This is a genomic window from Streptomyces sp. NPDC012825, from assembly GCF_042900925.1.
Taxonomy (GTDB): Bacteria; Actinomycetota; Actinomycetes; order Streptomycetales; family Streptomycetaceae; genus Streptomyces.
The window spans coordinates 1-113,400 of sequence record NZ_JBIBBZ010000015.1; the positions used below are offsets into that span (position 1 = coordinate 1).

Consider the following 113,400-nt stretch of genomic DNA (forward strand, 5'->3'; position numbering starts at 1 on the left):
CCCGCGGAGCGGGATATGCCCCGGCAAGCCGGGGCATAGAGCGCGAATTGCGCAAGCGCAATTCGGATTCCGGCGCAAGCGCCGGAATGGAATTCCGCAAGCGGAATTCGAAAGGCAGGGCAATTCGCGCAAGCGCGAATTGTGGGCACCCGCGCAAGCGCGGTTGCCTGGGCTGGCAACAAGGGGAGGTGCATCGCGCGCGGGCCTGTGTAGGACCTGGGAATTCCTGCTCTCACCCAATAACAGAGTTGACGGGCCATCTGGCTCGGCGGGTCCCGGGCCAGATGCAGTGACGGGCTCCGCTGCGCTCCGCCCGATCCTCTGCCTCAACGCTTCCCCATGCTCAAGGGGCCCAGTCCAGTTCATCAACTTCTAGTCAGCATACATCTCAACACGTATCTGGGGAGCAGAAATGACGATGTATCATCCTCCCGGTGTCACTCTGATACAGGAGAGTGCATCACGATTGGACTGTGTGTAGTCTGGATCTACATCACACCACCACCCCGGGGCTCTCGACGCTTGGGATGCCCCTGGTTGAATTTGCACTGTGTTCCGCGAAAAGGAGAGCACGGAATGGCCATGACTCGGCGAGATCTGCGCCCGCATCAGATCGAGGCTGTTGATGCCGTTTCGCGTGGCTTCGATATTTCTCCGGGGAAGAAGGTCCCGGTGAACGGTCTGCGCGGGCAGGTCGTCGCCGCGTGTGGGACGGGCAAGACCGTCATCGCCGCGTTCGCTGCGCGGGAGATCGTCCCCCGCGGCCGCGTTCTGGTGCTGGTGCCGACGCTGGACTTGCTCGTGCAGACGGTGAAGGAGTGGCACAAGGTGGGCCACAGCGGGCCGGCGGTGGCGGTGTGCTCGCTGGAGGACGACCCGGACCTGTGGAACCTGAAGGTGCGGTGCACCACGAACCCGGTTCGCCTGGCCATGTGGCACGGCACGGGCCCGGTGACCATCTACGCCACCTACGCGTCCCTCGGCGTGCTCGCGGAGGCGTTTGAGGGCGCGTACGGCCAGCAGCTCGCGCCACTGGACCTGGCCGTGGTGGACGAGGCGCACCGGACGTCGGGGTCGCTGGGGAAGGCGTGGGCGGACATCCACGACCAGACGATCATCCCGGCGGCGCGCCGGCTGTATCTGACGGCGACGCCGCGGATCTGGCAGGAGCGGCCGCCGTCCTGGGAGGTGAGGGAGGGGGCGCGGGACGCGCTCCCGGAGGAGATGGCCGCCTCCATGGACGATGAGTCGATCTTCGGGCCGGTGTTCTACAAGCTCACCCTGGCCTCGGCCGTCACCCGGGGCCTGCTGGCCCGGTATCAGATCATCGTGGTCGAGCTGCAGGACCCCGAGGTCACTCCGGAGCGGCTGCGCGGCCCGGAGCGGCACGCGGAGGAGGTGCGCGGGCAGAGGCTCGCCGCCCTCCAGGCCGCGCTGCTGCGCACCATGGCCGAGCACGGTCTGAACACCTGCATCACCTTCCACCACCGCACGATAGAGGCACAGGCTTACGCCGAGGGCCTGCCGGCCGTGGCGGCCAAACTGCACGCTGACCAACCGGAGACGTACCCCAAACGCGTCTGGGCGGACTGGCTGTGCGGGGAGCACCCCGCCGAGCGCAGGCGGGACGTCCTGGGCGGCTTCGGTACCACGGCGCGGCGGGCGATCTTGTCGAACTGTCGCGTGCTGGGTGAAGGGGTCGATATCCGGGCGGTGGACTCGGTGGCCTTGCTGGACCCCAAAGGTGCGCCGCACGACATCGTGCAGGCCATCGGCCGGGCTCTGCGGCAAAAGCCCGGCCAGGGGAAGCTGGCGTCGCTGATCGTGCCGGTGTTCCTCCAACCGGGCGAGCAACCCGAGGACATGTTCACCTCTGGGTCGTATAAGCCGCTGGTGAAGGTGTTGCAGGGGCTGCGGGCTCACGATGAGGAAGCGATCGAGTTGCTCGCCATCCCGCAGGAGCCCCGGGAAAGGGTCGTGGAGCCTTCGGTGTGGATCGGACCGAAGCCGGAGGAAGGCGAGGAGGAAAACCGTCTACTGCTGCGCTTTGCTGCTCCGCGTGACCCGGTGATGGTCGCCGAGTGGGTCAGCTTCAACGTGATCGACACCGAGCGGCAGGACTGGGCCCGCGGATACGCCGCCCTCCGCCGGTACGCCGAACGCGAATCGCATGCCCGGGTGCCCTACGACCACAAAGAGGGCGCGTACCCGCTGGGGCGGTGGATCGCCGAGCAGCGCCGCGCGTACGGGGCCGGGCAGATGGACAGCCGGCGCGCCGAGCGGCTTGAGCAGTTCGGGATGGTGTGGGACACCGCCGACGCCGCATTCGAGGAGAACCTCGCGGCGGCCGGGGTGTACTACGAGCAGTACTGGACACTGTGCGCTCCTCGCACCGCGACGGCGCTGGACAAGCCGATCGGGCAGTGGCTGTCCAACCTCCGCCGACCCGGCGCCCTGGCCGCCCACCCCGAGCGGGCCGCGGCCCTCGCGGCGATCGACCCCGACTGGAACCCGGACTGGCCCGTCACCTGGCAGCGGCACTACGCCGCCGTCCGCGAACTCCTCACCGACGAAGACGCCACGCTCACCGAACTGCTGCCCGGCGTCACCGTGCACGGCATGGACGTCGGCAAGTGGCTGGCCAAGCAGCGCGAGCACACGGTGTGGCACGGGCTGATGGACGGGCAGCGCGAGCGCCTGGCCCAGCTCGGCATCACGGCGCTGCCCCCGGCCAGAGAAGCACCCGCGAAGGCCCGCAAGCACGGCCCCGGGGCGTTCGAGCGGGGCGTGGAGGCCATGCGCCAGTACAAAGCCCGCACCGGCTCGCGCACCGTCCCCAGGACCCACGTAGAGACCCTTGAGGACGGCACTGAAGTCAAGCTCGGCATCTGGATCTCCAATATCAAAAGCCCCGCCCGCCGGGCCAAGCTCAGCCCTGACCGCGTGCAGGCCCTGGCCGAACTCGGTATCGGCTGAACGGCCGGCGCTGGTGGTCTACGGGCCCGGAAGCAGGCGGTTGTGACGTGTTCGTGTACGAGTGGGGGTTCTGTGGTAACGGGTAGGGCAGGGCTGGGGGCGCATCAGGTCGAGGCGGTGGACGCGGCGGTGCGCGCCCTGGGGAACGTCCCTTCCGGGGGCGTGGGGCTGCGGGCGACGATCGTTTCAGCCTGTGGGACGGGCAAGACCTTGATGGGCGCACACACTGCGTTGCGGGTGGCGCGCACGGGCCGGGTGGTGGTGCTGGTGCCGACGCTGGATCTGCTGGTGCAGACGGTGGCAGCTTGGCGTGGTGCGGGGCGTGCCGGGGCGATGGTAGCGGTCTGCTCGCTGCGGGCGGATGAGCAGTTGGATGCGGCCGGGGTGCGCTGCACCACCGATGCACGGCTGCTGCTGGGGTGGGCCGGCAGGGCGGGGCGGGTGACTGTCTTCGCCACCTATGCGTCACTGCCGGTACTGGCTGCGGCGCACGGGGCGGGGCTTGGACGGTGGGACTTGGTGATCGTGGACGAGGCTCACAGGACTTCAGGCCCGATGGGCAAGGCGTGGGCGGCGGTACATGACGACACCGTACTGCCGGCGGACCGCCGCCTGTATCTGACCGCGACGCCGAGGGTGACCGATCCCTGGGCCGCGGAAGACGGCGAGGAGGCCGCGGATGAGCCGGCGCTGGTGGCCTCGATGGACGACGAGCAGGTCTTCGGGCCGGTGGTCTACCGGCTGTCGCTGGCCGAGGCCATCGCCCGCGGGCTGTTGGCCCGCTACCAGATCGTCGTGCTGGAAATCGGTGCCCAGGCCCTGACAGACGGGAGACCCGAGGAGGATTCTCAGGCGGGGGTGAGCGTGGCGCGGCTGGAGGCGTTGACCACCGCCGTGCTCAAGACCGCGGCCACCCACCAGCTCGACCGTGTGATGAGCTTCCATCACCGTGTCGCGGAGGCCCGGGCGTTCGCCCATGGAGTGCCAAAGGCCTCACGGGGTTTGTGGGGCGCGGAGCCGGCGGTGTATCCGCGGCGGGTGTGGTCCGGCTGGCTGTATGGCGGACATGGGATGGCCCGTCGGCGGCAGGTGTTGGCGGAGTTTGCGCGCGGCTGGGGGGCGGACGGGATGGTGGCGGAGCGTTGCGTGTTGTCCAGTGCCCGGGTGCTGGCCGAGGGGGTGGACATCCCGGAGGTGGACGCGGTGGTCTTCGCCGACCCGCGGGAGTCGATCGTCGACACCGTCCAGACAGTCGGGCGCGCGCTACGGCAGGGCCCGCGCGGGGACAAGGTCGCCTCGCTGCTGGTGCCGGTCTTCCTCTCGCCCGACGAGCGCCGTGAGGACTGGCTGGCATCCGGCTCCTATCTGCCGCTGGTCAAGGTCTTGGCCGCGCTGGCCGCCCACGACACCGACGTGGTTGACCGGCTCGCCGCCTGGCCCGGCAATGGCACCGTGGGCGCGGCCGGTCTGGAGGGGCCGCTGCTGTTCGCCACCGGCCGGGATCCGGCCGACATCGCGGAGTTCGTTCGGCTGCGGGTGATCAACCTCGAGCGCCGCGGGTGGCTGCGCGGTTGGGCGGCCGCCCGCCGCTTCCACACGCACCATGACCATCTGGCCGTCCCCTTCCATGCGAAGGACGGCGCCTTTCCGCTGGGACACTGGATCGCCGACCAGCGCAAGGCCTACAACACCGGCCGGCTGGCTCAGGTGCGCATCGAGGCGCTGGAGCGGCTGGGCATGGTGTGGAGCCATCCCGACCACGCGTTCACCACGGGGCTGCAGGTGGCCCGCGCCTACCACGCCGTCCACGGTCACCTGATGGCCGAGCAGAGCGCGGTCGTGGAAGGCTTCCCGATCGGTGTATGGCTGGCCAACCGGCGCCGGGAGGCACGCCTTGCCGTCGGCGCACCAGGGGCGCTGAGCGAGATACGCAAGGCGGTGCTCGCCCAGGTCGATCCCTACTGGTGCCCCGCGTGGCCGGTCCCCTGGCAACGGCGCTACGCCCTCTTCAAGCAGCACCTCACCGCCGGCGGTTCGGTGGACATCGCGCCCGGGCACATGGTGGCGGGTGAAGACATCGGAGGCTGGGCGGCCCGCCAGCGCACCGACTGGGAGATCCTTCACGAGCAGCAGCGTCGGCTGCTGGCCGAGCTCGGCGTGACGCCCGGCGGTGGCGGCATCCAGAGCGCGCCGCGCCTCACCCAGGACCACAAGTTCACGCGGAACCTCGCCGCCGCGGCAGCCTACGCACGGCGTGAAGGGCACCTGAACGTCCCCCGCAAGCACATAGAGATCGCCGACGGTACCGAGATCAAGCTCGGGATATGGATCTCCAACCAGCGCTCCCGCCGGGCGACACTGCACCCACAGCGCATCGAGGCCCTCGACCTGCTCGGCATGCGCTGGAACTGAAGCCGGCGACGGGTCCCGCCGCCGCGGAATCCGCCCCGCGCACATGACCTTTGCGTCCACGCGGCCCTCGTCGACGCCCCCTGCCTTAAGCCCCGGGCGAGCAGTTCACGCAGGTTCCGCGCGGCCTGGTCATGGTGCGTCGGCCGAGGGCTTGTGGACACGCCGTACACGCAGTCGCGGGCGGGCCTGCTGGGGCACCCCGGCGTCCATGCCCGACTCCGTCAGCTCGCGGTAGAACCACTCGATCCCACGAGCAGGAACGGCGCCGCGCTCGATGCCGGGGCTGGGCTGAGGTGGACGCAGCCGGGCCTGTTCGGCGAGCCGAAGCAGGCCCGCGTGCTCCTCGGTACGGATGAGCAGGGGCGCGCCGGGTGCGGGGGCGAGGCGGGTGAAGCGGGCTGCGGCGCGCAGGAAGACGGCCGCCCAGTCGGGCACGGGGTGGGTGGCGCAGCCGTCGATTTGCCCGAGGGGGTCGTGCAGGGCCAGGGTGGAGGCGTCCTCGCACCAGTCCGCCAGGCGCGCGGTGCCCAGTTGCTGCCCGGCAGGGCCGGTGAACACGGCGGTGGTCAGCGCGGCAGCCAGACGGGGATGCGCGGTGACGCCGTGGATACGGCGGGCGATCTCCGCGGCGGTCTGAGACGAGCGTGGCCGCGGTCGGGTCCGGTACCGCCACCTGATCGGCGGCGGGACGCATCCGATGCAGTGGTCCGAGCTGTCCCAGTCCGCCAGCCGTTCCAGCGCCGGCACAGTGATCCAGCGGCCGGCGGCCCGCGTCGGCGCGACAGGCCGGCCCGGGCCCGGCGCGGCCGCCCCGGCGAGGAGGCCGCCGGCGGCCGAGGCCGGGACGAGCGTGTGGGGCACGTCGGTGAGCGTGTCGTGCAGGGCGGCGGTCAGGCGGGAGCGGTGGCACACCAGGACTAGGTGCGCTCCGGTGAACGCCCGCAGGTCGAGCAGGCGTTGCAGACGAGTACGGGTGAGCAGGTGAGCACGCAGGACCGTCAGGCGCCTTACGGGGATCGCCGCCAGCCAGGCGGTGGTGGCCTCCCACACCGGGGCGCGCGCATCTGGGAAGCCCGGGAGGTGCGCGGGTTTGCCCAGCGCCGCGAGGAGGTCGTGGGCGAAGTAGCGGTCGCTGCTGGTGCCCGGGGTGGGGTGGACGGTGATACAGCCGGCCGCCGGGGCGTGCCCGGCGAGCGCCGCACGGGTGACAGCGGCGTCGTCACCGGGGTCGAGCAGGATGGTGACGTCAGGGGATAGGTCGTTCACGGGTCGTGGGCGTCTTCAGTCGGCGCCAGGGCGCGGCGGGCAGTTGCGGGCGGGTCCGGGAGTGTTCACGGCCGGGTGCGGCGGCCGAGCTTGCTGAAGACCCAGCGCAGCAGGTCCCGGTTGACCTCGAGACCGGGCTGGGCGTCAAGGGCCCGCCCCAGGTGGTAGGTGATCTTGGCCCAGGTGCGGAAGACGCCGTGGGCGGCCACATCGTCGCAGTACAGAAGGTCGTCGGGATCTACTCCGTGCCACACCGGGTGGTAGGCGGGGATCGTGGTCAGGACCTCCTCGCGGGTCAGCGGCCGAAACTCCTGCCAGATGTGCACCCGGGAGGCCAGCATGTCCTTGCCGGCCAGGACCTCGTAGGTGTTGCCGCCGCCGACGAAGACCACCGCGATGTCGGTATATAGGTCGTCGAACAGGTGCCGGAAGTACTCGAAGGACTCCTCCCGCAGCCACTGCGCCTCGTCACAGACCAGCACCCGGAACTCATCGGCCAGGACATCCTTGAGGAGGGTGTCGAACGCGGTCGGCTGCCTGGGCGGCGTGCCCGGCAGAGCGAGGACGTTGAACAGGTTGTGGCGGATGTCCAGCACGGTGGGCCGGCCGCGGAACTCGATGCGGCGCGTCGCGCCCGGGGCCAGCTCCCGCAGCGAGGCGTTGACCGACATCGTCTTGCCCAGCCCCGCCGCCCCGTAGACGCACATCATCCCTCGGGCGGCGATCACCTCTCCGAGATTGGCCAGCGTCTCCTTCAGCGCCGCCGTGCCCATCACGTGCGCGTCGGGCAGCGACAGGTAGTGGTCGGTGCGCGGCGGCGGGAGCGGGCCGCGTCGCGGGCGGGCCGGGGAGGGGCGGGCGGCGGGTACGGCGTTCATCGGGGAGCAGGGATGCTTTCGTGGTCTTCGGTGCAGGGAGCAGCGGGCTTCTTGGTGTCCGGCGCGGTCCAGGACGCGGGCAGCTGGGCGGGCAGCGGCAGATAGCCGGGCAGCGCCACCTCGGCCAGGTCCGCGGCGGCCACCGCGCGCAGGCCCGCCTCGGCCTCCACCTCGGTGACGGTGCCGAGCACCTCGGCAGGTGTGCCGCGAGTAGCCGCCGCGTAACGCGTGACGCGGTCCTTCTCCGCCGCCTTCAGCAGCCGCTTGAGCCGGTCGGCCTCCCTGGCGCGGGCCCGCTTCATGTCCCGGATCTGCTCCGCACTCGCCCGGTTGGACAAGTACGCCGCCCCCAAATGCCGCCCGGTCGCGGCGTCGTAGACCTCGATCTCGTGCTCGTGGTGCGGCATGTAGCGCAGCCGCACCTTCCGCCCGGCCTCACCGGTCATCCACGCGTTGACGTAGTGCCGGTTCCGCCAGCGCACCCCCTTGCCGGTCAGGGTGCGCACCCGGCCGTCGTCCTCAAGGGTGAACATGTGCAGCGCGCCCGGCTCCGCATCCTCGACCGGGGTCAGATCCTCATCCCATGCGGCCGCCGGGGTACGGCCGCCAAGGGACCGGGGCCGGTGCTCGGTGTTCCACCACGCCACCCACTGTCCCAGCAACACGATGAACGCCTCCAGCGGCAAAAGCCGCTGCCCGGCGGCCGGCTTCCTGCCACCCTTCAGGCGGGGAGCCGCGGTGTAGCCGGGCAGAGAGGCGAAGAACATCTGCTTCGCGGCCTTGTTCAGCGCTTCCACCGTGCCCTTCAGATGCGGGCTGTAGGCGGGAAGGTCCACCACAGGCACCGCGAACGCCCCGAGCGCCTCACCCACCGTGCGGGACAGGAAGTCCCGCCCGCGGTCGACCCGCACCGCCCCCGGCAGACCGCCGAACGGGCCGTGCTCCTTCTCCCGCGAGATCGCATCCCGCAGCGCCACCAGCACCGACTCCCGGGAAGGAACCTGCGCGGTGACCGCGAACCCGCAGATCACCCGCGTCGCACAGTCGACGAACCAGGTCACCCAGGGACGCCCCGGACGGCCGTCGATGTCCACTTCGACCTTCACTTGGACGTGGTCGGCCTCCCACACCTCATTCCGGTGCACAGCAGGACGCTCGAAAAAAACGTCGTGATCCCGGCGGGCAGCCTCACCACCGCGCATCCCCGCCCGCAGCCCCGGCGACACATCCCGGGCGACAGCCCGGTACAACGTCGCCAGCGACGGCACCGTCCCACCCCTCGTGGACGCCTCGGCCGCCAACTCCCGGTGCAACCCGGCCACACTCCCCCGGTGGAACGCAAGCCGACGGGCCAACTGCGGCGTGAAAGTGAACCGGCGGCGCTCAGCCCGCTCCACGCGGCCATCCACGCGCGCCACTGCCAGCCACCGGCGCACCGTGCGCTCCGACACACCCAGCGCCTCGGCGGCCATCCGCCGATGCCCCGCCGTCAACTCCCCCCGCTCGGCGAGTGCCAGCAACCTGCGCACCGCGACCGGCCGCAACACCCCGGCATCCGCCGCAGCCCCAACCGAGCCCACCCCACGCTCCCCCACCGCAGACCGGGCACACACAGCCCACCAAGAATGATCAAGAAGGGAGCCTACTCCATTGGAGTCTTCAGCTTGCTGTCCAGGCGATTCTCAAACACTGACCAACTTCCCTCACCTCACTGTCCAGCCCCAACCCTCCCCCCACCACCCCGAACAACCCGCAAGACAACGCCAATCAGCCCACAAACCGCACCCACCCATCTGGACAGCGAAACGAGAACCACACCGGACAAGAACGCGAGAACTCCCGGTCGCGAACTGGGTGTCCTTCAACGTGATCGACACCGAGCGTCAGGACTGGGCGCGGGGCTGGGCGAAGCTCAAGGAGTACGCGGAGCGTGAGGGGCACGCTCGGGTGCCGTACGAGCACAAGGAGGGCGCGTTCCCGCTCGGGCAGTGGGTGGCGGAGCAGCGACGGGCGTACGGGGCCGGGCAGATGAACGGGTTGCGGGCGGCGCGGCTGGAACAGTTGGGCATGGCCTGGTCGGCGGCAGATGCGCGGTTTAAGGAGAACCTGGCGGCGGCCCGGGTGTACTACCAGGAGCACTGGACGCTGTGCGCGACCCGGTCCGCGGCCGTGCTCGACAAGCCCGTGGGGCAGTGGCTCGCGAACCTGCGCCGTCCGGGTGCGCTGGACGGGCACCCGGAGTGGGAAGCCGCGTTGAAGGCGATCGATGAGGACTGGAACCCCGAGTGGCCGGCCGAGTGGCAACGCCACTACGCCACGCTGCGGGAGTTGGTGCGTGACGAAGACGGTCCGTCGGAGGTCCTGCCCGGCTTTACCGTGCACGGGATGGACATCGGCCGGTGGCTGGCGAAGCAGCGGACGCCGAAGGTCTGGGCGTCTCTGGCGCAGGGGCAGCGCGAGCGCCTGGAACAGCTCGGCATCACACCGCCCGCCTTCGCCCCCGAATCGGGGCCGGAGGAATCTGGGAAGCCCTCTGGAGTGCCCGTGAGCGGTTTCGAGCGGGGCATTGCGGCCCTGGCGCAGTACAAGGCCCGGACGGGCTCGGTGACCGTGCCCAGGGGCCACGCAGAGCAACTGGAGGGCGGGGTGGAAGTTCGGCTCGGGGTGTTCCTCAGCAACAGCAAGACCAGGCGCGCGAAGCTCACCCCCGACAAACTCACCGCGCTCGCTGGCCTCGGGCTGGCATGGGCGACTGTGTGACGCTGCCGAACGAGGCCCCCGGGTGCGCGGTGCACCCGGGGCCTTCGTCATCTAATGCAGTTGCCTTACGGCAGTACAGCGTGAGACACCCTGGGAACGCTGCTGTCCCGCTCCGAGCTATCTCGCGGTTGCCGACCGAGGCACGCTGATGCGCGCGTTCTCGCCTCGCATGGCCTGCGGCCGTCGAGGCGTAACACCAAGAGCAGGACCAGATCTGCTCTGCCCAAGCAGTCGGTGGCACAGGCCACTGACACATTGCTCGTCCGCACACGTCGCACTTCACGGGCGGATCCTCACATACCCATGAACTTGGTCTCCATCTGCCGGCCGGCAAGCATGCTCTCAGGGTGGTGGCACGGTTTGGGGCTCGGCGGTGAGCTGGAACTCTCAGCTACCCGTAGCGGGCGCTTCAGGGACGCGATCCTCCCAGAGAGCTGCGGGGTCAGCGACGGCGGCCGCCACCGATGCGGCGGTCGTCGGCCAATCCGGTAAGCGGGCCGAACTCGCAGGCAAGCTCGTTCCATGTCAGAACCTCGCCACAGCGGTCCGGGAACTCCTTCGGGTTGAACTCGGGCATGGTCCAGGTGCCAGTGCCCCGGTCCCGCAGCCACAGATCCCCGTCACCGTCGACCACGGTCGGCGGGACCGGTACGGGCTCGGCCTGATTGGTGGGCTCCCAGGTGACCCGGCCCGGATGGGAAGTGCGGCGCAGCTCGGTGGTGGCCAGCCGGGCGGCCAAGTCACGGGTGGACTCTTCGGTGTCCTTGACCGACTCGAGTCGGAACGCGTCGTCAAGTACGGGCAGGGCTGGATTCTTGCTGCGCTTTGAACTCATATGCTGACTACCTCCGGTGGGGAGCGCCACATCCGTTATGGCACCCCGTAGAGCAACACGGTATCCGAGGCAGGAGCCGGTGGCTCTGTTCACGTCGCGGAGCAGCGTTTCGACAGCAATTCGGGAGGCACCGGGCGCGCGGGACGTTCACGAGGACGGGCAGCACCTCCAAGGTGACCGGTGGAGAGCCGCCTGCGGCCTGGCTGGAGAGCAAGACAAAAGCGCTGGCTACGGGCGCAGGCGGCACCCAGCGTCGCGCCATTGCCGAGCGGCGGCGGATACCTCCCGTTCTCGTGAACATCGATCCCACAGGCCTGCGGGTGCCTCCCGGAGTCATCGACATCTGCCGTCGGAACTCGTGAACAAAGCCAAGCCGGATCAGGCGGTGAACAGGCGGCAAGGAAGCCGGCCCTTTTCCACGCCCACCGCGCCCCGGGCCGATACTGTGCGCTCAGCGCCCGTACGTCCTAAGGCACCACTGCCCCCGCGCCCATGAGCGTCTGGACGCGCTGCGCCTGACGGCAGAGCCGGCGCATCTCCCACGCCTGGCCAGTCGTCGGCTGTCGGCACAGCGCGGGCTTCTCCTTCGGGTAATTGCGAGGCTTGACGGCCGGGTGTTGAACGGCCCCGGTGGTGCTCTTCTTCGCGGTGCGCTTGGAGTGCTTGGTCGTCGGCGCGGCCCGGCGGCCAGGCCCGGCGGGGGCGGGCCGTGTGGCCGGGCGCGTCTTGGGGGTGGCGGGCCGGGGCGCGAGGGCGCTCTTCGACGGGGTGGCCGGGAGCCGGTGGTGTCGAGCGCTTCGCGGGGCAGGCGGCGGGCAATGTTTCTCAGTGGTGGTGGGAGGGTGTGCCGGCCGGGCTCAGTGTCCGGGGCGGCCGGCTCCGGACACTATCTGGTGCAGGGTGGAGGTCAGGACCGCGGCGAGAGCGGCCGCGGCCGCGCTCCCGATCGTGATCATTCCGGCGTCGATCACGAACAGGCCACTGGCATCGTCCGACCAGTCGTAAGCGGCGGCCAGGATCAGACCGCCCGAAGTGCCCAGCACCGCGGCCGCACCGTGCCCTCGGAACGCCGCCCGGCACACCGGTACCAGCAGACCCAGACTCAGCCCGATCACCTGCCACGCCTCATACGGCCCGGTCGTGGAGCCGTCGGGATGCACGTCATAGTGCTGGTCCCACCCCAGCCAGGCCGCCCACATCACCCCCGCCATGCCGGCGAGCAGCACGGTCGCCAGCGACAGGGGCGCGGAGTTTCGCGGTTCGTTCGTCATGACCCCAGCCTCCCCGCATCCCCCGGCCCGCGTCAGAGTGCAGGTACTCAACCGCACCCGAGTAGGAAACGCACAGCCGCGAGTCTTGTATTAGGCCTGGTCAGAGCCTGTCTCCTCATACTGATCCGTCGGCGGCAGGGCTTTGCAGTACGCGTCCTGAACGTCACTAGGCGGTACAGGAAGCAGACGGTCATGGCGGCCACGAAGAGCGAGTACAGGCCGAACGCGATCAAGGAGATCGTGTCAAGGAAGTCCGCGTTGTAACGGTGTGGGGCAGTCCTGACCTCCAGCACCAGCCACAACCCCCACCCGATGGCAAGCTCCTTCGCCCCTTCCACCACTCCGCATTTCCCCTCCTGTGAGCAGGCTCTGGAGGATATGGCAGGCCTGCACGTCGAAATGTCTGTTCGGCAGGTACAGGACGAGCGCTGTTGGGTGAGGGTGGGCAGATACCGTGCCAGGCACGCGACGCTGCGAAGACCGACTTCTACTCTGATGCGATGAACGCATACTCGATGTCAGCCAAGGATGTACTCGCGCTCATGGAGCGGCTCGAAGCCCACGATGTGGAGGCGTGTATCGGGGGCGGGTGGGCTGTGGACGCGCTGCTTGGAGAGCAGACACGAGAACACTCCGACCTTGACCTATGGGTGCCGGCTGCACATCTCGAGCCGCTGTTCGTCGCGTTCGCCGAGGCCGGTGTCGACCGGGTCTTCCCGTGGCCCGGTGACAGACCGTGGAACTTCGTCCTGCACGACGGCGCCCGGTTGCGCGTCGACCTCCACCTCTACGAACCGCTTGCGGATGGATCACTGCACTACGGATCCGTGGTGACGGGCAGTTCCATTCCCTCTGATGCCTTCGCCGGACGCGGTTCGATCGCCGGGATCATCGTCCGGTGCGAGTCGGCCGCATGGGCGGTGCGCTGCCATACCGGCTATCCGGCCCGTGACGTCGACCACCACGACGTGCCCCTGCTGTGCCAGAGATTCGGAATCCCTCTCCCCGAAGGCTTCGGACCGCTTGAGGAACATCCCCAAGGAGCTGATCCTCGGAGCCGCAATAGTGGACCGCGTCCGACCGCCTGAGAGTCGGACGGACACCCCTTCGCCGGCGGCGAGCACGGCCAGGGCGTTAGCCTTCTCCTTGCACATCCAGCCCGACAGGCGGTCTTAGTCGGCCGCTTCATCGGACAGCTCCAGGCACAGATGGTCAAGCCGGAACCAGCGCTCTCCCTTCTCGCCGGACCACACGGTCAGGGTCACCGACCAATGCCGCAAAGCCGGTCTCGTCATCCGCCACGATGAGACCGGACCCCGAGGCATGCACATCATCCACGCCGTCAAACCCTGACCCCGACGCCCGCCTCCATCCCGCTGCCGCCCGGCTGCGCAGGGGGCCGTGAAAGGAGGTCAACGGTCAGAACAGACAAGCGCAGTAAATCCGGCATCTTCGCTTGGCGGGATCCGTAGGAGTACGCCGTATGTCATGCGCATAGGCCAGCGCGAGCCAGTCCTACCTGTGGGAAGGAGCCGCCGGCCCCCGGGCGATCAGGACATCGGCTTCGTGATGCCAGCCGAGGGAGGAGTAGAGGTGCTGGCCTTCCTCACTGGCGATGAGAAGACCAGTACGGGCGCCGTGGGCCACGGCGGCCTCCGCCAGAGCGCTCATCATGACGCGACCCAGGCCGCGTCGGCGGTGTGCCGGATCGGTCTCGATGCGATCGGCGATCGCATCGGCGCCGACTACGGCGATGGTGCCGCGGGCTGCCACCTCTCCGGAGGGGCCATGGAGGGAGACGACCGTGACTGGCCCCTCCGTGCGGACCTCGCGCTCGTACGGCGCGGCGGGCGTGTACTGCGGGTGCTCCCTCAGATCGGTCGTCATGAACCATTCCGACCGGTGGAGCACCTCCAGTCCGGCGGCGCTGACGACGGATTCGACGGCGCCTGGATGCAGCGTGGGTACCGTGAGCCAGGTGATCTGCTGAGCGGCGGCTACCGATGCCGCCAGCCGTGCCAAAGACTCGGGTTCCTCATCGGCACGCAGCGCGAACACCTCGACCGCGCGTCCGGGTTGGCCGCACTTGGACCGCAGGCCGTCCCCGACGGACTCGATCGGCTCGGCCTCGGGCAGGGAGCGAGCCACGGTCCAGCCGTTCAGCCAACGTCGTATCAGCTCTGATTCGATCTTCGTCATCCGGCGATTACAGCATGATCCCAACCGGTGGATGGGCGATCAACCATCCCCCTCTACCGCCCGCCGCCGTGTGCAGGGCTCCGGCATCCACCAGCCGCAGCAGCTCCTCCGGCTCATCATCCGTACGCGGCGGGCATGGTGAGAGCAGCGCGAGGAGCCGGGCGCTGACACGGGTCGAAAGACGTGACGCAGGAGGCACACCTCTTCAACGCCCCGGAGGCGCCGATCGGTATGGCGGTCAAAGGCAGTCGGTCATGACCAAGGCGCCGTCCTTGTGCCGCTGGACGCTGCCGAGTCTCAGCGGCGGTGAGGAGTACAGCTCCTCGCCTTCGAGGTCCAGGTCGAACCGGTAGCATCCAACGCGCTCAAGGTCGCGCCGCTGCTGCGGGTCGGCATCCGGCAGAACGAGCTGCGCGCAGCCCCGGCCGCCTTTGGGGAAGCCTCGGATCGAGGTCTCCCAGACGAAGACGAGAAGTTCGTTGCCAGTCACGACGTAGATGGCGTCGGCGTGGACTTCACCGCCGCCGCCATGACCGGCTTGAGCCTGGTCGTCGACATCGGCGCCCTGGGGCACAGCGACAAGACCCTCATGAACCGGCTCTTGGGCATCCACCGCATCCATGGGGTCGAGATCGTGGGACCACTTGCCCCGGGCTTCCGGCGCCGCCTCGACACCGCCAGCATCGCCGCCTAGTTCACGGTTCGCCCCACCCTCACCTGCGTTCTTACCTACTGACCACCAACCAGAGCACACGACGTACCACTCCGGCCCGTGCCGGTCAGACGCGGCCGACCTTCTGCGGGACTGAGGGTGTCGACCTGCTCGGCGCTAGCGCGTAGCTCCATCAGGACCGGGCCGACTGGAGCCGGCGCACCGAAAGGGACGGAGGGTTCAACTCGTCACGGACCGGGTCGAGTTCTTCGGCGTCCACGAGCACGGTCCGGTCATGCGGAGCATGGGAGGGTTTGAAGATGGCCGAAGTGCGTATACGCCCTGTTGACGCAGACTTTATCTCAGCAGGTTGGAGACGCATCATGGGCATCATCGCGTGGATTCTCATCGGCCTCATCGCCGGTTTCATCGCCAAGGCGCTCATGCCGGGCAAGGACCCGGGCGGCGTCATCATCACCATCCTGATCGGCATCGCCGGCGGCCTGCTGGGCGGATGGCTCGGCAAGGTCATCTTCGGCGTCGACTCCGTCGACGGCTTCTTCGAGATCTCCACCTGGATCGCCGCCATCATCGGCTCCGTCATCCTCCTGGCCCTCTACCGCCTCGTCACCGGCAACCGACGACACGCCTGAGCAAGCCCCCACACATACCGCGCGTGAACGGCCCCGCCCTTTTCGAAGGGCGGGGCCATTCGGCCTGCCAGGGTTTCCGATCACACGGTCCCGCGTACGGTTCCCGGGCCGCAACCGGATACGGGCCGCTCGTCCACGTGGTGCACAGCGTGATTCGAACAGGCGGGGGTATACGGTGGCTCGCCGCGGGAGGGAAACAGGACCATGACGGCAACGACGATGTCGAGCACACAGGCCAGGGCCGAGCTGTTCATCGAGCGGCTCCCGGTGGTGTCCGACCCGCAGAATGTGGCGCCGAAGGACGCGCGTTCGCTCTCGAAGCAGTTCCTTAAGCGCCTGGCCGTGCTGGAGGAGGGAACTGCTGAGTACCAGTACGCGCGCAACACGCTGATCGAGACGAACACCTCCCTCGTGCGCTACGCGGCGGGCAGGTTCCGCAGCCGCGGGTCGGACCAGATGGAGGACATCATCCAGGTCGGCACGATCGGTCTGATCAAGGCGATCGACCGGTTCGACCTGTCGCGCGAGGTGGAGTTCACCACCTTCGCGATCCCCTACATCGTCGGCGAGATCAAGCGGTTCTTCCGCGACACCTCCTGGGCGGTCCACGTACCGCGCCGTCTGCAGGAGACCCGTCTCGAACTGGCCAAGGCCACCGAGGAACTGCACTCACGGCTGGACCGCGCCCCGACGGTCAGGGAACTGGCCGAGCTGATGAGCCTGACCGAGGAGGAGGTCGTCGAGGCCCAGGTGGCCGCCAACGGCTACGCCTCCGCCTCCCTGGACGCCGCCCTCGGCGGCAGCGCCGACGGGGAAGCGGTCCTGGCCGACTTCATCGGCGTCGAGGACACGGCGATGGAACTGGTGGAGAACTTCCACGCCTTGGCCCCCCTGATCGCCGACCTGGACCACCGGTCCCGGCAGATCATCCACTGGCGGTTCGTGGACGAACTCACCCAGGCCCAGATCGGCGAGCACCTGGGCGTCTCCCAGATGCAGGTCTCACGCCTGCTGTCACGGACCCTGCGGCACCTGCGCGAGGGCATGCTCACCACCAGCTGAACCCCGCCGGCTTCACCAACCGGTCCTTCTTCTCCCACCTTCAGCGCGGCTTTCTGCCTGCCGACCGTCGGCAGAAGACCGGCGAGGCCCTCGTGCGTGCGCCCGCAGGCGGAGTGGAGCGGGCTGTTACGCGGGGCTGAGGGTGTCGGCCAGGGCGATGCGGGCGGTGATCCGCTTGCCGACCGGCTCCCGCTCGACGAACAGCTCCTCGGTGACGGCCCTGACGATCTCCATGCCGTGCTGTCCGACCCGGCCCGGATCGGCCGCCCTGGGCGTGGGGACGGTGGGGTCGCTGTCCCAGACCACGACGTCCACGACCTCGGCGGTGGCGCGCAGCTCCATCAGGACCGGTCCGGGGGCGTACTTGAGGACGTTGGTGACCAGCTCACTCACGACAAGCGCGGTCAGATCCTTGGCGCGGTCCGAGACTGTCAGGCGGTGCTCGGCACGGGCCTTGTCCAGGAAGACGGTGGCATGGTGACGGACGTCGGCGATGCAGCCATCGTCGCCGTCGAAGGCGTAGCCGGCGCATATCAGGTAACCGTCCGGCAGAGGCTGGGCAGCGCCATCGTCATCACCACGGGGTTGCACTGGTCCTGGCCTCACCTTCGTTGCCGTCCACGCGGCGCGATTACCCGCCCGGCCGGTCTCTACGCGGTACGGGTCGACCACAGCCGCCGTCCGGATCCGGACGGCCTGTGCGATAGGGCAGAATCGTCCGCGTACGCCTCCACCCCTGGGGAGGCAAGCGTAAGGGCTGGTTGAGGAGACGATGAGCGGCAGCGGACAAGCAGACCGGCCGAGCCGGCTGTCCGCGGCGCACCGCACGGTCGACGGCGTTCGCGTTATCGCCCTGCACCGCGAGGTCACCCACACCAGCCCGAGGTTCGCTACACCTGCCCGTGGAAGATGACGCGACCCGGATGCGGAGCATGGTGGTTGCTGCGCACCGTGGCTCGGGGAAGGCCCCGGGCGGCCCGATCATGTGCCGGAGCCGCAGAGAGCGCACCGAGCTGGAACGGCCTCTACGCCGCGCCGGGAAGGTCTGCCAGGGGGAGGCGGGCGGTGATGCGCTTGCCGACCGGTTCCCGTTCGACGGACAGCTTCTCGGTGACCTTCTTGATGATCTCCAGACCGTGCTGGCCCGCCCTGCGGGGGTCCGCGGCATGCATCACCGGGACAGCCGGGTCGCCGTCCCACACCACGACGTCCACACCGTCGGCGCCGATGCGCAGCTGCATCAGGACGGGTCCCAGGGCGTACTTGTGGGCGTTGGTGACCAGTTCGCTGACGACCAGCTCGGTCGACTCCCGCACCCGCTGCGAGATCGGCAGACCGTACTCGGTGCGCATCCGCTCCAGAAAGGCCACGGCATGGCGACGGGCGGCCGCGATACGGCTGCCGCCGCCCTCCAGCGTGTAGTCGGCGCGCACCAGGTGCCCCTCCGGCCGAGGCTGAGCACCGCTGTCATAACCGGCATCGAGTTCCACTGATTCCATCCTCCTTCACGTTCACGCAGCGCGGCTACCCGACCGAATGATCCTTAAATCGACGCAGATCGATCATGCCCCCGTCCGGGCGTATCCGGTATTGGCCGGTGAGGCAGAATCGCCCGTGCACGCCCGGATACGGGCAAGCCGGAACGCAGTCGAGGAGATGCATGACCAGCAACGAGAAAACGGATCAGGCCGAACGGCTGTCCGTAGCGCACCGCGTGGTCGACGGCATCCGCGTCGTGACTCTGCGAGGGGAGATCGACCACACCGCCAAGGACACCCTGGCCGATGTCCTGGTCCCTCAGGACGATACGGCGGCGCCGCCCAGGGTCGTGGCGGATCTGGAGGGTGTGAGCTTCATGGACTCCAGCGGCATCAACGCCTTCATCCTCGCCCACCAGCACCTGACCGCCCAACAGGGCTGGCTGCGCATCGCCGGCGCTCAGGAAGCCGTCCAGCGCGTCCTGGCTCTGATCGGCGTCGACACCGTCATCGACTGCCGCCCCACCGCCGAACAAGCCGTCAACGCCTGACACAACGGCACATATGAGACGCAGGACAGGGGCGGCCGCCCGGGACATCCGGACGGCCGCCCCTGCTGGCGTACCGGACGGGTCAGGCGGGGATGGAGGAGGTCAGGACGGGGCGGTCGATGTGGTGGTGCTCGATGTCGGCGCCGTGCTCGCCGCCCCACGCCTCCCGGACGAGCCGACCGACCGTCTCGGCCGCCATGACGCTCCTTTACGGGAGTACCGGGGCGCCTCAGCGACGGTGGCCAGGGCGAGGGCTTCCGCAACGGTGTCGGCCAGAGTGGTGCGCACCGGGACGCCGAAGCGGCCCGCCACGTAGATCAGGTACCGGTTGCGCTCCGGGCTGGGGCAGTCGGCCGGCGCTCCGAGGACGGCCCGGCCGCTGGGGGCGTCGAGGCCGAACTCGACGTTGGTGGTGAAGCCCGGCAGAACCTTCACGTCGCGGGGGATCCAGAACAGGGTCGCGCTCGCCCCCTCGCGGGCCTTGGTCTCCCAGTCGACCTGGTGCTCGTAGCGCTCGGCGCGCTCACCGTGCCGGGATTCGGGGCTCAGGACGGATAGCGGCTGCAGGCCGTTCCACTGCTCGGCCAGGAGCCGGACGGCCTCGGGCCGCCAGGACGAAACCGGCGTCTGCTTGTCGGGAGTGGGCCCGGCGAAGAAGACCGACGGGCCGCCCGCGGGAAGGGTTTCGCGGGCCATGACGAGGGTGACGGCGCTGGTGTTCATGCGGTGGCTGCGTTCTGCGTGGTAGCGCGGGCGGCGTGCCGCGGGGTCCAGGGCAGGGGCAGACCGTCGCCCTCGGCGCGGGGCACGATGTGGACGTGGAGGTGGAAGACGCTCTGCGTCGCCTCGGTGCCCTTCGAGGTGATCAGGTTCGCGGCGCCGTGCTCGGCCATCAGCTCGGCGGCCCGGCGCATCACCGCGGCGGTCACCTCCGGGTCGGTGCTAGCGTCCTCGACGTGGACGCGCGGCAGGACGAAGACGTGCCCGGCATTCACGCCGCCGCTGCGCGGACGGACCGCAAGCGCGTCCGGCCACTCGCGGACGACGAGCGCCGGGGCCCGCCCGGCGGCGATGCCACAGAAAACGCAGCCTTCGACGAGCTCGCCGAGGGCGGGAGCGTCGTGACGGACACCGGCCGAGTAGGGGAGGGCGGCGGCGACGGGGCCGGCCCCGTCCAGGAGTGTGGTCTGCATGTCTCCACCCTCCCGGCCCGGTGAAGGCCGGGGAAGGAGTTGCCCGTTGCCTCCGAGAACACGCAACAGGAAATGAGACGCGGCGTATCGGCGGGCGGACGCGGCAGTGGTGTCAGCCGGAGGGGGTGCCGGCGGAGTCCCGACCCCAGTCCAGCGTGCCCCGTGCCGTCCAGGGGCCGTCGTCCTGCTGTGCAGGGACGGTGCGCAAGCGGCAGAAAAGCGGGGCGGGCGGGAGTGAGGGCGGGGCGATCTGCTCGGCCTCTGTGAGCAGGGCGAGGACGGCGGCCGTGCGGGCGGCCCGCCACCCGGCCCGTGCTTCCTTCAGCAGGTCCGGCGGGACGGGCAGGCGGCGCAGGACCTGACCGGCCGCCGTGTGCAGGGCTCCGGCCTCCACCAGCCGCAGCAGCTCCTCCGGCTCCTCGTCCTCATACGGCGGGCACGGTGAGAGCAGCACGAGGAGCCGGGCGCGGGCACGGCGGTCAAGGGTCGAAAGACGCGACGCAGCAGGCACGCCCCTTCAACGACCCGGCACCGCCGGCCGGTACGGGCGGTCAGGGAGAGCCGATCACGGCCAGGGCACCGTCCTTGTGCCGCTGGACGCTGTTGAGGCTCAGCGCCGGTGAAACGACAGCCCGGCCCCGGTGGACACGATCGCCCGGCCCGGCCAGGAATCGGCGTGCAGGTGCGATGTGCGCCTCTGGATCTGCTTGATACCGCCCTGCCCGCGGTGCAGCCGGTGTGAGCGGCCGGGGAAGAGTGGGACAGGACAGGATGGTCGACGGGGGTGGGCGCCCGGTGGGGCCGAGCGTCTCCTGCAAGCACGACCGCCGGTGATCAGGACGGTTGCAGGGTGAGCCACCGGGCCCGGGCCGGTAGAGGCTACCCCGCTGTGGAGGGGTCGGCAGGGCAGCGTCTGGAGTATGCGGTGTGCTTCGCTTGTTGGTACGGATGCCTCGGTGTACTAGGGAAGGGACGGCTGGACAGGTGGCGAGTATGGATTTCCCCGGCGGGCTGCGGGCGGACGGCCTGCCGGCCGCGCTGTCGGATCCCGCGCGCCTGGCCGCGGTGCAGGCCACCGCTCTGCTGAACACCGGGCCCGAGGAGGTCTTCGAGGACCTCGCCTCGCTCGCGGCCCGGATCACCGGGTCCGGGCGGGCGTTCGTGACCCTGGTCGATGCGGAGCGCTCGTTCTGGAAGGCGTGCGTCGGTGTGGACGCCGATGCGCTTGAGAACCGGCAGAACCCGGTGGGGCAGAGCTTCTGCTACTTCCTGGTCGGTCTGGACGGTGAGCCGTTCATCGTCGACGACGCCGCCACCGACCCGCGTACCGAGAACCATCCCTCGGTGGGCCCGATGGACATCGGCGCTTGGGCCGGTTACCCCCTGCTCGACCCCGAGGGGCACGTGCTGGGCAGTTTCTGTGTGATCGACGACTCCCCGCGCGCCTGGTCCGCGGCCGACCTGGCGACGCTGGAGGCCCTGGCCCGGTCGGTGGCGTCGGAGATACACCTGCGCCAGAGCCTGAGCGCGGCGCGGGTTGCCCACCAGCGCTCGGCCGACCTCGCCCACAGCCTGCAGGCAGGCCTCCTGCCCCCACGGCTTCGCGAAATCCCCGGCGTGGAGGCCGCGGCCTCCTACCTTCCGGCCTCCAACCGCCACTACTCCGACATCGAGGTCGGCGGTGACTTCTACGACCTCTTCCACACCCACAGCGCGTACTACGCCGCCGTCCTCGGTGCCGTGTGCGGCAAGGGCATCCAGGCCGCGCAGGTCAGCTCCATGGCCCGTTACACCGTGCGCGCGGACGCGGGTGAGGCCGGTTCGCCGGCCGATCTGCTCGGCCGTCTCAACACCTCCCTGCTCGCCCAGCATGCTCCCCGCTTCCTCACTGCCGTCTACACCGCCTTCCAGCCCGTCGCCGACGGACTGTCGGGCGTCATCGCCCTGGCCGGGCATCCCCCGGCGCTGGTCCGCCGCGCCGACGGGTCCGTCGAATCCCTCGGCACGCCGGGCACCCTGCTGGGCGTGATGAACACGGTCCACCTGACCGACGTCGCCTTCCATCTTTCTCCCGGCGATCTGCTGCTGCTCTACACCGACGGCGCCACCGAAGCCCGCCCCCGCCCCGACACCGCACCCGAGGACGCCCAGGCGATCTTCGGCGAAGACGACCTCGCCGCAGCCCTGGCCGCCAGCTGCGATATGGACGCGGAGGGGACCATCAGCCACCTCACCGGCGTGCTCGACGCCCATCACGGCGGCTGGGTCAGCGACGACACCGCCCTGCTCGCCCTGCGCGTCCCCCCGCCGTCCTGAACTCGTCCGCTCCGACGAGGCGAAAGCCTGAGAGGCTGGTGCGATGGACGACCCGGCAGGACCCTCATTTCGTGGCCTGCGCATCGTCCACACCGCCCATCCCGGCGCTCATGTCCTGGCGCTGCACGGCACGGCCGACGCCTCCACCACCGACGGTCTCGAAGATGACTTCCTCTACGCGACCGCGTACGGTCCGCGCCTCATCGTGGACCTCTCCGGCCTGCTCTACGGCGACGAGACACTCCTGGGCCTGCTCCTTCATGCCCGCCGGTTCCACGACGTCGACCTCGCCGGCCCTCTCGCCCCTGGCTTCCAGCGCCGACTGCAGACCGGCGGCGTCGCCGCCTGGTTCACCATCCACCCCACCCTCGCCGCCGCCCTCACCCGCTGACCGGTAGGAGAACAGCGCCCAGTCCCCCGCCCCGGAGCCGACGCAGGGGCAGGGTTCTACGCCGGGCTGAGGGTGTCGGGCAGGGCGAGGCGGGCGGTGATCCGTTTTCCGGCCGCCTCCTGCTCGATGAACAGCTCCTCGGCGACCGCCTTGATGATCTCCAGACCGTGCTGGCCCACCCGCCCCGGGTCTGCGGCACGGGCCGCGGGAATGACGGGTTCGCTGTCCCGTATGACGACGTCCGCCGTATCGGCGGTGACACGCAGCTCCATCAGGACCGGCCCCGGAGCGTACTTGACGGCGTTGGTGACCAGCTCGCTGACGACCAGCACGGTCAGGTCCGCCGCGCGTGCGGAGACAGGAAGGCGATGCTCGGTGCGGGCCGTTTCGAGGAAGGTGGTGGCGTGGCGGCGGGCCTCGGCGATGCAGGACCCGGTGCCGTCCAGGGTGAAGCCCGCGCGCATCACCCATGCCTCAGATCCGTCGGAGTGATCACCGGCATGGACTTGCACTGTCGTCGTCCTCGTTCCCGTTCACACGGCGCGGCTACCCGCCTGGATGATCCCTACCCGGCACAAGCAGGCCGGGCTACCGTCCGGGGCCACTCGGCCCCAGGCGGGTGGGGCACAATCGTTCGCGCACACCCCCTGTCCCGGGAGGTAAGCGTAAACGCAGGCGAGGAAACGATGAGCGGCAACAAAGAAGCGGACCAGCCCAGCCGGCTGTCCGCGACGGTCCGCACGGTCGACGACGTCCGCGTCGTCACCCTGCAGGGTGAGATCGACCACACAGCCAAAGATGTTCTCGGCCAAGCTCTCCTGCCCGAAGAGGAGGCACCGGTATCACGGGTCGTGGCCGACCTCACGGACGTGAGCTTCATGGACTCCAGCGGCATCAACACCTTCATCAGCGCCCACCGGCAGATCAACGACGCCGGTGGGCAGCTGCACCTCGCCGGCGCCGGCGAAACCGTCCGGCGCGTCCTGACCCTCGTCGGTGTCGACACCGTCATCCCCTGCCACCCCACCCTCGACCAGGCCCTGCACGCCTGACCCGCAGCACACCACGAACAACGAGACAGCGGCGGCCGCCCGGGAAGATGCCCGCGCGGCCGCCCCCCTTGCCGCACCGAACGGGTCGGGCAAGGGTGGAAGAGGTCAGGACGGGGTGGTCGACGTGGTGGTGCTCGGTGTCGACGCCGTACTCCGTGTCCCACTCCTTCCAGACCAGAGTGCCGCCGGTGCGGTGGAAGCGGCAGGTGGCACTCGGACCGAGCTCGTGCGCCCCGTCGGGGCGCGGGTCGTACAGGGACCGGCCGGCTGGGTCACCGGCCGAGTTCGGTGATCGGAGCGATGCCGCTGTCGAGTTTCCCGGTCCACCAGCCGTAGATGGCCGGCAGCAGGCCGTCGACGAGTTCGGCGTAGGTTCGGCCGGGCCTCAGGGTCTGGCCGGGATTGCCGTGGTCGTGGTCCCGGCCGCGGCAACGACCGCTCCCCGCGGTTCCGGTGGCGCTCCGGTCAGTTGGACGTGGAGGCTGTGGCGGTGAGTGCCAGTACGGCGAGGTCGTCACGCAGTTGGGTGCCCCAGCGGTCGTAGGCGTGGGTGAGCATGGCCGTGACGAGGTCGTCGGATGTCGTGTCGCCGTTTGTGGAGGTTGCGGTGATGAGTGCGGCGAGGTCTTCGGGTTCCTGCTGTGCGTGGGCGCCGGCACCTTCGGTGAAACCGTCGGTGTAGAGCACCAGTGACTCGCCGGGGTGCAGTTGCAGCTCGCTGATCGGATGGTGCGGGGTGTCCAGGACGCCCAGCAGGGGCCCGTGCGGGGCGAGGGAGGCGGTGTGCCCGTCCGTGCGGCGCAGGAGGGGGGCGGGGTGTCCGGCGGAGGCGATGCGCAGGCGGGCGGGGGTGTGGGAGGGGTCCAGGACGGCGTAGACGAGGGTGCAGAAGGGGGTGTTCTCCCGCCGCAGGGCTCGGTTGATCAGGGGAAGGACGTACGCGGGGTCGGTGGTGTGCTGGGCGGCCGTCCACAGGGTGTGGCGTACCAGTCCGGTGATGGCCGCGGCGGCGGGGCCCTTGCCGCAGACGTCGCCCAGGACCAGGACGTGGCGGCCGTCGGGGGCGGTGAAGGCGTCGTAGAAGTCGCCGCCGATGTGCAGGCCTTCGCCGAAGGGGACGTACCGGGCGGCGAGGTCGAAGCCGGGCAGGTTGATCAGGCTCGGGGGGAGCAGGGGGCGTTCCAGGGCACGGGTGGTGGCGTGCAGGCGTTGCAGGAGGCGGTCCTGCTGGATGCCGACGGCTATCTGGTCGGCGAGGTTTTCCAGGGTGGTGCGGGTGGAGCCGGGCAGGGCCAGGCGGGTGGTGAGGGTCAGGACGCCGATCGGCTGTCCGCCGGTGATCAGCGGGTAGCCGGCGAACGAGCCGTGTCCGGAAGCGGAGGCGGTGTGCGGATCGACTGTGGGCGGGGCGGCGTCCAGGTGGGGGCGCAAGGTGGTGAGGACCCGTTCGGCCAGGTGGTTCTGGGTGTTCTGGCACGGGTTCGGGGCCGTTGGCCCGTCGCCGCTGTCGGCGCACGTGGTGTGGGACAGCCGGCCGTACTCGTCCGTGGTCCAGATGCACACCCGGTCGGCGCCCAGGCGGTCGACCGCGGCGCGTACGCACCGGTGCAGGCGCTCGGGCAGTGATCCGGGTTCGGTCATGGCGGCGGCGACTTCGGCGGTGAGCAGGGCCTGGCTGGTGCGTTCGGCCAGTTTGCGCTGGGCGTGCAGGCGGTCGGTGACATCGTCGGCCAGGACCAGGGTGCGGGTGCGGCCGTCGGCGTCCAGGACCTGTTGCGCGGCGACGCGCAGTGCCTGGGAGGTGCCGTCGGACCGGGTGCGTTCGAAGACGGCGTCGGCTTCGGCGGTGTGCGGATGTACGGCGGCGGTCAGGTGCCGCCGCAGCGCGGGGCGTTCCTCGGCGGGGAACAGGTCGGTGAGCGGCCGGTGCAGGATCGCGGTCTCCGTCAGCTCCAGGGTTTCGGCGGCACGGCGGTTCCAGGCGATGACCTCCAGGCCGTCGAGCATGAGGGCTCCGATGGGGGCCTGGGTGAGGAACTGGCCCAGCAGCCGTTCTCCCAGCTGCCGGCCGATCGTCGTGCTGCCGGCGGAAAGCTGCTGCTGGGCCGCTGCCTGGGCCGTGGCGTGGGCGCGGCGGCCTGTCAGGGCGTGCAGGAGGTGGGACACGGTGGCGGGCAGCGGTCGTGTTCGCTCGCGTACCTGGGCGACGACGTCCGGCGAGAACAGCAGCGGGAGGGCTGCGAGCTCGGTCTCGGAGGCGGGAGCGGCCACCACTGCGACGGCCAGGTCGGCCGGATGCGGGCGCAGGGAGTGCACCAGGCCTGCCGGAGCGGGCACGCTCTGGTCGAGTACCGCCACGGTGGGGCGGCGCTCGCCGAGCGTGCCGGAGGTGAAGGCCGGTGCGTCGCCGGCGGTAGTCTCGGCGAACTCCACGGTGCCGGCCAGCTCGCCGCGCAGGGCGCGTGCCGTCGAGCCGTCCACGTCCACGTCCACGTCCACGTCCACCAGCAGGATCAGCGGCAAGGGGGCCGGTTCCATCTCAGCCCTCCAGAAGGGGCTCGTCCAACAGAGCACGGCCCGCCCACACGCGCAGCATGTCGGTGCCGGGCGACATCACGTGAGCGGCGCGGGCGTCGCGCAGCATGCGGTGCAGGGGGGAGCGTTCGCCGTAGCCGACGCCGCCGACGAGGGTGAGGGCGTCGTTGACGGTCGCCTCGGCCGCGTCCGCGACCTCGGCCTTGGCCGAGGCCAGGCCCAGCAGCGCCTCCGGTCCACCGGTGTCCGCCTCGGTGGCCGCGTGGTAGACGAGGCGGCGGGTGCGTTCCACCCGGGCCCACATCGTGCCCAGGCGGTGCTGGACGACCTGGTGGCCGGAAGGGTGCCGGTTCGACCGCGTCCGTTTGCACTGGAGCAGGTGGGCGCGGGTCTCCTCCAGAGCGGCCGCGGCGACGCCGAGGTAGGTGCCGGCCATGGCCATCAGGAAGTAGGGGGCGACGACGTTGAAGACGTACCAGATCTCGTCGCCCCGCTCCCCCAGCAGGCACCTTTCGGGGATTTCCACGCCGGGCAGGTCCAGTGCGCGTGAGGCGTTGCCGCGCATGCCGAAGCCCCGCCAGGGCTCGCCCCACACCAGTCCGGGGGTGCCGGCGTCCACCACGGTGCAGGAGAACTGTCCCGGGGGCGTGTCCGGCCCGCTCGCCACCGCGGACAGCACGTAGGAATCGGCGTGGGCGGCGTTGGTGACGAAGCTCTTCGCGCCGCTCAGACGCAGCCGGTCCGGACCGCTGCGCTCCATCCGGGTTTGTGGCAGCCAGAACTCCCCGCCCGTGGACGGCTCCGACAGCGCCAGCGTGGTCAGGTGCTCTCCGGCCGCGATCGGCTTCAGGTAGTTCTCCCGCTGGTGGCCGCTGGCCTTGGCCGCGAGCACGGCCGAGCCCACCAGGTGCATGCCGAAACAGATCGAGGTGGACGCACACGCCTTTCCGGTCGCCTCGCCGACCTGCGCGATCGCCAGCAGCCCGTGCCCCATACCGCCGGACTCCCTGGGGATCACGAGCCCGCCCAGTCGCTGCCGCAGGGCCCGCATGCCCCGCTCCGGCCACCGCTGCTGTTCGTCCACGGACGCCGCCAGCGGAGCCAGACATTCCACGGCGATTTCTCGTGCCGTCGCGACCGCAGCGCCCAGTTCCATACCCATCACCGCTGCGCTCCGCCTCATCCTGTGTCCGCCGTATCCCGGAAGACGCCGGACGCCGCCGGGCTGCCAGCCTACGGCACAGGGAGGCACCACCCCTTACCGCCGACAGCCGGTCCAGGCAGGAACGAGCGTGCCGCGGACAGCCGACGGCGCCTCTGGGCCGGAGGGGCCGACCCAGGGTTCGACACGCTCATTCGACGCGCTCACCGGTAGCCGGGTGAGAAACCGGATTCGCCGTGCTGCTCGTCCTCACCATCGCGCGATTCCGCCTGATCGGTCTGTACGAGGCGGACACGGGAGGGGTCCAGGCAGCCGGCCGCCGGGCGGGCCGGAGAACCGGCGCCTTCGTCCTCCAAGGCGGCCCCGCCCTGCTCGTGGAGGACGGCGAACAGCACACCGTGCCGCCACTCTTCCGGCGCGGCACCGCCCGCAGATCCGTCGAGGGAGACCCTGTGGGAGCAGTTCACCGCCGTGCAGTACAGGCCGTATCAACGCTGCAGTAGAAGCGACGGGCGGCGCCGGCACCTGCGGAGGGGCTGGGCCCGTAGGGACCTGCACGTGGAGCCGGACACCTTGGCGGTCTGTCATCCGTCGTCGTCTCCCGCCCGTAGGCTGAGGCTTTCGGTGCTCCCGAGAACCCTGTCGAGAGAACTTCGACGGGTCCCGCGATGTCGTTGGAGAAGGTCGACGTGCTGAACGAGCTGCGCTTCGAGCAACCGGTGGGAGCCATCCCCATCAGCCACCGGGACGAGAGCCTGGTGCTGCTCAAAGGGCTCGGTGCGCACGCACTGCGTCTGGAGCTGGAAGTGCGGTTCCCGGCGGTCGCCGAGGCGGGCCGGGTCCTGACGCTGGAGAGCGATCTGTATGCCCCAGCCGGCACCGATTCGCTGCTGTGGCTGGGATCGGCGGCCGTGACCGTGCCCTTCGAGCCGGACGCCCTCGAGCAGCCGCACCTGCAGTACGTCCTTCCCAATACGCTGGTGCGGGCCCTGGAGGAACGCCGCCGCGGCGATCTGCATCTGGAACTGAATGTACGGGCCGTACTGTCCCAGGCGTCCGTACATCCGGGCTGCCCCGACGTACGGCTGCGCCTGGACATCGCCGAACGCCACTGGCTCCGAGAGCTCGAAGGGCTGGGCCGCTCCCTCGGCGTGGAGATGCTCGTCCCCTTCCCCGCCGGCGATCAGCCCGGAGGAAAGGCGGCCGATCATCTGCTTCAGGCGCAGCGCAGGCTGCGGGAGGACGACATCGACGGTGCCCTGCTCAGTGCCCGCCGCGCCCTGGAATACATCGAGCGCAACAGCGGCTGGGGCCGGCCGGGGAAGAAACCGAAGCGTGAACGGAACGTGGGCGAGCGCTGGGCCGTGATCCGCAAAGCGCTCGAGGAACAGACCACCGTCGGCCTGCACCAGGGCGGTGCGGACAAGACCTTCACCCACACCCGCGCAGACGTCGAGACGCTCATCACCCTGACCGCTGCCCTGATCCGGCTGGTCGACTGACCAGGCCCTCCACACGCCCGGACGGCAGGCAAAGGCACGCCGGCCGGGTCTCTCGTGCGCCCCGGGCCGGGCGGTGGCGGTTTCTAGGCCGGGCTGAGGGTGCCGGCCAGGGCGATGCAGGCGGTGATGCGCTTGCCGACCGGCTCCTGCTCGATGGACAACTCCTCGGCAACGGCCTTGATGATCTCCATGCCGTGCTGGCCGACCCGACCCGACCCGACCCGGATCGGCCGCCCTGGGCGCGGGGACGGCCGGGTCGCTGTCCCACACGAACACGTCCACGAACTCGTCGGTGATGCGCAGCTCCGTCAGGATCGGGCCGGCGGAAACCGGCACGTCGAAATGGACGGGAGATTCGCTTCATCACGAAGCGCATCGAGTCCTTCGATGTCTACGAACTCGGTCCGGTCATGCGGAGCATGGGAGGGTTTGAAGATGGCCGAAGTGCGTATACGCCCTGTTGACGCAGACTTTATCTCAGCAGGTTGGAGACGCATCATGGGCATCATCGCGTGGATTCTCATCGGCCTCATCGCCGGTTTCATCGCCAAGGCGCTCATGCCGGGCAAGGACCCGGGCGGCGTCATCATCACCATCCTGATCGGCATCGCCGGCGGCCTCCTGGGGGGCTTCCTCGGCAAGGTCATCTTCGGCGTCGACTCCGTCGACGGCTTCTTCGAGATCTCCACCTGGATCGCCGCCATCATCGGCTCCGTCATCCTCCTGGCCCTCTACCGCCTCGTCACCGGCAACCGACGACACGCCTGAGCGGCAACCTCGAAAACCGCACCACCCGTGAAACGGCTCCCTCCCCCCTTCCAGGGACGGAGCCGTTCGCCATGCCCCAGCCTTCTTCTCCCCGGGTATGGAGGAGCCCGCACCACTACCCTGATCGGCATCCTGGGTCCGTCTGACCAAGAAGCGGTGGCCGTGCTCGCCCGCAGGCCAACACCTCATCCAGTGTGACCCGCCCCGATCAGTGTCGACTTTCCCCATTCCCCCGTCTTGGCGGGTCGGCACCGCGAACGTCTGCTGGGGCACAGGACGCACCGGCTTCCATCCGTTCAGGCGGTGCGGTCGCCGTTGCGCACCGGAGGTCTACCGAAGGCGCGGGCGGCAAGGCGGGCAGAGGATTTCGCGAAGCGAAAGGTGGAGATCATGGCCGGGGACGAGAAGGTTCAGGCGAAGGTCGAGCAGGCCAAGGGCAAGGTCGAGGAGACCGCGGGCAAGGCGGTCGGCAACGAGCGGCTGACCACCCAGGGCGGCGCCGACCAGGCCAAGGGCGACGCCCGGCAGGCCAAGGAGAAGATCGAGGACGCACTCACCGACTGAGCACCACGCAAGACGAGCCCCCGCCCCCTCCCCCGGGTGGGGGCCTTTCGAGCGCCCGTTGCGGTCCGCGCCGAAACCATCCCGCTCCACACGTGCCTGCCGACCCGGGCCACGCTCGCTTTCTGCGACGTCCAGAGGGGCGCAGGATCCCCGGCGCTCATCACCGGACCGTCTCCCCCGGTGGATCCGACACGCCGCCCTGGTGACTCTGCTGTCCGTGTTCCTGCTGATCCCGACCGGCACCGCTTTGTCGCTGCTCGCGCGATGCCCGGCACCGCGCCGAAACCGTATGGAACGAATCGAGCGGGGCCGGCCTCTACGCCTCTACACCGGGTCGGCACCTCGGCTCTACACCGGGTCGGCACCTCGGCCAGGGCGAGACGGGCAGTGATGCGCTTGCCGACCGGCTCCCGCTCGACGGACAGCTTCTCGGTGACCTTCTCGACGATCTCCAGACCGTGCTGGCCCACCCCACCGGGATCTGCGGCACGCACCATCGGAACAGCCGGGTCGCTGTTCCTCACCACGACGTCCACGTTCTGGCGCCCCAGGACGACGCGGCGCCGCCGCCCAGCATCGCGGCGGACCTGACGGGCCCGGCCCTCACGGATTCCAGCGGCATCAACGCCCTCGTCCTCGCCCACCGGCACCTGAGCTCCCCGCACGGCCGGCTGCGCATCACCGGCGCCCGGAAAACCGCCCGGCACGTCCTGGGCCAGATCGGCGTCGACACCGCCATCGACCACCACCGTGGAACAGGCCCCGGACACCTGGCACACAACCCCACACGCGAAACAACAGACGGAGACGGCCACCCGGGACACCCCGGCGGCCGCCCCCCTTAAACGCGCCCCACAGATCGGGCAGGAACGGAGGAGATCAGAACGGGGTGGTCGATGTGGTGGCGCTCGATGTCGACGCCGTGCTCGCCGCCCCGCGTCTCCCGGACGAGTCGGCCGACCGTCCCGGCCGCCGCAGCACTGCGGTGCCTGTCCCCCTGACGTGCCACCGTGGGGCGGACGAGGCGGCCCGCGGGCACCCGTCGGCCGGGGAGCGGAGCTGGACAGTGGTACGGATGATCGGGGTCCGGGGGCGCCGGGGTTCTTCAGAGTCCGGGCGTAGACGTCGTCGTCCAGGCCGGTGTGGTGGCGCGTCGCGGGGTCGTCGACCGGGTTGTGCAGGGCACGCCGAGGTCGAGGTGGAGGCCGGTGGTGACGAAGACGTGGACGCAGCCGTGACGGATGCCGATCGAGGAGACCACGGCGGCGACCAGGCCGCGCCCGGAAAGGTCCGTGGTCTCCATGTCCGCATCCTCATCCGCCTTCAAGGCCTCCGGAAGAGCTTGTCCGCTGCCTCCGAGAACGCGCAACGGGCAATGAGACGCGACGTGTCGGGATGTGCGTGCGGGGCATGTCAACCGCAGGCGGTGCCGGCTGGGGCCTGTCTCCGGCCAGTGCCACCCCGTCCTGGCCCGGTCGTCGTCCTCACCGGGGCCGGCGGGTGAGCGGGGCGTAGCAGGTGCGAGCCGAGTTGTTCGTTCCGTCTCCGCGCACAGCGGCGAGGACGGCGGCCGCGTGGGCGACCCGCCATCCGGCCCGCTCGGTGATCAAGTGGATCTTCGAAGCCTTCTCGCCCCGGTCGACAGGATTCGGGCCCGCCGGCTCCCCCTTCCAGAGCCCTCGTGTTCACCGAGTCGATCGTGCGGCGCGACCGGTCCGGGCCACCGCGCGACCCCGGCTCGTCGGGGATGGGCGGTGCGGCTCGGCTCAAGACCTGGGCGGTGCTCCACTCGGTGAAGCACCGGTGTGCGGTCGGCCCCGACGATCCGGAGACCGGCTGCACCTGCCGCCAGGTGCAGCCTGTCGTTGCCACGAAGATGATCGCGGCAGCACCTCGCTGCTCCCTCACCGGCGCGACCGCCACCCTGCGGTCGCGCCGGAGCGGGCGGGACCACCCCCCTGGAACGGCTCCCACGACTCATCCGGCGCCAAGCGCTCGATCATCCCCACGCAGCGCAGATCGCTCGACCCGCCCCATGGGACGCCGTCCGAGCCGATGGGCAGCCCGGATCACGTCGCATGCAGTGTGGCCAGCTCCGAACGCAGTTTCTTGATCCCGCCCTCGGCGACGTCGTAGGCGCTCGGCACGCCCGGGACCGGCTCGTCCTCCGTGGGGATCCAGAACTTCCGTCTCGTCAGCCGCAACGAAGTGAGGAACGCCGGGATGGCGTTGAAGACCTCGATGAGCAGCGGTCCGTCGTACACGGGCAGGACGGGCTCGAGGAACGTGCGCCAGGGGATCCAGCTGTCCGCGACCTCGCCGCGGTCAGGCGGAGACACCTGTACGTGGTGCAGGCGCTGCTGGTCGGCGGCGTCCTGGATGTCGCGACGGTATGCCTCCGGCCCGCTGCTGCCGAGGACGACGTGGGAGCTGTCCAGGGCCACGCCGATGTGCCGACTGCTCACACCGGTAAGGAAGTCGAGGACGTCGCGCGCCACGTTCGGGGCCGGCGTCTCCCAATGGTCGACGGGCTCGATGGCGACCCGGACGCCCATGTCCGCCGCGTACTCGCCGAGCTCACCGAAGAGCGGCTGCGCGACGCGGTAGCGGGGCTGGAGCCAGTCCTGCAGCGCGTCGCTCCACAGCGGCTTGCCGTTGAGGGTGGGGAACTCGTTGTAGGGGAACAGGACGGGGCCGGCCATGATGGTGCCGCGCAGGGCGGCGGTGATGTCCACCCGGGACTTGAGGTAGGCCAGCGCCGTCTCGCGTTCCTCGGGGACCAGCGATGTGGGGTTGTAGGCCGGGGTCGTGGCCACGTTGGTGGTCAGCCCCACGTCCTCCAGGCCGGCTGCGTCGAGGGCCTTCCTGAGCTTTTCGTAGCGGGGTACGTCCGCGTGGGGGTCGCCCGCGGCGGGCGGGAAGACGGGCATGTCGAAGCCCGTGTATCCCATCTCCCGCAGCTTCGTCATGTGCCTGACGACGACCTCGGTGTACTGGGGGTCATCCGGGTGCAGGTCGACGGTGAACATGAAGAAGCTGAGATAGATGTCGCGTGCACTCATCGCTACCATCCCAGGACCTTGGCGAGGTAACCGCGGGCCATCTTGGCGTACGTCAGCGGGTGCGCCGTTGCCGGGTTCTGTTCGGCCTCGACGACCAGCCATCCCTTGTAGCCGGCTTCGCCCAGTGTCGAGAGGATGGGCCTGAAGTCGATCGCGCCTTGCGGGTCTCCGGGCACGGTGAAGACGCCCTGCAGGATCCCCTCCTGGAAGGACAGGTGGTTGTCCTTCACCTTGTCGACTGCGGGCTGGCGGATGTTCTTGAGGTGAACGTGCTTGATCCGCTCCTTGTGCTTCTTCACGGTCGCGAGCGGGTCGTCGCCCGCGAACCGGAGGTGCCCGGTGTCGAACAGCAGATGCACGTGGTCCTCGTTGGTGCCCGCCATCAACGTGTCGATGTCCTCGGCCGTCTGCACGCCGGTGCCCATGTGGTGGTGGTAGCAGAGCCGCATCCCGCTGTCCGCGGCCAGCTTTCCGATTTCGTCGAGTCCGTCGGTGAGGAGGTCCCAGTCCTTTTCGGTGAAGCGGGGGCGGTGTTTGAAGACAGGGATGGGCTGCAGGTGCGACGACTGTCCGAACTCCGCGACCACGATGTCCTGGCCGCCCACCTCCTTGAGGAACTCCAGCTGCCTCTTGAAGTTCTCGACGGTCCGCTCCTTGTCGCCGATGGTGAAGTAGGTGCTCACCCAGGGCTCGGACACCTTCAGGCCGCGCAGGTCGAGTGCCTTCTTGAGTGCGGCGGGTTCGGACGGGTACTTGTGCCCGATGCTGCAGCCCTGGAATCCCGCGAGCGCCATCTCGCTCACGCACTGCTCGAACGGGATCCCGACGTCGATCTGCGGAAAGTCGTCGTTCCACCACAGTGTCGGCGTCACGCCGAGTGACACCTCGTCACGGCCCAGGTTCGGGATGATCTCGGTCATTACACTTCCTCCTTCTGGAAGTCCTCGAAGACGGGCGGGCTGGCCCACGATCCGTAGCCCGGCGCCTTCGCGCCGGACGGGTGGGCGCCGATCGCCCGCCACAGCAGCCCCTCGGTGTAGGCGTCGGGGGAGACGACGAACGGGGTTTCGCGTCCGTCTCCATCGGGCGGGCGTTCGTCCCCGGCCTGGTGCTGCCCGGACGCAGCCCGCCGGGGCAGACCGTTCTCGGGCCGGCTGTCGTCCGGGACGGCGGGCTTCGCTCCGCTCCGTCCGGGTGCCGTCCAGGCCGCCACGTCCACGCGTCCCGCCAGTCCCGGGCCGTACCAGACGCCGACGTACCAGAGCTTGACGATGCTTCCCACCACCGGATCGGCAGGAAGGGCATAGGGATCGGAAGTGATGGCCCGCTGGATCGCTTCCGGCCCTTCCTGGTCGACGGCCGTCTTGTAGTACTCCTCCGCGTGACCGGTTCCCCAGAGGTCGAACGCGCTGAACCCGGTCACCTCGGCAGAGAATTTCACGAAATCACGCAGATTACTTCCTGCGTCCGTGCTTTGCGTCATGATCCCGCCTCCGTCGACGGTCAGTAGAGTTCGAATGTCGGGCCGGCGTTCGACCCTGGATGCCCGGTGAGTGGGTTGCGGATGAGCCGGCTCATGGTGTCGCGCATGCGGAACATCTCCCAGACCGCCTTGAGCAGAAGGTCGGGCCGGCCGTTGTAGGCCAGATTGACGCTGGTCAGGAAGGTGGCGTAGGACTGGTTGAATTCCTTGGCCGCCACCAGGATTTCCGGGTCTTCCGTGAGATCCACCAGCTTGATGTCCGGCTTCACCGGGTAGACGGCCTTCCAGTCGACGTCCAGATCCGGGCCGGAAGGATTGTTCGGCTTGTCGCCCTTCTTGTAGTACTTTTTCTTCTCCAATTGCTGGAACCTGTAGTAGTGGGCGAGTTCGTCGTGGCTGTCGAAGATGCCGCCGTACAGCCCTTCGCCCTGCTCGGCGACGAGGGTGAGGGCAGCGATGGCGGTGTCGCGGCCGGTCACCTTGATCACGTCGCCGCCGCCGGAGTAGAAGTACTCGGGAGTGACCTGGTGGTCGGGGTTGCCGATGAAGATCGTCTTCCCTGCCTGGCGGGCCTGGTCCTCCAGGTGGTTGATGCCCCGGATGATCTCCTCGTAGAACTCGCCGATGCTCGAGAAGCGCATGGTGGGGTCTCCGGGCAGGAGACCGAAGATCGTCCCGGACTCCTCGAGCTCCGTCAGCTTCTCCGGTGACGGAGCCGCACCGTTGGACGTCAGCCCGAGGGCCGCCCAGTCCACCGGTACGATCCTGTCCTCCTCGGAAGCCGCCGGCGCGGGCCTCTCGATGTTCAGGAACGTTTCGAGGGCTTCGGGCGAGAACGGCCGGAGGTGCACCTGGAAGTAATCGGGACCGCACGGCAGGTACGTCGGATAGTCCGGGACGAAATCCCTCTTGGTGAGGTCCGGCGTCCCGCCCACGGCGTTCATGACGTTCGCGACCAGGGTGAGGTGCAGCATCTCCTCGACGGCCACGACCCTGATGACGTGCCAGGCGTCGGAGTTCTTCCCCGGGTGCAGCGAGTAGAGCGCGGTCAGGTAGGGCGGGAGCGTCGCGTGCTCCAGCTGGAGCCCCTTGTAGAGGTACTCGTGCAGCTGCTCGATGGTCTTGATCTTGGGGTCCGGAGCAGGCTCTGATTCTGAGACGGACATGTTCCCCCAATCATGGGCGGCGGTGGGTGGCAGGTGGTGGCGCGTTCGGCCCATCGGCCTGGAGGCCGTCTAGCTGCGGATGGTGGCCGGTGCTTTCGCGGCGCGCAGGTGCTTGACGATGTGGCCCGCGCTGCGGAAGGCGAGCGCCGCCATGGTCAGGCTGATGTTGGAGGTGCCGATCGAGGGCATGCTGCCGGGGCCGACGAGGTAGAGGTTGTCGTGGTCCCAGGAGCGCTGCCTGTGGTCGACCACGGAGGTCGTCGGGTCGGTCCCCATGATGTGGGTGCCCGCCAGGTGGTTGCCGCCCACGATGTTGTACCACTGGCCGTCGTACTCGACGGCGCTGTAGCGGTCCTTGTCGTAGGTGGTCTTGTCCTCGGCACCGAGTTTTTCGAAGATGTCGGTGGCGAGTTTGCGGGCGAACGCGGCGCCCTTCATGGTGTAGGACGGGATCTTGAGCGAGACGACCGGCTTCATGTTGTCGAGGGCGTCTTTGTAGCGCTCGTCCACGGTGACCTTGTTGCTCGTGTCGGGCAGCAGGTCGATCATGAAGGCCAGCAGAAGCTGCCGGGAGATCCGGTTCCCGAGCGTCCTGCGCAAATCCGGCCCGCGCAGGCCCCGTTCGTCCACGAGCTCGACCAGGTCCGTGTAGGGCGAGCCGGTCGCCCATCCCCAGCCGTCGTTGTGGATGTCCACGCCGAATCCGGCCTGGGTTGCGCGGAATCGCCCGCCGCGCAGGTCGGTGATCCCGCTCGTGCAGCTGGTGCCTCGCATCGTGCCGGCCGGCTTGGGCAGCAGTCCCCAGGACAGCAGGTACGCGTGGTCCATCAGGTTGTGGCCGATCAGCTTGCTGCGGCTCATGCGCTGCATGTCGGAGGCCAGCATGAGCCGCGCGTTCTCGATGGCGTGCGCGCACAGGATGTAGACGGTGCCCTTCACCGTGTACGTCTCGTACGCCCCGGAGTCGGGCGCCGCGTAGTTCTTGACGGTGATGCCGGTCACCCGCCGGTCGTGCTCGTTGATCTCGACCTTGGATGCGACGGCCTGCGTCACGATCTTGACGTTGCCCTTGCGGAGCGCCTTGGCCAGCGTCTTTCCCGCGTGGTACTTGGCCTGTACGGGGCAGATCGGGACGCAGTTGGTGTTGCCCTGGCAGCGCTCGCCCTCTTCCACCTGGTTCGTGCTGACCGCACCGACCGGGACGAAACCCTTGCCGCCGTCGTACTTGGCGTTCGGCACGCCGTTGCGGGCCTGCGGAAAACTCCGCACCTGAAGGGTGTATTCGTCGTCCGCCAGGTTGACCCGCATGCCGTCCACGCCCCGGGCGACCGTCCGGTCGAGATAGGACGGCGGCATACGGTGCATCGGGAACACGTATCCCTCTGGAAAGTGCATTCCCAGGTATGCCTGGTCCTCGACTTCGGCAGCCACGCCCAGCTCGGCCTCGGCCTGGCGGTAGTAGGGCTCCAGGTCCTCATAGCTGAGCGGCCAGTTCAGGCCCTGGCCGTACTTGGTTCGCAGGTCGAAGTCCTCGGGAAGCATCCGCAGGGCCTTGCCCTCCCAGTGCATGGACGTGCCGCCGAGAACCCGGGTGAAGGTGGTGTCCGTGCAGTACTCGTCCTCCTGCACGAGGTAGAACTCGTCCCGGGGTGTTTCCGGGGTCACCGGCATGGTGTCGGTGCTCCGGGGCATCCGGGCGTTCGGATTGAACGGGTAGGGGGACTGGTTGTCCTTGACGACCGCACCGTAGAACCGCGACAGGTACGACTCGTACTCGGCGAGGTCCAGGTCCTTGCCGGGGCCGGCTTCGAGGATCACCGTCTGGTAGCCCGCCCGGCTCAGCTGCTCGGCGATGATGGAACCCGCCATACCGCCACCGACGACAACGGCATCCCACTCGGCTTGCACAGCCTCCGCGGCACTGGTCTGCGTCGCGGCACCGGCGGGGAAGATCACCGGGTCTGTATCATCGTAAGATGTCATTGGTTCCCCTTTTCGCTCCTGGGGTGATCTCACCCCGGTTACAGGCAGAAAAGCCTCGGTGACAGATTCCACCAGCCGCCAAAGACGAACGGCGATCGAATAATCATCGAAGGCCTGTCGCTGCCACCAGAAAGAGATGACCGGCTCAGGTTTCGGATTCAAGCTGGAGAAATGCGAGCCTATATCCAAGTGCTCACTGATGAACAGCCGAGGGGTTTTCCCTGATTCACGGCGGGTCCCGCCGCCAACTGCGGCCGTTCATCGCATTGTTCGGATCATCCGCGTATGCCGTGTACGCGGACCGCTCTCCGCTCTGCGATCGACCACATCTGACGCCGCTCACTGACCCACCGGGCATCACAGGAGGAGCCTCGGTACCAGGCTTGCACATGACGCCGTCAGTCCGCTCCACCATGGCGTGTTCTTGCCGATAAGCCCACCGTTCGAGCGTAAACAGTGGTGCGCGTTTTCAGGATTGCCTCTCCAGAGTGAGGACGGACTCGACGATGACGGTTATGCGCTTGAGACTGATACGCGATGTGCGGAAAATCCGCCAATACTGCCACCGCGCTATAACGCGTTCGACGAAATCCGGCCCAGCGGCTTGAACGCGTAATGTCGTCCTGATGGTCGGCGTCAGACAGCAGCTCCGGTGGGCTACCTGTCGAGGACGTCGTGGCGGTACCGGAACCCGCACCCGCCAAGCCTCTGGTGGGCGGCCGGGGCCGGGCGGAAACGAAGGGACGTACGAAGGAGGTGAAACGGGACGTGGCCGCTTTCCGGCCCGTGGCCGGTTCCTCTGCGGCGTCCGGATGATCAAGGCCCACACGGGCGCACACCGGCGCATCCGGAAGACTCCCGAAAGCGCGGGCGTGCTTGCCGCGGTCGTAACCGTCACGGATCTCCTGTGCCACGAGAAGGGCGACGACGAGCATGCCGTGCCTGAGGTTGTTCATCACGCCTTCATTCATAGCGGTACACCGCTTGTTTCCCGCTGCAGCAGATGGCGCGGCCGACCCAGTGGGGCGGAAATTCACCGCAGAAACGATTGCGTAATAGGCTGTTCAGCCGGGTGGTGCGCCCCGCGTACACGGCTCGGACGGAAAGCCCATTGCGCGCCGTTGTGACCGAAACCCCGTATCAAAGCGGCCGGTGATCGACGCTTTCCGTTGGGGTGGCTGGAATCGCGTTCCCGGGAGTGTCCGAAAATACCGCTTCTCACCAGGGGAGGTTATCCGACCGTCCGACCGCGGGAAGGGCCGGGCCGGCACCGAAGCGGGGCGCCGGATGTCTGCACAGGTCGCAGTTCGTTTCTCTTTCATCAATTCAGCATTGAAGGCGAGAGACGTTTCTGCGGTGAACCGGATGCGCCATTGGCGTGATGGGAAGACGCAGTAACCGTTCTTCTCGAAATGGTCATGGAAGGGTCTGCTCCGGGTAAAGGGCTATCCTGTCGCAGGCCCTCCCCCACTCCCCTTTCGTGCAACGGATCATCGGAGGAACTGGTCATGACCTACGGAAACAGGCTGCGGGACGAGATCGCGAAGCCGGGCACCACGCCGCTGATCGGGGTGTACGACATGTACTCGGCGTCCGTGGCGGCCGGACACTACGACGGGATGTTCGTCTCCGGGTTCGGTTTCGCCGCCTCCCACTACGGACTGCCCGACATCGGGTTCATCGCCTGGCCCGACATGGTCGCCTTCGTCCAGCGGCTGCGCGGCGCCTTCCCCCGCCACCACCTCCTGGTCGACATCGACGACGGCTACGTCGATGCCGAGGTGGCCTGCCACGTGGTGGAGAGCCTCGAACGCATCGGCGCCTCCGGCGTCATCCTGGAAGACCAGAAGCGCCCGCGCCGCTGCGGGCACGCCGACGGCAAGCAGGTCCTGCCGCTGACGGAGTACCTGGAGAAGCTGGAAATGGTCCTGGCCACGCGCAAGGACCTCCTCGTCGTCGCCCGCACGGACGCGACCGAGGAGGCCGACATCCTCGAGCGGGCCCAGGCCCTGGCCGCCACCGACGCCGACGTGGTCCTGGTCGACGGTGTCCGCAGCGTCGAGTGGATCGAGCGGATCCGCACGGTCGTCGGTCCCAAGCCGCTGCTGTTCAACCAGATCGCCGGCGGCAAGTCCCCGCGGCTCTCACTCACCGAGCTGACCGACCTCGGTATCGACGTCGCGATCTACAGCACGCCGTGCCTGTTCGCCGCACACCGGGCGATGGACACCGCCCTGGCCGAGCTCCACCTCGCCGACGGGCGCCTGCCCGCCGCCGAGAACGGCGAGGAAATCGGCGTGGCGCAGTCCACCGACCTGCTGGCCAAGAACATCGCCCGTCACCGCTCCCTGCCCGCCGCTCGCGAGAGCGCGAGCGTGGGCCCGTGAGCACTCCACGCCTGCAGACCGTCGCCCTGCTCGTCGCATCCGTCCTCATGGGCGGTGCCGGGCCCGCGGCGGCAGACGGAAGCATGATCACCGTGCTGGACAACTCCCACTCCGACTCCATCCTCGAAGTCGACCGGACCGCCAACTTCCAGCGCGGCAGCGGCACCGCCGGCAGCGATCACGACGGCAGCGCCGTCGACGTGCTCGAAGTCCTCGTCCAAGCCACCCACCCCGAAGAAGACGACTGACCCAGACACACCCGCGCCTGCGGCTCTGCCGTGCATGCCACGCATCCGCACCACCGCGGCATACACGGCAGGGGCTCTGCGTGAGACCCGACGGACCGCGCCCTTTCCGGGGCCCGCGGCCCGAGGCCAATCCCCAGCGCTCGTACGACCACCGGCGTGCAGCAGGGACACTTCCCCCCCGCACCGGCCGCACGGGCGCTTGATCGGCGAAGGGCAGTACGTCCTGATCGGCTGCAGGGTCAAGGACCGGTGAGGAGGAGGGAGAGATCGGCCCGATGCGGGAAGGCAGGTGTCCGGTGTCCATCCTGATCGTGCGGCACGGAAGACGGCGGCCCCGGCCGGGGCGGCGCCCGGCTGCGCGAGGCAGGATTCCACTTGTGGGTTTTCTCCTACAGGGACGGAGGAATCCCCGCCGCCCTCGAAGGGCGTTCGCTCCTCGTTCTCGGTGGCGGCGTTCCGCCAGGGGCTTCCCGTGCTTGTCCACCCGTCCTCGGTCGATCCGTCCCATCGCACCCTGCGGTTCCCGACCGGGCGGCTGAAGGCCAGGCGGCAGGAGATGGGGCGCGTCGGCGGCGTCTTCCCGCCGCACGTCACGCCCTGCTCGTTCTGGCCCACCTGCGGTGCGGTGACGCCTACGGCAGGCTCGCCACCGGGATCGCGACCGTCTGCCGCTCCGTACGTCAAGCCGTCGAGGTCCTGCCCCCACCTCGCCCCGTCCCCGGTCGAGGTGATGCGGACGATCCGGGAGAAGGCGTTCGTCGTCCTCGACGGCACCCCGCCGTCGATCGACCGCATCGCCGCCGACACCCCCTGTCACTCCGGGAAGCACGAGCGCCACGGCATGGACGTGCGGGTTCTCACCGATCCGCTCGGACGGCTGCTCCGGGCGCCGTCGGCTCCGCCCGGCTCGGCTCACGACCCGACCGCCTCGCGACAGCGCGCGATCACCGAAGCACTCACCGAAGCGGGGGTCGAACGCCGGGCGGACAAGGCGCATCAGAGCGTCGGCGGCCCGGCCCTTCAGGCCGTCGCAGACGAGCACGAGGACGTCGTTCACACCGCGGTCCTTGATCTCGGTGAATACGTGCATCCGGGGTTCGGCACCCCCGCCGTCGCCGCCCACGTCCCAGGAAGTCCCGCCGGCCTTCGACAGTGACGGTCGGGGCAACGCAGACCGGTCGGTTCGCGACATCGTCGCCGCGCATCTTCACGTGGATCGCGTCGGTGAAGACCACCGATGGGAACCGCCCAGGGTCCAGGGGCCGGTTCCGTCACTCGGCCGTGCCGTCCACGGCCTTGTCGGTGATCGTGGGGATCGTCTGCCGGGAGACCCCGGCGTCATGGACCTCGGCCAGGTGGGCCTGGACCTCGCCGGTGGACAGGCCTTCACCGACCGCCCAGGCGATCAGGGCGCAGGTCGCGAATCCGGTTCCCAGGACGCTGGATCCGGTCCATCCGTGGGAGGTGAAGACGGAGGTGGTGGCGGCTGCTCCGAGGGCCGAACCGAGGGAGTAGAAGACCATGTAGGCGCCGATGACGCTGCTGGTGCGTTCCGCATGGGCACTGGTGAGTGTGTGCTGGTTGCTCACGTGCACGACCTGGACCGCGAAGTCGAGCAGTACGACACCGATGACGAGGAGCCACAGGGACCAGGACAGTTGGGCGATCGCCGCCCAGGAGAGGATGAGCAAGGCCAGCGCGAAGCCCGCCATCGGAGCCGCACGTCCCGCGTCCGCCCAGCGTCCCGCGCGCGCGGCGCCCAACGCACCCGCCAGCCCGACGACCCCGAACATTCCGATCCGGCCTTCGCCGAAGCCCCACGGCGCGTCCGACAGCGGTAGCGACAGCCCGCTCCACAGCGTTCCGAAGGACGCGAACAGGAAGAACGCGATGAGGCCGCGCGTCAGGAAGACGCGCTCCCCGAGCAACGCGCCGAGCGAGGTGAGGGCCTGCCCGTATCCCGCGGGCCGGCGGGACCGGCCCTCCGGGGGCAGCACGCGCGGGACGAGGACGGCGAGCCCGAGCGCCAGCGCGCCGAGCAGCACGTAGACGCTCCGCCAGCCCCACTGCTCGGCGAGCAGACCGGTGACGATCCGCACGCCGAGGATGCCCGTCACCACGCCGGAGGTGACGATCCCGATGTTCCGTCCGCGTTCGGCGGGAGGTGAGACCGATGCCGCGTAGGCCACCGTGGTCTGCACCACGACCGCGAACATCCCGGCCAGCGCGAGTGCCGTGAAGGCCATCCAGGCGGTCGGGGCCACGGAGGTCAGGAGCAGGCCGACCGCGGTGATCGCGAGGTGCACCGCGATGAGCCTGCGCCTGTCGGCGACCACGTCACCGAGTGGGACCAGCAGCACCAGGCCGGCCAGGTAGCCGAACTGACCGGTCGAGACGATCCACCCCGACTGTCCCGCAGAGACGCCGAAGCTGTCCCCCATCGGCGTGAGTACCGGTTGCGCGGCGTAGACGCCCGCCACCGCGACGCCGCACACGACTGCGAGCAGTAACCGCCGCCAGACGTCCATCGCTCTCCGATCAGAAAATTAGTAGCAAAGCGAAACTTATTTGAGGCTAGGGCAGAATGGTCTGCATCTGCAACCCATCCAGGAGGTGTCATGCCGCGTCCCTCCGCCGACGCCCCGAACGGCGCCTGGACCGATCCCGACTGCCCCGTCGCCCGTACGCTCGACCTCGTCGGCGACCGCTGGAGCCTCCTGGTCGTCCGGGACGCGATGGACGGGGTCCGCTCCTTCACCGAGTTCCAGCGGCGCACCGGTGTCGCCCGCAACATCCTCAGCGACCGGCTCCGGAAGCTCGGCGCCCACGGGCTCCTCGCCCGTCAGACCGCGGCCACGGGCCGCCGCCTGGAGTACGTGCTCACCGACAAGGGCCGCGACCTCTTCCCCGTACTCCTCGCCCTGCGCCAGTGGGGAGAGCACCACGCCTTCGATCCCGGCGAGCCCCACTCCACCCTGGTGGACGAACAGGGCGTCCGCGTCCCGGACCTCACACCGACCGGAGCCGACGGCACTCGCCTCACGTCGGACTCCACCCGTGTGCGCAAGGCCGACGGAAGCCGATGAGGAACGCGGGGGACCGACGTCAGCACCCCTGACCGCGCGCGCTGAGCCGCGGCGCACGACCGGATGGTCGACGAGCCGCTCCTGCGGGCCGGACGACCTCCACCGGAATGCCGTGAGCTGCCGCCCAGCTGGATTCGCAGGTCAAAGGGTTGGTGTGGTCGTCCCTCGGGGCGCTCGTGCCGGTGGTGGGCGGGAGTCCACCGAGAAGGCGGTCCGGCGGACCGGGATCGTCTCCGAAGCACGGTCAGGGACGGTGCTCCGGCCTGTGAGCCTGGGCTGGGGGCGCAGTCCGCCGCCGACCAGTGCACGACATCCCGGCCCGGTGCTCCTGAACGAGCTTTTCAGCGGTGTCGGCCCCTGTCGGGTGCGCTATCGGTTCGTCACCGTTCGGGGGACTCGTGTGACGACGACCGGCTGGTCGTTGAAGGCACGGTGGCGACTCCCGAGGGAAAGTGGCCCTTCGCCGATCCATGTCCGCTCACCGATGAGGCCCGCCAGGTCCACGACCAAGCCCGACGCGGCGGCCGAGGTGGCCGCCCGCCGGCCTTCGACCAAGAGGTCACAAGCACCGTAGCGTCGCCGAACGGTGCTTCGACCGTCCGAAGCAGCGGCGCGACATCGCCGCCCGCCACGACAGACTGCCCGGTCCTGCGAAGCGCCGTCATCCTCGCCTCGCTCGTGACGTGGACGTGACGTTCGATGCCGGAACCCAGTCGGAGACGTGCGTCAACTGCTCGTCCGCCCACTCGGCGAAGGTGGTGAGCGGGATGCCCAGCTTCCGGGCGAACGCGGGCCGGGCGGGTTGGAGGACCACGTTGTTCCACTCGTGTCCGGCTCCCCACTTCGGCATGCCCGCATCAAGAGCCTCTTCCATGCTCATGGAGGGCGCGCTCACGGGCACGCCCCAGGTGACGGACAGGGTCTGCGTGATCTGCTCCATCGTGCGGAGGTCGCCGGCCAGTTCCAGTTCCACCTGGTGGAACCGGTCGGAGTCCCGGAGGGCGTGCGCCGCGGCCGTGCCGATGTCCCGCACCGCGACCAGGGCCAGTTCGGTGTCCGGCTTCAGCACCGTCAGCAGTCCGCCGTGGGGCCCCTTGGGCGCCAGCAGGGGCAGGTTCTCCATGAAGAAGGCGGGCTTGATCACCGTCCAGCGGGCAAAACCCGCACCACGCACCGCCTCCATGATCGCCTGCTTGGTGTGGAAGTAGTCCGCCATCGCCGTCCAGCGACCCTCGGCCCAGCCGGCGACCCGGGTGTGTTCACCGACTCCACTGGTCGAGGACTGCACGAAGTGCCGCACTCCCCCGGCCTTCGCCGCGTCCACCAGGTTGGCGGCCTGGGCGAGTTCGTCCACGAAGTCCACGCCGGTCTCGGTCACGGGCGGCATCTGCACCGAGAACACGGCGCGGACCCCCTCGACCGCCGGGCCGAGGGAGGCCCGGTCGGAAAGATCCGCGCGCACCAATTCGGCACCCAGCGCCTCGATCGCCCGGGCGGCCTTCGACCAGGGATCGCGCACGAGGGCACGTACGGGCACTTCGGCGGCCAGAAGTGCGCGAGCCGTGGCCCCGCCTTGCCGGCCGGTGGCGCCGGTGACCAGGACGATATCGCTGCTGCCGGACATGGTCGTTGCTCCTTGCAGACCGGAGAGACGAAATGGCGGGGCCCGCCGTTTCGTGTGTCGCTAAGATATGGCGGGGGCCGCCACTTGGCAACGAGGAGATACATGACTGGTCAGCGCTCGGATGCCCGACGCAACTATCAGCGCATCCTCGCCGTCGCCGAAGCCGAGGTGGCCGCACACGGCGCCGAGGCGTCCCAGGAGCAGATCGCCCGCACCGCGGGCGTCGGTTCGGCGACTGTGCGTCGCCACTTCCCCACCCGTCGGGCCCTTCTCGAAGCCGTCTTCCAGGAGCGCGTCGCGGGACTGTGCGAGCGTGCCCACCGCCTGAGTACGGCCGAGGACGGCCGCACCGCACTGCTGGAGTGGTTTCACGCCCTCGTCCGCTACGCCGTCTCAGCCCGCGGGTTCGCCCATGTCCTCAGCTACGAGCCCCCCGCCGAAAACCCCTCCCCGAAGAGCTGCGGCAGCGTGATCGAAGCAGCCGCGACTCCCCTCCTGCAGCGAGCCGTTCGCGACAAGGCGGTCGCACCGCACGTCACCTTTCACGACCTGCTGACCCTCGCCGTCGGCATCGCCCTGGCCACCGAGCACCACATGAACCCCGTCATCCAGGCCGACCGCCTCTTCCGTCTCGCTGTGGAAGGGCTCAGCCCCAACTGAGCCTCTTCCATCCTGTTACTGGAGGGTGAAAGGAGTCGTTCAGCGGTGGGGTGACGAGACGGTGCCCTTCATCGTCGGCGTGGTGATTCCCCTCATCGCACCGACGACCGAAGGGACCCTTCGAGTCGCGCATCCTGCCATGCTCGGCGTCTCGCGCGAACCGGTCGGGCATGCTTCCCGGCTGCTGCACGAGCACCGCCGGGCCCGCACCACACGCCGACGCGGGCCCGGCTGCTTCCAGCAGGCACTGCTTGATGGTCCACTGACGCGAGAACGAGACGTTCTCACAGCTCGGAGCGGGTTTCGGGATGTCGCGGGCCACCCCCTGGAGACACGCCGCTCCCTTCACCGCGACGGCCGGGGCGTGGACGGCGGTTCGCCGGGTACGCGCGGCCGGACACGACGAAGCGCCAACGCGCCATCGAGGAAGTGGGATCCGACCATGATGATCGCCGGAATCATCGCCGTCTGCGTGGTACTCGCCGTTCTGGCGTTCTTCCTGCCGCGGCTTTCCAAGCACCCCGAGCGCGGCACCCGGAAGACTCTCGGCCTGGGCTCCCGCGCCGGCGGCAAAGCCCCCGGCCCGCTGGGCCGCCTCTTCAGCAAGCCGTTCCGCAGCAGCTCGAAGGCGGTCGGCAAGAGCGGCTCCGTCGGCCGCCGCGCCCGGAGCCACATGCCCTTCTGACCCCGCGTTCCTCCCGGCCCGGCCCCCGATCCCCCTCGGCGGCCGGGCCGTAGTGCGTCCGCGGCGGGTCCGGCTTCCGGCGTCGACGTCCGTCACAGCCGGTGACCTCGCGCAGGAAGCCGTCGGCCCCGGAGCGGACCTCGAGGCCGAACCGGATCTTGTGCGGGGTACCGGAACGGACGAGCGGAGCGGCGAGATCGTCGAGGACGAGCTTCTTCACCAGCGCCCCGGAGCCGCGCGGGGTCGCCGAGCAGGTCGGGCGGTTCCCGCAGCAGAATCGCGAACGCGACGTGTGCGGCCGTGTCGCACGTCTTCGCGCGGACCGCGTCCAGGAACTGACCACGGTCCGCGGTGGCGAGGTGATCGGCCACGACATCACTGCACCCTCCGGGACGGGCCGCGGGGCTCGCGGCGCGGCTCCTGCCCGAGCAGCGGCTGACCGCGCCGGGCACCAAGGGCGCCGCCCTCCCGGTGACGGCCGTCACCCCGGCGGAGCTCCGTCCGGCGCCGGCCGCCGTTCTCAGGGGGCCGAAGAAGGCCGGGAGCAAGGCCGAGGCGGCGTTCCGGCGGGGCCTCGCAGCCTTTGGCGCAGCGGGTGGGGAAGGGAGGGGCAGCGACCCGTCCCGCGCGGCGCGCAGGTCGGCGATCTGCTGGTCGCGGATATCGGCGGCAGGCGCGGAGGCCCGGAACGAGACGCACGGACGTGGCGGGGGTGCGCGTGGCGTACCGTTCGGGGGACGGTACGGACAGGAAGGGGGATCCAATGCCCTCGTACGGGACGACCGCCGACGGCCGCGACTGGTCCACCTGGCTGCATACCATGTGGCGCGCGGCCGACCGCGCCGAGGACGTCACCGCCCTCGCCGACGTCGTCTACCGCGCCCTCGTCTCCCGCCCCGGCGTCCTCCTGGCCCGCGGCACCCGTTGGACCCCCGCCGGCCTGAGCTATCTGCGCTACCTGCCGGCCGGTGAGAAGACTCCGGTCACCCGGTGGGCCCCGGTGGAGGGCGGGATCGAGACCGTCCCGTGCCCCGCCGGCTACGACGACCCCGTGATCGTGCTGGACGACACCCCCTCCCCGGGCGTCTGGCCAGACGGTCCGGACCTGGCTGCCGCGCCGGCCGCCGCCCTGGAGTGCGCGTTCCCGCTCGCGGACGACGACTGGGCGACGCTGCGGGTCGTCCTGGACCACCGGCCGGCCGCCGGCAACCCGTTGTTCGCGCAGATGACGCAGGTCGTGGAGGTCCTCACGATCAGCAACCAACGCATCGTCGAGCACCTGGCCCACGACCGCCGCCAGGTCGAGGACGCGTTCCTCGCCGAGGCGTCGCTGCAGATGGACGCGAGCCTCGACGTCGAGGAGACCCTGCGCCGGGTCGCCCGGCTCGCCGTGCCCGCCGTCGCGGAGGGCTGCGTCGTGCACCTCTTCGAGCCCGACGGCGAGCTCGCGCCCGTCGCCTCCGCGCACGTCGCGGCGACGGCGCAGAGCTGGCTCGGCGAGGTCGCGCGCACCGACCCGTGGCTGGTCAAGCTGCTGCGGGACTCCGGTGACCGGCGCGAGAGCACCGTCCTGCGCGGGGCGGAGCTGACCGGCGGCCCGTTCGGATCCGCGGCGAAGAACCCTGGCGCGGCCGTACGGACACTGAGCGTCAGCCCGCTGCGGGCCCGTGGCCGGGCGCTCGGCACGCTCACGTTCCTCTACCACCGCCCGGACGCGCTCGGCGACACCCGCATGCTGGGCGACCTCGCGAGCCGCGCCGCGCTCGCGATCGACACCAGCACCCTCTACGAGCAGCGTCGCAACCACGTCGAGGTGCTGCAGCGCCATCTGCTGCCCCGCGCGCTGCCCCACGTCGACGGCCTGGCGCTGAGCGCCGCCTACGAGGTCGCCGACGCCTCCCTCGACGTCGGCGGCGACTTCTACGACGTGGTCGTCGCCGGCGATCAGGTCGCGCTGGTCGTCGGGGACGTCTGCGGGCGCGGCGCGGAGGCCGCCGCCGTCACCGGCCTCGCCCGGCACACCCTGCGGACGCTGCTCCAGGACGGGGTGAGCCCCGGCAACGCGCTGGCCCGGCTGAACAGCGCGCTCCTGGGCGAGGGCGCCTCGCGGTTCGTCACCGCCCTGATCGCCGTCCTCTCCCCGGCCGACGACGGCGGCTGGGATCTCGAGATCGCGAGCGCCGGGCACCCGCGGCCGCTGGTGCGGCGCGCGGACGGGGCGGTGGAGGAGGCGAACGTCTCGGGCGTGCTGCTCGGCGTGCTGCCCACGCCCGCCTACCGGTCCGTCCGCCTCGCGCTCGGCCCGGACGACGCGCTGGTGATGTTCACGGACGGCCTGACCGAGGCGAAGGGCGCCGGTGGCCGGTTCTTCGAGGAGGACCTCGTCGACGTCGTCAGCCGCAGTGTGGACGGCGCGCCCGACCCGGCCGGACGGCTGATCCGGCTGGCCTCCGACTTCCGGCAGACGGGTGACGACGACACCGCCGTCCTGATCGTTTCGGTCGACGGGCGCGGGATGCGGAAGTGAGCGGTGAAAGGGTGGGGAGGCAAGCAACGGACGGCGAAGGGGTGAGCGTGGAACGGACCCGGAGCGGCGGGGCGCGGGTGGACAACCGGCGCATCCTGGTCGTCGAGGACTCCCAGGAGGACGCCGAGGCCATCGAGCGGGCCCTGACCCGCACCCACCCGGAGATCACGCTGGAGTTCACCGACCGGGGCGAGGGCGTCGCCGAACGGCTCGCGGCGGCGGACGAGCTGCCGGGCATGATCCTGCTCGACCTCAACATGCCGGGTCCCAGCGGGCACGCGGTGCTCCGCGCGATCCGGGCCCGGTCCGAACTCGCCGACGTCACCGTCGTCGTCTTCACCTCCTCGACGGCGCCCGCCGAGGTCGACGCCTGCTACACGGCTGGCGCGGACAGCTACATCTACAAGCCGGTGAACTTCGCCCTCTTCCGTACGGTCCTCAAGGGCGCGGTCGACTACTGGCAGACATCGAAGGACCCGCAGGACTGAGGCGCCCGGCAGGAGTCCTCAGGGCTGGTCCGAGCCACCGAGCGTGAAGAGGAAGGCCGTCCCCCGGCCGGGGGTGCTGTCCAGCCACAGCCGGCCGCCGTGGTGCTCGACGATGCGGCGGACGACGGCAAGCCCGACGCCGGTGCCACCGCCGTGCTCCGCAGGGCCGTGCAGGCGGCGGAAGAGGTCGAAGACCTCCTCCTGGCGGTCCGCGGGGATGCCGATGCCGTTGTCGCGGACGACGATCGCGTCCCCGGTCTCCCCGCCCGGCACGGCCACCCGTTCCACCGCGATCTCGACCGTACGGTCCGGGCGATCGGAGGCGTACTTCGCCGCGTTGACGAAGAGATTGACGAGGATCTCGTACAGCCGGGTCTCGTCGGCGCGCACGTCCGGCAGTCGGTCGGGCCGGACGACCCGCACGCCCCGCTCGGCGAGGCGGGGGCCGGCGACCTCGAGGGCCGCGTCGACCACGCCGTCGAGGGAGACGTCCGTGCGCTGGAGGCCGGTCTGGCCCAGGCGGGCGTAGTGCAGGAGCGAGTTGAGGAGTTCGTCCATGCGGCCGGCGAGCCGCCGCATGGTCTCCAGGCGGCGCACGCTCGTCGCGTCCAGGTCGTTCGCGGCGTCCTCCAGGGTGAACGTCGCCGCGTTGGAGATGCCGCGCAGCGGCTCCTTGAGGTCGTGAGCGGCGGCGTGGGCGAAGGAGTCCAGGTCGAGGTTGGACAGCCGCAACCGCTCGTTGAGCGTGCTGAGCTCGTCGGCGTGACGCAGGACGAGGCCGGTCAGCATCCGCAGCGTCTCCAGTGCCGCCGCCCGGTTTCGCGCCGTCCACGGCAGGCTCCGGCCCCGCATCAGCGACCGGATCACCTCCCCCGACCCGCGCGGCGTCAACCGCTCGCCGCGCGGTCCGATCCGCACCGGGGCCGCCGGGTCCGCCGCCCACTTCCTCGGCATCGGCCGCTCGTGCCGGGACCACGCGAGGAAGTCCCCGGAGCCGCCGAGTGGAATGAGCAGGATGCCGGCGGGTGCGTCGGACGGCGCGCTCCCTTCGGTCCCGACGAGCTCGCCGGGCTCTTCGGCAGTCGCGCCGGCCCCGGCACGCGCGTCCGCGATGCCTTTCCCCGCGCCCCCGGCGGCGCCGGAACCAGGCACCGTTCCGGGACTCCTGCCGTCCGGTTCGCCCGCCCCCGCGCCGTCTGTCGTCGCCTCCCCCGCCGCCGCGGCGCTCTCCTCGACCAGCGTCTCCGTGAGGCGGTCGGTCGCCCAAACCGTTCCGGGAGCCAACGCGGCTGCCCGACGGCCGAGTTCGTCGACGAGTGCCGGTGAGAGGACGGTCGAGCCGGCCGACACCACACGGCGGTCGCGGACGAGGGTCACCCCGTCGGCCGCCACCAGCGACCGGACGGCCGATTCGTGGCGGAGGAGGGAGGCCTCGACGTCCGCGTCGAGCAGCTCCGCGACCGCGGCCGTGCGTTCGCCGGACTCGCCGAGCGCGTCGGCCCGCTCGCGTTCCTCGATCGCCGCGAGCTGGAGCGAGAACGCCGCGCCGAACAGCTCGCAGGCCGAGCGGACCTCCGGTGCGAGCCGCCTCGGCTCCGCGCCGTGGCAGGCGATGAGCCCCCACAGCCGGCCCTCGCGGATGATCGAGACGGACATCGACGAGCGCACACCGATGTTGCGGAGGTATTCCAGGTGGAAGCCGGAAACGGTGCGCAGAGCCGCCCGTGACAGGTCGAGCGGCGCATCCGTCGCCGCCCGGAGCGGCGGATGGAGGCCGACGGTGGGGTCGTCGACGTCGGCGATGACCCGGATCCAGTTCTCCTCGTACAGGCGGCGCGCCTGTGGCGGGATGTCGGTCGCGGGGAACCACAGGCCGAGCCACGGCTCCCAGCCGTCGGCGACGTCCTCGGCGACCACCTCGCCCGGTCCGTGCGCACCGTCGAAGCGGTAGGCGACCACCCGATCGAAGCCGGTCAGCGCGCGCACCTCGCGGACCGCCGTACGGCAGCCGGCGACGACGGTCGCCGCCGAGCGCAGCCGGGTCAGCGCACGCCGGACGCCCTGGTAGAAGCCGGAGAACCCGAAGGCGTCCGCCCCCTCGCGGGGCTCGAACTCGAGCAGCAGGAGCGGGCCGAGCGGGCCGGAACGGTGCACGGACAGGTCGAACGGCCGCAGCGCGCCCTCGGCACCCGCCTCCACCGGCAGTGCGGCGTCCGCGCCGGTGTCCCCGTCCTCGCCACAGCCCGCGCGGACCGCCTCGACGGCGTTCGCCCAGTCGTCCGCTGCGAGCACGCGGGTGACGGGGGAGCCGACCAGGTCGTCCGCCGCGACCCCGAGCAGCGCGTCCGTGTTCGTGGCCGCGGTGTCCACGATCGCCGTGGCCGCGTCCACCGCGAGCAGTGTGCCGTGCGACTGCACCCCGCCGAGCAGGTGGATCGGCTCCCGCACGCACTCCGACAGGTCGAACCCGCCTACTGCGGCCTCCGCCGCCCGCGTCCGTCCCGACAACCAGCCTTCGTCCACCGCAGCCGCCTCGCCTCTCGCACCGGTCATACCTTGCGCGCCCATCCTGCCAACAACGGTGGACCGATCCGGTCGCCGGAGCGTACGACTCAGCTTCGGCCGGGTGGCGTTCGGGTCGACTCCATTGACACGTAGGGGAATCTTCCGCCCGAGTCGAGGTGCCCGGAGTCGCATCGGGCCGGTGTGCCGTCGTCGCGGCGGGACCGGTCGTCCGGAGAGAGTGGGCAGCGTGACGGCCCTGTGGGAATCGGGACGTCGACCTCGGTCGGTGTGCCCCGGACGCTCGCCGCCGAACTCCGGCGAACCTGTGACGCCACGCACCAGGACCGGTGGAACGCCGGGATCACCGCGCTCGGTCTCACCCGGCAGACCGTCAGAACCGAGCACCTGCCGGAAGCCGTCGGCCATGAGCAACAACGCCGGACCACAGCGGGACCCCGCCAGGGGCTGTCGACGTGCCGGCCGTCCCCAGCGGCGGGCGTACGGCAGCACGGGGGCGAGTGCCTTCGGTCGCGTCGCGGAGCGCAGCGTCCCGGCGGTCTCGTCCGTCGCGTCCTTCGTCGACGCCTCGCCGGCGGTCCGCAGGGTCTCCTCCGGGAAGAGGGCGGCCGCCCGGAGGAGCCCGAGGTGCACGGGAACCGTCTCCGGCCCGGTGAGCGCCGCCGACGCCTGATCGGCAGCGCTCCGCGGGACAAGGATGCTGACGCCACGTCCGACGTTCCGACGGGACCGCGTCGGTGTACTCACCGGGCGATTCTCGCGGGTCCGGACACCGGGCTCGCCCACGGGCGCGGGCGGGCCCGCCTCCGTCGTCCCGGCCGACGGCACCCCGGCCGACCCGCTCGTGCGCTCTTCCACCCGTACCTGCCGGACAGGCGAGCAGGATCACCCGCGATCCTCACGCCAGAACCGCTCCCCCACCCCGAACGCGTCCGTCCGGGAGGGGCGCGTGACGGCACGTCACCAACCATCCAGGACCGCTTGGGAGCAACGGCAAAGCGGACGGATCACTTACCGAATAACCCTCTTTCCGAACGAGCTCTCGAAATGGCACGATCACGTCGACATACGCCATCCCCTCCACCGCCTTCGATCGAAAGTGTGACCGTCAGCAGATGCCCATATCCCTCGGCGTGGTACGCCGCACCGCCGGTGCCGCCACGCTCTCCTTGACCATCGCCCTCGCCGGGCTCGTCCTCCCCGGCACCGCGCAGGCCGCCGTCACCTGCGCGTCCGGTGTGTGGAAGGCCGAGTACTTCGCCAACATCACCCTCACGGGCACCCCGAAGGCCACCGTCTGCGACACGTCCATCGCCGAGAACTACGGCCTCGGGGACCCCGCCGGCGTCACGCTGCCGACGGACAACTTCGGCGTCCGCTGGAGCACCACTCGCAACTTCGGTTCCGGCGGCCCCTTCGACCTCGACCTCGCCGTCCAGGACGGCGCACGCGTCTACCTCGACGGCGAGCGCAGGATCGACCTGTGGCGCAATGTCACCTCGACGCAGAAGAAGACGCTCCGGCTGACCGTCCCGCGCGGAATCCACACCCTGCGCGTGGACTTCGCGGCCGTCACCGGCGCCGCCGACGTCTCCTTCGGCTATGCACCGGTCATCGGCGCGGCCTACGACAGGGTCACCCCCCTGGCCCCGGCCGGCCTGAAGGCCACCTACACGGCGTCCACCCTGAAGTCGACGCTGAGCTGGTCGCGCAACTACGAGATGGACCTGTCCGGTTACCGCCTCTACCGCCGCACGGGCAGCACCGGCACCTGGAGCCAGCTGAACACCACCCACCTCACCGGCACCACGTACACGGACACGCCCCCGGCCACCGGCGCCACGTACGAGTACACGCTCCGCGCCCTCGACCGCTCCGGCAACCTGTCCCCGCTGTCCTCCCTGGTACGGGTCGTCAGCGCCGACAGGACGCCTCCCGGCGTCCCCGCCGGCCTCAAGGCCACGCACGACCCCTACGGCGCCGGCGCCCGGCTCTCCTGGTCCGCGGTGAGCGGGGCGAGCGCCTACGAGGTGCAGCGGTCCCTCGCGTCCGCGGGCCCGTACGCCCCCGTCGGCATGCCCGTGACCGGCACCGAGACGACGGACCCGAGCGTCCTCCCGGCCACGACCTACCACTACCGCGTGCGCGCCCGCGACGCCGCGGCCAACACCTCCGCGTACTCCGCGCCCGTCCGGCTCGACGTGCCCGAGGGCAAGCCCCTGGCGCCGACCGGCGTCTCCGCCAACGGCCGGCTCGACCGCAACACCATCGGCTGGACGTACACCGCCGACGCGTCCCACCGGTTCCACGTCTACGCCGCCGACGCGGCCACCGGCCCATGGACCCGCCTGACCGAGAGCCCGGCCCCCAACGTCTTGTACGACGACGTCACGGCCATCGCCGGCCAGGTGCGGTACTACCAGGTCCGGACGGTCACGCCGCTCGGCACGGAGTCGGACCCGTCGGCGACGGTCTCGGCCACCCGTGTCCGCGACACCACCCCTCCGTCCATGCCGCACAACCTGAGCGCGTACAGCGCGACGGACGGGGTGCACCTGTCCTGGAACCCCAACACCGGCGACGACACCGACCACTACGTCGTCATGCGCAAGCAGTCGTTGACCGGGTGGGAGCAGATCGCCGGCGTGTGGGGCGATTCGTACGTGGACACCAGTACCCCGGAAGGCGTGCAGTACGGCTACACCGTCCTCGCCGTCGACGAGGCCGGCAACGTCTCCGGCCTGCCCGAGCCCGGCTACGGCACCGTCTACGGCAAGCGTCTGCCGGTCCACCCGACTCCGGACGCACCCGCCTCGCTGACCGCCACCACGGAGAGCGGCAAGGTCGAACTGGAGTGGACCCCGAGCGCGGCGACCGACCTGTCCGGCTACTACGTCTACCGCACGACCGGCACGGACCCCGCCCAGGCCTACAGCATCTCCCCGATCCTCACCGGGACGACCTTCACCGACGAGAACCCGCCCGCCGGCAGGACCTGGCGCTACGTGGTCCGCGCCGTCAGCACGCAGGGCAAGTGGTCCGGCTACTCGCCGATGGCCGAGGCCGTCGTCCCCTGCCCGGCCCCGACCGCACCGCCCACGCCCCGGATCAGCGGGACCGCCCTCGACGACGGCCCCGCCGTCCGGATCGTCTGGGAGCCCGGAACGTGCGACCAGGGCATGACCGTCTCGTACAACGTGTACCGGTCCATGTCCCACTCGGGCGTCTTCACCCCTGGAAACCGCATCGCCTCGGGCCTCACGGAACCGACGTACACGGACCCCGGCCCCTTCACGCCGCTGCGCTCCTACTACTACCTGGTCACCGCCGTGGCCGCCGACGGCACCGAATCGGCACCGCAGGCCAACCCCGTCAACATCCCGATCCCGGGCTGACACTCCCTGAGGCCCCCGCCGCCCGGACACCGCAGCTCCGGAACGGCGGGGGCCTGCGCGTCAGCCGGTCCCCGGTCCCGGTCCCGGTCCCGAAACGATCGAAATCCCGCCCGATCGTGCGATCCGACGGGATTCCCGGTGTCTGTGGGGTGTTCACGAGTACCTGACCTGCGCCACTGAAGGTTGATCAGTTGGCGTGCGGTCACGTGGGAAGGCGATGGGGGTAGGTCCTCGAACGTCCGGGCCGATCAGTTCAGCAGGGCGGCCGTGAACGTCTTGCGGTGGTCACCGCGTCCGGTCCGGGAGGGTGGAGGCCGGCTGCGGATCCGGGGCCGAGCGTGGGCACCCGGTAGTGGGCGGTCATGGCGATCATCTCGGTTCCCGTCAGCACGGCATGGACACGCATTTCATTGCCCGGCCTGACGGCACACCGCCGGGGTTCTCCCGCGCAACGCCGGGCCGCGCTCAGGATCTGACCCCGGCCCGGGCCCACGGCATCGTCCAGGCTTGCCTGACCCGGCAGGTCCTTGCCCTGGCGGACCGTGCCTACCGGGGTGCCGGAGCCACGGTTCGCACCCCGTACAAGAACCATCGCGAACAGCCCCCGCACCACCAGCGGTTCAACCGAGACCACGCGCGACGGAGAGCTCCCGGGGAAACGCGCCTTCGCACAGCTGAAGCCCTGGCGGATCCGCCGCCGAGCCCGATGCTCCGCCCGCCGCGTCGACACCGTCTCCAAGCCGTACGTGCACTTCTGACCTGCAGCCGCTCAGGAGGAAGGAGACTCACCGGAGGGTGTCGTTCTCCTTCGTGTCCTGCTCTTCGCCCGTGGAGCCCTGCCGTCCGGCTTCCTCGCGGCATTCTCCGGGCAGCCGCACGGCTTTCGGTCCCGGACCTCGGGCGCGCGGGTGCACGCCGAAGCCGACGACCGCGGCCTCGCCGCCGGAGCGGACGATGATGCGGGACGGCCCGATGTCCCGATGGGTCCGGCCCGCCCCGTGCGCGGCCTCCGGAGCCGCGCGTTCTTTCCGGACCCGGCGCAGGGCGGTGGGGTGGAAGGCGGCCGTGCCCGGTTCTGGCCGGCCAGGGTGTCGTCCCGGGCCGGGTCACAGGAGGTCGGAGGTGCCGGAGACGATGGCGTCGCGCTGGTCGTCGTCGAGGAAGGCCCGAGCGAAGAGCTCGTCCGGGGCGCGCCCGCTGTCAGTCGGTGGCCGAGGGCAGGGCGTTCGCTTCCGGTTCCCTCTCAGGGACCAGAAGAAGGTGTTGGGCGGGGGTGTCGGCACAGGGCTGGGCTCTTGCCACGGCTGTCGCGGCCTTGGGATCCGTACCCGAGATGCCGACGCACTGCCCGTCCGCGGACCGTAACCGATAGGCCTTGGCCGGTGTGGTGCTCGAGGCCCGTGTGCCGGTCGTCTCGACCGGCTCGAACGTGAACACCTGGGAGGTCCTGCTACTGCGACAGTCGTCCCAGGGTTCGAGCAGTCCGCCGGGAAGAACCGTCAGGCATCCCCAGCCATGAACGGGATGCGCCCATTCGACGAAGAAACGGCCGCCACCGATCGGGCGGATCCTGGTGTACGGCGGTGTGGACCGAACGCACGGCCGCTGCACGGCGACCGGCCGCTCGCTCTCGCCGCCGGTCTCACGGCCCTCGGTCACACACAGGTCGGCGGCCCGGACCGGACGGAGGCTGTACCACCCGCCGGCAGGCTCCTGGCGCGAGGGGTCGGTCCCCACTGGACCGTCGGGCAGGACCAGCCAGGTGGCGATGCCCGCCATGATCACGGCGCACAGCGATGCCAGCAAGGTGGGCACCACGGCACGGTGCCGGCGCCGCAGTCGCGCCGGCACGGGCCCGGGGTCCGACGGGACGTCGGAAGATCCCACGTCCTCCACCGCTGGGCCCTCTCGAGCACCGCCGGCTTCGAAAGAACCGTCGCCGTCGCCCCCCGCCTGTGACGGAGAGACGCGGGCGGCGCGGCCGTCGACGGCGGGAACTCCTTCCGCCGAACCGTCCGCCAGCGCAAGACGGGTACGGGCCTGCAGCCACACCTCGACATGCTCCCCCGCGCCACAGGCGTGGACGAAGGAATCGAGGATCTGCGGCCGCGGCAACGCCTGTCTGCGCAGCACATCGGCGATCGTGCTGCGCGGAAGGACCCGCCCGTTCCGTTCAGCACGCTCCTCAAGTTGCCGGTACGTCAGTCCCGAGGCGTCCTTGAGCCGCTTCATCATGTCGACGAACTGCTCGACACTGCATGCGCGTTCGGGGTCCACGCCCCCCGCAGTACCCATGGCGCCAATTTTTGGGCGTCCGCCCGGCGGACGGCAAGGGATCCCTGCCGCGGTCCGAGCCTTTGTCCGGAAAGCGGTGGTGACCAGCCCAGACAGCATCGGACTGTCCGGGACACCGGGCATCGCTTGCCGGACAGGGCCCCGGCCAGCAGGGTCGATGTTGCCGGCGCAATCGTCACGAACCGCCACACGCAACAAGGAGCGTTCTCATGCGAAAGACCGCACGGTCCGTACACATCGCCCCTCTCGCGCTCGCCGCCGTCCTCGTCGGTGGCCTGACCGCCACCACGGCCGCCCCGGTGCAGGCGCGCACCGAAGCCCGGGCGTCCGTCCAGGCGACCGACGCCCACTACCTGCGCTTCGACAAGGGCTCGGTCACCAACTCCCGCCTGGAACTGGTCAAGCGCACTCCCGGCCGTGACAAGGTGATCAAGACGTACAAGGCGGGCTCGGGCCAGGTCACGGACACCTGCGCCGTCGGCAGGGGCTGGTTGCCCAACGCCGGGGCGAGCAAGCCGTATGCCGTCGAATGGCACCGCAAGAACTTCGACGGCGTCATCAACGGCCTCGTCATCAAGATCTCCGACCGCAAGTGCCACAACGGCACCAAGCGCACCGAACTGTTCATCCACAGCGAGATGAAGCCGAACGGTAAGCAGGGCACCGTCGAATCCGAGCGGTGGACCAACCGCAACCCCAACGACTACTACTCCAACGGCTGCATCAAGCTCAACCCGACCGACATCAATGACCTGTTCAAGCGCTTGGACCGCATCGGCTGGCCGAAGAAGCTGTACGTGGTGAGCTGACACGCGTCAGCTCCCTTCCCGGTGCCCGGCAAGGTCCTCGACGGACCTTGCCGGGCGTCACGTGTCTGCAGCGGGAGCCCGTCCCGCCGTCAGCCGCGGTGTCCGCACGGCCGGCACTCCCACCGTGCACCGGACGACGAGGACGAACGAGGTCGCCGGGCCGCCGGGGCAAAGGGCGGGCCCGCCGGCGGCGACGGCGTGATGAAGAACGAGGGACCTGCCACGGTGACCAGTACGAGCGAAGCCCATGATGCCCGCATCGCCGCCGCACCGTGCTCGAACACCGCCTCGACCGACTCGGTCGTCGTGGCTGCTTCGGACAGCCCGCCGTTCCCGTAGACCTCGTTCCACGGCCGGCCCAGTGGGTCGAGCGCGTCCCTCCCGACTCCGGAGACTTCTGTCACCTGGTCCCCCTTCGTCGAAAGGACCACACACGTCCCCGTGGAAAACCTGCCGGAGAGCGTGGACCACGAGATCCTGAGCGGCCGGATCGTCCATGCGGTCAAGGCGTACCGGGACGCGTCGGGCCGCACGGTCCACGGAGCGACGGATCTCGTCGAGCAACGCCGGACGGAGCTTCGCCGGGACCGGCCGAGCACCCCACTCGCCGGCTCCCCCGGCAGACCCGCGGTCGCCCTGGTGCGCGGCACCGGCCGAGCCGGACGTCGGCGTCGGTGCCCCGGGCGTCGAGGAGCCGGGGCGCGTGCTGCGGGGCGGGGCGCCGGTCGGACGCCGGGGCGGTCCTGATCCGTCGACCCGGCCCGGGGGGTGGCCGAGGCGGGCGCGGGTGTCGATGACGATGCCGCCCGTGGAAGCAGGCTTCGCCTCGGTGCCCTGCCGCCGTCGGCGTGCCTCGCGGGTTTGCCGACCCGGCTCCCGGTGTGCCCCGCCGCCCCGGGTCCGTCGTTCCGTCACCCCTGCGCGCCGGCCCCGCCGAGGCTCGCACGGAGCAGCGCCGCCTCCTCGTCGAGGTGGCGCAGGAGGGCTTCGAGGGCGGGGGTGCGGGTGCGGTGGGTGGCTTCGGTGACGCCCACCGTGCGGCCCACCGAGGGGAGTTCGACCGGCAGCGCGGCGAGGTGTTCGTCGTCGCGCAGGACCAGTTCGGGCAGGAGCGCCACCATGTCGGTCTGGAGGAGCAGAGCCCGCATGGTGAGGATGGAGGTGCACTCCACCCGGTCGGTGGGAAGCGGCAGCCCCCGGTCGACGAAGAGGGCGCCCAGTTCCTGGCGCAGGGCGGTCTGTTCGACCGGCAGGATCCACGGGTGGGCGAGCGCGTCGGTGAGCGTGACAGCGCCCCCGGCCGGGCCTTCTGCCAGGAGCGGGTGCCCGGCGCGGACGGCGAGCCGGATGGGCTCGCGGTAGAGCATCCGCTGTCGCAGCGCCTCGCCGCCGCCGGGAGCGGGTCCCACCCGGCCGACGATGAGGTCGAGTTCGCCGCCGAGCAGGGCCGGGTGGAGGACGTCGGGGGTGCCCTCGCGGACCACGACGGTGAGCCGGGGGCGCTCCTTCTTGAGGCGGGCCACGGCCCGGGGCAGCAGGACGTTGGCGCCGGCGAGCAGGGTGCCCACGGTGACCGTGCCTTCCTGGCCCTGGCGCAGTCCGGTGAGGTGCTCCTTGGCCCGCCGGACCTCGGCGACCACCGCGCGGGCGTGGCCGACGAGCGCCTCGCCGTAGACGGTGGGCCGCATGCCGCGTGGGACGCGGACGAAGAGCGGGAGTTCGGCGATGGCCTCCAGTTCGCGCAGGGTGCGGGTGGCGGCGGGCTGGGTGAGGTGGAGGCTTTCCGCCGCCTGTACGACGCTTCCGTGGTCGTACACCGCGATGAGCAGGGTCAGGTGCCGGAACTTCAGTCGGCCGTCCAGGAGGTCCATCGACGGGGCTCCTTCCGGGGAGGCGGTGGGGTGCCCGGGGCGGGACCGCACCGCGACATACCAGAATTGCTATGGCTCTCTTACCGATCGGCATTGGATCGGCATAGCTGGGTGGGCGCACTATACCGGGACGCCCCGGGGGTGAGTTTCGGACAGCTCCCGGCCCAGCAACGGAGGTCTGCAAGGTGAGTTCACCCGTGCGGCATTACGTAGGAGGCGGGTTCGACGCGTCCGGCGTGCCGTTCCCGCTCGTCGATCCGGTCACCGGCCGCACCGCCGGCGCGGTGCCGGAGGCGTCGCGGGAGCTGGTCGACCGGGCCGTGGCCTCGGCCCGCGCGGCGCTGCGCGGGCCGTGGGCCGCGTGGAGCCCGACGGAGCGCTCGCGGCTGCTGCACCGGATCGCCGACGGGATCGAGGCGCGTTTCGAGGAGTTCACCGCCGCCGAGTGCGCCGACACGGGCAAGTCCCGGGAACTGGCCTCGGCAGTGGACATCCCGCGCGCGGTGGCCAATTTCCGCTCCTACGCGGATCTGCTGGCCGGGCGGGGCGAGCGGTCCTGGCACACCCCGACGCCCGACGGGCGGGGCGCGCTGAACTACACGGTGCACAAGCCGCTCGGCGTCGTGGCGGTGATCTCGCCGTGGAACCTGCCGCTGCTGCTGCTCACCTGGAAGGTCGCCCCGGCCCTCGCCACCGGCAACACGGTCGTCGCCAAGCCGTCCGAGCTCACCCCCGGCACGGCCTGCCTGCTGGCCGAGGTGATGGCCGGAGCCGGCGTCCCGGCGGGCGTGTTCAACCTGGTGCACGGGCGGGGCGCGGACGCGGCCGGTCAGTGGCTGACCGAGCACCCCGGGGTGGACGCCGTCGCCTTCACCGGCGAGTCCCGCACCGGCTCCACGATCATGCGGGCGGCGGCGGCCCGGCTCGCGCCGGTCTCCTTCGAGCTCGGCGGCAAGAACGCCGGCCTCGTCTTCGCCGACGCTGACCTGGAGGAGGCGGTGGCGGGCACGCTGCGGTCGTCCTTCACCCACAGCGGTCAGGTCTGTCTGTGCACCGAGCGGGTGTACGTGGAGCGGCCGGTGTTCGACGCGTTCGCGACGGCGCTGGCCGCCGGGGCGAAGGAGCTGTCCGGCTACGGCCCGATGGTGTCGGCCGCCCACCGCGACAAGGTCCTGGGACACCTGGAGCGGGCCGCCGCCGACGGCGGCGAGGTGCTGGCGGGCGGCGGGGTGCCGCGCTTCGGCGACGAGCGGGACGGCGGCTTCTGGGTGGAGCCGACCGTGCTGACCGGCCTGCCCGAGGACCACCCGGCGGTACGGGACGAGATCTTCGGCCCGGTCGTGCACCTGACGCCGTTCGACACCGAGGAGGAGGCGCTCGCCCTCGCCAACGCCGGTCCGTACGGCCTGGCCGGCACGGTGTGGACCGGCGACGTGCGCCGCGCCCATCGGGTCGCCCCGGCACTCGACGTGGGCATCGCCTGGGTCAACACCTGGAACCTGCGCGACCTGCGCACCCCGTTCGGCGGGGTGAAGGCGTCCGGCATCGGGCGCGAGGGCGGCGACCACTCGCTGGACTTCTTCTCCGAGCCGATGAATGTGTGCGTGAAGCTGTGACGAGCTCCGAGAACACGGCGGTGGAGGCCGCGGCTGAGCGCCTGGACCGGGCCCGGCGCACCGGCGTGCCGTGCACCCCGGTGCGGGACCTGCTGCCGGCCGGCGACCTGGACGCGGCCTACGCCGTGCAGTCCCTGCTGACCGAGCGCCGACTGGCAGCGGGCCGCCGGATCACCGGCTGGAAGGTCGGTCTGACCTCGCCCGCCGTGCAGCGACAGCTCGGTGTCGACGCCCCCGACTTCGGCGCCCTCCTCGACGACACCGCCGTGCCGGACGGCGCGGAGCTGCCCTGGGGGGCGGTGCTCCAGCCGAAGGCCGAGGCCGAGGTGGCGCTCGTCCTGGAGCGGGACCTCGGGCACGAGCGGCACACGGTGGCCGACGTGATCCGGGCGACCGCCTTCGCGCTGCCCGCCCTCGAGGTGGTCGGCAGCCGGATCCGCGACTGGGACATCACCGCCGTGGACACCGTCGCCGACAACGCCTCCGGCGGGGCGTACGTCCTCGGCACCCGTCCGGTGCTCCTGCGGGACGTGGACCTGCGGACCGCCGGGATGGTCCTGGAGCGGTGGGGCGAGCCCGTCTCCACCGGCGCGGGTGTCGCCTGCCTCGGCCACCCGCTGCATGCCGCCGTCTGGCTGGCCGACACCCTCGTCCGGCTGGGCCGGCCGCTGCGGGCCGGGGACACCGTGCTCACGGGGGCGCTCGGACCGATGGCGGCCGTGGCGCCGGGCGACGTGCTGGAAGCCCGTATCGACGGGCTCGGTTCGGTGCGCGCGGCCTTCGGGCGCGCCGCCGGGGAAGGAGACCCCCGATGAACCCGACGGACGCGGCGGCGCTGGCGGAGGCGCTGGACACGGCCGCCCGGGAGGCACGTCCGTTGCCGGGCGGAGGCAGCGGCCTGACCGACCCGGCGGAGGCGTACGCCGTGCAGGAGGCGCTGCTGGCGCGGCGGTACGCCCGGGGCGAGCGGCCCACCGGCGTGAAGCTGGGCTTCACCAGCGCTGCGAAGATGCGGCAGATGGGCGTCTCCGACCTGATCCACGGGCGGCTGACGGACCGGATGGAGATCCCGGACGGGGGGCGGTACGACGTCTCCGGTCTGATCCACCCCCGGGTGGAGCCCGAGATCGCCTTCCTGCTCGGCTCGGTCCTCGCCCCCGGAGGCGACCCGGCGGCGGCGGTCGCGGCCGTCGCCCCCGCGCTGGAGGTCATCGACTCCCGCTACGACGGCTTCCGCTTCTCACTGCCGGAGGTGATCGCGGACAACACCTCCGCCGCCGGGTACGCGCTCGGCCCCTGGACCCCGGCGGCCGAGCCGGGCGGACTGCGGTCCCTGGCCAACCTGGGCGTGGTGCTGGAGGTGGACGGCCGGCCGGCCGAGACCGGTTCGACGGCCGCGATCCTCGGCGACCCGCTGCGCGCGCTGGCCGCCGCCGCCCGGCTGGTCGGCCCGCTCGCCCCGGGAACGGTCGTCCTCGCCGGGGCGGCGACCGCCGCCGTACCGCTGCCGCCGGGGACGCACGTGCGGGCCTCCGTGGCCCGGCTCGGCTCCGTCGGCCTCACCACCGGGGAGGCGGCGTGATCGTCCCCGGCGCGGCCCCGCCGCGCGGCCGCTTCCCGCACCTGCGGCGCGCGGGCGACCTGGTCTTCGTCTCCGGTACGAGCTCCCGCCGCCCCGACGGCGGTTTCACCGGGGCGAGCGCCGACCCGATGGGCGTCACCGACCTCGACATCCGGGCCCAGACCCGGGCGGTCCTCGACAACGTCGCGGCCGTTCTGGCCGCCGTCGGCGGCGGTCTGGACGACCTGGTGTCGGTGACCGCCTACCTGGTCAGCATGAACGACTTCGGCGGCTACAACGAGGTCTACGCCGAGTACTTCGACGAGACCGGGCCGACCCGGACCACCGTCGCCGTCCACCAGCTCCCCCATCCCCACCTGCTGATCGAGATCAGCGCGGTGGCCCATCTCCCGCAGGACAAGGAACAGCAGCGATGACGATGAGACCGTTCAACCTCCAGGCGTGGATCGAGGAGCACCGCCACCTGCTGAAGCCGCCCGTCGGCAACGTGCAGATCTGGCAGGACGCCGACCTGATGGTGACGGTCGTCGGCGGCCCCAACCGCCGCACCGACTTCCACGACGACCCCATCGAGGAGTTCTTCTACCAGCTCAAGGGCGACATGGTGCTCCGCGTCATGGAGGAGGAGGGCCGGGCGCCGCGCGACATCCACATCCACGAGGGCGACGTCTTCCTCGCCCCGGCGCACCTGCGGCACTCCCCGCAGCGGCCGGAGGAGGACAGCATCGGCCTGGTCGTCGAGTTCGCGCGGCCGCGGGGCCACCGCGACGCCTTCGAGTGGTACTGCGTCGAGTGCCACCACCTGGTGCACCGCAGCGAGGTGCAGCTCGCCTCGATCGTGGACGACCTGCCGCCGGTCTTCTCCGCCTTCTACGCCGACCAGGCCGCCCGCACCTGCGGGCACTGCGGCGCCCTCCACCCGGGCAAGGACTGGCCCGAGGAGCTGCGCCCCCGCACCCGGCGCGACGAGGCGGGCGGCGCATGACCGTCGTCGACGTCCACGCGCACGTCTTCCCCGAGATCGGCCGCGCCGAGTCGCGCCGGATCACCGGCGCCGAGGACGGCCCGTGGCTGCGCACCACGGACGGCCCCGACGCCGGGATGATGATGGCCGGGACCGCCGAGTACCGGCCGGTGCGCCGCACCCTGTGGGACCCGGCCGCCCGCGTCGCCGACCTCGACCGGCTCGGGGTGGACGTGCAGGTGCTGTCCAGCACGCCGCTGCTGTTCGGCTACGGCCTGGAGGCGGCGCGGGCCGCCGACTGGTGCCGGACCGTCAACGGGCACCTGCTGAGGTACGCCGCGCACGCCCCCGATCGGCTGGCTCCGCTGTGCCAGGTGCCGCTCCAGGACACCGAGGCGGCCTGCGCGATGGTCACCGAGGCGGTGCGGGAGGGCTTCCACGGCGTCCACATCGGCAACCACCTCGGCGACCGCGACCTCGACGACGGCGCCCTCCTCGAATTCCTCGCGCACTGCGCGCACGAGGACGCGGCCGTGCTGGTCCACCCGTGGGACCTGCCGGCCGGGCCGCGCCACTCGCGGTACATGCTGGCCTGGCTGGCGGGCATGGCGGGCGAGACGCACCTGACGATCCTGTCGCTGATCCTCTCCGGCGCCTTCGAGCGGCTCCCGGCGTCGCTGCGACTGCTGTTCGCGCACGGCGGCGGCAGCTTCCCGTACCTGCTGGGCCGGGCGGAGAACGCCTGGCACCGGCGGGACATCGTGCGCGCCGACAGCCCGCACCCGCCGTCGTACTACACCGGGCGCTTCGCCGTGGACTCGGCCGTCTTCGACCCGGGGGCGCTGCGGCTCCTGGTGGACGTGATGGGCGCGGAGCGGGTGCTGCTCGGCTCCGACCACCCGTTCCCGCTGGGCGAGGAGTCCATCGGCCGGCTGGTGCGGGAGAGCGGCCTGGCTCCCGCCGAGCGGGAGGCCGTCCTCGGCGGCAACGCCGTCCGCTTCTTCGGACTGACCCCCCTGCTGAAGGAGGCCGTGCGGTGAAGGCCGCCGTCATCGGATCGGGCAACATCGGCACCGATCTCCTCATCAAGATGATCCGCGGCTCGGGGCTCGTGACCGCTGCCGCGATGATCGGCGTCGACCCCGCGTCCGACGGGCTCGCACGGGCCCGCCGGCTCGGCGTGCCGACCAGCTCCGACGGCGTCGCCGGGCTGATCGGCATGGACGGCTTCGACGGGATCGACGTCGTCTTCGACGCCACCTCGGCCGCCGCCCACCACCGCAACGCCGCCGCGCTCGCCCCGCACGGGAAGACCCTGATCGACCTCACTCCGGCGGCCATCGGCCCGTACGTCGTCCCGCCCGTCAACCTCGACGAGCACCTGGACGCGAAGAACCTCAACATGGTCACCTGCGGCGGGCAGGCCACCGTGCCGGTCGTCGCCGCCGTCGCCGCCGTCACCCCCGTGCACTACGCGGAGATCGTCGCCTCGATCGCCTCCCGGTCCGCCGGGCCGGGTACCCGGGCCAACATCGACGAGTTCACCGAGACGACCTCCCGTGCCCTGGAGCGGGTCGGCGGCGCGGCCCGGGGCAAGGCGATCATCGTCCTCAACCCGGCCGACCCGGCGCTGCTCATGCGGGACACCGTGCACTGCCTCGTCGACGACGCCGACACCGGCCGGATCACCGCGTCGGTGCGCGCGACGGCCGCCGCCGTCGCCGCGTACGTCCCCGGCTACCGGCTCAAGCAGGAGCCGCAGTTCCGGACGCTCGCCGCCGACGACCCGCTGGTCCGGCTCGGCGGCGGGGCCCGGCTGCTCGTCTCCGTGTACCTGGAGGTCGAGGGCGCCGCCCACTACCTCCCCGCCTACGCCGGAAACCTCGACATCATGACCGCCGCCGCGCTGCGCACCGCCGAGCGCCTGGCCGAACGGAGCACGGGCCGATGACCCGGGTCTACGTCCAGGACGTCACCCTGCGGGACGGCATGCACGCCGTCTCCCACCGCTACACCCTCGACCAGGTACGGGCGATCGCCGCCGCCCTGGAGGCGGCCGGCGTGGACGCCGTGGAGGTCGCCCACGGGGACGGACTCTCCGGCTCCTCCGTCACCTACGGCCCCGGCGCCCACACCGACTGGGAGTGGCTGGAGGCGGCGGCCGAGGTGCTCGACCGGGCCCGTCTCACCACTCTGCTGCTGCCCGGCATCGGCACCGCCGCCGACCTGCGCCGCGCCCACGCGCTCGGCGTCACCTCCGTCCGCGTCGCCACCCACTGCACGGAGGCGGACGTCTCCGCCCAGCACATCGCGCTCGCCCGCGAGCTGGGCATGGACGTCTCCGGCTTCCTGATGATGTCCCACCTCGCCGCGCCCGCCGAACTGGCCGCGCAGGCACAGCTGATGGAGTCGTACGGCGCGCACTGCGTGTACGTCACGGACTCCGGCGGCCGACTGACGATGGACGGCGTGCGGGACCGGGTCCGGGCCTACCGCGACGTGCTCGAGCCGGACACCGAGATCGGCGTCCACGCCCACCACAACCTCGGCCTCGGCGTCGCCAACAGCATCGTCGCGGTGGAGGCCGGCGCCCACCGCGTCGACGCCTCCCTCGCCGGGCAGGGGGCGGGCGCGGGAAACGCGCCGCTGGAGCCGGTGGTGGCGGTCCTCGACCTGATGGGCCTGGAGCACGGCTGCACGCTCTTCCCCCTGATGGACGCCGCCGAGGAGCTGGTCCGGCCGCTCCAGGACCGGCCCGTGCGGGTCGACCGGGAGACGCTGACGCTCGGCTACGCGGGGGTGTACTCCAGCTTCCTGCGGCACGCGGAGGCGACGGCCGCCCGTCACGGCCTGGACACCCGGGACCTGCTCGTCGAGGCGGGTCGGCGGCGGCTGGTCGGCGGGCAGGAGGACCTGCTCACCGACATCGCCCTCGACCTCGCCCGGCCCGCCGCCCCCGCTTCCCCCGACCACGGAGCACCCTCATGCTGACCGACCTCACCACCCGCGCCGCCGCCCTGGACGCCGCCGACCCGCTCGCCTCCGTCCGGGACCGCTTCCTCCTCCCCGAGGGCGTCGTCTACCTCGACGGCAACTCCCTCGGCGCCCTGCCGGCCGCCGTCCCGGCGGCCGTCGAGGACGCCGTGCACCGCCAGTGGGGCACCGACCTGATCCGCTCCTGGAACGGCAACGGCTGGTGGGAGGCGCCGGTGCGGACCGGCGACGCCGTCGGGCGGCTGGTCGGCGCCGCCCCCGGGCAGGTCGTCGCCGGGGACTCGACCAGCGTCCAGCTCTTCAACACCCTGCTGGCCGCCGCCCGGCTGCGCCCCGACCGCCGGCTGCTGCTGACCGACCCGGACCACTTCCCCACCGACCAGTACATCGCCGACTCGGTGGGCCGGCTCCTCGGCCTCGACGTCCGCCGGGTGCCGGCCCGGGACGCCGCCGCCGTACTCGCGGCCGAGGCGGGGAACGTCGCCGTCGCCGCGTACGCGCCGGTCGACTACCGCACCGGCGAGCTGCACGACATGGTCGCGCTCACCGCCGCCGCGCACGCCGCCGGGGCCCTGATGCACTGGGACCTGTGCCACGCGGCGGGCGCACTGCCGGTCGAACTGGACGCGGTGGAGGCCGACTTCGCGGTCGGCTGCGGCTACAAATACCTGTCGGGCGGGCCGGGCGCCCCGGCGTTCGCGTACGTCGCCCACCGCCACCAGGAGGCGTTCGACCACCCGCTGACCGGCTGGCACGGGCACGCCGAACCGTTCGCCATGGCGGGGGCGTACACCCCGGCGACGGACATCACCCGGGCCCGGATCGGCACGCCCGCGCTGCTCTCGCTGGTCGCCCTGGAGGCCGCGCTCACCGCGTTCGACGGAGTCGCGATGGCCGACGTCAGGAAGAAGAGCCTCTCCCTGACCGGCTTCTTCCAGGAGTGCGCCGACGGCCTCCTGGACGGTCTCGGCTTCACCCCGGCCACCCCGCGCGAGCCGGAGCGCCGGGGGAGCCAGGTCGCGCTGCGCCACCCGGAGGCGTACCCGCTGGTCGCCGCGCTCACCGCGCGGGGCGTGATCGGCGACATGCGCTCACCCGACCTGCTCCGCTTCGGCTTCAACGCCCTGTACGTGTCGCACGCCGACGTCCTGCGCGCGGTGGTCGAGCTGCGCGACGTCGTCACCTCCGGAGCCCATCTCGCCCCCGTGTTCCAGCGACGTCCCACCGTCACCTGAACCTTCGCCCTTCGCTCCTCCCCCCTCCCCCACCCCGAAAGAAAGGACCGTCCGATGCGCTTCACCCGCAGGAACACGGCTCTCGCCACCGTCGCCGCGGCCGCCGTCACCGCCGGCCTGCTCGTCCCCGGCCCGTCCGGCGCGGGCACCGCGACCGCAGCCGCCACCGACCCGAACGTCCCCGCGGCGTGCGCGGACCGCCGCCCCGAGCAGGCCGACCCGGGCGCGTACGGGATGCAGCTCGACGGCACGTTCCGCCACCCCGCCCTCACCCCGGTCGACGAGGAGTCCGAGCACCCCTTCCCGGGACGCAGGGCGGAGTACGACACCCGCTCGTACATCAAGAACATGAAGGTCGAAGCGGCCTACGAGGGCGCCGGCTTCACCCCCGACTACTTCCACACCTGGCAGAACGTCGTCGACTTCGACGGCCGCCGCTACCTCTTCCAGTACGACCGCTCCGAGGGCCGCGTCTACGACGTCACCGACGTGCGGAAGGTGAGAGTCGTCGAGAAGCTGAGCCGCGAGGACGTCGGCGGCGACGAGAGCCGGGCCAACGGCGACTGGACGGCGCACGACTACTGGGGCGCCTCCACCGTCCAGTGGAACAAGAAGCTGAACGCGTACGTCATGGTGCAGAGCTTCGAGAGCAAGCGGCAGATCTCCGAACTCTCCGACCACCCGCCGCTCGACAAGTACAACAACCCCGAGGGCGTGCGGAAGCTGCGGGAGAAGCCGGGCCTGAAGGGCTTCAAGGTGTACCGCCTGGACGGCCCGCGCAAGAAGGACTGGAAGCTCCTGGCGACCGTCTCCACCGACTCCACCCAGGCCGACCCGCTGCGCAGCGACCCGGCGTCGGCGCAGCAGGGCTCCGGCTCGATCGACGTACCGTACTGGACGGGCGAGAAGTACATGTTCATCGCCACGGCGCCGGACGACACGTACTCCGGCACCGAGTACCCCACCAACCTGCACTCGGCCGGCTACCAGTCCTGGGACATGACCGACCCGGCGCACCCGAAGCTCCTCGACACCTGGCACCTGCCGGGGCAGCGCACCGGGGAGGACGCGGCGTACCGCAAGAACCCGCGCTGCGGCAACCGCACCAGCTGGATGGGCGCCCGGATGCCGCTCTTCCTCCCCAAGCCCGTGGAGAAGGGCGGGCGGTACGCCTTCGCCGCGATGGGCGGCTACGGCCTGACGGTCCTCGACGTCTCCGACCCGTCGGACCTGCGGACCGTGAGCCACCTCGACCTCCCGGCGTCGGTCTCGGGCACCGAGGGCGACAACATCGACGTCTCCCAGTACGAGAAGACCGGAATGATCTACTACTCCGGCTACCCGCTCACCGAGGACTGCTACGAGCCCTACAAGGACGTCTACCAGATCGACGCCAAGGACCCGAAGAACCCCCGCGTCGTCGGCGTCCTCCCCCGCCCGGTGCCGCCCAGGTCGGCCGGCTTCACGGATTACTGCCAGCGGCGCGGCAGCTTCGGCCCCAAGCGGACCGGCTACTACACCAACCCGGGCAAGCACGACGCCGGCGTCCTCGGCTACGGCTTCTACAACGCGGGCGTGCAGTTCTTCGACGTGTCGGACCCGGCCGCCCCGGAGATCTCCGCCTACTTCGTGCCGAAGGCGTACGGCCGCGACACGGCGGACTACGCGTACGGCAACCAGACCCACGGGGTCTACGTGGAGTGGGACCGGAACATCGCCTGGGTCCTGACCAACCACGGCATCTACGCCCTGTCGTCGAAGGTCCTGGGCAAGCCCGACCTCGACGCCCCCGCCAAGCCGTTCCGCAACAGCGAGTTCTGATCCCCCTCCCCCTCCCCCTCCCCCTCCCCCTCCCCCGTTGCCCGACCCCGCGCAGAAGGGCCCTACCGCCATGGCCTCACCCAGCGACTCCGCACCCCCCGCCCCGGCGGCCGTCGACGGAGCCGGACCCGCTCCCGACTCCGGCTCCGGCTCCGGCTCCGGCTCCGGCTCCGGCAAGGGGCTGGTCCGCTCGCTCACCCACCGGCAGACCACCATGATCGGGCTGGGCTCCGCGCTCGGCACCGGCCTCTTCCTCGGCTCCGGTTCGGCGATGTCCGTCGCCGGGCCCGCCGTGATCGTCTCGTACGCGATCGGGGCGGTCCTGGTCGCGATCATCGCCGTGCTGCTCGGCGAGATGGCCGCCGCCCACCCCGTCCAGGGCTCGTTCGGCACCGTCGCCCGCCGCTACCTGGGTCCCTGGGCCGGGTTCCTGAGCAGCTGGCTGTACTGGTTCAGCGCCGTCGTCGTCATCGGCACCGAGGTCGTCGCCTCCGCGCTCTACATCCGCTGGTGGTGGCCGGCGGTGCCGATGTCGATGGCGATCCTCGCCGTCGCGGCGATCGTCCTCGCGGTCAACGTGATCAGCGTGAAGTCCTTCGGCACCACCGAGTTCTGGCTCTCCAGCGTCAAGGTGACGGCCCTGTGCGCCTTCGTCCTCTGCGCGGCCCTGCTGGTCCTCTTCGGGTTGCCGGACACCGAGGCCACCGGCTTCGCGCACCTCACCGACGACGGCGGCTTCCTCCCGCACGGCCCGAGCTCGATCTGGCTGGCCATGTCCGTGGTGATGTTCGCGTACGCCGGCTTCGAGGTCGTCGCCATCGCCTCCGCCGAGGCCGCCGACCCGCAGCGCACCATACGCACCGCGATGCGCCAACTGGCCTGGCGGCTCAGCTTCTTCTACCTGCTCTCCATCACCCTGGTGCTGGCCCTGATCCCATGGCGCCGGATGGCGGACGGCGACGGCAGCGTCGAGGCGAGCCCCTTCGTCCGGGTCTTCTCCGAGATCGGCGTGCCCGCGGCCGCGACCGTCACCAACGCGGTCGTACTCATCGCCGCCATGTCCGCCGCCAACGCCCACCTGTACGGTGCCTCCCGACTGCTCCACTCGCTCGGCGACGACGGCCTCGCGCCGAAGCCGCTTGCCCGGCTCAACCGCCGGGGCGTCCCGGCGGTCGCGATCGCCGCGTCCACCCTGGGCATCGCGGCCGCGGCCCTGCTCGCCTTCTACGACGTCAGCGGCCTCTTCGGCATCATGATGTCGATCGCGATCTTCGCGGTCATGCTGGTATGGCTGCTGATCCTGGCCTCCTACGTCGCCTTCCGGCGCCACCGCGCCGCGCACCCCGGGGAGTTCACCGGCTTCTCCGTCCGAGGAGGCGACAAGCTCGCCGTCGTCGCGGGGCTCGGCGTCCTCGCGGTCGCGGCGACGGCGGTGAAGGTACCCGACATGCGACAGGCGGCCGTCATCGGCATCGCCTTCACCCTCGCCCTCCTCGCCTGCTACGCCCTGACGGCACGGCGGCGGCGCCCCTGGGCCGTGTCTCACAAATGATCAAGCGGTTGCCATCCGGACCCGGTAGAACCGGGTCCGGATGGCACTGGAACACGACTCTTCGGGGGCGGCATGTCGGGACCGGCAGTCGGCCTGTGGCTCTTCGAATCGCACGAGTTCGGGAACGTCCTGGCCGATGTGGTCCCGTGGCTGGAAAGCTTCTGCGAGCCGGTCGGGACCAAGGTCGGCAGCGACCTGGAGTTCTGGGTGCGAGACGGTTCGGCCGTGGGTCTACCTGCATTGGACCCCACCGGTGTCGGTGTGTTCTTCCTGTCGGAGGACGAGGAGATGCCGGCGGAGGATGAGGACTACTCGGCCTTCCCCCGGCCACCGGTGCAGGGGCTGGTGCTCGGCGCCGGCTGCTCGGGCCCGGCGAACCATCAGGCGCTCGGTCACCTGGCACTTGCGCTCGCCGAACGCCTCGACGCGTTGATCGACTTCGATGGCCTGCTGAGCTCTCCCACCCCTCGTGATGTCACGGTCGACGAGACGTCTCCGGACCGGACGAGAGCACTGATTGCCTCCCTCCCGGAAGGAGTCGCGGAGGTCTCGTACGACACCGGGGGCGGTGGGCGGTGGTCTCGGCACGTCGGTGATGCGAAGTTCCTGGCGGCCTGGCTGCAGCATCCGGGTTTCCACATGGTCAAGTAGCGCCTGCCACTCGCTCGGCGACGGTCGGGTCAGGTCGTTGCGTCCCGCAGCCACAGGGTCAGCGATGCGATGACCGCACCGGCCCGGTAGTGCGCGGCGAGCTTGTCGAACCGGGTCGCGACGGCCCGGAACTGCTTCGACCGCGAGAAACACCGCTCGACGACATTGCGGCCTCGATACGCCTCGGCGTTGAACAGTGGGGGCCGACCGCCTCGCGCGCCCTGGCGAACGCGGTCGGCGACTTGGTCGCGGCGCTCGGGGATGGTCGCCTTGATGTTCCGGCGCCGCAGCAGGAGGCGGATCTTCCGGGACGAACAGGTCTTGTCCGCCACGACACGGTCGGGTCTGGTGCGGGGCCGTCCGGGCCCAATGCGGGATGCGGATCGCGTCCAGCACGGCGGGGAGCATGGTGCGGTCCGCCGTGTTGCCGGTGCTCAGCACGATCGACACCGGGGGGGCCGCGGCCGTCGACGGCCAGGTGGACCTCGGTGGTCAGCCCGCCCCTGGACCGTCCGAGCGCCTCGCGACGCCGACTGCTGCCGAATCTTCCGATTCGTCCCCGGCCTCATCCCCCTTTTGCGGGCACCGGCGGCGTGCTGGTGGGCGCGGGCCACCGTGGAGTCGATCGAGACCGTCCGCTCCACGGTGCCCACCGCGTCATCGCGGACCTGGACTTCTTCCAGGAGTTTCACCCAGACACCGTCCTTCTCCCACTGGGCGAAACGCCGGCAGACGGTCTGCCGGGGCCGGTACCGCGACGGAGGATCACGCCACGGCGCACCCGTCCGCAACCGCCGGAGCGCCCCGTTGACCACCTGTCTGCGATCCCGCCACGGGCGGTCTGCACCGTCACGCTTCGGCAGCAACGGCTCTCTTCGCGACCAGGCCGCGTCTGTCAGCTCTCCTCGCCCCACCACAAGATCAATGATGCGACGAGGCCCGGTGCCGGTGGGCATGGCCAGGGGCTCTCCGGACGCCGATGACGGCCAGGGCGGCACCGGCCACGCAGAGGACTCCCGCGGTCAGGACGGCTGTGTGGACACCGTTCATGAAGGCGTGGTGGCTGCCTTCGATGATCGCCGGCTTGAGCTGAGCGGATGTGCCGGTGGCGATGGGCGCGATGCCCATGGATACGGCGTCCTTGGCCTCCAGCAGTGCGGTGGCCGCGGGTGCGGGGACGCCTGCCGAGGTGAGTTCGCCGGTGAGGGTGGTGCCGACGCGGCCGGCGATGAGGGAGACGAGGACGGAGGTGCCGAGGGCGCCTCCGATCTGGAGAGCGGTGGCCTGCAGGCCGCCGGCGACGCCGGCGTCCTCGACGGGGGCGTTGCCGACGATGGCGTCGGAGGAGGAGGCCATGACCATGCCGACGCCGAGGCCGAGGGCGATGAACGGCGGCCACATGAGGCTGTAGGCGCTGTCCGCGTCCCAGGCGAGCATGGCGAAGCACGCGGCGGCCTGGAGAAGCATGCCGAGAGGCATGGTCAGGCGCGGTCCGAACTTGTCGGTGAGCGCGGCGCCTAGCGGGGAGGCGACGACGGAGGCCAGGCTGAGAGGAAGGGTCCGCACGCCTGCCTCGACGGGGGTGAAACCGCGGACGTTCTGCAGGTAGATCATGACGAAGAAGATCACGCCGAGCAGGACGAAGAAGTTCAGCGCGGTGATGATCGCGCCGATGGTCAGGGCCGGATCGCGGAACAGGCGCATCGGCAGCAGCGGTGAGGCAACCCGGTTCTGCCACCGGCCGAAGAGCACCAGGACCAGCAGGCCGGCACCGATGGCACCGAAGGTGCCGGCGGAGGTCCAGCCCCAGGTCTCTCCCTTGACCACGCCGAAGACGAGCGCGAGCAGTCCCAGGGCGAGCAGGACGACACCGAGGACGTCGAACTTCTCCTGCGCGGCGTGTTCGTTCTTGCTCTGCGGGAGGACGGACGCGCTGAAGGCGAGGGCGATGACGCCGATGGGAGCGTTGATGTAGAAGACGGATTCCCAGCTGACGTGCTGGACGAGGAAGCCGCCGACGATGGGACCGAGGGCGGTGGAGACCGAGGAGACCATGGCCCAGATGCCGACGGCCATGCCGAACTTCTTGGGCGGGAAGACAGCACGGAGCAGACCGAGGGTGTTGGGCATCAGCAGGGCACCGAAGAAGCCCTGCAGGGCGCGGAAGGTGATGACGCCCTCGATGGAACCGGCCAGGCCGATGGCGACGGAGGCGAGGGTGAAGCCGGCGACGCCGACCAGGTAGAAGGTACGGCGGCCGAAGCGGTCGCCGAGCTTGCCGCCGAGGATCAGGGCTGCGGCGAGGGCGAGCAGGTAGGAGTTGGTGACCCACTGCAGATCGGAGGTGGATGCTTGGAGGTCGCGGCCGATCTCGGGGTTGGCGATCGAGACGACGGAGCCGTCGAGACCGACCATGAACAGGCCGAAAGCCACGGCGATCAGTGTCAGCCAGGGGTTGGAGCGACGATCGTGTGCCGTTGCGGCGGGCGGAGAGTGGGACGGTTCGGCCAGGGTGCCGACGGAGGCCATGGGTGTGTTCTTTCGTCGTGATGAAACGCCGAGCCGTCGCACGGCGCCGCAGGGGCGGCGGGCTGCGACTGGCGGAAGGAAAGGAGGGGGGTGGAGACCCCGGTGTGCTCACCGGGCACACCGGGGCGTGCCAGGGTGAACACACCACGTGCCGAAGGGGTTCAGCGCGCGGTGTGCAGGTGCTCGCTGAGCGACTGGAGGGAGCCCAGGGCCGAGCCGAGGGCGTCGAGTTCGCCGTCGGTCATCGTCCGCAGGATCTGCGCGGCGCGCTCTCCCATGAGGTGCGTGACCTCGCCGACGCGCTGTTGCGCGGCGGGGGTGAGGTACAGGTGGGCGATCCGCTTGTCGGCGCCGTCCTGGCGGCGTTCGAGGAGCCCTTGCTCGGTGAGCTGGGTGACCAGGGCGCTGACGTTGTTCGGCTTCATCCGTACTGCTTCGGCGGCCTCACGGACTGTGGTGCCGCCGTGCGTCTCGACGTATCGCAGCAGCGTGAGCTGGGCGTCGGAGGGCTTGGGATGCGGGTAGTGCTCGTCGACGTGCCGCTCGAAGGCCCGGGTCAGCGCGGGCAGGCACGCCACGAGGCCGAAGGCCAGGTGATCGATGTCCTGGTGGGACGCGCTGCGTGAGGGCATACCCCGAATTTAGCTATGCATGGATACGTATGTCAAAAGATTCATTTCTGTCGGCGGGCGTCGGCCCGGGCGCCGTCGAGACGTTCCAGGAGCCGGCCGGCCGCGGACCGCCCCGGCACCGGGTTCGCCGGCCGGCGCGGAATACCGGACACCACACACCGCCGGGTCATGCTCCGATCGACCGTTCCGCCCTCGTTGGAGGCGCCCCGACGATCACAGCGGCCGACAAGGAGGACAGGCAACCGCTCGGCGCCCCGCCGAAGGGCGGCAGCACCGGGAACTGTCCGGCCGGTCATGCTGATCGTCAGGGTTCTCGTGTGTCGAGGACCAGCGTGAGCAACGGGACCGAGAGCCTGCTCCGCTTGTGGGTGGGGCCTGGGGAACCGACCACTGGATGCGCCCCGGTGGACAGTTCACCGCCGTGACGGAGTCGGAAGCCCGGGAAGCCGCCGTTCGATGTCGTCGTCCATGCCCAGGGCATCACGGTGGGGGTGAACTCGGCCGATCCCTCCGACGTCGTCGACAACGCCACGGATGTCGAACACCCGGATGAGGCCCTGGAGACGCTGCGCGACCGGACCGGACGCGAACACCGGTCGGCCATCGACGCCTTCGCCGCCCGGCACTCCAGCACTCCTCGCAGCCTCAACCGCGGCCAGAAGCGCGAACTGGTCCGGCGGCTGCACCGTGAGGGGTTCTTCGAAACCCGCAGTTCCGCACAGCTCGTCGCCGACCGGCTCGGCGTCTCCCGGGCGACCGTCTACGACTACACGAAGTAACCGCTCAAGCGCCGGCCGGAACAACCCTGTCGCGACCGAGGAAACAGCAGCGTGACCGATCCCGCGGCGGCAGACCGGCTCACGCACCACGCTCACATCGCCGCCGTCCGAGGTACCGGCTACCGACTCCCCGGGCTACCGGCGAGCAGGGGGTGAAACCTTTGGCCGACCCCGCAGGCTCGAATGCGGGGGCTCGTCCGGTCGCGACCGGGGACATCCCGGTGGCCGTCAGCGGGGCGACCTCCTGGCGGCCGCCGGGGAAACCCACATGGCCGTCGGCATACGGCTGCGAGGACGTTCGGGCGCAGGATCCGTCCAATCCTGGGGGGGGCGGCCGTCGCCCTCGCCCCACTCCCGATGCGGGCCGGTCTCCCGGATCCGACGGTTCCGGCTTCGACGACTGCGTCACGCTGCCGTGCGGCACGCGGCACGTGCTCCGGCGTTTCCGTCCCGCCCAGTCCGCACGGGGAGAGCGATCGGCGTCACGCGTCGGTTCCCGCCAGCAGCCCCAAACAGTTCGCCGCCTGCGTGAAGCGCTCCCCGCTCACCTCCTCCGGTGGCGGTCCGGGCAACGCGACGCGATTGACGGCATGGCCCTCCCCCTGTACTGATCACGCGGTCGCGCTTCGACGGAACCAGCCGCTGAACGCCTGCTCCCCCGCCTCGGCCGAGCGCTGCTCTGCCCGCTCCAGGACCTTTTCGGCCTGCGCTCGCCACGTCGCCGCGTCCGCGCGCGGTGGCGGCAGGAACGGACCCCGCTCAGGCGCTTCCGCGGCGGCTCCGAAGAAGTCCCCGCCCTTGCGTTTGAAGTCGTCCGTCCCCCACGCGCGGTCGGAGCCGCGGCGAGGCGCCTTCTGCAGGTGCGGAACGTGCTTGGCACAGTGGATGTACGCCTCCTCCACCGCGATCACCACCCACATCCGGGCCCGACGTCCGGGCACGGGGTCGCACGCGAGTCCGGCGTGTGCGCCGCGCATCTCCTCGTCGGCCACGGCCCGGGCCGTGCCGTTGACGTGGAGTCCGATGCGGTCCTGGAGGAAGTCCATCATCAGGAGGCCGACGTGGGGGTTCTCCTCGATGTTGCCGAGGCTGGCCTGGACTCCGTTGCCTCGGTACTCGGGGTAGACCAGGGTCCGGTCGTCGAGGACGTGGAGGAAGCCGGGCGGGCCGGCGCGGAAGGTGTTGTCGCACTCACCGTGCCGGTCGGAGGTCGCCAGGAAGAACATCTCCTGGCGCGCCACGAACTCCCGCATCCGGATGTTGAGCCGGTCGAGAACCTGCTCGGCGTAGAACTTGTCGGCGCGCTCGGCGGTGCCCGTGAGCCGCTGGACAAGATGCTCGCCGTCGCTCCCCGGACGGATGGTGCGCGGTGGCAGTGACGTCGCCTGCCGGTGCTCGGTCTGTTCGAACGTGCTCAATTCCTCGCCCCGACCAGTTCCTCGATAGAGTCGTGCCGTATGCGGTGGGTGGGAACGCCGATGCCCACCAGGGTGTCGACGCCGCGGCGGATCATGCCGGGCGGGCCGGACAGGTACGCGTCGTAGGTGTACCAGGGGCCGTACTCGCAGACGGCCTCCGGGAGCCGGTCGCCGAGGGCGCCGTCATGGCCGTCGTCGACGACCGGCCGGACCGAGAGCCACGGGTGCGACCGCTGCATGCGGAGCATGGTTTCGATGTCGTACAGGTCGTGGTCGCGACGCGCTCCGTAGAACACCTCGACGGAACGGCGGCGGCCGTGGCGGGCCACGTCCTCGACGAGGGCCTTGATGGGTGCGATGCCGGTGCCGCCGCCGAGGCACAGCAACCCGTTGTCGGTGCCGTGGTCCACGGTCATGGATCCGATGGGGGCGCCGAGACGGATCACGTCCCCCGGACGGGCGCGGTGCACCAGGGCGTTGGAGACCCAGCCCGCCGGCACGGCTTTGACGTGGAACGAGAGCAGCCCGTCGGTGCGGGGCGCGGAGGCGAAGGAGTAGTGCCGCCAGACGCGCGGCCACCAGGGCGTCTCGAGAGCGGTGTACTGGCCGGCGAGGAAGGGGTAGGGCCGGTCGGGACGGACGGTCACGACCGCTACGTCCGGCGTGCGCATCTCGTGCGCGACGACCTCCGCCTGCCACCAGGCGGGGGCACGCAGTTCGTCCTCGGCCGCTGCGTCGATCATGATCTGGGAGATCGTGGTGTAGGCAGCGACCCAGGCGGCCTCGGTCCGCGGCCCCCAGCTCTGGGGGGCATGGCCGGAGAGGGCGCCGATGAGGCATTCACCGACGGCGGGGTAGTGCTCGGGAAGGGTCCCGTACTTCCGGTGCCCGCGGCCGAGGTGGGACAGGTACGTCGTCAGGGTCTCGGCGTCCTCCGCATGGGTCGCGGCGGTGAGCAGCGCCCTGAAGAGGCGGTCGCGCTGGGCGTCCATCGCCGCGGGGAAGAGGACGCGCAGGTCGGGGTGGCGGAGGAAGAGCAAGGAGTAGAAGTGCGAGGTGACCTGGTCGGCGATCGGCTCGATCTCTGCCATGGTGCGGCGCAGGAGAGCGCTGTCGGACATGTCCTCGGGGGCGGGCGCCGAGGCCGAGGCGGGTGTCGGCTCGGACTCCCGGGTCCGGGTCCGTTGCGGCTCGGGGCCCTGGACCCGGGGCGGGATCCGTTCCGATGCCGGGTTCTGGGCCTGTGGCCGTGTCCCGCCATGCGTTGCGGCTCGGGTCCTGGCGAGTGGCTCATGTGCCGTACGAATCCGGTCGGTACCGCTGCCCACCGGGCGTATCGGTGTGACCGGGCGGCCGGGTGTCCGGCTCGCCGCTTCCCTGGGCACCTCCCCCTGGTGCTGTCGGGGGCTTCGGCCGAACCAGCCTGCGTCCTGGCTGCCGCCGGCGTTGTCGTCGGACCTGTCTCCGTCGGCCGACGTGGTGGTCGGAGCATTCATGGGTTTGCCTCGCCTCGAACATCTTTCGGTCGACCTTCGTACGCGGGGTCCACATGTGCCCCGTTTTTCCTTTCCATCAAAATTCCCGGCGCTTTACCCCTTGTCTCTTCAAGCCCGTCGACGTGCACCACCCTTGATGCTCGACGGACGACCGGGCGTTCGAACGAGATCGACCATACCCCGACGCCGTGAATTCATGAGCGGGCCCCTCACCCAAGCGTCCACATTGAGTTCCACCTGGTCAGCGGCGTTCGCGGACTCAAGAACGTGACCTCCGTCACGAGCCTCCGACGAGTTCGGTCGATGCGACAAGACGCCCGCCGGATGATTACGAGGAATTCACTGCCCAAAAACGGCGATGCGATCAGAACTCCCCACACAGGGCGTACCAATCCTTCACGATTCCCTCACCCACTCCATTCCGGTCCCGGCTCGCCGTTGTCAGAAGGTGGGCCGAATCGCGGCGATCGACGCACCGGCAGACTTGCTGTCGCCGGTGAAGTGGCGGGACCTCACGACGACGGACCGTTCCGGACTCCGTACACGCCGGTGAGCGAGGCAGGGGTCGGCGGTTCGGTGGCCACAGCCGGGTGGAGACCGGGGACGACGGTGCCGAGGGTCGCGGCCACTGCCAGAGCGGTCTCGCGGTGGACTCTCTGCGGCATGAGGAACCTCTTCCGTTCGTGGCGGGGTGGGCTCTCCGGCCTCGTCGGCACCCGGGCGGCGGCATGGCGGCGCCGGCCCTCCTCGCTCCTGCACGGGGGCGATGACCGGCTCGTTGGCAGCGCTGCCGGTCTCGTTCAGGCCGTCGCCGAGGCAGGCGGTCGGGCTGAGGTTCGGCTCCCCGGTGACACGGGTGGCGGTCTGGCCGGCTCTCAGGCCGACGGCCACCGCTCCGACGCCGGTCACGGTGACGGTTCCGTCGGCCGCCCGGACCGCGGTGCCGCTCGCGAAGGTGATCCTGCTGGAGCTGCAGGTGTTCCGGTGGTAGGTGACGGTGCTTGAGGTCAGCGGGCTCTGGACGGAGACCGGGCAGCCGGTGGAGGGGACGTCGACGGAGCAGTTCCCCGATCCGCTGCTCACTCCGTTCAGCAGGGACACGCAGCTGGAGTGATCGGTGATCTGCAGGCGGGTGGGTCGAGGGGTGTCGGTCAGCAGTGGCGTGTGGACGGTGTCGCGGGTGGCGGTCAGTCAGGTGATGTCCACGGGGTCGCGGACGCGGGCGCCGTCGGCACGAGTGCGTCGATCAGCCTCCGTCCCAGGGCGGCCGCACCTACTGCCGCGCAGTCCGTTTCCCCGGTCGTCGGGTCGCTCTCATGACGTGGTCCTCATTTCGCCGGCGAAGGACGAGGGCGAGGTCCTCCCGGAAGACGGGCGGGTCCACAGCCTGTTCGGGCCGGAGCGTCGGCACGCCTTCCACCTCGCCCGGCAGCCCCAGGGCCGTGTTCCAGTGACCGGATCCTCGACGGGAAGGCCCGTCACCGTCGGCAACCGGCATTTCAGCGGTGGCACTCCGGCAGTTCGACACGGCTGGGTGGTTGCTGCGGCGTGGTGCGGGTCTCCGAACCGGAGGAGCGCGATGGCCTCTGCGTCGAGAACAAGACCTACGTCAACAGCCCGCACAACCGCTGCATGGTGAGGGGTCCGGAGTTCGACAGTTCCAAGACCGGCGGCCTGGTCACCCGGCGCGCGTGCCAGTCGACCCCGCCCAGCAGTCACCAGTGGGGCGCCGAGAAGCCGTCGTACGACGGCAAGGGCCACTACTGGATCAAGGCCGGCAACGGCAAGTGCCTGACCGTCCCCTACAACGACGGCACCCCGCCCGGCTCCGGCACCCAACTGTTCTGGTGGCACTGCGAGACCCGCTGGTTCTCGGGCAGCCAGACGTGGAACGTCATCCCGGTCAAGCTCGCCACCCCGACCGGGTCCCGGCCGGCCTACACGTTCGTCAACGACTGGACGGGCAAGTGCCTGTCGATGGACCCGGCCACCGCCACCGAGACGGGCGGCAAGGTCGTCCAGGAGACCTGCCCCCAGTAAGCTCCTCACCACCGGCAGCACGCATGCCTGCGGGCCGTTCCTCCTCCTCGGAGAGGGGAACGGCCGTTCTCGTTGCCTCCGCACCCGTCGAGCCGGCGGTCGGCCCCGTCCGCCGGGAGCGAGTTCCCCGTCGTGGACCTCTGTGCCGAGACCTCGCGTCCAGAACGGAGTTTCGTCAACTTCAGGGCGCCCGGTTCACCCTTCTCGGTGGCGCACGGGTGCCAGGACGCGATGCCATCCGGTCGACACGGGCGGTACGCGCGCGGACGGTGCGCCGCGGGTGGCCGACGGGGGGGTCCGGAAGCCCCGGCAGCGGGCGCAAGGCCGTGGTCCCGGTGCGACCACGGGTAAACCCATTGGTCGGGCCTGGCCGAGACTCCTCCGCCGTGACTTCACGCAATCCTTCGAGAGCGGTGAGCTACGGAGCGTACCGGCACCGTCCTCCCGTTCCGTCCGCGACCCGACGTTCGGCAGGACGGGCCCACAGCGCACCGCAGACCGATCGGAGACGCCAGCATGAGCACCCCTCCCTCCGGCCCGCTCCGGGTCACCCTCGTCAACGGAAGCTTCGAACAGCCGCCCGTCGCCGACATGGCCTTCCTCCCGGACGCCTCCCAGGCCCAGGCCTCCCGGCACGTTCCGGGCTGGCTCACCACCGCGACCGACCACATGGTCGAACTGTGGCACTCCGGTTTCAACGGGGTTCCCTCGGCCGAGGGCGAGCAGTTCGCCGAACTCAACGCCAACCAGGTCTCCACCCTCTACCAGGACCTGCCGACCACTCCCGGCACCAAGCTGTACTGGCGGCTCCACCACCGCGGCCGACAGGGCCAGGACACCATGGCCCTGGACATCGGCGCCCCGGGCGGCACGGTCGAACAGCGCACCTTCACCGACGGCAACACGGCATGGGGCTTCTACACCGGCACCTACACCGTCCCGGCCGGCCAGACCACCACCCGTTTCGCGTTCCGGTCCGTCTCGGCCGCCGGCGGCAACCGCGGGATCGGCAACTTCCTCGACGGGGTGTTCTTCGGCACCGCTCCGCACGTGGTGCTCACCAAGAGCGCCGTGCCGGAGGGCCCGTTGGACGTCGGGGACGTCGTCACGTACCGGATCACCGCCAGGAACGAGGGCGGCGGAGACGCCGAGCGGCTCGTCATGACCGACGTCCTGCCCCCGGGGACGACGTACGTACCCGGTTCGTTGCGGATCGTCGACGGCCCGAACGCGGGCGTGAAGACCGACCGGGCGGGTGACGACCAGGCCACGTACGATGCCGGGACCAACACGGTGGTCTTCCGGCTCGGCACCGGCGCCTCGGCGTCGCAGGGCGGGAGCCTGGCCAGTACCGCCGCCCTGCCGAACGGCACCACCGTCGAGTACCGGGTCGGGCTCGGGCGGGAAACGGCGGGCACCCTTCTCACCAACACCGCTGCGGCGGCCTACGAGAACTGGCTCGGCCCGACTCCGGAACCGTTGGCGTCCACGTCCGACGAGGCCGTGACCGAGGTCAGGCCGGCCGCCGATCTGACCGTGGTGAAGGCCGCCGACGCGACCACCCTCACCGTCGGGCAGACGGCGACCTATCGCTTGTGCGTCCACAACGCCGGCCCCAGTCCGGCTACCGGGGTCACGGTCACCGACCGGCTCCCGAACGGGCTCGTCTTCCTGTCCGCCGACACCGCCTCCGGAACCTACGTTCCGGAGACCGGAGAATGGTCGGTCGGCGAGATGGCCGCGGGCGCCCGCGCGGTCCTCACCCTGCGGGCGAAGGCCGTCAGGCCCGTGCGCCTCACCAACACCGCCGTCGTCACGGCTGCCGAGAAGGACCCCGATCCGGCGAACAACACCGACTCCGTCACCGTCTGCGTCGAACCCGCACCGGCCTGCTGCACCCCCTGCGCACCACACGCCTGAACTCGTACGGGATCACGCCCGGCCCCGGGGGAGACCGGAACCTCCCGGGGCTCGGGGCCGGCCTGTCCGAATGCGCTCCGGGTTCTGCTCACCTGACGCCGGCATCGGCCGCTCGGACCAGTCCCTCTGCACCGGCGGGGCTCCTCGAGCAGCCCGGCGACGCCGAACGCCCCTGCCACGGCAGAACGCTCTTTCAAGCACAGCAGCCGAGGGGGGGCGCATGCACCGTCAGGGTTGGACGGCATCCGTCAGGGGGAGGCTGTGTCCTGCGGACGGCTGACCGACGGAAAGGCCTTGTGAGCCGGCTGCCGGTGTTCGAGAGCCGGAGAGACTTCAGGGACGGAGTTGGTGCACGGTGGAACGACGCGTGCCGGTGGCGACGCACTGGGGCAGTTTCGTGGCCGTGGTCGATTCGGGTCAGCTGGTGCGCATCGAGCCCCGGGGCGATGACCCCGCCCCCTCGCCGATCGGCCCGGGCATGGTGAGGGCCGCCGAGGACAGTGCGCGGGTGCTGCGTCCGGCGGTGCGCAAGGGATGGCTCGACGGCCTGCCGCGCACCGGCGACACGGCCAGAGGTGCTGACGCCTTCGTGGAGGTCAGCTGGAACGACGCGCTCGCGCTGGTGAGTGAGGAGTTGCGCCGGGTGCGCGCACAGCACGGGAACAGCGCGGTGTTCGGGGGCTCGTACGGCTGGGCCAGTGCGGGCGGGTTCCACAACGCGCAGGGTCAGCTCCAGCGTTTCCTGGCGTTGGGCGGGGGTTACACCGACTCGCGCAACACGTACAGCACCGCCGCGCTCGAGGTCGTCCTCCCGCATGTGATCGGCGGGGCTCCGTGGAGCTATCAGTCCAGGATGCCGATGTGGAACGAGATCGCCGAGAGCTGTGAACTCGTGGTGGCCTTCGGGGGGCTGGCCCTGAAGAACAGCCAGATCAACCCCGGCGGGCTGGCCCGGCACCAGACGCGGGGCTTGCAGCGGAAGTGCCGTGAGGCCGGAGTGCGGTTCGTGAACGTCAGTCCGATCCGCAGTGACACTGCCGACTTCCTGGACGCCGAATGGCTACCGGTCGTCCCCAACACCGACACCGCCCTGATGCTCGGCATCGCACACACGATGCTGGTCAACGACTGGTACGACGAGGACTTCCTCACCCGCTGCTGTGAGGGTTTCGACCGCTTCGTCCCCTACCTGACCGGCGCCGTGGACGGCGTCGTCAAGGACGCCGACTGGGCCGCGAGGATCACGGGCGTCGGCCGCGACACGATCACCGATCTGGCCCGCCGCCTGTGCACGCAGCGTTCTCTCATCATGGTCAACTACGCCGTACAGCGGGCGGACCACGGCGAGCAGCCGATCTGGATGTCGGTCGTGCTGGCGGCCATGGCGGGTTCGTTGGGCCGGCCCGGCTGCGGCTGGGGTGCGGGCTACGCGACGATGGATGCGACCGGCGTCGCCCCGGGCCGCCCGCCTGTGGCATCGGTGCCGCGGGTGGTGAACCCTGTCGCGGACTTCATTCCGGTCGCACGGATCGCCGACACCCTGCTGGAACCGGGCGCGACCATCGACTACGACGGTCAGCGCCTGGTCCTGCCGGACCTGCGCCTGATCTACTGGTGCGGAGGAAACCCCTTCCACCACCACCAGGACCTCCACCGCCTCAGCCGGGCCTGGCAGAGCCCGGACACAGTGGTGGTCCATGAGGCCTGGTGGAACACCACGGCGAAGTTCGCCGACATCGTGCTTCCCGTCGCGACCAGCCTGGAGCGTGACGACTTCGCCGCGGGTTTCTCCGACCCCCACCTCGTCGCGATGCCGAAGGTCCGCGAGCCGGCCGGCGAGGCGCGCACCGACCACCAGATCTTCGCCGCTCTGGCTGCCCGGCTCGGCTATGAGCGTGCGTTCACCCAGGGGCGTTCCGAGATCGGCTGGGTCCGGCAGCTCTACGCCGAGACACGGGCGAACCTCGGCGACGAGGCGGCCCTGCCCGACTTCGACGATTTCTGGCAACGCGGCTGCGGTGTCGAACTGCCTGGACTCGGCGGGCCGTTTCCCGGCAGCTTCGAAGCACTGCGCGCCGATCCGCAACGCTTCCCCCTGACGACGCCGTCGGGCCGGATCGAGATCTTCTCCGAGACGGTGGACTCGTTCGGCTACGACGACTGCCGGGGGCATCCGATGTGGTTCGAACCCGTGGAATGGCTTCGTGCCGACCTGGCGGACCGCTTCCCGCTGCACCTGATCTCGAATCAGCCCGCCTCACGCCTGCACAGCCAGTACGACAACGGCAGCCACAGCCTCGAGTCGAAGATCCACGGTCGTGAGCCCGTAACGATCAACCCGCAGGACGCGACACCGCGCGGTATCGAGAACGGCATGGTCGTGCGCGTCTTCAACGACCGAGGCAGCTGCCTGGCGGGAGCCATCCTGTCGGACGCCGTCATGCCCGGTGTCGTCCAGCTGTCCACCGGAGCGTGGTGGGACCCGGTCCAGCCGGGACGGAGCGGGACCCTGGACCGCCACGGCAACCCGAACACCCTGACCGGCGACCGCGGGTGCTCGCGCCTGTCCCAAGGTCCCAGTGCACACAGTGCGCTCGTCGATGTCGCGGTCCACGACGGGCCGATCGAAGAGGTGCTCGCCTTCGCACCACCACACCTCGAACACTGAAACGAAGCCGCCCCGACCACTGCCGCGTCTGCCGTGTTCAGCCTCGTCGGGTACTCGGTCGGCAGGCCCGACCGGACGCCCGGCTCCCGTGCGGACGTCCGCGCGGCCGTGACAGCGCGCATAGGGTCCGCAGCCATGACTGCACTCCAAGATCTCAAGTACGGCCAGTGGTTCAAGGGCGCCGACGTCGACGGCGACGGGTTCATCACCCGGCGCGACGTCCGCGAGATGAGCGAGCGCTACATCAGCGCCCGCGAGATCACCCCCGATGCCGGGACGGCCCGCCGGCTCACCGAGGGGATGGACCAGTTCTGGTCGAACGTCATCGCCCCGATGGACCGGGACGGTGACGGAAAGGTCGACGTGCGGGAGATGACCGAAGGCTTCAAGAGCGTCCTGACCGACCGTGCGCTCTACCCACAGCAGATCGGGCCGGTCACCGACTGCTTCTTCGACCTCGTCGACCTCAACGAAGACGGCAAGATCGACCAGACCGAGTTCCAACAGATGTTCGACTCCGTCGCCGCCGTTCCCGGCGAGGACTGCGCCGCCGTCTTCGCCGCTCTGGACCTCGACGGTTCCGGCGGGCTGGACCGGGACGAGTTCCACCGGGCACTCGAGGAGTTCTTCTACGGCAACGACCCCGACGCTCCCGCCAACCACATCTTCGGCAAGGTCACCGTCTGACAGCCCCCGTACGCCCCCGGACCCGCGTGGCCGGTGGATGCCCCCGCCGGCTTTGTCGCACTCCTGTGTTGCGAGGCGGTGTCGCGTGAGGCGTTGCCGGCCGCCGTACGATCGGCCGCGGCCCGAGGGCGGTCCAGCCGCTCCTGGAAGGGTCTGCAGGAAGGCCGGCCCGCGAGACGCGGTGCGCGCCACCCTCACGGGTCGGTCCCCGCCGGCGGGACGTGCGGCTGGGGCCCGACCGGCGGATCCTGCGGGGGAAGGCCTGCCGTGGTCTTCGTGGCCATGTTCAAGTGGTGGAACGTGTTGACGGACGGCGAGCGCCGACAGCGGACGTCGGATTCGTTCGTGGGTGTGGGACCATTGCGCTTCGGCATGAGCCCCGACGAGGTGTCGGCGGTGCTGGACGGTGTGACGGCGGAGTCCTACTGTCCCGTGTCCGAGAACCACCCTACGATCGTGCGGGGCGACTCCTGGGAACCGGCCTGAAGCTCTCCTACTGGGGGGAGCGGTGTCGGCCATCGTGGTCGACTCGACACCGCCGACGGCCCGGGGGCCCTGCTCGTTCCTTGTCCTTCCACGCTCGACGTCCCGTACGAGCCGGTCGAGCACGTCTCCCGGCTGATCCGCGCCCGAAGGCGTGAACCGAACTCGCCGTGGAGACGGCTCGGCTGCGTCAGGCAGGCCCTCCTCGTACCGGCCCGTCTGCGCAAGGACGAGACGTCTGCCCGGCTCGCGGTCGGCTTCGGCGTCTCGGCTGCAACTGCCCGGCGGTACGTCGACGAGCCCCCGAACGCCCTCGCCGCCCGGGCACCAGGCAGATCCTTGTCCTGGCCGTCCGTGTCCCCCAGGGCGCCGGCGCCACCTTCCGCACCCCCTGCCACCACGGCGAACGATCAGAGCACCAACAGCGGTCCGACCGCGACCACGCCAGACAGGAGAGCCCCCGGCGAACGCGTCTTCGCTCGGACGAAGTCCTGTCGGACCCTCCGACGGGCCCGATGCCCCACCCGACGCACCGGCATCCTCGTCCAGGCCGTACACGCCCTGTCGACCTGCAGTCGTTCAGGATGAGAAGAGTTCACTCACGCGTCCAGGTCCAACCCCATCGAGGCCCGCTTCGGGCCGCTGCGGCAGTTCACCCTCGCCGCCTCCCGGCACCCGGGCCACACCGCCCAAACCCGGGCCCTGTACGCCCACCTGTACTGACGCGACCAGAACGCCCGCCGCCCCGACGTCCTGGCCGCCCAACGCCGCGAACGCGCACCCGCGGCGAACGAGGTCTCCGCCGGGGCGACAGGCCGCTGCCGACCGCAACACGACCCCACTCGACCCCGCGAGGTCACGGCGTCGGTCGTCGAAGTCGTCTTCGTTCACCGGGCTACTCATTCACCCAATGTGGGCACTTCTGTATGCCGTTGCAGTAAGCGGTGATCACACCTACCACTTGGCCGGGCCCGTCTGGAGTGCTGGGCCAATTAGGCGATGTGCCTCGACGCGTACACCGTTGACATCACCGAGACCGCAGGCACGGCCGGGACGGGGACAGGCCTGCTTGCTGAGCGAGCCCCCGGCCTGCTCAAGACGCTGCGCGAGCACGACCCGGACTTCGGCCTGCTGGACGGGACCCCCGCCGAGCGCGACCGCGTCGGCGACAGCCGGGCCGACCACTCCAGTCAGCCGAAGGTGATCGACGCCGTCGAAGGCCTCGGTCTGGACTTCGGCGGCCGAGGTGTCGAAGCGAAGGCCGAAGTTTCTTAATGGTGCGTGTCGTCCTTGGCGCCATCAGCAGGCACGCTGGGCGGGTGCCCTCTTCCTTGGCCGGGACGGTCGTCCGGCGGAGGGCCTGATTTCTCAGCGCTTCCTGCGCGTTCGTGAGGACAGGCCCTGCGTCATCTCGGCGAACCACCAAGTGCCCGCCACCACGCACGCCATCAGAAACCCACTCACCACAGCCGTGCGCCAGGGTGCCTGCTCCGCCCGCCATTCCACGATGGTCAGCGTCACCCATCCGACCAGCAGCACACACGCAACCCGTACACGTCGATGTTTGAACATGCTCACCCGCTACCCGAGACGGTACCGATCACACCGCCCTCCTCTGTCGCCGGGCCGGCTCCACACCTCTCCTCTTCGCCGTCATCCCAGAGTTCCCTCTGTTCGCGAGATGCAGGAGGAGGCTTCGCCTCCGTCTGGATACCCGGCCCCTCAGTCCGTCGATCAAGCCGCGAACCGCAATGGAGTTTGCGTCCGGCGCCAGCTCCGGGAAGAGTGGCGCGGGCGCTGTTCGGATGGTGCCGTGAGAGCAGAGGCAGTAGAGATGTGCGTGATGGATACGGCGGTCAAAGAGGCTGCCGTCGCTCGGTTCCTCCGCGAGCATCCGGAGATGGAGCGGGCTGCATGCGATCACCCTGCGCTGCTGGGCTGCACCGATGTCGACTGGTCGGAAATTCCGGGGTGCCCTGTGGGGGTCCCGGTTCTGCTCCGCAGTCTCCTGGATGAGACAGTCGGTCCTGAAGCCCTGCCCGTGCTGGAGAACCTTCTGGTGAACAGCGTCTTCCACGTGAGCGCCGTGATGCCGGCAGTCCTGCCCTTCCTGATCCGTCTGGCAGCAGTTCCCGGCATCGCTGTGCGGCCGGACCTGGTCGGCCTCCTGGTCGTCGCCGTGGAGCTGTCTTCATCCGTCGATGCCGACGACGAGCGCCAAGTGCTGCTGTTCGGGAAAGACTCCGATCATCCGGAAAGGGAATGGTGCAGGGCTGCCTTCGCCGCACACGCTTCCGCCCTGCGGGCATTGTTGGAGGACGAGACTCTTCCGGCGGGAATGATCAGCGCGGACGACCGTGAATGCCTGCTCAGGGCCGTGGGACCACAGTGGTTTCCTTCCTGACTGCCCGCAGGTCGGCGCTGCGACCCGTGAAAAGATTGCGTAGTGCTCAAGCTTCGCTGGCGGTTTCGCTGGCACGGGTGACAGTCTCAGCGGCAGTCACTCATGTGCTTGCCACCGCACTGCTGCCTCAATGGCGTGTCCGGCTTGCCGCCTCCCGGCATGTTGGGGCCGCTTTGGGTTTTGAGGATCTGGGCTTCCAGTTGAGCATCGAGCTTCTTCGGGCGAAACAGTCCGGTCAACAGTTCGGTCTCTGCCTCCTCGGCATGCGATCACACGCGGTTCCGGACGGCCCCGAATCTCGTGTGACCGTGGAGAGCTGGAACCCTGGTTTCTCAGCCGTGCAGATGAGTGCCGGGGCTCATCAGGGGCAGGCGGGGCGGCAGGGTACTGCGGGCCGTGCACCTGAGTGAGAAGGGGCATCGCGTGTTTGAGGAGTTCGCTACCAGGACAGTGCGCACTCGTGATGCGTCCGTCTTCGTTCGGTACGGGGGCGAGGGGCCGCCTCTTCTGTTGTTGCATGGTCACCCGCGTACGTCGGCGACCTGGCACCGGGTCGCGCCCGTCCTGGTGCGGCGCGGTTTCAGTGTCGTCTGTCCCGACCTGCGCGGCTACGGGCGCTCTCGTGGCCCGGCGCCCGCTCCTGATCATGTTCCGCATTCCAAGCGTGCAGTGGCTCAGGACATGGTCGAGGTCATGCAGGCGCTCGGTCATCGGCGCTTCGGTCTCGTCGGTCACGACCGTGGGGCCGCCGTGGCGCTCCGTCTGGTGCTGGACCATCCCTCGGTGGTGAGCCGGGTGGCGTTCCTGGACGGACTGCCTCTGAGCGAACACCTGGCCCGCGCCGACGCGCGGTTCGCCACCGCGTGGTGGCACTGGTTCTTCTTCGCCCAGCCGGAGGTTCCCGAACGCGTCATCAACGCCGATCCCGACGCCTGGTACCGCGGTGCTCCGGAGGCCATGGGGCAGGAGAATCACGACGAGTGGCGGGCCGCCACCAGGAATCCGGATGTCGTGCGCGCCATGCTGGAGGACTACCGTGCCGGGCTCACCGTGGACCGTCGGCACGAGGAGGCGGACCGGGCCCGGGGCGCGCGGATCGACTGCCCGGTCCTGGTCCTGTGGTCGCTGCGGGACGACCTGGAGGACCTGTACGGCGACCCGCGCGCCATCTGGCGCGATTGGGCCGATGACGTTCGGGGTCACGGCATCGATGCCGGCCACCATGTCGCCGAGGAAGCCCCGGGTCCGCTTTCCGCCGCTTTGGGTGACTTCTTCGTCGACTGACTCCGCTCTGGGTCCGCAGCCTCCCGCTGTGGCGTTCGGTCATATCGCGTCCGAGCCGTTCGGTGGTCGCCTTCTTCGAGCTTCGCGGCGTGCCGGTCGGACGCTGCGACGCATTGGAGGCGGAGACACCGGTCGGGAAGCATCATGTCGAGACGGGGCGCGAGGAGCTCCATGCCGGCGGCCGTATCACGTTGCGCTGGTAGGCGGCCCCAGGGCCGGCTCGTCGCTTCCCTGCCCGGAGTCCGGCAGCCTGCCCCCTCAGTTGTCGCCGGGATGGACCTTGACGGAGGTGGCTTCGGACTGCCCGGATGGTGGGATCCGGTGGGCGATCGTGGCATCGAGGTTCGTAGTGGCGGCGGGTTCGGTGGGGTCGTGGGCGGATCCCAGGAGGCTTTTCGTCATCGGCACTGTCCTTCGTAGAGGCCGACCTGCTCGATGGAGCGGATCAGCCGGTAGTCCTCCTCGACGGCGCGAGCGGCGCCGGTCAGTACGAGTTCGCCGGGTGAGGAGGCCCGGTCGAGGGTCTTGCGCAGTGGGCGGCCCGGTTGGGCGAAGTGGATGATGTGGGTGAGGGTGGGCAGGGTGGAGATGGTCCGCAGCAGGGTGGCGTCGAGGGCGCAGCCGTCGACGGGGGCGGCGAGGGAGACCCGCATCACGGCTCGTTCCCGGCTCGCCGAGGCCCTGCCGAAGCCGGCGGTGGTCGCCGCGCGGGCGACCGCGGCGATGTGGCTCACCGAGGGCGAGTAGTCGTCGGCCGGAGAGGACTGGGCGAAGGCGCGTGCCGACAGCAGGACCGGTCCGCGCTGTTCGCACCACGCCACTCGGAGCCGGGCGGCGCCGTGGTCGATGCCGAGGACGGACAGGACCCGCTGCGCGTAGAGCGACAGGGCGCGGGAGCGCGGTCCGCAGCGGTCCAGGAGTTCGGAGCGGTCGTGCACCTGCGTGTCGGTCCGGGTTTCCGCCCAGATCGCGGACACCAGGTGCTCGCCGGGTACGGAACCGCTGATGGTCTGGACGAGGTACTGCGGGCCGGGGACGTGCTGCTGGAGCAGCACGTTGCCCGAGCCGGTCTGGTGCTGAGCGGCCCGGCGGGCCCGGTGCCAGGCGGTGGTGATCCCGTCGGGGGTGGAGCAGACGGCGGGATGGGCCGTGACCGAGCTGTCGGCCGCTGCGACGACGTAGGACGGGAACCGGACCATGTCGGCCCATCGCAGGGCGTCCGTCACGTCGGTGGAGTACATCGACGCGGCCGAGGCGATCCCCGCGTCTCCCAGGGCGGTGGCCTGGACCGCCCGGTTGGTCCGCAGGAACGTCGTTCCCAGGTCGTTGCCGGGCAGACCGAGGAAATAGGCGAGGCAGTCGGCGAGTTCCACGCCCAGGCCGCTGCCGGCGACCACCAGGTCGACCTGTCGGGCCGCCAGCTTCTTCAGGGTGCGCCGCATCCCCGAGTACACGACGGTCGTGGGGTATCCGGGGATGTGGACGGTGTGGTCGCGGTGGGCGGCGGGGCGCTCGTGGTCCGGCAGGGCCACGGCGACGCAGTTCCAGCCGAGGCGGGAGTACTCGCGGAGGTGGCCGTTGTCGTCACCGTACGGGGCGACGACGGCGACGGTGCCAGGAGCCGGTCGCCGGCAGGGGAATGCGTGTGGTGTGCGAGACATGGCGAGGCTCCCTCTGGCGGGCAGGGGAGCCGGGTGGATCGAGCCACAGCCGGACGTACCGCTGTCCGAGGCGATGGTCGAGAGATGTGGTGAGGTCGGCGTGGTCGTCGCACGCCCACTCGAAGCACCCCTGCGGTTCGGGCTGTTTTCCGTACTGGTGGTGCGGACTCGGGCAAGTCCTGGTGGCCGCGCTCCTCTCCCGAGGAGCGCGGCCGTGTCCGTATGGCAGGTGGCGGACGGTGCGGCCGGTGGCCCGGCCGGTCGTGACGGCCGTGGAGCGTCCGCGATCCGAGAGGCCCGGGGTTCCGGTCCTCTCCACCGTTCTTCCGCTCCGGAGTCGATCAGCGGCCCCTTGCGGACGTCGGGCGGGTACGGGGTGCGCCGCGCGCTCCGGCCGTGGCCGAGTCGCACATGATGTCCCCCGTTCGGACAGACTCCTTCGCGCCTCTCCCCCGGGTTTCCGCATGCCGACGCGCGCACTGCCGTACGCGGTCGCCCGGCGGAATCCCCGGAGTGACCGGCACGGTCCCCGATCTTGCTGCACCGGCCCCACGGTGTCAACAATTGTGAACTTGTTGGCCGGAGTTGTTCTCCGGGACGGCGGGCGACCGTGACTCGGGCGGTGACAGGCCGCTAGCCTGCACCCGTCCGCACACTTCCACCGGCTGGAGACCACCGCGCATGAACGCCGTCGACCCGCCGCCGGACGACCTCGCGGCGCTGATCACGGCGATCAACGACCTGCTCCCCGCCACGGCGATGACCCACGAGGACCTGGAGCTCGACTCGGTCGCACGCCGGACCGGCATCCCCGAGCACGTCGTCCTCGCCCTTCTGCGAGGCGAGCAGGTCCCGGACGACCGGCTGAACCCGGGCTTCACCGACCGGCTCGCCTTCCTGCTGGAGACCAGGCGCGCGCCGGACGGCAAGCCCTACAAGCAGACCCGGATCGCCGAGGCGCTCGGGCTGTCCCGGGGCATGGTCTCCGCCCTCTTCTCCGGCAACCGGGAGGCCGGCAGAGCCGTCACGGCCGCCCTGGAGGAGTTCTTCGACGTCGACCCGGGCTTCTTGAGCACGAGCGGCCGACGGGCACTCGCGCGGGCGCTGCGTCCCGTCTACGCCAGCCTCCTGGCCCTGAGCACCCTGCGCGGAGAGCGCGTCAGCCATCTCGCGATGCGCAGCAGTGCCGACGTCGCGGACATCAGGCTCGCCGGTCAGCTCCAGGAGGCCCTCGCGGCGGTCCTCGCCCATCCCGTGCCGGAACCCGAACCGGATCCGCAGGAGCGGGAACTCCGGGAGATCACCGACCGGGTCCGCGCTCTCGCGCCGTCCTCCCGGACGCGCCTCCTGGGCAGGATCCGGGGACTGCTGGGCCAGTCGTGACCGTCGGCCGACCGCGCGGCCGGTGCCGTCACCCGGAGCGACCGGCGCCCCGGCGCAGCAGCTCCCGGAGCAGTACGGCACCGCATCCGGCCGGTGAGGGTCCGCAGGGGCGCGCCACGAGCGATGCCCCGGCCTTCCGTACGGCCGCCGCGCGCAGCTCCTGCACGCGCAGGACGGCCCGCAGGAAGGGCCGGTGCGCTGCGTCCGCGAGGTCGACGAGCGGCCGCGCCGCCTCCAGGGACGCGGCGGCGACGTCCCTCTGGGCGGCGACGAGTTCCGCGACCCGGGCTGCGCGCGGCGTTCGCGCGTGAAGGTCCCGGGGCGTCAGGCCGTGCCGGGCGAGCGCCTGGTCGGAGATGCCGATCCTGCCCTCGCGGACGTCCTGGGCGAGGTCTTCGAGGAAGTCGAGCCGCTGCATGGCCGTGATCAGCGCCAGACAGCCGCGCTCGAACGCGGCCGACGGGGCCTCGCCGTAGGGCGCCAGCAGGCACATGGACAGCATCAGGGCGGGGAGCGAGTACTCCTCGACGTAACGCTCGACGTCCTCCTCCGTGCCGAACCGCTCCCACGCCACTTCCAGGGCGGCTCCGTCGAGGAAGGTCCGTACGCGCTCGTGCAGCACCGGACGGCGGTCGACCGTCCACGCGAGGGTCCGGAGGACGGGGTGCGGGGACGCGCCGGTGGCCAGGGCCTCGTCCGTGAGGGCCCGCCACCGGCGCAGGGCCTCTTCGCGTTCCGCCGGATCGCCGCGGTCGATCCGGTCGTCGGTCTCGTGCATGAAGGCGACCAGGACGACGACGTCGGGCTGGAGCGGCGCGGGCAGCAGCAGCCGTGCCGCCGCGTACTCGGCCGGCGCGAACCGGCGCACCGCCCGGCGCTGTGCCGTGTACCCCCGGCGGGCCAGCGGGTCCCGGATGCCCGCGCGGTCGAGGACGCCTCCCCACATGTCCGGCCGCCTCAACCGGCGAGCAGCACGCGGGCGGCCCGGGCGAGGAACCGGGGATCGGTCAGCGCCTTCGGCGGCAGCTCCATGTTCACGACCCCCATGTACCGCGTGTTCACGGCGGAATCGCGCACGGACGCCTCGGTGAGCCTGTCGGCCACCCACTTCTGGACGCGGTGGCCGCGGGGGTAGGGGCCGGTGACGTGGGGCTGCGCGAGGTCGGCGGCCGTGGAGAGCTGCCAGGCGCCTTCCACGACGGCTTCGACCAGGCGGAAGTAGTCCCGGGCCGGGCTCTGCGGGAAGGGGGTGGAACGGAGGTGGGCGGCGAGGGCGTTGGCCGCCAGGGCCGCCAGGGTCAGGCCCTGGCCGTAGACCGGGTTGACGCTGGCCAGGGCGTCTCCCACGACGACGAGGCCGCCGGGGAACCGGTTCAGGCGGGAGTGCACTCGGCGGCGGCTTTCGACGAAGCGGTACGTCCTGACGTCGCCGATCATGGTGGAGGTGTCCGCCACCGTGCGGAGCGGGGCGACGCAGCGGCGCATCCGGCGGAGGAACTCCTCGGGGTCGGGCCCGGGGCGGTGGTCGGCGTAGCCGGCCAGGACGACCGACCAGCGCCCTCCCTCCACCGCCGCGAGGGCGCCGGGCTCGGTGAGGGCGGGCCGGTAGTCGCTCGCGGGTCCGGGGCTGGAGTGGGCGATGACGGTGCTGCCCAGCTCGTCGCCGCGGTGGAACACGGCGGTGGCGTATCCGAGGTCGATCCTCATGCTGTCGACGGGTGCCCTGTCCCAGCCGTGCCGGGCGAGCCAGTCCTCCAGCGGACTGTTGCGTCCCATCGCGTCGACCACGAAGTCGGCGTCGAACGTCTCCCCGGCCCCGCCGGTCCCGCCGTCGAGGGCCGCCGTGGTCACGCCGACCACGCGCCCCCTCCGGAAGACCAGGTCGGTGGCCTGCGCCCGGAGGAACCGCACGTTCGCGAGGGCGGTGACCCGGCGCCGCAGGTGGCTCTCCAGGAACGGCCGGGTGGCTCCGAGCATGCGGGCTCCGGCCGCCGGGGCCTTCAGGCGCCCGTCCAGGTAGAACCGCACGTCGTCGCCCTCGCCCAGGAGCGCGCCGCCCTTCACCAGCTCCTCGGTCGTCCCGGGGAACCAGCGCTCCAGCTGCGTGTGCCCCATGGAGAGCAGGGCGTGCAGTTGGTGCCGCTGCGGGACGCGCCGTCCGAGACCGTCCTCTTCGATGACGTCGGGTTCGATCACCAGGACGTCCTCGGCGTACTCGCTCAGCACCCGGGCGGCGAAGAGCCCGGCATAGCTTCCGCCCATGACGATGGCCCGCTTCACATCAACCCCCACCTCGGCACAACGGCCGAGCCCTCGAACGCTGTCGGCGACGCCGTGCTCCGCGTCGGCTGGTCAGGACACTATCGCGCGGCCGCCGGGGCGCTCCCGCGGGTCGATGTCACCGGCGGACACCTCGCGCAGCGCCGAGACGACCAGGGGGTGGTCCAGGTGAGTGGCGACGAGCAGGAGCCGACTCCGCTCGTCGGACGCGGCCGTGCCGTCGCCCGGGAGCGAGACGGCCGGGGCGTCCGGCGGGACCGGGCGCGCCTGTCCCGTACGGGCCGCGTGGGCGCGTGCGTCCCGGAGGCGGCGGCCGGCGTCGCGCAGCACGGCTGCCGTCACGACGGCCTGCCGCTCGGCCTCCGGGAGGGCCGGGGCGCCCGCGTCCACGTGACGCTCGACGGTCCCGGTCGCGTCGGCCGTCGTCCAGGCCCGCAGGACGCGCATGCCGTCGAGGATCTCGACCACTCTGCGGTGCAGCGTGAAGCGGACGTGGGACAGGCGCAGGCCCGCTTCGCCCGGGTCCAGCGCGAGGCGTTCGTCCACGTCCTGCACCGTGAGCCGCCACAGCGGCTGGAGGGTCTTGATGTCCCGCCGCTCGCGCAGCCAGGCGCTGACGGCGGCGCCGGTCATCCCGTAGCCGGTGAGGACCGCCGCCACGGTGCCGAACAGCGACCCCAGGGCACCCAGGTCCTCGAGGGCGCGGCTGCCCCCGCTCGCGACGAGGACGGCCGGGGCGTTGCACAGCACGTACCCGAAGCAGATCACCATCGACACGCCGAAGTACCGGACCGCGTGCTGGAGGTCCGGATCCGACGGGGTCGCGCGCCGGGCGAGCCGGGCGGTGCTGAGCGTGGCGCAGGACAGCGCGGCGAGGAACAGGGCCAGGAAGACGAGGACGAAGGGCTGGTCGGCGAAGTCGGTGTTGAACCGCATCGGATCCGCGGGGCGCCCGTCCAGATCGGCCGACCGGAAGGCGATCGCCATGGCCACGAGCACACCGCCGTACGCCCCGGCCCACGCCCGGGCGCGCCGGTTCACCGCGGCGCGTTCGCCGGGCGACGTGGTCACGGTCCACAGCACGGTGAGCACGTGCGTGATCGCGTAGCAGACGATGATCCCCGTGTACACCGGGAGCGTGGCGGCGCTGGGGCGTCCCGTGGCCTCGCCGAGCCCGCGGTAGCCGGCCGGGCTGGCCGCCACGTACACCAGGACCGAGACGGAGAAGCTCAGGGTGATCAGGGCCAGTGTGGCGGTCCGCTCCCGCAGGAGGGCGATGCCCTTCCACACGCTGATGAGCAGGTTGATCGCCGCCACGCCGAAGTAGACCGTCGTGGTCGTGTGCTCAGACACCGGCGCTCCTGTGCGCGAGGGTCGAGGCGACCGGCTCGTCCGCGCGCGTCGTGGACAGCTGGAGCCGTTGCAGCATGATCGTGGCGAACATCTCCGCCCCCAGTTCGGCCCGCTCGGCGTAGTGGGACCGGGTGAGGACCTTCAGCACGGCCCGGGGCTTGAGACCGGGCAGGAGCAGACGGACCGCGGCCTCGTCCATCTCCAGATCGTGGCCGCCGTCCTCCTCGGGGTGTTCCTCCCAGAGGTGGAAGAGCTCGTGCAGGGTGGCGTGCGCCCGCGTCAGCTCACCGGCCCGCGCGTCGACGACCACGTACTCCCGGTCGTGGCCCCGGACGCAGAAGGCGGACACCTCCGGGGGAAGCGGGACCTGGACGGTGATGATCCGTTTGCCCCGCTTCTCCTCGATCGCCCTGACCACCGCCGCCAGGTCACTGGCGCCCATGAGGCCGAGGTCGCGGTTGATCAGGCGTCGGGCCTGCCGCGTCGCCGCCCACAGGCGCCCCTGCTCACGCAGAGCGGCCCACCTGCGGGGGGCTCGCCGTCCGCGCGCGGCCGGACGGCGCGGCTCCTCCGGGGGCATCGTGCTCTCTCCTCGCGGTGACATCGGTTTCGGCGCGGCCGGGCCGCGCCGCGGTGGCTCAGCCCCAGTCGGGTTCCCTGGGCGAGGTCCGCTCCGCCAGCGGGGACGGCGCGCCCCAGTCCGGCTCGGCCGAGACCACGGACTGCGAGGCGGATCCTCCTGCCTGGACGACCGCCACCGGCCCGAAGGCCAGGGCGGCGAAAGCGGCGACTGCGGCAAACCCGGTGACGACACCGCGCACGGTTCGCACAAGCGGCTCCTTCGACTGCCTGCGGATCCGTTCCGCAGGATCTGGACGACTGACGGAAAGTTAGGCTTCCGTACCGGCTCGGCGCCCGCAAGGAATCAAGGGTGCCCATCGGCGCAATGCGCCTGTGGGCAGGGGGAGACTGTGAACGGACACGGCGAAACGGCCCGCGGGGACGGCGATCTGCGGCTGTCCGAGGATGACGTGCGGCTTTACTGGGACGTCCGGCGCGGGGACGAGGACCTCAAGGCGGACGACCCGCGGCTGGAGGACCTCCGGAGCGCCGGGATCGTGTTCACCGAACCCCTTACCGACCGGCCCAGCACCAGGCCGCTGCCGCAGGTCGAGCGGACGCTGATCCGCCGGGAACTTGACGAAGTCGAGCGCCTCCTCCAGCGCGTCAGGCGGATCCCGTCCGTCCTGGACACCCTGGACCAGGCCGCGTCCGGGAGCCAGCTCGACACCGGCGCCGTCGAGGTCGTCAAGGACCAGAGGGCCATCAACCACCTCCTGCACAACGCGATCGAGGCCTCCGCCACCATCTGGTCGTCCCAGACCCGGCCGAGGCATCCGGAGCGGCTGGCGGCGTCGGCCCTCCGCGATGTCGCCCTCCTGGCCGGAGGGGGCGTCCGCTACCGCAACCTCTACCCGACGAGTGCCCGCACCCGGGCTCCCGAGACCGACTACGCCAGGAGGACGGCCGAGACCGGGGCCGCCGAGAGCAGGACCTCCCCCCGCAGGTTCCCCCGCATGATCATCACCGACACGCTGGGACTGCTCTCGGACCGCCGGGTGGGCGAGGGGACCAGCGAACCCGCCGTCGTCGTCCGTGACCCGGCACTGCTGGCCTGGCTGCGGGACGAGTACGAGCTCCACTGGGAGGCGGCCGACCCCTGGTTCCCGGCGCCGGCGGACAGCCCTAGCGATCGCGAGCTCATCGAGCGCGACATCCTCCGGATGCTCGCCGGGGGCAACACCCGCGAGGCCATCACCCGCACGCTCGAGATCAGCCCGCGCACCTACACGACCTACATGGCGGCCCTGCGCGACCGCCTGAGGGTGAGGACGAACGAACAACTGATGTACGTGCTCGGCAAGCGGCACACGGCCGCCGACGCGTAGCCGGAGGTTCGTGGCGCAGGTCTCCCCGGCCTCCTCGAAGGCGGTGCCGAGACGCTGGTGGCCCGGCCCCGTGCGGGACAGCGGCTCGGCGCCGGGTCGAGCGGCTCACCCGGACGGCCACGGGCGGGCGCACGCGCACACCGGTCGCACACGGGATCGTTAGGACCGGCCGAAAGGGGCACTAGACGGTGACGTGACCGGCCATCCACCTCGGAGAGCAGCAGATGACAAAGACGCGCGGGAAGCGGACCGACGGGAGCGGCGGCTCCGCCACGGGGCACCGGCCCGGACTGCGGCGCACGCTCACCACTCCCCTGCTGTACTTCTTCATCCTCGGCGATGTGCTGGGCGCCGGGGTGTACGTGCTGGTGGGAGAGGTCGCCGCCGCCTCCGGAGGCGCGGTGTGGGTACCGCTCCTCGTCGCTCTGGCGCTGGCCCTGCTGACCGCCGCCTCCTACGCCGAGTTGGTGACGAAGTACCCGCGGGCCGGTGGCGCCTCCCACTACGCCACGCGGGCGTTCGGCCCGACGGTCGGATTCGTCGCCGGGTTCTGCATGCTGGCGGCCGGCGTCGTCTCGGTCGCCGCTCTCGCCCGCGGCTTCGCCGGAGACTACCTCGGTGTCTTCGTCGACCTGCCCGTCGCACTGGTCGCGGTGGCCTTCCTCGTCCTCCTGGCCCTGATCAACGCCCGGGGCATCAAGGAGTCCACCCGCGCCAACGTCGTCGCCACCCTGATCGAGGTCGGCGGTCTGGCCGTCATCGTGGTGCTCGGAGTCTGGTTGTCGCTGCGCGGGGAGGGCGATCCGGGGCGCCTCGTCCGGCTCGGTACGCCGGAGGAGGGCGCGGCGGCGGCCGTGCTGAGCGGATCCGTCCTCGCCTTCTACTCCTTCGTGGGCTTCGAGACCTCGGTGAACGTCGCGGAGGAGACGAGGGACCCCCGGCGTTCGTATCCGCGTGCTCTGTTCGCCGCGCTCGCGACCGCCGGGGCCGTCTACGTCCTGGTCGGCGTGGTCGCTTCGGTGGCCGTGCCCACCGACGTCCTCGCCTCGTCCAGCGGTCCCCTGCTGGAGATCGTCAGGGTGGCGGGCGGTGTCCCCCTGTGGCTGTTCAGCGCCGTCGCCCTGGTCGCCGTCGCCAACGGGGCGTTGCTCACCGGGATCATGTCCTCGCGCCTGGCGTACGGGATGGCGCGCGACGGGTTGCTGCCCGCCGCCCTGACCCGGGTGCTGCCCGGCCGCCGCACCCCCTGGGTCGCGATCGTCGCCACGGCCGTCCCCGCCCTTCTGCTGGCCCTGACCAGCGGTGTCGCCACTCTGGCGTCCACCCTGGTGCTGCTGCTCCTGACGGTCTTCCTGATCGTGAACGTCGCCGTCCTCGTTCTGCGTTCCGACACGGGCGAGCCCGGCCACTTCCGTGCCCCGACCGTCCTGCCCGTCCTCGGCGCCGGATCCTGCGTACTGCTGGCCACCCAGGTCGAGGCCGGGGTGTGGCTGCGCGGCTCGGTGGTCCTCGCCCTCGGGGTGCTCCTCGCCGCCCTCGCGGCCGGGCGGCGCCGTCGATCGGGGGCGGGGAGGGAAGCGAAGGACTGAAGCACGCCGAGACGGGCCGGGCGTCCCGCCGTACGACCGTGGTGTCGGCCGTCACCGGTTCGCCGTGGCGGCCGCTCTCACGCACGACCCGGCGGCGGGGTCGGGGGCGCTTCCGTGCGTCCGGCCGCTGCGGACGCGGGCTCCGGGGAGGAGGGGCTACGGGCGCCGGACCGGTCGCGACGCGGAAGGACCGCGTTCGCGAGGGGTCCGGCCGCGGTGCTTCACACGGATGCCAGGGGCGCCGCGGGGCGCTCGATCCGTTCGACGTCGTTCAGGAAGTCCATCTCGTCGAACGGAGTACCGGCGTAGAAACGCTGCCACAGATCGGCCACCTCCGAAGGCCGTTCCAGCAGGGAGAGGTGGTCGGTCTCCTTGACCGTGGTGAACCGTGCCCGGGGGAAGAGCCCTGCCACCCTGCGACTGTCCGAGGGCGGCGTGAGGGTGTCGTACTCGCCGGTGAAGGCCAGGCAGGGTACGTCGGGCAGCGGTCCGGAGGCGTACACGCCGTGCCGGAGCACGCGGTCGCTGTGCTCGGCGTCCATGCGCAGTTCGTGCGCGGTGCGGTCCATTCCCTGTCGGCGGAGCATACGGGCCATGACGTTGCGCTTGCGCACGGGGCCGAGCTCCGCGGGCGCCGTGAACGCCGCCACCATGCCGGAGGCGTAGCCGACGCGGTCTCCCCGGCGGAGCATCTCCGTCCATCCGGCGACCGCCGCCTTGAAGTTGTCGGGCACCACCAGCGTCGTGCCGGCCAGGATCATGCTCCTCACACTCTCCGGGTGGCGTTGCGCGAAGCGCAGGGCGACGTTGCCTCCGTAGCAGGCCCCCATCAGGTGCACGGCGGGATGTCCGAGACCGGTGACCATGTGGTGGACCGCGTCGGCCAGGAAGTCCAGGCCGTAGGCGGCCGGCAGGAAGTCGGCGGATCCGTAACCCGGCAGGTCCACGGTGATCACGGCGGTCGTCGGCGTCAGCCGCGGTTCGTGCCTCACCCAGGTGTAGCGGTCCTGTGCGGAGCCTCCCAGGATCACCACCGGCACGGAGTCCGGCTCGGCCGGCGATCGCACGACCCGCGCGTCGTAGGCGAAGCCCTCGTACGACAGTCTGTGCTCCGTGACCGTCTCGTTCGCGGTCGTCCCGCTGACTCCCTCTGTCACCACAGGTCCTCCTCGTCGTCTGTGCTTCCGGGCGTGGACGCGCCGGGTTCGACGGCTCCCGCGGAACCGACGCCGTCGGCCGCGACGGCGGGCCGGGTGCCGTGCGGCCGGCTCCGGCCGGTGAGGGCCGGGTCGGTACGGCCGTCACGGAACGCGAGCGGGGTCCTGTCGTCGCCGCTCCCGCCGCCGCGCGCGTCGATCCCGCGGGACGGCCCCCGCGGTGGTGTCGGTGCGACGACGGTCTCGAGGGCGTCCACGCCCTGTGAACGACTTCGGTCTGATCCCGTCACTGCGGTACCGGTCTTCCACGGACGGCGGAGGCGCCTTCGTGTCCTCGTGGGCGGCCGCGTCGCCGGAGGGCGTCGATCAGTCGGCGAGACCGAGCCTCGGTCCGCCCCTGTCCCGCAGCCGCCTGAAGAAGGCGAGCACGCCGGCCGAACCGCCGGCCCAGGTGGCGCTCGGCCGGACCAGACCGGTGTCCGGGAACACGGGCCGGGACCACGTGCCGCCGCTGCGGCTCAGGACGAGCACGGCGACGGTCTCCGCCGCGTCCCAGAACTCCTCCTCCCCGGAGGCCTCCGCGACGTCCACCATCAGTTCGCCCACTCCGGCCAGTCCGCAGCACTGGGTGACCAGCGGCATCCGTGGTGCCAGTGCGGCGCAGGCGCGTGCGGCCCGCTGGGCGAGAGTGAGGTACTCGGGTTCCTCCAGGTGCCGGGCGGCCCGGACCAGTACGGTGCCGATTCCGGCCAGGCCGCGGCACCAGGAGCCGTAACGGCGTGTCGCTCCCGGTGCGAGGGCCGCCGAGACGACATCCGGCGTCACGGCGGCCAGGTGGGCGGCGGCCCTTCCGGAGCGGTCGATCACGGCCCGGTCCCCGGTCGCGGCACCGTGTTCGAGCAGGAAGCAGACGACACCCGCCTCGCCGTGCGCGAGGCCCTCGCGGAGTGCGGCGGCGCCGGTCGCGTCGGAGCCGGTCGGCGTCAGCCGGGCGGCACCGGACGCCAGCATCCGGTCGCAGTCGGCGGCGAGGGCGAGGTGCCGGTCCGCGGCGTCCCGGTGGCCGGACCGAAGCGCGTGCCGGGCGAGTGCCAGTCGGCCCAGGCCGACTCCGGCGGCGCCCGCGATCAGGTCCGCCTCGGGGGGCCCGCCGTCCGGGGCGCGGTCCGGCAGGGCGGGGCGGCCGGGGCGTACGTCCGCTCCCGCGGCCGTGAGGAAGAGTTCGACGCCGGTGTGTCCCGTGTAGAAGCCCGGCGGCAGGTTTCTGGACTGTCGTGCCGTCCACCGCGCCAGGTCCTCGACGGCCGGTCGTACGCGAGGACGGTGCAGGTGGTGGAGGAGTTCGAGGCCGAGTCCCGAACTGCCGGCGTAGACGTCGATCGGCGTGGGGGTGTTCCGGTGCGCGGCCCGCACCGGGTCCACGATCCCGTACGCCTCGTCGACGCAGAACGCGGTCGTGTGCGCGATGATCTCCTCGATCAGGCTCTCGTCGATCCGGGGTCGCGCGGGCGGGCGGGAGACGGCGGTCGTGCCGGTGCGCAGCCGGTCGGCGGCGGCTGTGCGCTCGGCCGGGGCGAGACTCAGCAGGCCGGTGACGACCGAGCGGGCCCGTCGGTGGGCGCGTCCGGGCAGTGCTCGTGCCAGGCAGGCCAGGGTCCGGTCCCGGTTGATCCGGTGGTCGGCGTCGACGACCACCGGGTCCAGGCCGGTGGCGGCGAAGAACAGGGTCGCGCCGAGGGAGTAGTAGTCGTCGGCGGGCGTGGCCGGACCGGTCGCGCGCAGGACCGGCTCGCCGTATCCGGGGGTGGCGCCTCCCGGACCGGTGCCGTCGAGCTCACTGATCCCGAAGTCGATCACGTGGCAGTGACCGGAGGCGTCGAGCACGACGTTGTCGGGCTTGAGGTCGCGGACGACCACGTTGCGGCCGTGGATCGCGTCCAGGACGCGGAGGAGCCGGGCCGCGAGGCCGGAGAGGGTGCGCGCGGGCCGGACGTCGTCGTCACGGTACGGCCCCTTCTCCTGGACCTCCCGGCGCAGGTTCCGGTCGCCGCAGTCGCTCATGACCAGGTACTCGTCCGCGTGGTGGCCGAAGTGGTCCAGTGCGCGGGGCACGCCCGCCACGCCGTGGAGGGCGGTGAGGACGGTGCGTTCGTTGCGCAGCCGGTCGCGGGCGTCCGCGCCGGATTCGTCCTCGCCCACGAAGGCCCTCGCCTGTTTGACCACCACCGGCCGGTCGAGGGCCCGGTCGACGGCGCGGTAGACGTTGCCCCGGGGTGCGCGCACGATGCCGGTGGTGACCGTGTAGCGGCCGTCGCCGAAGCCGGGGGCGGGTCGTTCGGCGTCGTGTCCGGAGCCGGTCGCGAAGGGGTCCTCGGCCCAGGGCGGGCACCGGTAGCGGCCGACGGCCAGGCCGTCGAAGATCCGGCCGTCCGGTCCGGTCATGACCGATTCGAGCCGTCCGCTCCTGCCGGTCCGGTAGTCGCCCGTGAAGGGGCCGTAGCGGTAGTAGACCGGCGCCCGCGGGTCGACCCTCCGGTCGCTGAGGACCCGCGGTCCTTCCCGGCCGCGCAGCACGGCGACGAGTTCGCGGGCGACCTCCACCGCGGTACCGGCCAGGGGGTAGACGGTGAACGCCTTTCCGACGGCTCCCCCGCTCGGCACTCCGGAGTTGATGCGGCGGAGCGTTTCCGGGTCCCGGACGAACTTCGCGTGACAGACGTGCCGGCGCAGTACCGGCAGGACGAGTTCCGTCACGGCTCCGAGGTCACCGGGCCGCGTGGAGACGTGGAGTTTCCAGCCGTGTTCCATCGCCGGCATGCGCGGATCGTTCAGGTACGACCACGTGTCGTCGGACCGGACACCGCGGCCGGCGATGGAACCGGACACCGCTACGAGTTCAGATCACAGGCGAAGCGGGTGGTCGCGGTCACCCAGGGATCGGCGAGACACGCGGTGTGCTCGCGTTCGCCGCGGTCGTCGTCCTCGAACACGATCGTCTCGTCGTCGATCTCCAGCGGTCCTGCGTCGCGGAGTTCGCCGTCCTGCAGAAGATCCGGCGCGGCTACGGGCATGTGACGCCTCCATGTCTTGTCGTGCGCCGGAGTGAGCCGGCGAGGGTGCGGGCGGGTGGGCCCGCCGGGCCAAGGGCGTGCCGCACAAAGCTAGGAAGGGTCCGCCGACCTGACAAGAGGTCAGCTGGCCTTTCCGGGAGACCGGTCGGCAATGGCCGGTATTCACCCACACGGCGGTTTCCCCATATCGGTACGCCGGGGCGGAAGGGCGGACGCTCGCCGCACTGTGCCCGAGGCGGGAACCGGAGGCGGGGTCGGCACTGTCGGACGGCGCGCGGCGGACGGTGTCCGGGTTGCGGTGGGTTCAGCCGGCGCTGCCGGTGCCCTCGGTCTTGTCGGCAGTTGTCCACCAGGACATCTCTCCGCCTGGCCGGCGCCGTGCCGGAGTCGCTGGAGGAGCGGGGCGAGCATGCAGTCGTACTCGTCCCGCACCTCGTCGGCGACGCCGATCGGATCCCACTCGTTGAGCAGATGCCGCAGGCCGTCCTCGGTGGTGTCGCTTTCGGATCCCATCGCCCCTGGGTGCCACCCGGGGACTGCCGTCATCGCTCGCCCGCGCCTTGATGACGAGCGATCGGGATCGCTACTCGATGATGTTGAAGAGGTTTTTTTCGCGCGGGTTGAGCGCGGTTCCCTGGTAGTTGCCCGCAGGCGCGTAGAGCCGCAGACGGGCGCGCCGTGCCATCGTGTCACGGTCCTCGAATTGAACACCCGGATAGGCCCGGGTGACGGTATCTATCCAATGATCCAGGATGTGAGATGTACCAGAGCGGTCAAGTTCTTCATTGAGCGAATTGCTGCGTTCCAACACCCCTATGCGGGACGGATTCCCGCGGGTGACTCGCCTCGGCTGCCGCCCGGCCGCCACAAGTTGCTCCTGTTCGTACGCCATGATGCGGTTGATGCTCTGGGTTCGCATGGCCTCGGTGTCTATGAACCCGAGCGCCAGCATTGTCGCTTCCTCGGCGGAGCAGCCCCCGTTCGCCAGTTTCCCGTGGGTGGTTCCTTCTGCGTGTCCGAGGGCGGCTCCGATGTCTGCGGCGGGGCCGCCTCCGGTCGCCATTCTGCTGGAATTTTCCAGAGTGAGGCAGCCCCGGACAAGCGTACTGAGCATTGCCGACCAGAACTGTGGACGGGTTTCCTGGCCTGCGCTTACGAGGTCTCTACAGGATCCGAGTTTCGCCTGTATTTGCGCTCCCAGGCCCTGCCAACTCGCACGACCGACATTGTCGACAGGGGGGCCTGAAGCTTCGCAGTACTGAAGGGTTCGCGCAACCCAGTCCAGGACACCCTGGATAGATTTGTTCCGGGTCGACCTGACGGCGGCTTCGTGGATGGCTTTCCAGGCAATGGTGTGGGAGCGCTGATCCGGACGGAACTGGGTCGGCGGGCGCTCCTTGATGCTCAGCTGAACGTCACCGGTCCACAGGCTCCCTTGATTGTCGGCGTAGACCTCGACGTCGGCAACGAATCCGCTGTCCAGAACACCGAAGTCGAGCGGGCGCAGCAACTCGTCGTTGACGGTCACAGGGAATTGCTGTATGTGGGGAGGGGCGACCATCTCCTGCAGTGCTTGATTCGCGTGATGAAGCCCGGGAATCTGCGCCAGACTTCGAGTGACCCCGGGGAAAGCATTGGCCATGGTGTTCCAGAAGTGCTGCCCGGAATATTCACGCTGCTCTTGGGTCGGTGGCGCTTCATAGAGGCCCGAGGAGATCTGCCACAGATCTTCGGGTGACATTCGTTCGGCCAGGGGGAGGGATTCCTGCCTGCGGAGCCTGGCCATGCGGTCACCTTCAGAATTTCCTCCCGAGTTCCCTCCGAAGGTCGCCGCAGGGTTGAGCTGATAGGCCTCCATGTAGAGTCTGACGAGTTGCGCCAGGGCCCTGCTCCATTCGCTCACGGGAGCCGCCGTGCTCTGTATTTCTTCAAGTGCGCGGGATACCCTGCCCAGGGCTGCTTCATACAGCGGGACAGCACCTCTGGTCGTCTGGCTGAACATGGCGAGGGGAATACTTTGCAGGTTCCCCACCTCTCTCTCCATGTAGGAGACCAGACTGGTGGCGCTTTTGTGCGAGTGGCTGAGCAACGCCTCTCGCATGAGCGTCCAGGCCGTGGTGTGATTCTTTTGTCCGGCGTTGAGGAATTGAGTCTGCGGGCGGTCGGTGTCACTGATCATCATTTCGCCGACATAGATATCTCCCACTCGTGCCGGGAAACCGTTCTGGATGCTGCTGAAGACCGGGACATGTGCACGGAATTCGCTGGTCGGCTCATAATCGGCGAGATTGAACGTGCGCTGTCTTTCAAGCGTGGGCGGAACGAAGCCGAGGTTGATCCCCATGGCGCCTGGATTGTTCATCCTCTGGACGACCGCCGCCCCCGTTTCCGCAACGGAGTGCGCGGTCTCCCGTGTCGGCTCCGCGGACGTCGGCACGGCGGTCCGCATGACCCGCTCGGCATTGGTCTCGGCCTCGCGTTCGAAGCGGTCCGAGGGGTCCGAGACCCTGAGACCGGACCCGTCGTCGGTGCCGGCCACCGGCCCCTGCCGCTGCTGGATCACATGCGTCAGCTCGTGGGCCAGGGTGTGCCCGTCACCACCGCCGACGCCGATCACGACGTGGTTGCCGGAAGTGTAGGCGCGGGCCCCGATCTCCGCGGCCGACGCCTTCGCGGCGGCGTCGTCGTGGAGGCGGACGTCGGAGAAGTCCGCACCGAGCCGGGACTCCATGTCGACGCGGGTGGCCTCGTCCATGGGGCGGCCGGGGGTGCTCAGTACGTCATGCACGACGGACCGCTGCACGGGCGGGGAGGCCTGTCCGGCGGCCTCCGGCCCGGCCTGGGGCCCGCGACCGGGACCGTGCCGGTGCCGGTCGGGTTGTGCCCAGGGGTGGCCCGTCCGGCGGAGCATCTGGACCATGGCCGTGTTCCCGGTGATGTCCTGGACGCGCGGCGCTTCGGAGCGGGACGAGGAGGGCTTGGCAGCAGCTCCATGGTGGTATTCGGCGTCAGGGATCTGACTGTGGTCGTGAGTCACGCGCGGCACCGCCTTCGTTTCGAACGGGGGACCCCACCACGACACAGCTCCCGCCGGGCACGGGGAAGAGCACCACGCGCACAGAAGAGGGAAGCCGGCGCTGCCCGGAAGTACCTCGTGTCCGAAACCGGCGGAAGACCCACCGCTCGGACGGCGGGACGCCTGGGCGCGCCCCCGGCCGTGGATCAGCGGGACGCGTTCGGGTCAGTGGTGACACGGGCGCGGGTGGTGTCGGCGTACGGCTGCGAGCCGAACACGGACACCTCCCCGCCCTGCTCGATGCCGTGTTCCAGGGTGCGGGGGTGGGGGTCCGGCGGGAGAACGCGCGGGCCGCCTTCGGCTCGTTCAGACGCCCGGTCGGGCCGGGGGGGCCGTATCCCTAGTACTCGATGTCGAGGTAGTCGATGTCGTTGATCTGGACTTCGGACAGTCCCATGGCGCGGGCGCCGTTGTCCTGGAAATACACTTCCCTGAATCCTTCGGCGACGATTTCGCGCATCTTCCGGTCGCCGAGGCCGCGGTCCTGGGCGTCGAAGAGGCGCTGGGCGTACGAGGCGGGGAGCTTGATGGTCAGGCGCCGCAGCCGGTTCTCGTCGGTGGTGCCGACGGGGGCGGTGTAGCCGAAGCGGGCGCGGGTCTCGACCGTGATGCCGGTGGCGGCGGCCTGCCTGCGGCGGCGCCGGCGGATGCCGGGCTGCCAGTGGGACCGTACGACTTCGTCGATCTTCGCGGCGATGTCGGGCCGGGGGTGCTTGCGGGCGCCGCGGCGGTAGCGGTTGACGGAGTCGGCGGTGACGCCGAGTTCGGCCGCGACGGCCTTGGCGCTGCCCAGCCGGCGCAGCAGGTAGTTGATCTGGCCTTTCAGGGTCTTGGGCGGGTCCTGGGTGAAGTGCTCGCGTTCGGTCCGCCTGATGGCGTCCTCGATCTCTCCGGCCACGGGTCAGTCTCCGTTCGCCCGCAGGGTGCGGCGGTCGGCCGGCAGGCCGGCGTCGGCGGGGGTGGGGTCCACGACCAGGTCGGGGGCGAAGGGCGGGGAGGCGGAGGGGACGGGGCAGCGCTCTGTCCTCATCGGGGTTCGGCTCCTCGGGTGGTCTGCGGGGGGATACAGCGGCGTCGTGCGTCCTACTCGCCGTCGTCGAAGACGGCGTCGTGGCCGTCTCCCTTGATGTGCCGGGCGGGGTTGTAGCCCTGTTCCATCAGGTCGACCGCCCAGGTCATCGGCTGGACGCCCTCCAGTTTGGCCAGGCCCGGGGTGGGGCCCAGGCGGAAGGCACCGGGGATCGGCCTGCCGGTTTCCGCGTACGGCAGGAAGTCCAGCGGGCTGGTGCTCGGTGAGGGGTAGACGACACAGTCGGAGAGGACCGCGAGCGGGTACATGCCGGTCAGCTCGGCCATGGTGGACAGCTTGCGGTGCATGTTGACCCGGGCCTTGGAGATGACGGCGTTGCGGATCCACGGGGCCCAGGTGGGGCGCTTCATGGCCGGCCACTCCTCGCCGTCCCGGTAGCCCTTGCCCTGCGGGCGCTCGAAGAGCTTGCCGATGCCGCCCTTGATCGTGCCCTTGATCGCCGCGAGCACGGCCGCGAGGGCCGGGTCGGCCCGTTTGTGGACCTCCATCGCCGCGAGGAACTCGGCGTCGGTGAGGTCCTTGGTGACGCCGAGGTCGGCGAGCGTGTCGACGTAGGCGGTCTTGAGCCGGTCGTGCCACGGGTCGAGGTAGGCACCGGTCTCGCGGCGCAGGTAGGCCTCCAGGATCTCGACGTCGTGGCCGAGCTCCCGGGCGTAGGCGACGGTGTACGTCTGGTACCAGGCCGGGCCGGTCGGGCGCTCGCCGGTCGGCGTGAACGGCGAGGGAAGGCGCGGGTCGAGCTCGACGTGGGAGAGGTCGACCAGCCAGCTCCCGGGGACCTTGGGGTAGAACCTGGGGCGTACGAAGTGCTCGGGCTCGGACAGGCCGACCACGAGGCGTGCGGAGGCCGCGAGGAACGCGGTGTTCAGGTCCAGACCCACCGCGTACGGCAGTGCCGCCTCCTGCCCGGTGAGCAGGTCGATGTCGCGGACCCATTGATAGGCCTCTTCGTTGACGAAGCCGCCGGTCCAGCCGGTCTCGACGACGACCGGGTGCTCGGGGCGGGCCTCCGGCGGGGCCGGGGCCACCGGCTCGGTCCCGAGGGAGCCGGCGTTGTGGCCCGAGACCCAGTTGCCGGTCTCCTCGTCGCGTACCGGCTTCGTCGGCGGGCGCAGCGCGGTCATCAGCTCCAGGCCGTTGACGGCCGTGCCGCCGCGCGGGGTGAGGACCCGCTGCGCGTAGACGCCCAGGACGCGGGCGATGTCGGCCGGTGCCATCTCCGCTTCGGACACGCCGGGCCAGGAGCGGGAGTCCAGCGCGTCCCACGGGAGGATCGCGAGCTGCACGCACTGGCGGTCACGGCCCTGGACCTTGCGGTAGATCCGGGCCCAGGGACCGAACCCGCGCTGGGTCAGCCGCCACTTCGCCTTCAACACCTGCTTGACGACCGGATGGTCCTCCGCGAGGCGCAGACCGCGCCGGTCCTCCAGGGACTCGGGCAGGCCGAGCTTCACGGCCGCCGCGGCGGTGAGGACGATCAGGGGGTCGGAGTCCTTGCCGTAGCGGTGCAGCTTCGGCGCGCCGAGACCGGACTCCTCGAGGGTCCACTCCACCAGCTCCACGATCGTGGTCGCCGGACAGTCCAGCACGATCCCCTCGGCACCGTACGCGCTCCCGTCGCCGTCCAGGACGGCGAGGGGCCCGTTCGGGAAACGCGGGTCGAACGCGGGCGCGGCGGCCTTCCGCGCCGGGCTCCGGGGCGTCGATGCGCGGCGCGCGCCCGGGCGCCCGGGCGCGCTCGGCGGGGCGGGGGCGGGCGCGGGAGCCGGGGCGGGGCCGGGTACGGCGGGCTCGGTGGCCGGGAGGGTGCGGATGGGTGCCGCCGGGGGGTGGGGGGTGCCGGCCAGGGGCGGGGTGTGCGGCCTGTTCGGGGCGGGGGCGGGGTGGCGGTGGGCCAGGCCTTCGAGGAGGCGACGGTAGGCCGGGAGGCGTTCGGGTTTCGGCTCGGCGCGGCCCTCCTCCCACGCCTGGACGCTGGCGATGCGCACGCCGAGGGCCTGGGCAACAGCGGCCTGGGTCAGGCCGGCCGCCTCGCGCAGACGCACTCGTTCCGCGGGGGCCGGGAGGACGTGGCCGGCTTCGACGGCGGCAAGAAGGGCGTCGACTCCGGCAAGGGGGCCGGAAGGCTGGTTGCTCATGGAAAGAGGTGTCTCCTGCCTCGTCTTACCGGATGCCCTGGCGGATCTCTTCGAGGCGGGTCACCAGGCGCTGGTAGCGCTGGGACGCGGCCTGGGACGACTTCATCCCCTGGTGGCGGGCGATCGCCTGCCATTCCATTCCGCGTCGGCGGGCTTCGATGACGACCTGCGCCTCCAGCCGGTCCAGGGCCGTGCGCATGTTCTCGAACAGGCCCAGGGCCGCGGCGACGTCCTCGTCGGGGACGGCGTGCCGCCCTGCGCCGGTGCGGGCCGCGTCCGCCAACAGCCCTTCCAGGAGTGCGACGTCGTGCCGCAGTCCCGTGGCGTGCGTGTCCTCGGCCGACGGAAGGGACTCGGCCGCGCCTCCGACGGGAGAGCGGTGCGCGGAAGTGGCCTGTCCGCGGCGGGCGGTCGCCTCTGGGTCGTCCGACATGGCACCACACTATCCCACCACCCAATGAGACAACGTTCTGTTGTTCCCTTGGACGGCGAGGTGGTCCTGCCTCCGGTGGGAGGCGGCCCGACGACGAGGTGCGCGGGTCCGCCGGTGAGCCCGGCCTCAGGTGGGCGTGGTCTCCGTGTCGTCGGCGCTGTCGTCCCGCAGCACCGCCGGCATCCCCGCCACCAGTACCACCACTTCGGCCAGGCCTCCGTCCGCGGAGTGGCCCACCCGCACGGGGCAGGTGCCGTCGCCGGTCGTCGCGAAGGCGACCAGTCCGCCGCCCGAAGCCTCGTCCCGAGTGCGCAGGAGGTACATGGAGTCGGGGATGTTCTCCCCCGCCCCCGGCTCCTCCCGGACATGGTGCCGCTCGCCGAGCAGGCGGAGGGGTTCCCAGACGCCGGCGTCGGCGAAGCAGCCGGTCGCGCTGTCGGTGTCGAACCCGAAGATCTCGGCCTTCCCCGGCAGACGGAGGTCGTCGTCCGGGCCGAGGCCCGTCTCCCACGACACGGCGGGGGCCTCGCCGACACGCAGTCGGACCGCCGTGGTGTCCGTACGGGTGACCCGTTCCCGGCTCCACTCGCAGTCGTGGCCGACGCGGACCCGGGCCTCCTCGAGTACGTACTCCCCGGGCGGGACGTGGACCGTGACGGCGGGCCCGGTGCCGAAGAGGGCGTCGATCGGCCCGGGC

At 70.7% G+C, this 113,400-nt stretch carries 99 protein-coding genes and 8 pseudogenes (1 of these 107 only partly in view); 54 read left to right on the plus strand and 53 right to left on the minus strand.

Going from position 1 to position 113,400, the window contains the following annotated elements; all coding sequences use genetic code 11:
• Positions 1-582 precede the first annotated feature (582 nt).
• Both ACFY7E_RS25410 and ACFY7E_RS25415 read left to right on the plus strand, forming a co-directional pair.
• Positions 583-2,976, plus strand: a complete 2,394-nt coding sequence (locus ACFY7E_RS25410; protein ID WP_389488815.1) for a Helicase associated domain protein — start codon at positions 583-585, stop codon at positions 2,974-2,976.
• A gap of 72 nt (positions 2,977-3,048) precedes the next feature.
• On the plus strand, positions 3,049-5,388 hold the full coding sequence (locus tag ACFY7E_RS25415) for a Helicase associated domain protein (protein WP_389488530.1): 2,340 nt from the start codon (positions 3,049-3,051) through the stop codon (positions 5,386-5,388).
• A gap of 129 nt (positions 5,389-5,517) precedes the next feature.
• On the opposite strand, the gene ACFY7E_RS25420 is transcribed toward ACFY7E_RS25415, so the two are convergent.
• From ACFY7E_RS25420 to ACFY7E_RS25430, 3 genes are all read right to left on the minus strand, one after another.
• On the minus strand, positions 5,518-6,654 hold the full coding sequence (locus ACFY7E_RS25420) for a hypothetical protein (RefSeq protein WP_389488533.1): 1,137 nt from the start codon (positions 6,652-6,654) through the stop codon (positions 5,518-5,520).
• 65 nt (positions 6,655-6,719) lie between these two features.
• Positions 6,720-7,532 (minus strand): AAA family ATPase, encoded by an 813-nt coding sequence (locus tag ACFY7E_RS25425; protein ID WP_389488536.1) that lies wholly within the window; start codon positions 7,530-7,532, stop codon positions 6,720-6,722.
• A complete protein-coding gene (locus ACFY7E_RS25430) occupies positions 7,529-9,061 on the minus strand; it encodes a Mu transposase C-terminal domain-containing protein (RefSeq protein WP_389488817.1) in 1,533 nt (510 codons plus the stop codon). The genes ACFY7E_RS25425 and ACFY7E_RS25430 overlap by 4 nt, the downstream gene beginning before the upstream one ends.
• A 313-nt stretch (positions 9,062-9,374) precedes the next feature.
• Here ACFY7E_RS25430 and ACFY7E_RS25435 point away from each other — a divergent pair.
• Positions 9,375-10,292 (plus strand): annotated as a pseudogene (locus tag ACFY7E_RS25435) (helicase associated domain-containing protein); the annotation flags it as partial.
• Between the two features lie 442 nt (positions 10,293-10,734).
• Here the strand turns inward: ACFY7E_RS25435 and ACFY7E_RS25440 are convergent.
• Both ACFY7E_RS25440 and ACFY7E_RS25445 read right to left on the minus strand, forming a co-directional pair.
• The gene (locus ACFY7E_RS25440; protein WP_389488538.1) at positions 10,735-11,127 is read right to left on the minus strand and encodes a hypothetical protein; all 393 of its coding nucleotides are present in this window, start codon (positions 11,125-11,127) and stop codon (positions 10,735-10,737) included.
• An 857-nt stretch (positions 11,128-11,984) separates the two neighbouring features.
• Entirely contained in the window at positions 11,985-12,398 is a 414-nt protein-coding gene (locus tag ACFY7E_RS25445; protein WP_389488540.1) for a hypothetical protein, read from the minus strand.
• A gap of 500 nt (positions 12,399-12,898) precedes the next feature.
• Here ACFY7E_RS25445 and ACFY7E_RS25450 point away from each other — a divergent pair, with 500 nt between their 5' ends.
• Positions 12,899-13,486, plus strand: coding sequence for a nucleotidyltransferase domain-containing protein (locus ACFY7E_RS25450; RefSeq protein WP_389488542.1), 588 nt, complete (start codon positions 12,899-12,901; stop codon positions 13,484-13,486).
• A 427-nt stretch (positions 13,487-13,913) separates the two neighbouring features.
• Here the strand turns inward: ACFY7E_RS25450 and ACFY7E_RS25455 are convergent, their stop codons facing one another.
• Together ACFY7E_RS25455 and ACFY7E_RS25460 are read right to left on the minus strand one after the other, a co-directional pair.
• Positions 13,914-14,597, minus strand: coding sequence for a GNAT family N-acetyltransferase (locus ACFY7E_RS25455; RefSeq protein ID WP_389488545.1), 684 nt, complete (start codon positions 14,595-14,597; stop codon positions 13,914-13,916).
• 238 nt (positions 14,598-14,835) lie between these two features.
• A complete protein-coding gene (locus ACFY7E_RS25460; RefSeq protein ID WP_389488547.1) occupies positions 14,836-15,087 on the minus strand; it encodes a hypothetical protein in 252 nt (83 codons plus the stop codon).
• A 39-nt stretch (positions 15,088-15,126) separates the two neighbouring features.
• Here ACFY7E_RS25460 and ACFY7E_RS25465 point away from each other — a divergent pair, with 39 nt between their 5' ends.
• From ACFY7E_RS25465 to ACFY7E_RS25475, 3 genes are all read left to right on the plus strand, one after another.
• Positions 15,127-15,291, plus strand: a complete 165-nt coding sequence (locus tag ACFY7E_RS25465) for a hypothetical protein (protein ID WP_389488550.1) — start codon at positions 15,127-15,129, stop codon at positions 15,289-15,291.
• 341 nt (positions 15,292-15,632) lie between these two features.
• Positions 15,633-15,902, plus strand: coding sequence for a GlsB/YeaQ/YmgE family stress response membrane protein (locus ACFY7E_RS25470; protein ID WP_383444580.1), 270 nt, complete (start codon positions 15,633-15,635; stop codon positions 15,900-15,902).
• A gap of 204 nt (positions 15,903-16,106) precedes the next feature.
• On the plus strand, positions 16,107-16,964 hold the full coding sequence (locus tag ACFY7E_RS25475) for an RNA polymerase sigma factor SigF (RefSeq protein WP_389488552.1): 858 nt from the start codon (positions 16,107-16,109) through the stop codon (positions 16,962-16,964).
• Between the two features lie 126 nt (positions 16,965-17,090).
• On the opposite strand, the gene ACFY7E_RS25480 is transcribed toward ACFY7E_RS25475, so the two are convergent.
• Positions 17,091-17,555 (minus strand): ATP-binding protein, encoded by a 465-nt coding sequence (locus tag ACFY7E_RS25480; RefSeq protein ID WP_389488554.1) that lies wholly within the window; start codon positions 17,553-17,555, stop codon positions 17,091-17,093.
• Between the two features lie 434 nt (positions 17,556-17,989).
• Positions 17,990-18,463, minus strand: a complete 474-nt coding sequence (locus ACFY7E_RS25485) for an ATP-binding protein (protein WP_389488556.1) — start codon at positions 18,461-18,463, stop codon at positions 17,990-17,992.
• Positions 18,464-18,624: 161 nt separating this feature from the next.
• Between ACFY7E_RS25485 and ACFY7E_RS25490 the strand changes: the two genes are divergently transcribed.
• Positions 18,625-18,993, plus strand: coding sequence for an STAS domain-containing protein (locus ACFY7E_RS25490; protein ID WP_389488558.1), 369 nt, complete (start codon positions 18,625-18,627; stop codon positions 18,991-18,993).
• A gap of 102 nt (positions 18,994-19,095) precedes the next feature.
• Here the strand turns inward: ACFY7E_RS25490 and ACFY7E_RS25495 are convergent, their stop codons facing one another.
• The 3 genes from ACFY7E_RS25495 to ACFY7E_RS25505 all read right to left on the minus strand — a co-directional run bounded on the left by ACFY7E_RS25495 (position 19,096) and on the right by ACFY7E_RS25505 (position 20,640).
• On the minus strand, positions 19,096-19,716 hold the full coding sequence (locus ACFY7E_RS25495; protein WP_389488560.1) for a nucleoside 2-deoxyribosyltransferase domain-containing protein: 621 nt from the start codon (positions 19,714-19,716) through the stop codon (positions 19,096-19,098).
• Complete coding sequence (locus ACFY7E_RS25500) at positions 19,713-20,186, minus strand: HIT family protein (RefSeq protein ID WP_389488562.1); 474 nt, start codon at positions 20,184-20,186, stop codon at positions 19,713-19,715. The genes ACFY7E_RS25495 and ACFY7E_RS25500 overlap by 4 nt, the downstream gene beginning before the upstream one ends.
• A gap of 112 nt (positions 20,187-20,298) precedes the next feature.
• Positions 20,299-20,640 carry a hypothetical protein gene (locus ACFY7E_RS25505; protein WP_389488564.1) on the minus strand — a complete coding sequence of 114 codons (342 nt, stop codon included), beginning with the start codon at positions 20,638-20,640 and terminating at the stop codon, positions 20,299-20,301.
• 539 nt (positions 20,641-21,179) lie between these two features.
• Between ACFY7E_RS25505 and ACFY7E_RS25510 the strand changes: the two genes are divergently transcribed.
• Together ACFY7E_RS25510 and ACFY7E_RS25515 are read left to right on the plus strand one after the other, a co-directional pair.
• Positions 21,180-22,502 (plus strand): PP2C family protein-serine/threonine phosphatase, encoded by a 1,323-nt coding sequence (locus ACFY7E_RS25510; RefSeq protein ID WP_389488819.1) that lies wholly within the window; start codon positions 21,180-21,182, stop codon positions 22,500-22,502.
• A 43-nt stretch (positions 22,503-22,545) separates the two neighbouring features.
• Entirely contained in the window at positions 22,546-22,893 is a 348-nt protein-coding gene (locus ACFY7E_RS25515; protein ID WP_389488566.1) for an STAS domain-containing protein, read from the plus strand.
• A gap of 56 nt (positions 22,894-22,949) precedes the next feature.
• On the opposite strand, the gene ACFY7E_RS25520 is transcribed toward ACFY7E_RS25515, so the two are convergent.
• Positions 22,950-23,357: an ATP-binding protein gene (locus ACFY7E_RS25520; RefSeq protein WP_389488568.1), complete on the minus strand. Its 408-nt coding sequence runs from the start codon at positions 23,355-23,357 to the stop codon at positions 22,950-22,952.
• A gap of 222 nt (positions 23,358-23,579) precedes the next feature.
• Between ACFY7E_RS25520 and ACFY7E_RS25525 the strand changes: the two genes are divergently transcribed.
• Positions 23,580-23,945, plus strand: a complete 366-nt coding sequence (locus ACFY7E_RS25525) for an STAS domain-containing protein (RefSeq protein ID WP_389488570.1) — start codon at positions 23,580-23,582, stop codon at positions 23,943-23,945.
• Between the two features lie 465 nt (positions 23,946-24,410).
• Here the strand turns inward: ACFY7E_RS25525 and ACFY7E_RS25530 are convergent, their stop codons facing one another.
• From ACFY7E_RS25530 to ACFY7E_RS25540, 3 genes are all read right to left on the minus strand, one after another.
• Entirely contained in the window at positions 24,411-26,483 is a 2,073-nt protein-coding gene (locus ACFY7E_RS25530; RefSeq protein ID WP_389488572.1) for a SpoIIE family protein phosphatase, read from the minus strand.
• Between the two features lies 1 nt (position 26,484).
• Positions 26,485-27,663 (minus strand): acyl-CoA dehydrogenase family protein, encoded by a 1,179-nt coding sequence (locus tag ACFY7E_RS25535; protein ID WP_389488574.1) that lies wholly within the window; start codon positions 27,661-27,663, stop codon positions 26,485-26,487.
• 182 nt (positions 27,664-27,845) lie between these two features.
• Positions 27,846-28,037 (minus strand): hypothetical protein, encoded by a 192-nt coding sequence (locus ACFY7E_RS25540; RefSeq protein ID WP_389488576.1) that lies wholly within the window; start codon positions 28,035-28,037, stop codon positions 27,846-27,848.
• 294 nt (positions 28,038-28,331) lie between these two features.
• Between ACFY7E_RS25540 and ACFY7E_RS25545 the strand changes: the two genes are divergently transcribed.
• The 4 genes from ACFY7E_RS25545 (at position 28,332) to ACFY7E_RS25560 (ending at position 31,321) form a co-directional block, all read left to right on the plus strand.
• Complete coding sequence (locus ACFY7E_RS25545; RefSeq protein WP_389488578.1) at positions 28,332-29,144, plus strand: hypothetical protein; 813 nt, start codon at positions 28,332-28,334, stop codon at positions 29,142-29,144.
• Positions 29,145-29,642: 498 nt separating this feature from the next.
• The gene (locus ACFY7E_RS25550; protein ID WP_389488580.1) at positions 29,643-29,912 is read left to right on the plus strand and encodes a GlsB/YeaQ/YmgE family stress response membrane protein; all 270 of its coding nucleotides are present in this window, start codon (positions 29,643-29,645) and stop codon (positions 29,910-29,912) included.
• 390 nt (positions 29,913-30,302) lie between these two features.
• Complete coding sequence (locus tag ACFY7E_RS25555; protein WP_389488582.1) at positions 30,303-30,476, plus strand: CsbD family protein; 174 nt, start codon at positions 30,303-30,305, stop codon at positions 30,474-30,476.
• 458 nt (positions 30,477-30,934) lie between these two features.
• A complete protein-coding gene (locus ACFY7E_RS25560) occupies positions 30,935-31,321 on the plus strand; it encodes a hypothetical protein (RefSeq protein WP_389488585.1) in 387 nt (128 codons plus the stop codon).
• A 260-nt stretch (positions 31,322-31,581) separates the two neighbouring features.
• Here ACFY7E_RS25560 and ACFY7E_RS25565 read toward each other — a convergent pair whose 3' ends face one another.
• The 6 genes from ACFY7E_RS25565 to ACFY7E_RS25590 all read right to left on the minus strand — a co-directional run bounded on the left by ACFY7E_RS25565 (position 31,582) and on the right by ACFY7E_RS25590 (position 38,170).
• Entirely contained in the window at positions 31,582-31,779 is a 198-nt protein-coding gene (locus ACFY7E_RS25565; RefSeq protein ID WP_389488588.1) for a hypothetical protein, read from the minus strand.
• Between the two features lie 766 nt (positions 31,780-32,545).
• Positions 32,546-33,538, minus strand: coding sequence for a sugar phosphate isomerase/epimerase family protein (locus ACFY7E_RS25570; RefSeq protein WP_389488590.1), 993 nt, complete (start codon positions 33,536-33,538; stop codon positions 32,546-32,548).
• A 2-nt stretch (positions 33,539-33,540) separates the two neighbouring features.
• Entirely contained in the window at positions 33,541-34,458 is a 918-nt protein-coding gene (gene iolE, locus ACFY7E_RS25575) for a myo-inosose-2 dehydratase (protein WP_389488592.1), read from the minus strand.
• Positions 34,458-35,021: a hypothetical protein gene (locus ACFY7E_RS25580; protein WP_389488595.1), complete on the minus strand. Its 564-nt coding sequence runs from the start codon at positions 35,019-35,021 to the stop codon at positions 34,458-34,460. The genes iolE and ACFY7E_RS25580 overlap by 1 nt, the downstream gene beginning before the upstream one ends.
• Before the next feature lie 20 nt (positions 35,022-35,041).
• Positions 35,042-36,187, minus strand: coding sequence for a ferritin-like protein (locus tag ACFY7E_RS25585; protein WP_389488597.1), 1,146 nt, complete (start codon positions 36,185-36,187; stop codon positions 35,042-35,044).
• A gap of 69 nt (positions 36,188-36,256) precedes the next feature.
• Positions 36,257-38,170: a GMC family oxidoreductase gene (locus tag ACFY7E_RS25590; protein WP_389488600.1), complete on the minus strand. Its 1,914-nt coding sequence runs from the start codon at positions 38,168-38,170 to the stop codon at positions 36,257-36,259.
• 1,508 nt (positions 38,171-39,678) lie between these two features.
• Here ACFY7E_RS25590 and ACFY7E_RS25595 point away from each other — a divergent pair.
• The 3 genes from ACFY7E_RS25595 (at position 39,679) to ACFY7E_RS25605 (ending at position 41,961) form a co-directional block, all read left to right on the plus strand.
• Positions 39,679-40,557: an oxaloacetate decarboxylase gene (locus tag ACFY7E_RS25595; protein WP_389488602.1), complete on the plus strand. Its 879-nt coding sequence runs from the start codon at positions 39,679-39,681 to the stop codon at positions 40,555-40,557.
• Positions 40,554-40,805, plus strand: coding sequence for a hypothetical protein (locus ACFY7E_RS25600; protein ID WP_389488604.1), 252 nt, complete (start codon positions 40,554-40,556; stop codon positions 40,803-40,805). The genes ACFY7E_RS25595 and ACFY7E_RS25600 overlap by 4 nt, the downstream gene beginning before the upstream one ends.
• A gap of 730 nt (positions 40,806-41,535) precedes the next feature.
• Positions 41,536-41,961: a hypothetical protein gene (locus ACFY7E_RS25605; RefSeq protein WP_389488824.1), complete on the plus strand. Its 426-nt coding sequence runs from the start codon at positions 41,536-41,538 to the stop codon at positions 41,959-41,961.
• A 28-nt stretch (positions 41,962-41,989) separates the two neighbouring features.
• Here the strand turns inward: ACFY7E_RS25605 and ACFY7E_RS25610 are convergent.
• Positions 41,990-42,040: pseudogene (locus ACFY7E_RS25610) on the minus strand (hypothetical protein); the annotation flags it as partial.
• A 36-nt stretch (positions 42,041-42,076) separates the two neighbouring features.
• Entirely contained in the window at positions 42,077-43,333 is a 1,257-nt protein-coding gene (locus ACFY7E_RS25615; protein WP_389488607.1) for an MFS transporter, read from the minus strand.
• Positions 43,334-43,423: 90 nt separating this feature from the next.
• On the opposite strand from ACFY7E_RS25615, the gene ACFY7E_RS25620 reads away from it, so the two are divergent.
• Positions 43,424-43,891, plus strand: coding sequence for a winged helix-turn-helix transcriptional regulator (locus ACFY7E_RS25620; protein WP_389488609.1), 468 nt, complete (start codon positions 43,424-43,426; stop codon positions 43,889-43,891).
• 661 nt (positions 43,892-44,552) lie between these two features.
• Here the strand turns inward: ACFY7E_RS25620 and ACFY7E_RS25625 are convergent.
• On the minus strand, positions 44,553-45,515 hold the full coding sequence (locus ACFY7E_RS25625; protein WP_389488611.1) for an NmrA/HSCARG family protein: 963 nt from the start codon (positions 45,513-45,515) through the stop codon (positions 44,553-44,555).
• A gap of 102 nt (positions 45,516-45,617) precedes the next feature.
• Here ACFY7E_RS25625 and ACFY7E_RS25630 point away from each other — a divergent pair, with 102 nt between their 5' ends.
• From ACFY7E_RS25630 to ACFY7E_RS25650, 5 genes and pseudogenes are all read left to right on the plus strand, one after another.
• A complete protein-coding gene (locus ACFY7E_RS25630) occupies positions 45,618-46,175 on the plus strand; it encodes a TetR/AcrR family transcriptional regulator (RefSeq protein WP_389488614.1) in 558 nt (185 codons plus the stop codon).
• A gap of 79 nt (positions 46,176-46,254) precedes the next feature.
• Positions 46,255-46,510: pseudogene (locus ACFY7E_RS25635) on the plus strand (transposase family protein); the annotation flags it as partial.
• A 107-nt stretch (positions 46,511-46,617) separates the two neighbouring features.
• Positions 46,618-46,860: a DUF6411 family protein gene (locus tag ACFY7E_RS25640; protein WP_389488616.1), complete on the plus strand. Its 243-nt coding sequence runs from the start codon at positions 46,618-46,620 to the stop codon at positions 46,858-46,860.
• Between the two features lie 763 nt (positions 46,861-47,623).
• Complete coding sequence (locus ACFY7E_RS25645) at positions 47,624-49,387, plus strand: PP2C family protein-serine/threonine phosphatase (RefSeq protein WP_389488619.1); 1,764 nt, start codon at positions 47,624-47,626, stop codon at positions 49,385-49,387.
• Positions 49,388-49,434: 47 nt separating this feature from the next.
• On the plus strand, positions 49,435-49,875 hold the full coding sequence (locus ACFY7E_RS25650; RefSeq protein ID WP_389488621.1) for a response regulator: 441 nt from the start codon (positions 49,435-49,437) through the stop codon (positions 49,873-49,875).
• Between the two features lie 18 nt (positions 49,876-49,893).
• Here ACFY7E_RS25650 and ACFY7E_RS25655 read toward each other — a convergent pair whose 3' ends face one another.
• Positions 49,894-52,428 carry an ATP-binding protein gene (locus ACFY7E_RS25655; protein ID WP_389488623.1) on the minus strand — a complete coding sequence of 845 codons (2,535 nt, stop codon included), beginning with the start codon at positions 52,426-52,428 and terminating at the stop codon, positions 49,894-49,896.
• A 1,085-nt stretch (positions 52,429-53,513) separates the two neighbouring features.
• Here ACFY7E_RS25655 and ACFY7E_RS25660 point away from each other — a divergent pair.
• Entirely contained in the window at positions 53,514-55,793 is a 2,280-nt protein-coding gene (locus ACFY7E_RS25660) for a PA14 domain-containing protein (protein ID WP_389488626.1), read from the plus strand.
• 382 nt (positions 55,794-56,175) lie between these two features.
• Positions 56,176-56,568 (plus strand): annotated as a pseudogene (locus ACFY7E_RS25665) (transposase family protein); the annotation flags it as partial.
• A 425-nt stretch (positions 56,569-56,993) separates the two neighbouring features.
• Here the strand turns inward: ACFY7E_RS25665 and ACFY7E_RS25670 are convergent.
• Positions 56,994-58,070 (minus strand): helix-turn-helix domain-containing protein, encoded by a 1,077-nt coding sequence (locus ACFY7E_RS25670; RefSeq protein WP_389488630.1) that lies wholly within the window; start codon positions 58,068-58,070, stop codon positions 56,994-56,996.
• A gap of 227 nt (positions 58,071-58,297) precedes the next feature.
• Between ACFY7E_RS25670 and ACFY7E_RS25675 the strand changes: the two genes are divergently transcribed.
• The gene (locus ACFY7E_RS25675) at positions 58,298-58,897 is read left to right on the plus strand and encodes a L,D-transpeptidase family protein (protein WP_389488632.1); all 600 of its coding nucleotides are present in this window, start codon (positions 58,298-58,300) and stop codon (positions 58,895-58,897) included.
• A gap of 911 nt (positions 58,898-59,808) precedes the next feature.
• Here the strand turns inward: ACFY7E_RS25675 and ACFY7E_RS25680 are convergent.
• Entirely contained in the window at positions 59,809-60,768 is a 960-nt protein-coding gene (locus ACFY7E_RS25680) for a LysR substrate-binding domain-containing protein (protein WP_389488635.1), read from the minus strand.
• 197 nt (positions 60,769-60,965) lie between these two features.
• Here ACFY7E_RS25680 and ACFY7E_RS25685 point away from each other — a divergent pair, with 197 nt between their 5' ends.
• From ACFY7E_RS25685 to ACFY7E_RS25740, 12 genes are all read left to right on the plus strand, one after another.
• Entirely contained in the window at positions 60,966-62,384 is a 1,419-nt protein-coding gene (locus ACFY7E_RS25685) for a 2-hydroxymuconic semialdehyde dehydrogenase (protein WP_389488637.1), read from the plus strand.
• Entirely contained in the window at positions 62,381-63,199 is an 819-nt protein-coding gene (locus tag ACFY7E_RS25690) for a 2-keto-4-pentenoate hydratase (RefSeq protein WP_389488640.1), read from the plus strand. Before ACFY7E_RS25685 ends, ACFY7E_RS25690 begins: the two co-directional genes overlap by 4 nt.
• The gene (locus ACFY7E_RS25695; protein ID WP_389488642.1) at positions 63,196-63,966 is read left to right on the plus strand and encodes a 2-keto-4-pentenoate hydratase; all 771 of its coding nucleotides are present in this window, start codon (positions 63,196-63,198) and stop codon (positions 63,964-63,966) included. Before ACFY7E_RS25690 ends, ACFY7E_RS25695 begins: the two co-directional genes overlap by 4 nt.
• A complete protein-coding gene (locus ACFY7E_RS25700) occupies positions 63,963-64,382 on the plus strand; it encodes a RidA family protein (protein WP_389488644.1) in 420 nt (139 codons plus the stop codon). The genes ACFY7E_RS25695 and ACFY7E_RS25700 overlap by 4 nt, the downstream gene beginning before the upstream one ends.
• Positions 64,379-64,951, plus strand: a complete 573-nt coding sequence (locus tag ACFY7E_RS25705; protein ID WP_389488646.1) for a 3-hydroxyanthranilate 3,4-dioxygenase — start codon at positions 64,379-64,381, stop codon at positions 64,949-64,951. Before ACFY7E_RS25700 ends, ACFY7E_RS25705 begins: the two co-directional genes overlap by 4 nt.
• The gene (locus ACFY7E_RS25710; protein ID WP_389488649.1) at positions 64,948-65,970 is read left to right on the plus strand and encodes an amidohydrolase family protein; all 1,023 of its coding nucleotides are present in this window, start codon (positions 64,948-64,950) and stop codon (positions 65,968-65,970) included. Before ACFY7E_RS25705 ends, ACFY7E_RS25710 begins: the two co-directional genes overlap by 4 nt.
• Positions 65,967-66,881 (plus strand): acetaldehyde dehydrogenase (acetylating), encoded by a 915-nt coding sequence (locus ACFY7E_RS25715; RefSeq protein WP_389488651.1) that lies wholly within the window; start codon positions 65,967-65,969, stop codon positions 66,879-66,881. Before ACFY7E_RS25710 ends, ACFY7E_RS25715 begins: the two co-directional genes overlap by 4 nt.
• Entirely contained in the window at positions 66,878-67,921 is a 1,044-nt protein-coding gene (gene dmpG, locus ACFY7E_RS25720; protein WP_389488653.1) for a 4-hydroxy-2-oxovalerate aldolase, read from the plus strand. Before ACFY7E_RS25715 ends, dmpG begins: the two co-directional genes overlap by 4 nt.
• The gene (gene kynU / locus ACFY7E_RS25725) at positions 67,915-69,159 is read left to right on the plus strand and encodes a kynureninase (RefSeq protein WP_389488655.1); all 1,245 of its coding nucleotides are present in this window, start codon (positions 67,915-67,917) and stop codon (positions 69,157-69,159) included. Before dmpG ends, kynU begins: the two co-directional genes overlap by 7 nt.
• A 54-nt stretch (positions 69,160-69,213) precedes the next feature.
• Positions 69,214-70,980: a hypothetical protein gene (locus ACFY7E_RS25730; RefSeq protein WP_389488658.1), complete on the plus strand. Its 1,767-nt coding sequence runs from the start codon at positions 69,214-69,216 to the stop codon at positions 70,978-70,980.
• 70 nt (positions 70,981-71,050) lie between these two features.
• Positions 71,051-72,532: an amino acid permease gene (locus ACFY7E_RS25735; RefSeq protein WP_389488661.1), complete on the plus strand. Its 1,482-nt coding sequence runs from the start codon at positions 71,051-71,053 to the stop codon at positions 72,530-72,532.
• A 72-nt stretch (positions 72,533-72,604) separates the two neighbouring features.
• Positions 72,605-73,183 (plus strand): DUF6368 family protein, encoded by a 579-nt coding sequence (locus ACFY7E_RS25740; RefSeq protein WP_389488663.1) that lies wholly within the window; start codon positions 72,605-72,607, stop codon positions 73,181-73,183.
• A gap of 29 nt (positions 73,184-73,212) precedes the next feature.
• Here ACFY7E_RS25740 and ACFY7E_RS25745 read toward each other — a convergent pair.
• From ACFY7E_RS25745 to ACFY7E_RS25755, 3 genes and pseudogenes are all read right to left on the minus strand, one after another.
• Positions 73,213-74,100, minus strand: a pseudogene (locus ACFY7E_RS25745) (IS5 family transposase).
• Positions 74,101-74,104: 4 nt separating this feature from the next.
• Positions 74,105-75,712: an MFS transporter gene (locus tag ACFY7E_RS25750; RefSeq protein ID WP_389488666.1), complete on the minus strand. Its 1,608-nt coding sequence runs from the start codon at positions 75,710-75,712 to the stop codon at positions 74,105-74,107.
• A gap of 161 nt (positions 75,713-75,873) precedes the next feature.
• Complete coding sequence (locus ACFY7E_RS25755; protein ID WP_389488668.1) at positions 75,874-76,344, minus strand: MarR family winged helix-turn-helix transcriptional regulator; 471 nt, start codon at positions 76,342-76,344, stop codon at positions 75,874-75,876.
• Positions 76,345-76,835: 491 nt separating this feature from the next.
• Between ACFY7E_RS25755 and ACFY7E_RS25760 the strand changes: the two genes are divergently transcribed.
• Positions 76,836-77,123 carry a helix-turn-helix domain-containing protein gene (locus tag ACFY7E_RS25760; RefSeq protein ID WP_389488671.1) on the plus strand — a complete coding sequence of 96 codons (288 nt, stop codon included), beginning with the start codon at positions 76,836-76,838 and terminating at the stop codon, positions 77,121-77,123.
• Positions 77,124-77,734: 611 nt separating this feature from the next.
• Here ACFY7E_RS25760 and ACFY7E_RS25765 read toward each other — a convergent pair.
• The 3 genes from ACFY7E_RS25765 to ACFY7E_RS25775 all read right to left on the minus strand — a co-directional run bounded on the left by ACFY7E_RS25765 (position 77,735) and on the right by ACFY7E_RS25775 (position 80,702).
• Positions 77,735-78,541, minus strand: a complete 807-nt coding sequence (locus tag ACFY7E_RS25765) for a pyridoxamine 5'-phosphate oxidase family protein (protein WP_389488673.1) — start codon at positions 78,539-78,541, stop codon at positions 77,735-77,737.
• The gene (locus ACFY7E_RS25770; RefSeq protein WP_389488677.1) at positions 78,538-80,037 is read right to left on the minus strand and encodes a globin domain-containing protein; all 1,500 of its coding nucleotides are present in this window, start codon (positions 80,035-80,037) and stop codon (positions 78,538-78,540) included. The genes ACFY7E_RS25765 and ACFY7E_RS25770 overlap by 4 nt, the downstream gene beginning before the upstream one ends.
• A 512-nt stretch (positions 80,038-80,549) precedes the next feature.
• Positions 80,550-80,702: a hypothetical protein gene (locus tag ACFY7E_RS25775; protein WP_389488680.1), complete on the minus strand. Its 153-nt coding sequence runs from the start codon at positions 80,700-80,702 to the stop codon at positions 80,550-80,552.
• 326 nt (positions 80,703-81,028) lie between these two features.
• Here ACFY7E_RS25775 and ACFY7E_RS25780 point away from each other — a divergent pair, with 326 nt between their 5' ends.
• The 9 genes and pseudogenes from ACFY7E_RS25780 to ACFY7E_RS25820 form a co-directional block, all read left to right on the plus strand.
• Entirely contained in the window at positions 81,029-81,151 is a 123-nt protein-coding gene (locus ACFY7E_RS25780; protein ID WP_389488682.1) for a hypothetical protein, read from the plus strand.
• A gap of 434 nt (positions 81,152-81,585) precedes the next feature.
• Complete coding sequence (locus tag ACFY7E_RS25785) at positions 81,586-82,077, plus strand: RICIN domain-containing protein (RefSeq protein WP_389488684.1); 492 nt, start codon at positions 81,586-81,588, stop codon at positions 82,075-82,077.
• A 516-nt stretch (positions 82,078-82,593) separates the two neighbouring features.
• Positions 82,594-83,997, plus strand: coding sequence for a hypothetical protein (locus ACFY7E_RS25790; protein ID WP_389488686.1), 1,404 nt, complete (start codon positions 82,594-82,596; stop codon positions 83,995-83,997).
• Positions 83,998-84,352: 355 nt separating this feature from the next.
• On the plus strand, positions 84,353-86,665 hold the full coding sequence (locus ACFY7E_RS25795; protein WP_389488689.1) for a molybdopterin-dependent oxidoreductase: 2,313 nt from the start codon (positions 84,353-84,355) through the stop codon (positions 86,663-86,665).
• A gap of 135 nt (positions 86,666-86,800) precedes the next feature.
• Entirely contained in the window at positions 86,801-87,352 is a 552-nt protein-coding gene (locus tag ACFY7E_RS25800) for an EF-hand domain-containing protein (protein WP_389488691.1), read from the plus strand.
• A 276-nt stretch (positions 87,353-87,628) separates the two neighbouring features.
• Positions 87,629-87,838 (plus strand): hypothetical protein, encoded by a 210-nt coding sequence (locus ACFY7E_RS25805; RefSeq protein ID WP_389488694.1) that lies wholly within the window; start codon positions 87,629-87,631, stop codon positions 87,836-87,838.
• A 69-nt stretch (positions 87,839-87,907) separates the two neighbouring features.
• Positions 87,908-88,423: pseudogene (locus tag ACFY7E_RS25810) on the plus strand (transposase family protein).
• Positions 88,424-88,432: 9 nt separating this feature from the next.
• Positions 88,433-88,665 (plus strand): annotated as a pseudogene (locus ACFY7E_RS25815) (IS630 family transposase); the annotation flags it as partial.
• A gap of 229 nt (positions 88,666-88,894) precedes the next feature.
• Positions 88,895-89,029: pseudogene (locus ACFY7E_RS25820) on the plus strand (IS5/IS1182 family transposase); the annotation flags it as partial.
• 174 nt (positions 89,030-89,203) lie between these two features.
• Here ACFY7E_RS25820 and ACFY7E_RS25825 read toward each other — a convergent pair.
• Positions 89,204-89,374, minus strand: a complete 171-nt coding sequence (locus ACFY7E_RS25825; protein WP_389488696.1) for a hypothetical protein — start codon at positions 89,372-89,374, stop codon at positions 89,204-89,206.
• Between the two features lie 274 nt (positions 89,375-89,648).
• Here ACFY7E_RS25825 and ACFY7E_RS25830 point away from each other — a divergent pair, with 274 nt between their 5' ends.
• Positions 89,649-90,239 (plus strand): hypothetical protein, encoded by a 591-nt coding sequence (locus ACFY7E_RS25830; RefSeq protein WP_389488698.1) that lies wholly within the window; start codon positions 89,649-89,651, stop codon positions 90,237-90,239.
• Between the two features lie 86 nt (positions 90,240-90,325).
• Here the strand turns inward: ACFY7E_RS25830 and ACFY7E_RS25835 are convergent, their stop codons facing one another.
• On the minus strand, positions 90,326-90,478 hold the full coding sequence (locus ACFY7E_RS25835; RefSeq protein WP_389488700.1) for a hypothetical protein: 153 nt from the start codon (positions 90,476-90,478) through the stop codon (positions 90,326-90,328).
• Positions 90,479-90,662: 184 nt separating this feature from the next.
• On the opposite strand from ACFY7E_RS25835, the gene ACFY7E_RS25840 reads away from it, so the two are divergent.
• Positions 90,663-91,523 carry an alpha/beta fold hydrolase gene (locus ACFY7E_RS25840; RefSeq protein WP_389488703.1) on the plus strand — a complete coding sequence of 287 codons (861 nt, stop codon included), beginning with the start codon at positions 90,663-90,665 and terminating at the stop codon, positions 91,521-91,523.
• A 258-nt stretch (positions 91,524-91,781) separates the two neighbouring features.
• Here the strand turns inward: ACFY7E_RS25840 and ACFY7E_RS25845 are convergent, their stop codons facing one another.
• Positions 91,782-91,925 carry a hypothetical protein gene (locus ACFY7E_RS25845; RefSeq protein ID WP_389488705.1) on the minus strand — a complete coding sequence of 48 codons (144 nt, stop codon included), beginning with the start codon at positions 91,923-91,925 and terminating at the stop codon, positions 91,782-91,784.
• Positions 91,922-93,184 (minus strand): hypothetical protein, encoded by a 1,263-nt coding sequence (locus ACFY7E_RS25850; protein WP_389488707.1) that lies wholly within the window; start codon positions 93,182-93,184, stop codon positions 91,922-91,924. Before ACFY7E_RS25850 ends, ACFY7E_RS25845 begins: the two co-directional genes overlap by 4 nt.
• Positions 93,185-93,865: 681 nt before the next feature.
• On the opposite strand from ACFY7E_RS25850, the gene ACFY7E_RS25855 reads away from it, so the two are divergent.
• Entirely contained in the window at positions 93,866-94,567 is a 702-nt protein-coding gene (locus ACFY7E_RS25855; protein WP_389488709.1) for a helix-turn-helix domain-containing protein, read from the plus strand.
• A gap of 28 nt (positions 94,568-94,595) precedes the next feature.
• Here ACFY7E_RS25855 and ACFY7E_RS25860 read toward each other — a convergent pair whose 3' ends face one another.
• The 5 genes from ACFY7E_RS25860 to ACFY7E_RS25880 form a co-directional block, all read right to left on the minus strand.
• Positions 94,596-95,513 (minus strand): squalene/phytoene synthase family protein, encoded by a 918-nt coding sequence (locus ACFY7E_RS25860; RefSeq protein ID WP_389488713.1) that lies wholly within the window; start codon positions 95,511-95,513, stop codon positions 94,596-94,598.
• An 11-nt stretch (positions 95,514-95,524) separates the two neighbouring features.
• Positions 95,525-96,847: an NAD(P)/FAD-dependent oxidoreductase gene (locus tag ACFY7E_RS25865; RefSeq protein WP_389488715.1), complete on the minus strand. Its 1,323-nt coding sequence runs from the start codon at positions 96,845-96,847 to the stop codon at positions 95,525-95,527.
• 72 nt (positions 96,848-96,919) lie between these two features.
• On the minus strand, positions 96,920-98,200 hold the full coding sequence (locus tag ACFY7E_RS25870; protein WP_389488717.1) for an MAB_1171c family putative transporter: 1,281 nt from the start codon (positions 98,198-98,200) through the stop codon (positions 96,920-96,922).
• Entirely contained in the window at positions 98,193-98,780 is a 588-nt protein-coding gene (locus ACFY7E_RS25875) for a hypothetical protein (RefSeq protein ID WP_389488719.1), read from the minus strand. The genes ACFY7E_RS25870 and ACFY7E_RS25875 overlap by 8 nt, the downstream gene beginning before the upstream one ends.
• A gap of 58 nt (positions 98,781-98,838) precedes the next feature.
• Positions 98,839-99,030: a hypothetical protein gene (locus ACFY7E_RS25880; protein WP_389488722.1), complete on the minus strand. Its 192-nt coding sequence runs from the start codon at positions 99,028-99,030 to the stop codon at positions 98,839-98,841.
• A 201-nt stretch (positions 99,031-99,231) separates the two neighbouring features.
• Between ACFY7E_RS25880 and ACFY7E_RS25885 the strand changes: the two genes are divergently transcribed.
• Together ACFY7E_RS25885 and ACFY7E_RS25890 are read left to right on the plus strand one after the other, a co-directional pair.
• Complete coding sequence (locus tag ACFY7E_RS25885; RefSeq protein WP_389488725.1) at positions 99,232-100,149, plus strand: LuxR C-terminal-related transcriptional regulator; 918 nt, start codon at positions 99,232-99,234, stop codon at positions 100,147-100,149.
• Between the two features lie 224 nt (positions 100,150-100,373).
• Positions 100,374-101,738 carry an APC family permease gene (locus ACFY7E_RS25890; RefSeq protein ID WP_389488727.1) on the plus strand — a complete coding sequence of 455 codons (1,365 nt, stop codon included), beginning with the start codon at positions 100,374-100,376 and terminating at the stop codon, positions 101,736-101,738.
• A 221-nt stretch (positions 101,739-101,959) separates the two neighbouring features.
• On the opposite strand, the gene ACFY7E_RS25895 is transcribed toward ACFY7E_RS25890, so the two are convergent.
• The 10 genes from ACFY7E_RS25895 to ACFY7E_RS25940 all read right to left on the minus strand — a co-directional run.
• Positions 101,960-102,895: an alpha/beta fold hydrolase gene (locus ACFY7E_RS25895; RefSeq protein WP_389488729.1), complete on the minus strand. Its 936-nt coding sequence runs from the start codon at positions 102,893-102,895 to the stop codon at positions 101,960-101,962.
• On the minus strand, positions 102,892-103,152 hold the full coding sequence (locus tag ACFY7E_RS25900; RefSeq protein ID WP_389488732.1) for a hypothetical protein: 261 nt from the start codon (positions 103,150-103,152) through the stop codon (positions 102,892-102,894). Before ACFY7E_RS25900 ends, ACFY7E_RS25895 begins: the two co-directional genes overlap by 4 nt.
• A gap of 109 nt (positions 103,153-103,261) precedes the next feature.
• Positions 103,262-105,781 carry a class IV lanthionine synthetase LanL gene (gene lanL / locus ACFY7E_RS25905; protein WP_389488734.1) on the minus strand — a complete coding sequence of 840 codons (2,520 nt, stop codon included), beginning with the start codon at positions 105,779-105,781 and terminating at the stop codon, positions 103,262-103,264.
• A gap of 2 nt (positions 105,782-105,783) precedes the next feature.
• The gene (locus ACFY7E_RS25910) at positions 105,784-105,966 is read right to left on the minus strand and encodes an SflA family class IV lanthipeptide (protein WP_389488736.1); all 183 of its coding nucleotides are present in this window, start codon (positions 105,964-105,966) and stop codon (positions 105,784-105,786) included.
• A 583-nt stretch (positions 105,967-106,549) separates the two neighbouring features.
• Complete coding sequence (locus tag ACFY7E_RS25915; RefSeq protein WP_389488738.1) at positions 106,550-108,721, minus strand: DUF4157 domain-containing protein; 2,172 nt, start codon at positions 108,719-108,721, stop codon at positions 106,550-106,552.
• Positions 108,722-109,382: 661 nt separating this feature from the next.
• Positions 109,383-109,940 (minus strand): telomere-protecting terminal protein Tpg, encoded by a 558-nt coding sequence (tpg, locus tag ACFY7E_RS25920; protein ID WP_389488741.1) that lies wholly within the window; start codon positions 109,938-109,940, stop codon positions 109,383-109,385.
• A gap of 3 nt (positions 109,941-109,943) precedes the next feature.
• Entirely contained in the window at positions 109,944-110,072 is a 129-nt protein-coding gene (locus tag ACFY7E_RS25925) for a hypothetical protein (RefSeq protein ID WP_389488743.1), read from the minus strand.
• A gap of 53 nt (positions 110,073-110,125) precedes the next feature.
• Positions 110,126-112,270 carry a telomere-associated protein Tap gene (gene tap, locus ACFY7E_RS25930; RefSeq protein WP_389488745.1) on the minus strand — a complete coding sequence of 715 codons (2,145 nt, stop codon included), beginning with the start codon at positions 112,268-112,270 and terminating at the stop codon, positions 110,126-110,128.
• Between the two features lie 25 nt (positions 112,271-112,295).
• Positions 112,296-112,703, minus strand: a complete 408-nt coding sequence (locus ACFY7E_RS25935; protein WP_389488747.1) for a hypothetical protein — start codon at positions 112,701-112,703, stop codon at positions 112,296-112,298.
• Positions 112,704-112,829: 126 nt separating this feature from the next.
• On the minus strand, positions 112,830-113,400 hold the 3' portion of the coding sequence (locus ACFY7E_RS25940; RefSeq protein WP_389488750.1) for a DUF4241 domain-containing protein. It continues 107 nt past the right edge of the window; the window shows 571 of its 678 coding nt (coding positions 108-678); its start codon lies off the right edge, out of view; it ends in the stop codon at positions 112,830-112,832.

Excerpts from the sequence above, each read along its gene's own strand:
- ACFY7E_RS25410 (WP_389488815.1), top strand. The coding sequence starts at position 583 with ATGACTCGGCGAGATCTGCGCCCGCATCAGATCGAGGCTGTTGATGCC.
- ACFY7E_RS25425 (WP_389488536.1), bottom strand. The coding sequence starts at position 7,532 with ATGAACGCCGTACCCGCCGCCCGCCCCTCCCCGGCCCGCCCGCGACGC.
- ACFY7E_RS25440 (WP_389488538.1), bottom strand. The coding sequence starts at position 11,127 with ATGAGTTCAAAGCGCAGCAAGAATCCAGCCCTGCCCGTACTTGACGAC.
- ACFY7E_RS25445 (WP_389488540.1), bottom strand. The coding sequence starts at position 12,398 with ATGACGAACGAACCGCGAAACTCCGCGCCCCTGTCGCTGGCGACCGTG.
- ACFY7E_RS25450 (WP_389488542.1), top strand. The coding sequence starts at position 12,899 with ATGAACGCATACTCGATGTCAGCCAAGGATGTACTCGCGCTCATGGAG.
- ACFY7E_RS25455 (WP_389488545.1), bottom strand. The coding sequence starts at position 14,597 with ATGACGAAGATCGAATCAGAGCTGATACGACGTTGGCTGAACGGCTGG.
- ACFY7E_RS25465 (WP_389488550.1), top strand. The coding sequence starts at position 15,127 with ATGACCGGCTTGAGCCTGGTCGTCGACATCGGCGCCCTGGGGCACAGC.
- ACFY7E_RS25470 (WP_383444580.1), top strand. The coding sequence starts at position 15,633 with ATGGGCATCATCGCGTGGATTCTCATCGGCCTCATCGCCGGTTTCATC.
- ACFY7E_RS25475 (WP_389488552.1), top strand. The coding sequence starts at position 16,107 with ATGACGGCAACGACGATGTCGAGCACACAGGCCAGGGCCGAGCTGTTC.
- ACFY7E_RS25485 (WP_389488556.1), bottom strand. The coding sequence starts at position 18,463 with ATGGAATCAGTGGAACTCGATGCCGGTTATGACAGCGGTGCTCAGCCT.
- ACFY7E_RS25490 (WP_389488558.1), top strand. The coding sequence starts at position 18,625 with ATGACCAGCAACGAGAAAACGGATCAGGCCGAACGGCTGTCCGTAGCG.
- ACFY7E_RS25495 (WP_389488560.1), bottom strand. The coding sequence starts at position 19,716 with ATGAACACCAGCGCCGTCACCCTCGTCATGGCCCGCGAAACCCTTCCC.
- ACFY7E_RS25500 (WP_389488562.1), bottom strand. The coding sequence starts at position 20,186 with ATGCAGACCACACTCCTGGACGGGGCCGGCCCCGTCGCCGCCGCCCTC.
- ACFY7E_RS25510 (WP_389488819.1), top strand. The coding sequence starts at position 21,180 with ATGGATTTCCCCGGCGGGCTGCGGGCGGACGGCCTGCCGGCCGCGCTG.
- ACFY7E_RS25515 (WP_389488566.1), top strand. The coding sequence starts at position 22,546 with ATGGACGACCCGGCAGGACCCTCATTTCGTGGCCTGCGCATCGTCCAC.
- ACFY7E_RS25520 (WP_389488568.1), bottom strand. The coding sequence starts at position 23,357 with ATGCGCGCGGGCTTCACCCTGGACGGCACCGGGTCCTGCATCGCCGAG.
- ACFY7E_RS25525 (WP_389488570.1), top strand. The coding sequence starts at position 23,580 with ATGAGCGGCAACAAAGAAGCGGACCAGCCCAGCCGGCTGTCCGCGACG.
- ACFY7E_RS25530 (WP_389488572.1), bottom strand. The coding sequence starts at position 26,483 with ATGGAACCGGCCCCCTTGCCGCTGATCCTGCTGGTGGACGTGGACGTG.
- ACFY7E_RS25535 (WP_389488574.1), bottom strand. The coding sequence starts at position 27,663 with ATGAGGCGGAGCGCAGCGGTGATGGGTATGGAACTGGGCGCTGCGGTC.
- ACFY7E_RS25550 (WP_389488580.1), top strand. The coding sequence starts at position 29,643 with ATGGGCATCATCGCGTGGATTCTCATCGGCCTCATCGCCGGTTTCATC.
- ACFY7E_RS25555 (WP_389488582.1), top strand. The coding sequence starts at position 30,303 with ATGGCCGGGGACGAGAAGGTTCAGGCGAAGGTCGAGCAGGCCAAGGGC.
- ACFY7E_RS25565 (WP_389488588.1), bottom strand. The coding sequence starts at position 31,779 with ATGGAGACCACGGACCTTTCCGGGCGCGGCCTGGTCGCCGCCGTGGTC.
- ACFY7E_RS25570 (WP_389488590.1), bottom strand. The coding sequence starts at position 33,538 with ATGAGTGCACGCGACATCTATCTCAGCTTCTTCATGTTCACCGTCGAC.
- iolE (WP_389488592.1), bottom strand. The coding sequence starts at position 34,458 with ATGACCGAGATCATCCCGAACCTGGGCCGTGACGAGGTGTCACTCGGC.
- ACFY7E_RS25580 (WP_389488595.1), bottom strand. The coding sequence starts at position 35,021 with ATGACGCAAAGCACGGACGCAGGAAGTAATCTGCGTGATTTCGTGAAA.
- ACFY7E_RS25585 (WP_389488597.1), bottom strand. The coding sequence starts at position 36,187 with ATGTCCGTCTCAGAATCAGAGCCTGCTCCGGACCCCAAGATCAAGACC.
- ACFY7E_RS25590 (WP_389488600.1), bottom strand. The coding sequence starts at position 38,170 with ATGACATCTTACGATGATACAGACCCGGTGATCTTCCCCGCCGGTGCC.
- ACFY7E_RS25595 (WP_389488602.1), top strand. The coding sequence starts at position 39,679 with ATGACCTACGGAAACAGGCTGCGGGACGAGATCGCGAAGCCGGGCACC.
- ACFY7E_RS25605 (WP_389488824.1), top strand. The coding sequence starts at position 41,536 with ATGCGGACGATCCGGGAGAAGGCGTTCGTCGTCCTCGACGGCACCCCG.
- ACFY7E_RS25615 (WP_389488607.1), bottom strand. The coding sequence starts at position 43,333 with ATGGACGTCTGGCGGCGGTTACTGCTCGCAGTCGTGTGCGGCGTCGCG.
- ACFY7E_RS25620 (WP_389488609.1), top strand. The coding sequence starts at position 43,424 with ATGCCGCGTCCCTCCGCCGACGCCCCGAACGGCGCCTGGACCGATCCC.
- ACFY7E_RS25625 (WP_389488611.1), bottom strand. The coding sequence starts at position 45,515 with ATGTCCGGCAGCAGCGATATCGTCCTGGTCACCGGCGCCACCGGCCGG.
- ACFY7E_RS25630 (WP_389488614.1), top strand. The coding sequence starts at position 45,618 with ATGACTGGTCAGCGCTCGGATGCCCGACGCAACTATCAGCGCATCCTC.
- ACFY7E_RS25640 (WP_389488616.1), top strand. The coding sequence starts at position 46,618 with ATGATGATCGCCGGAATCATCGCCGTCTGCGTGGTACTCGCCGTTCTG.
- ACFY7E_RS25645 (WP_389488619.1), top strand. The coding sequence starts at position 47,624 with ATGCCCTCGTACGGGACGACCGCCGACGGCCGCGACTGGTCCACCTGG.
- ACFY7E_RS25655 (WP_389488623.1), bottom strand. The coding sequence starts at position 52,428 with ATGACCGGTGCGAGAGGCGAGGCGGCTGCGGTGGACGAAGGCTGGTTG.
- ACFY7E_RS25660 (WP_389488626.1), top strand. The coding sequence starts at position 53,514 with ATGCCCATATCCCTCGGCGTGGTACGCCGCACCGCCGGTGCCGCCACG.
- ACFY7E_RS25675 (WP_389488632.1), top strand. The coding sequence starts at position 58,298 with ATGCGAAAGACCGCACGGTCCGTACACATCGCCCCTCTCGCGCTCGCC.
- ACFY7E_RS25680 (WP_389488635.1), bottom strand. The coding sequence starts at position 60,768 with ATGGACCTCCTGGACGGCCGACTGAAGTTCCGGCACCTGACCCTGCTC.
- ACFY7E_RS25695 (WP_389488642.1), top strand. The coding sequence starts at position 63,196 with ATGAACCCGACGGACGCGGCGGCGCTGGCGGAGGCGCTGGACACGGCC.
- ACFY7E_RS25705 (WP_389488646.1), top strand. The coding sequence starts at position 64,379 with ATGACGATGAGACCGTTCAACCTCCAGGCGTGGATCGAGGAGCACCGC.
- ACFY7E_RS25710 (WP_389488649.1), top strand. The coding sequence starts at position 64,948 with ATGACCGTCGTCGACGTCCACGCGCACGTCTTCCCCGAGATCGGCCGC.
- dmpG (WP_389488653.1), top strand. The coding sequence starts at position 66,878 with ATGACCCGGGTCTACGTCCAGGACGTCACCCTGCGGGACGGCATGCAC.
- kynU (WP_389488655.1), top strand. The coding sequence starts at position 67,915 with ATGCTGACCGACCTCACCACCCGCGCCGCCGCCCTGGACGCCGCCGAC.
- ACFY7E_RS25730 (WP_389488658.1), top strand. The coding sequence starts at position 69,214 with ATGCGCTTCACCCGCAGGAACACGGCTCTCGCCACCGTCGCCGCGGCC.
- ACFY7E_RS25735 (WP_389488661.1), top strand. The coding sequence starts at position 71,051 with ATGGCCTCACCCAGCGACTCCGCACCCCCCGCCCCGGCGGCCGTCGAC.
- ACFY7E_RS25740 (WP_389488663.1), top strand. The coding sequence starts at position 72,605 with ATGTCGGGACCGGCAGTCGGCCTGTGGCTCTTCGAATCGCACGAGTTC.
- ACFY7E_RS25750 (WP_389488666.1), bottom strand. The coding sequence starts at position 75,712 with ATGGCCTCCGTCGGCACCCTGGCCGAACCGTCCCACTCTCCGCCCGCC.
- ACFY7E_RS25755 (WP_389488668.1), bottom strand. The coding sequence starts at position 76,344 with ATGCCCTCACGCAGCGCGTCCCACCAGGACATCGATCACCTGGCCTTC.
- ACFY7E_RS25770 (WP_389488677.1), bottom strand. The coding sequence starts at position 80,037 with ATGAATGCTCCGACCACCACGTCGGCCGACGGAGACAGGTCCGACGAC.
- ACFY7E_RS25775 (WP_389488680.1), bottom strand. The coding sequence starts at position 80,702 with ATGCCGCAGAGAGTCCACCGCGAGACCGCTCTGGCAGTGGCCGCGACC.
- ACFY7E_RS25790 (WP_389488686.1), top strand. The coding sequence starts at position 82,594 with ATGAGCACCCCTCCCTCCGGCCCGCTCCGGGTCACCCTCGTCAACGGA.
- ACFY7E_RS25800 (WP_389488691.1), top strand. The coding sequence starts at position 86,801 with ATGACTGCACTCCAAGATCTCAAGTACGGCCAGTGGTTCAAGGGCGCC.
- ACFY7E_RS25845 (WP_389488705.1), bottom strand. The coding sequence starts at position 91,925 with ATGACGAAAAGCCTCCTGGGATCCGCCCACGACCCCACCGAACCCGCC.
- ACFY7E_RS25850 (WP_389488707.1), bottom strand. The coding sequence starts at position 93,184 with ATGTCTCGCACACCACACGCATTCCCCTGCCGGCGACCGGCTCCTGGC.
- ACFY7E_RS25855 (WP_389488709.1), top strand. The coding sequence starts at position 93,866 with ATGAACGCCGTCGACCCGCCGCCGGACGACCTCGCGGCGCTGATCACG.
- ACFY7E_RS25860 (WP_389488713.1), bottom strand. The coding sequence starts at position 95,513 with ATGTGGGGAGGCGTCCTCGACCGCGCGGGCATCCGGGACCCGCTGGCC.
- ACFY7E_RS25875 (WP_389488719.1), bottom strand. The coding sequence starts at position 98,780 with ATGCCCCCGGAGGAGCCGCGCCGTCCGGCCGCGCGCGGACGGCGAGCC.
- ACFY7E_RS25890 (WP_389488727.1), top strand. The coding sequence starts at position 100,374 with ATGACAAAGACGCGCGGGAAGCGGACCGACGGGAGCGGCGGCTCCGCC.
- ACFY7E_RS25910 (WP_389488736.1), bottom strand. The coding sequence starts at position 105,966 with ATGCCCGTAGCCGCGCCGGATCTTCTGCAGGACGGCGAACTCCGCGAC.
- ACFY7E_RS25915 (WP_389488738.1), bottom strand. The coding sequence starts at position 108,721 with ATGGACGAGGCCACCCGCGTCGACATGGAGTCCCGGCTCGGTGCGGAC.
- ACFY7E_RS25925 (WP_389488743.1), bottom strand. The coding sequence starts at position 110,072 with ATGAGGACAGAGCGCTGCCCCGTCCCCTCCGCCTCCCCGCCCTTCGCC.
- tap (WP_389488745.1), bottom strand. The coding sequence starts at position 112,270 with ATGAGCAACCAGCCTTCCGGCCCCCTTGCCGGAGTCGACGCCCTTCTT.
- ACFY7E_RS25935 (WP_389488747.1), bottom strand. The coding sequence starts at position 112,703 with ATGTCGGACGACCCAGAGGCGACCGCCCGCCGCGGACAGGCCACTTCC.